This window comes from Streptomyces sp. NPDC044984, assembly GCF_040646935.1.
Lineage (GTDB): Bacteria > Actinomycetota > Actinomycetes > Streptomycetales > Streptomycetaceae > Streptomyces.
On record NZ_JBEZBE010000008.1, the window covers coordinates 56,396 to 167,276 of the forward strand.

Sequence of the window (110,881 nt, forward strand, 5' to 3'; positions counted from 1 at the left end):
TCTGGTCGCCCATCTGCTGGGCGAGGACCGGGACACCGGCCGCGACGACGAGCTGAGCGCGGCGCACAAGGCGCTGTACGGGCAGTACTTCGACCGGCTGCCCGCGCTGCCGGACGCCGGCCGGCTGCTGGAGCGGCTGCACCGGGACGGCTGGACGGTGGTGCTCGCCACCTCGGCGGGCGGTGCCGAGCTGAGCGCGCTGCGCCGGGCGATCGACGCGGACGAGGCGATCGGCGCGACGGCGAGCGCCGACGACGTGGCGGAGGGCAAGCCCGCGCCGGAGCCCGTCGAGCACGCCCTGGAGCTGGCCGGGGTGCCCGCGGAGCGGGCGGTGTTCGTCGGTGACACGGTGTGGGACATGCAGGCGGGCAGCCGTGCCGGTGTGCGCTGCGTGGGCGTGCTGTGCGGCGGCATCCCGCGCGCCGACCTGGAGGAGGCCGGCGCGGACGCGGTCTACGACGACCCGGCCCATCTGCTGGCGTCGCTGTCGGACAGTCCCCTGGCATGAGATCCCCCGGGGCCGGGATACCCGCGGGGCATGACGTGTGTGCGGGAAGAGAGCGGACAGGATGACGCCGCGGGGCGGACGGCTCCGGTGGCGCGGGTGCGGGACGCCGTGCGGTGGGACGTGCGGTCCGTCGGCCGGGCGGCGCGGGCCGCGTGGCGGGGACCCGGGCGGGAGCGGGATCTGCTCGTCCAGTCGCTGAAGGCCGCCGCGGCGGCGCTGCTGGCCTGGCTGCTGGCGCAGGTGTGGCTCGGCGACCCGATGGCCCTGATGGCGCCCTGGGTGGCGCTGGTCCTGGTGCAGGCCACCGTCTACAGCTCGCTGGTGCAGGCGGCGCGGCAGTTCACGGCGATCTGCGTGGGAGCCCTCGTGGCGTCGGGGGCGCAGGCGGTCACCGGCGACACCACGGGCGCCCTGGCACTGTGCCTGCCGGTGCTGATGCTGCTGTCGAACTGGCCGCGCTTCGGCGACCAGGGCGTCTACGCCGCCACCACGGCCGTCTTCACGATCGCCACGGGAACGGTGAGCGCGGTCGCCGTCGGGCACCGGCTGGGGCAGGCGGCGCTCGGCGCGGTCATCGGCGTCGCCGTCAACGCGCTGGTCCTGCCGCCGATCCACCTGCGGGACGTACGGGAGAACCTGGCGGCGCTCGCCCGCGAGGCGGGTGACGTGCTGCACGCCGTCGCCGGGGATCTGCGCGAGGGCGAGTGGGACGCGCAGACCGCCGCGGGCCGGCTCGGTGCCGCGGCGCGACTGCAGGACCGTCTGGAGGCGCTGCGCTCGGCCCGCGGCTGGAGCAGGGAGAGCCTGCGGCTGACCTCGGGCACCCTGCGCGCCCTGTACCGGGCGCCGACGGCGGCGCTGCCGCCGGAGGACGAGGACGAGCGGTTCAGCCGCGTCACCGGACACGTCACGGCGCTGACCCGCACGCTCGCGGTGGCCGCCGACGAGGACCGTACGCCCGCCGCTCCGGACGCCGCGGTGCTGCGCTGCTACGCGGAACTGCTGGAGCTGATCGGCGACGCCTGCCACACGGAGGCCGAACGGCTGCCGGCCGGCGGCACCCACGGGGACGCCCTCCTGGACGAGCGGACCGAGGCGGTCATGCGGGACCTGCACGGAAAACTCCAGGACGGGCTGCGCGAACAGGCCGGACGGGGCGCCGCGCGGACGGCCGTCCTGGGCACGCTGGTGCTCCAGGCCGAGAACCTCTGGGCCGAACTCGACGGTGGTACCCGGGGCCGGTGACACACGTCACGCCCCCGAGCGGCCGGACGCGGAACACCCGGAGGTGGTTCTCCGTTGAACCGATCGTGGGTGCGGACGGGACAGTGTCCCCGGGCCTCACCATCCGCCCACGGGGACGATCGTTCGGCTGAAGCCCTGTGGAGCCTTTCGCCGAGAGGCGACCGCCGTCCGCGCCCACCACCGAGCCGCCCCGGCCGTGATTCCCCCGTCGCGGTCGGGGCTTCCCTTTTGCCCCGCTCCGGGCGTCGCTCGACTTCGAGAGCGCTCCCCTTCGTGGTGTGCCGGACACGAGCGACGACAGCGGCGCACGGCTCGGCCCGTCCGACGGGCGTGCACGCCTTCGGCCGGTGGGTACTCGGCCGACCCGCGGAGCAGCCGGCCGAGAGGAGCGGGAAGGTGAGCAGCACAGCGGGCATGAGGGTCGTCGTCACGGGCGCCACCGGCAACGTCGGGACCAGCGTGGTGCAGGTCCTCTCGCAGGAACCGGAGGTCGGCTCCGTGCGGGGCCTGGCACGGCGGATCCCCGACCTGTCGCCCCCGAAGACCGAGTGGTCGGCGGTGGACCTGGCCTCGGACCGGTCCGATCTCGTCGGGGAGTTCACCGGCGCGGACGCGGTGATCCATCTGGCGTGGGCGTTCCAGCCGACGCACGATCCGGCGACCACCTGGCGCACCAACGTGCTCGGCAGCATGCGGGTGTTCGACGCGGTGGCCGAGGCGGGGGTGCCGGCGCTGGTGCACGCCTCGTCGGTCGGGGCGTACTCACCGGGTCCGAAGGACCACGCGGTGGACGAGTCGTGGCCGACGCACGGCTGGCCGGACGCCGCGTACTGCCGGGAGAAGGCGTACCTGGAACGGGCCCTGGACACGTTCGAGCGTGATCACCCGGGGACGCGGGTGGTGCGGATGCGGCCCGCGTTCCTCTTCAAGCGGGAGTCGGGGAGCGAGCAGCGCCGTATCTTCGGCGGCCGTTTCCTGCCGGGCCCCCTGGCGCGGCCCGATCTGCTGCCCGCCCTCCCGGACGTTCCGGGACTGCGGGTGCAGGCGCTGCACACCGACGACGCGGCCCACGCCTACCGGCTGGCCGTGCTGTCCGCCGAGGCGCGGGGGGCCTTCAACCTCGCCGCGGAGCCGGCGGTCGACGCGGAGCTGCTCGGGGAGATGCTCGGGACGCGCCGGGTGCGGCTGCCGCGCACCGCCGCCCGCTCGGCGGTCGCCGCCGCCTGGGGGCTGCGCCTGCTGCCCGCCTCGCCGCATCTGTTCGACGCGGTGCTGAGGCTGCCGCTGATGGACTGCACGCGTGCGCGCGTGGAGCTCGGCTGGCGGCCGGAGCACACGGCGACGCAGGTGGTGGAGGAGTTCCTGCTGGGCGTGCGGCAGGGCGCCGGGGAGGACACGGAACCGATGCGGGGCCGCAAGGTCGGCTGAGCACCGGGTTTGACCGGTCCTCGCGGAGGTACCCGCGAGGGCTCGCACACGAACGAGAGGAGAGCGTCGTGACCGACCACCGCCTCGAAGGGCCCGGTGAGAACGGCGCCGGTGTTCCCCGCGACCTGCCGGACCAGCAGGCCGGCCCCGGGGAGGACCCCTGGGAGGTCGCACCCGCCGCCGCGGAACGGGAGAGCGGGAAGAAGGCCGACGAGCAGCGGGAGCCCGAGTCCGACGTCCCGGACACGGACGAGGCCGGCACCGGTCGCCAGGGCGCCCCGCACTCGGCGTCCGGCAACCCGGAACAACCGGTGCCGGACGAGCCCTCGGCGTAGCCGGCTCGCGCGGGCGGGCCCGGCGGGGCACCGGGTTCGCGGGGCCGTCGCGTCGGCTTGTCCACGCCCGCTCCCTCCCCCATTCCCGGCTTCGCTCGAGCGGAGTCCCCCTGCACGGGCGTGCGCCACCGCCCCGGCCCGGTACGGCTGTCGGACGCGGCCGGATTCCCTCCGCCCCGGTACGCCGGGCAGGCCTAGCGCGGGGTGCGTTCCCGGAGGGCCGTGTGCCAGGCGGGGGGCGGGGACTGCGGGTCCGGGTCGGGGCGGCGGCCGCCGCGGGCGAAGAAGTCGGCGAGCGGCAGGATCGCGGCGCCGACGGTGACCGCGTCGGGGCCGAGCCGGCCCAGTTCGATCGTCACCTTCCCGGCCGGGTGGCGCAGCGCGTACGACAGGGCGTGCCGGCGCACGGACGGCAGGAAGCGGGAGCCGAGCTGGAGGCCGGCCCAGCCGCCCATGAGGATGCGCTCGGGCTGAAAGAGGTTGATCAGGTCGGACAGGCCCGCGCCCAGGTACTCGGCGGTCTCCTCCAGCACGGCGAGCGCGACGGGGTCGGGGGCGCTGTCGTCGGCCGGGTAGGCGGCGGCGAGCATCGCCGTCAGCGCCGTCTCCTCGTCCGTGCCCCCGGGCACCCGGCCGCCCTCCTCGCGCCACCGGGCGAGCAGCGACTCGGCACCCGCGTACGCCTCCAGGCAGCCGAGCGCGCCGCAGCGGCAGCGGCGCCCCCTGACCCGTACGGTCAGGTGCCCCCATTCGACCGCCCGGCCGTGTTCCACCTCGGGCGTGACCAGGCAGGCGCCGACGCCGGAGCCGAAGAGGACGACGAGGGCGTTGCGGGCGCCGCGTCCGGCGCCGAACCACATCTCGGCCTGGCCGAGGGTCCTGGCGCCGTTGTCGATGAAGTACGGCACCGTCTCGGGCAGCGGGGACCCGGCGCGGAGCAGGGACTCCAGGGGGACGGCGTCCCAGCCGATGGTCTGGCCATGCACGACGGCGCCCCGGTCGGGGGTGTGCTCGACGATGCCGGGGACGCCGATGCCGACGCCGAGCAGCCGCTCGGGGGCGAGGCCGGCGCCGGCGAGCACCTCGGCGATGCCGGAGCGGATGTGGTCGACGATGACCTCGACCTCGTAGCGCTGCTGCTCCAGCGGGCGCTGCGCGCGGGCGAGCTCGGTGAGGGTGAGGTCGAACAGTTCGACGCGGACCCGGGTCTCGCCCACGTCGACGCCGATCATGTGGCCGCTGACCGGTGCCACCCGCAGCAGGGTGCGCGGACGGCCGCCGTCGGAGTCGACGCTGCCGGCCTCCTCCACGAGGCCGTCGGCGACCAGGTCCGCGACGACGTTGCTCACGGATCCGGAGCTGAGGCCGGTCGCGGGGCCGAGCTCGAAGCGGCTCAGCGGGCCGTCGAAGTACAGCCGCTGCAGCACGGCCGTGCGGTTGGCCCGCCTGAGGTCGCGCACCGTGCGCCCGTTCCGCCCCGCCATGTGGCTCCTTCCGAGACCCTGCCCGACCTGCAACATACCGCCGGGACACGACTCGGCGCGACTTCCCCTCCCCCTTATTTCACGATGTGAACTAACAGAGGTCGCCGATTTCCTCCAGTGCGGCCTCCAGGTGCGGGGCGACGGCTGTCCGGACCCGTCGTTCCTGCTCCTCCCCGACCGCCCGCGGGATCGTCTCGGTGAGCATGATCAGGTAGAGGTAGGCGCGGTAGAGGGCGAGGCGGGCACGGGCCGCCGCGTCGAAGACGGCCCGGCCGCCGGCCTCCCCGTACCCGGTGAGGAACGCCCGGTCCGTCCTGATGTCGCCGAGCAGGGCGAGGGAGACGAAATCGGCGAGCGGGTCGCCCCAGAACATGCGCTCCCCGTCGATGAGCCCGCCGATCCGCGCCTCCCCCGCCGGTGTGCGCTCCACCAGGACGTTGCCCGGCCACAGGTCGAAATGGACGAGGGCCGGCACCGTGACCTCGTCGAGCGCCCCGGCGGCGGTGCGGATCACGGCGGCCACCTCGTCGACGGGGCGCGGCAGCCGGGCACCGTGGTCGCGGGCGTCGGCGAGCACGGCGTCGGTCATCGCGGTGAACGCGGTCCGCCAGTCGGGGGCGAGCGGGCCGAGGGCGCCGGACGGGTAGCCGAACCCCGGTCCGGTCACCCGGTGCAGCCGGGCCACCTGGCGGCCGAGCTCCGCGCGCAGCCCCTCCCGCTCCCCGTCGGCCGGCTCCGCCCGCGTCCAGGGCTCGCCCGGGCAGGCGGTCATCAGCAGATACGGCACGGAGGTGTCGCCGCCGACGGACACGGCGCGCGGGGCGGGGACGCCCGCCTCGGCGGCCCCGGCGCAGAAGTCCGCCTCGGAGACGAGCAGGCGCCGCTCGTGCCGGAGGCCGGGGGTGGCGGGCGCGGGCGGGACCTTGAGCACATAGCGGCTGCCGTCGGTGAGGAGGAGCTCCTCGACGGTGTTGTAGGTGCCCCCGCTCAGCGGGCGCACCCCGGCGAGCGCGTCGGGCGGCAGTCCCGCCCCCGCGAGCACCCGGCGGGCCCGCTCCCAGGAATCCCCCATCGTCCGCACCCTCCCCCTCGGCGACTGCGGTACAGCGTACGGAACGCACGCGGGCGCGGCTCCCGGAAAAATCGCTGGCTCCCCCCGGCGCCGGATACCTACCCTGACCCAGAAACCTAGACCCCCTAGGTTTCGAAAGAGCACGCCAGGAGACGACCCCATGAGAGCACTCACCGAGCAGGACATCCGCAACTCGTTCATCAACTGCTCGAAGGGGGAGGCCAAGCGGCTGGCCGTACCGCGCGACCTGGGCGAGCGCCCCTGGGACGACCTCGACTTCCTGGGCTGGCGCGATCCCGGCGCGCCCGACCGCAGCTATCTCGTCACCGAGCGGGAGGACCGTCTCGTCGGGGTGGCCATGCGCTTCCAGCCCGCTCAGCGCGGCTTCCTGCACCGCAGCATGTGCTCCCTGTGCCTGACGACCCATCCGCGCGGCGGTGTCGCCCTGATGACCGCGCGCAAGGCGGGCCCGGCCGGGAGGGAGGGCAACTCGGTCGGCGCCTACATGTGCACCGACCTCGCCTGCTCCCTCTATCTGCGCGGCAGGAAGGTCCCGGAGACCGGTGCCCGCTTCGAGGAGAGCCTCACCCTGGAGCAGCAGATCGCCCGTACCCGGGGCAACCTGTTCGCCTTCCTCGACAAACTGTAGGCCCGGCCCGGCTGTCCTCCGGGTGACTGCTGTCGCAGGTGAACACGTTCGTTGCATCCGGGGAGGGGGAACCGTCCCAGGATGCAAGTGGTACGTGAGATGGCGGCACCGGCCGTCGAGTTCGTCAGGCAGCGCCGGGATCCGGTGACCGTGCAGATGGTGCGGTCGGCGGCCGCGGCGACCCTCGCCTACGTCATCGCCCTGCGGCTGAGTCCGGAGGCAGCCCCGCTCACCGCGCCCCTGACCGCGCTGCTCGTCGTCCAGGTCACCCTGTACTCCACCCTCACCACCGGGGTGCGCCGGGTGAACTCCGTGGTGGCCGGGGTCGTGGTGGCCATCCTCTTCAGCCTGCTGGTGGGTCTGACCTGGTGGAGCCTGGGCCTGCTCATCCTGGCGTCGCTGCTCGTCGGCCATCTGGTGCGGGTGGACGAGTTCGTGCCCGAGGTGGCGATCAGCGCGATGCTGGTGCTCGGGGTGACCACGCACGGGGACACCGCCTGGGCCCGGATCGTGGAGACGCTGATCGGGGCGATCGTCGGGATGGGGTTCAACCTCCTGCTCGCCCCGCCCGTGTGGGTGGAGGAGGCCGGCGAGTCGATCGAGGAGCTGGCGCGCCGGGTGCGGCAGCTGATGCTGCGGATCGGCGAGGAGGCGGCGGGCCGCACGCCCCCGCACCGCGCGGCGGCCCGGCTGCACGAGGCCCGCCGCCTGGACCACGACATCACCGAGGTCGACGCGGACCTCCGGCAGGCGGAGGACAGCCTGCGGCTCAATCCGCGGGTGCGGGAGGGCCTGCTGCACCGAGTGGTGCTGCGCACCGGCCTCGACACGCTGGAGATCTGCACGGTGGTGCTGCGGGTGCTGGCCCGCACGCTGACCGACCTGGCCAAGGAGCGCGACCCGGAGCGGCTGTTCGATCCGGAGACGGGCGCCGCCTTCGAGGAGCTGCTGTCCGAGATCGCGGACGCCGTGGTCAGCTTCGCGGTGCTGGTGACCACGAGCGTGAGCGCGAACGCCGAGTCGGCGGAGGAACGTCTCGCCTCCCAGCTGCGGCAGGCGGCCGCCACCCGCGACAAGCTGGCCCGGCTGCTCTTCGAGCAGGCCCGGCGCGACGCGCGCCAGTGGCAGTTGCTCGGCGCCGTGCTGACCGAGGTCAACCGCATCCTCGACGAGATGGACACCGAGCACCGCACGCGCCGGCTGTTCGAGGAACTGGACCGGCACTCACAGGCGCAGCGCGAGCGGCTGCCGCGGCTCACCCGGATGCGGGAGCGGCTGCGCGGGAACCGCCGGGGCGCCTCCCACCGTTCCAAGTGACGCACTCGGCCGGAGACGCCCGTACGGCCGGGTCCTCCGCGTCACCCGTCGCCGTCCGTGCGCTGCCGCTGCAGCGCACGGGGGCAGGAGGCGGCGCTCGCCTGGGCGAGCAGCACGTGCATGCGCTCGGTGAGCTGGGAGACGTCGTCGGCGGGCGCGTGGAACGGCAGGCGTACGTCACCGTCCGCGCGGAGGCGTTCGATGCGCAGGGTCAGTCCGTGCCGGTCGACGGCGAGCGGCTGGACGCGGACCGCGCCGTGCAGGCTGCCGTGGTCGACCAGCCGGGTCAGCCGCTCGACGGCGTCGGCGTGGCAGTCGGCGAGGTGGGTCAGCAGCCGGGCCTCGGCGGTGGCGAGCCGGTCGGGCTCGGCGGCGGCGAACTCCTCGACGTCGACGACCAGGGCGCCGGACGGCTGCCGCAGCACCACGCGCGTGGGCTGGAGGACGAGGTGCCCGTCCCGCACGGCGAACCAGCCGGCCAGCCACAGCCGGGCGCGGATCCGGTTGCGCACGGGGACGGGTGCCACGTCGGCGAACTCCAGCACGGCGGACGGCTCGCCGCGGGGCGCGCAGATCGCGGCGGCGAGCAGGGCGCTGTCCTCGGGCACGTGCAGCAGCACCCGTCCGTCGTCGGTCACGCCGTGCGCGCCGACGAGCTCCTCCCGGATGCCCTCCGCGGTCACCGTGCAGGACCACGCGGCGGCGAGCACCGAGCGGGCCCGTTCCGCCGTGCCGGGCGCGGCCGTCCAGCCGTGCGTGTCGTCACCCATCCCCGAACCTCCTCTTAGGCAAGCCTTGCCTAACCTATCGAAGATCGGAGTGCGCGCCAACCTAATGGCGTGATCTTTACGAGACCTTCAGGGCGCAAGGACGCCCAGCAGGGCGCGTGCGCACAGGTCGCGCACCTGCTCACGGTCGGGCTCCGGGTCGCGCAGCCACTCCAGACAGACCGCCGTGGTGAAGGCCAGCCAGCCGCGCACGGCGAGCCGGGTGTCCGGCCGCGCCTCGAAGCCGGGGCCGAACTCGGGGTCCCTGGCGAGCGCGGCCAGGATCTGCCGTTCCTGCGCGGCCAGGGCCCGCCGGTAGACCCGGCGCACCGCCTGGTCCCCCGCCGCGTCGGCACGGTGGAAGGCGCGGTAGCCGTGCGCATGGGCCTCGACGTACTCCAGATACGCGTCGAGACCCGCCGTGAGCTGCTCGCGCACCGGAAGGCCGGGGACCGCCGCCGTCATGCGGAGCATCCGCTCGCTCTCCCGCTCCACCACCGCCGCGAAGAAGTCCCGCTTGGTCGGGAAGTAGTGGTAGAGGAGCCCTCGCGACACCCCGGCGATCTCGGCGACCTGCTCGATCCAGACGTCGTCGTAGGGGCTCTCCGAGAACAGCCGCGCGCCGACCGACAGAAGCTGCTCCCGGCGCTCCGCGGTGCTGAGCCGGCGGCGCGTGCGCCCGCCCTGGTTCACGGCCATTCCCGCACCTTACTTGACGCCGGTTCAGCGACCGGACCAGACTGAGGCCGCCTTATTGAACTCGCGTACAACACGTCGCACGTGCGCACCGGGTCGAAGGAGAGCGCGTCATGGCGGAGACGACGACACGGGCCGTACTGCCGAAGGGGTTCCGCAGCGCGGAGCACGGCTGGCCGGAACTGCACCGCATCCCCCACCCGCCGTACCGCCTGCCGCTGCTCGGCGACGTCCTCGGAGCGAGCAGGCGCACGCCCGTGCAGGACTCGCTGAAGTACGCCCGCCGGCTGGGGCCGGTCTTCCGGCGGAACGCCTTCGGCAAGGAGTTCGTGTTCACCTGGGGCGCCGGTCTGGTGGCGGATCTGGCCGATGAGTCGCGGTTCGCCAAGCACGTCGGGCTGGGCGTCGCCAATCTGCGGCCGGTCGCGGGCGACGGGCTGTTCACCGCGTACAACCACGAGCCCAACTGGCAGCTGGCGCACGACGTGCTGGCCCCCGGGTTCAGCCGGGAGGCCATGGCCGGTTACCACCCGATGATGCTGGCCGTGGCGGAGCGGCTGACGGAGCACTGGGACCGCGCGGCGGCCGGGGGCCGGCCGGTGGACGTGCCCGGGGACATGACCAAGTTGACGCTGGAGACGATCGCGCGGACCGGGTTCGGGCACGACTTCGGGTCCTTCGAACGGTCCCGTCCGCACCCGTTCGTCACGGCGATGGTCGGGACGCTCACCCATGCCCAGCGGCTGAACAGCGTTCCCGCGCCGCTGAGCCCGCTGCTGCTGCGCCGGGCGGGCCGGCGGAACGCGGCCGACATCGCGCGTCTCAACCGCATCGTCGACGAGGTGGTCCGGAGCCGGCGGGCCGGGGGCGGCGGGAGCGGGGGCGGAGACCTGTTGGACCGGATGCTGGAGACCGCGCACCCGGAGACCGGGGAGCGGCTGTCGGCGGAGAACGTCCGCCGGCAGGTGATCACCTTCCTGGTCGCCGGTCACGAGACCACGTCGGGGGCGCTGTCGTTCGCGCTGCACTACCTGTCCCGTGAGCCCGAGGTCGCGGCGCGCGCCCGCGCCGAGGTGGACCGAGTCTGGGGCGACGCGGCGGCACCCGGCTACGAGCAGGTCGCCAAGCTGCGCTACGTGCGCCGGGTGCTCGACGAGTCGCTGCGGCTGTGGCCGACCGCGCCGGCCTTCGCCCGGGAGGCGACGCGGGACACGGTGCTGGGCGGGGAGCACCCGATGCGGCGGGGCGCCTGGACGCTGGTGCTGACGCCGATGCTGCACCGGGATCCCGAGGTGTGGGGGGAGGACGCGGAGCGGTTCGATCCGGAGCGGTTCGACGCGGGGGCGGTGCGGGGGCGTCCGCCTCATGTGTTCAAGCCGTTCGGGACGGGGGCGCGGGCTTGTATCGGGCGGCAGTTCGCGCTGCACGAGGCGGTGCTGGTGCTGGGGTTGTTGCTGCGCCGGTACGAGCTGCGGGCCGACTCCGCCTATCGGTTGCGGGTGACCGAGCGGCTCACGCTGATGCCGGAGGGACTGCGGCTGTGGCCGGAACGCCGCTGTTGAGCACGGGGTTTCGGTCTTCGGGCGCGTTGGTGCGGGGCGGGGGTGGGTCGCGCGGCCCGGCGCTTGCGGGGTGCCTCCCCCACTCTCGGCTCCGCTCGAGCGGGAGGTACCCCCACCGCCCACCCGTGCCCCCTGGGGCACGGGTGCCCGCGGTTACGTCAGTGGCTCCAGGTGTCCCAGGCGGGCCGGGTCGGCCAGGATGTACATAGCCGTGATCCGGTTGTCGGTGATGGTGACCGACATGACCGACCTGATGCGGCCGTTCTCCATGCTGAGCAGGCCCAGCGAGTCGTTGACCAGGGCCATTCGGCCGGCCGCGGTGTAGCGGGCAAACATCATCGCCGACTCGGCCACCGTCTTCGCGCCCTGGAGGATCTTGGATCCGGCCACGCCGCGGACCAGTGCGCCCGCGTCCGCCCGCAGCACCACGTCCGGGTGGAGGACGGCGACCAGCGCCTCGAAGTCGCCGCCGCGCGCGGCGGCCATGAACGCCTCGAGGACCTGCCTCTGCCGGCCGAGGTCGGGGTCGGCGGAGGGGGTCGCGTCCCGTACCCGGCGGCGGGCCCGGCTGGCGAGCTGCCGGGTCGCGGCCGAGCTGCGCTCCACCACCGGGGCGATGTCGTCGAACGGCACGGCGAACATGTCGTGCAGGACGAACGCCAGCCGCTCGTCGGGCTCCAGCGTCTCCAGGACCACCAGCATCGCCACGCCCACCGAGTCGGCGCGCAGCGCCTCCTGTTCCGGGTCCACCTGGGAGAGGGGCCTGATCACCGGGTCCGGGACGAACGTCTCGTCCATCGGCTGCTCGCGGCGCGCGGTGCGCGAGCGCAGCAGGTCCAGGCAGATCCGGCCGGTCACGGTGGTCAGCCAGCCGCCGAGGTTGCCGATGTCGCCGGTGTCGGTGCGGCCCAGCCTCAGCCAGGCCTCCTGGACGGCGTCCTCCGCCTCGGTCAGCGAGCCGAGCATGCGGTAGGCGACCGCCTTGAGGTGTCCGCGGTGCTCCTCGAAGCGCTCCGCCAGCAGTTCCTCGTCGTCGTCCACGGGGCTCACCGGGAGAACACCTCGAAGGTGACCGCGGGCCGGTCCCCGAACCGCTTCCCCGCCTCCTCGGCGAAACCGGTCAGCAGGCCGCGGGCGTACGCCTCCGGGTCCTCGTCGGTCAACGCCTCGATGTAGGTCCGGTGTTCGAGCAGCGAGGCGATCGCCCGCTCCAGCCCGTCCGTCGCGTCCACCGCGTGCGTGGGGCTGTCGGAACCGGCGACCGCCACCCAGCGGACCCCGTTCCAGGGTTCGAGGCCCCGCTCGGTCAGCTCCGGGAAGATCCACCGGTTGCCGGCGTCACCGGCCGCGTCGAGCACGGCCCGCCCGACGGCCACGTGGTCCGGGGTGTTCCAGTAGGTGCCGCCCCAGGTGTCCCGGTGGTTCAGGGTGATCACCAGCTCGGGCCGGTACCGGCGGATCGCGGCGGCGATGTCCCGGCGCAGCGCGGGGCCGTACTCGACGACCCCGTCCGCGTAGTCGAGGAAGCCGACCTCCGACACCCCGACCACGGCCGCGCTCGCCCGCTGCTCCCGCTCCCTGAGCGGGCCGCACTTCGCCGGCTCCAGGGTGTCGATGCCCGCCTCGCCGCGGGTCGCCAGCACGTAGGAGACCTCACGGCCGGCGTCGGTCCAGGACGCGATCGCCGCCGCGCAGCCGTACTCGAGGTCGTCCGGGTGGGCCACCACGGCCAGGGCGCGCTGCCAATCATCGGGCATGGGTGGGAGTTGACTGATCGTCGGCTCGGTCATGCCCGCAGACTAACCCGCCGCACCGACATCCCCCGGGCCCCGCTCACACCTCGTCGCGCGCCAGGGTGAGCAGCCGGTCCAGGACGCGGGGACCGCCGGTCCGGACGCCGTCGTGCTCGAACTCGTCGGTGACCCAGGTGCGCAGGCCCCGGATCGCGCGGGCCGTCCGCAGGGAGTGGGCGGTGTCGACGTACATGTCGTCGTGGTAGACGGCCGCCGCGACCGGGACCTCGTTGGCGGCGAGTCGCGCCGGGTCGTACAGGGGTGTCCAGTCGGTGCGCGCGGCGAGCAGTTCGGCGGTCTCGCGCAGCGGGCGCAGCGCGGGGTCGCAGTCGAACATCCAGGGGTGGATGGTCTCGCCGGTGAACAGCAGCGGTTCGTCGCCGGCGAGCGTCTTGGCCGCGTCGAACCGCGGGAACTCGGCCCGCACGCGTTCGGCGGACCAGGCGGTGGGCCGGGCGTCCTGGCCGTAGATCGCCTCGTGGACGAGCGCGTACAGCGGGTGTCCGGCGTACGACAGCAGGCCCTGCGCCTGCTCCTGGAAGGCGTCGGAGAGTGCGGGGCCGCCCGGGGTGCGGACGAAGGCGTCCTCGAGGAGGAAGTGCAGCCGGTGGCTGCCGTCGCCGCTGCCGAGCATCCGGCCGAGGGACTGGAACGCCTCGACGGTGAACCGGTAGCCGTTCGGGAGGACGACCTCGTGGGTCAGGAGGTGGTCGGCGATGCGGCGGGCGCGTTCGACGTCCTGCGGGTAGCGGGCGTAGTGGGCGGCGACCTTGCGCTCGACGCGCGGGTAGGCGGCCCGGTAGACGTCGTCGGCGTGGGCGTCGAGGGAGGGCAGGCCGCCGGTGATCAGGGCGGTGTCCAGGCCCTCGGGCGCCGTGGACAGGTAGGTGACGGTGCAGAAGCCGCCGAAGCTCTGGCCGAGCACGGTCCAGGGGGCGCCGCCGGTCACCTCGGGGCGGATGGCCTCGCAGTCCCGCACGATCGAGTCGCCGCGGAAGAGGGCGAGGTGGTCGGCCTGTGCGGCGGGGCCGCCGCGCAGCGGGAGCGTCTGCCGGTTGGCGGGGGTGGAGTGCCCGGTGCCGCGCTGGTCGAGGAGGAGGACGCGGTGCTCCTCCAGGGCCCGGCCGAGCCAGGCCTCCTTCCCGACGAAACGGTTCGCCCCGAAGCCGGGGCCGCCCTGGAGGTAGAGCAGCCAGGGCAGGTCCTGGCCGGCCTTGTCACGGGCGACGACCTCACGCGCGTACAGCTCGATCGTCTCCCCCGAGGGGTCGTCGTGATCGAGGGGCACGGTGAACCGGCGGTCGGTGAGGACCACTCCGGGCTGGCGGTAGCTGACGGACAACGGGGCTCCCGGGACGAACGGATTGTCGGACCGTGACCCAGTTCAGCACATGTTCGTCCGGCCAACGAGCCCGGGATCATGGAATTCTTGCTGACCATCCGTCAGCGGGCCGCCAGGCTGGAGCGCCGGACCACCAGTTCCGGGCGGAGGACGACCCGGCGGTGCTCGTGCGGCTCGGCGCTGCTCCCGCTCTCGGTCTCCTCCAGCAGCAGCTCGGCCGCCAGGGCTCCCATGGTGACCGCGGGCTGCCGCACCGAGGTCAGCGGTACGGCCGCCGCGGCGGCGAACTCGATGTCGTCGTAGCCGACGATCGCGAGGTCGTCGGGGACGCCGACACCGGCCGCGTACATCGCCTGGAGCACACCGAGGGCGAGCAGGTCGTTGGCGCAGAAGACGGCGGTGGGCCGGTCGGCGAGTCCGAGGAGGCGGGCACCCGCGTCGCGCCCGGCGGCGACGTCGAGCCGCTCGGTGGGCAGTTCGCGCAGGCGGTCGGGGCCGAGGCCGGCCTCGGCGAGGGCGTTCAGGGCGCCGGTGCGGCGGTCCCGGACCTGGTTCAGTCCGGGCGGGCCGCAGACGTACGCGATGGAACGGTGCCCGGCGTCGACGAGGTGCCGCACGGCCAGCGCGCCGCCCGCCACGTCGTCCACGGAGACCGAGCACTCGGTGGTGCCCTCGGCGACCCGGTCGACCAGCACGAAGGGGATGCCGTGCCGGCGGAACGCCTCGATGTTGCGGCCGGTGGCGTCCGCCGGGGTGAGCAGCACGCCCCGCACCCGCTGTTCGGCGAAGAGGGAGAGGTACTCGGCCTCCTCGCCCGGGTTCTGGGCGCTGTTGCAGACCATCACGCCGAGCCCGGCCTCGCGCGCGGCGCGTTCGGCGCCGCGCGCGACGTCGACGAAGAACGGGTTGCCCATGTCGAGGACGAGCAGGCCCATGATGCGGCTGCGGCCGGCGCGCAGCTGACGGGCGGACTCGCTGCGCACGTAGCCGAGCCGGTCTATGGCGGACAGCACCCGTGCCCGGGTCTCGGCGGCGACCGTGTCCGGGCGGTTGATCACGTTGGAGACCGTGCCGACGGACACTCCGGCGACGCGGGCGACGTCCTTGATACCCACCGACTGGGCCATCGGGCAGGGACCTCCAGGGAGAGGGGCGGCGCGGCGGGCCATCACACTACCGGCACCGGCCGCCCCGGAGCGGACAGGATCAGGCGGGCAGGCGGAAGTCGACGACGTGCAGGGGCGAGGGTGTCGTACCGGTGGACTTCTCCTGGTACATGACCGACAGCACCCCGTCCTGGGCGACGCGGGTCTCGTCGATGACCACCTCGCCGAAGGCGTTCAGGCCCGCGCCGTCGTACAGCAGCTTCCAGTCGGTGTGACCGGAGGCCGCGGAGGCGGCGGCGATACGGCCGTAGGGGAACACGGCGTAGGCGTTGTCGTACCGGTCCAGGACCAGTCTGGTGCGCTGGCTGGAGTTCAGCGGGACGGGGATCTCGGTCTTCCGCCAACCGCCGGCGGCGGTCCGGCGGACGTGGAAGGCGCGGCCGTGCGCCGTGCGGTCGGCGACGTAGTCCGTGGTGCACTGGCCGAAGCGGCCGGGGACGTAGGAGATGATCGCGTGCGGCCGGCCGGCGGAGTCGGTGGACTGGCTCTCCTGGTTCATCAGGGAGTGGTCCGGGTTCAGCGGGTCGACCACCAGTCCGGGGTCGGTGACGGAGACCCGGTCCGAGGTCCCGGTTCTGCCGACGACGGTGCCGGCGTCGTTGCGCCAGGTGCGGCCGCGGTCGTCGGAGTACACGTAGCCGGTGTCGTGGTTGGTGATGCCGCCGCCGGAGCACATCACGGCGCCGTTCTGCTCGCGCCAGGTGAAGAAGGCGTGCAGGCGGCCGCCGCGGTCGTAGTCGATGCCGTGCAGGTACATGTTGCGGGCGGTGGAGGAGCCGTGCTCGCTGGTGTAGGTGCCGGTGGAGGCGCTCCACTCCCCCAGCGCGGTCCACCGGCTGCCGTCGTACTCGGCGAGGGCGTTGCGGCCGTTGCCGGAGACGCCGGCCCGGTAGCTGAGCTGGAGCCGGCCCTCGGGGGTGGCGACGAACTGCGGGTAGGTGAACTGCGGGGTGAGGGCGAGCCCGTCCAGGGTGGACTGCGGGGCGCCGAAGCGGCTCGCGGTCCAGCTCAGCCCGGTGGGGTCGTCCAGGAGTCCGGCGACGGACTTGACGTAGGTGAAGCCGTCGCTGTGGGAGTCCATGTTGAGGTGCAGGCGGCCGTCGGTCCTCGACACGCCCATGGAGATGACGTTGTGCGAGTCGTCGTAGCGCGGGGCGTGGCCGACCCGCACGGTCTGCCAGGTGCTCGCGCCGAGGGCGCGGCGGCCGACGACGGCGCCCCGGTCGGCGGTGTACCAGGCGGCGTACTGGTGGCCCTTGTGGGTGAGCAGGCCGTTCTTCTGGAAGGAGTTGTTGTTGACCAGGCCGTCGTAGGACACGAAGTAGATCGCCCGGTTGTCGAGCGTGGTGCTGCCGGTGCGGGTGACCGACGGGCCGGGCGCGGCGGCCCGGGCGGTGCCGGCGGCCAGGGCGGGGGCCGCCGCGGTGCCGAGGAGCGCGCCGGCCAGGAGAGTGCGTCGTCTCATCGCGGGCTCCGTCGTCAGGCGAGGTGGAAGACCTCGGTCAGCGGTTTCATCGCCTCGTCCGGCCGGGAGCCGTCGAGGGACTCGAAGAAGGGGGACATCTCGGCCTGCCAGCGGCCGTTGACCTCGGTGGCCTCCATGCCAGCCTTGGCCGCCTCGAAGTCCTCGGTCTCCAGGTAGCCGACGAGCAGGCCGTCGTCGCGCAGGAAGAGGGAGTAGTTGTGCCAGCCGGTGGCCGAGAGCGCCTCGCGCATCTCGGGCCACACGGCGGCGTGGCGTTCGCGGTACTCGGCGATCCGGTCCTGTCGGACCTTGAGCAGGAAACAGACGCGTTGCATGAAGTACCGCTCCTCCAGGGGTGGTCGGGATCAGAACGGGATCAGAAGTCGAACTGGTCGATGTTCTCGGCGTTGAAGACGGTGGGCTTGCCGAGGTTGATCACGCCGTCCTTGCCGATGGTGTACTCGCCCATCGCGCCGGCCGTGAAGGTCTCGCCCTCCTTGCCGGTGATCTGGCCGGAGGACAGGGCGATCGCGGTGCGGGCGGCCAGCTCGCCGAGCTTGGCCGGGTCCCAGAGCTCGAACGCCTCGACGGTGCCGTTCTTGACGTACTTGCGCATGTCGTTGGGGGTGCCGAGGCCGGTCAGCTTGACCTTGCCCTTGTACTTGGAGCCGGACAGGTACTGGGCGGCGGCCTTGATGCCGACGGTGGTCGGGGAGATGATCCCCTTCAGGTTCGGGTACTCCTGGAGCAGGCCCTGGGTCTGCTGGAAGGACTGCTGGGCGTCGTCGTTGCCGTAGGCGACCTTGACCAGCTTCATGTCCTTGTACTTGGGATCCTTGAGCTCGTCCTTCATGAACTCGATCCAGGCGTTCTGGTTGGTCGCGGTCTGCGCGGCGGACAGGATCGCGATCTCGCCCTTGTAGTCGATCTGCTCGGCGAGCAGCTGCACCTCGGTGCGGCCCAGGTCCTCGCCGCTGGCCTGCGAGACGAAGGCGTTGCGGCAGTCGGCGGTGGTGTCGGAGTCGTAGGTGACGACCTTGATGCCGTTCTTCATCGCCTGCTTGAGCGCGGTGCACAGGGCGCCGGGGTCCTGCGCGGAGACGGCCATGGCGTCGACCTGCTGCTGGGTCAGGGTGTTGACGTAGGAGACCTGTCCCGCGGTGTCGGTGGCGCTGGAGGGGCCGACCTCCTTGTAGGTGGAGCCCAGTTCCTTGACGGCCTTCTCGCCGCCCTTGTCGGCGGTGGTGAAGTAGGGGTTGTTGACCTGCTTGGGCAGGAAGCCGACGGTCAGGCCCTTCTTGGTGGCCGCGTTCGGGTCGGCCTTGCCGGCCGAGGCCGCCGCGCCGCCGCCCTCGTTCTTGACGTCCTCCTTGGTGGTGCCGCCGCAGGCGGTGGCGGCCAGGGCGAGCGAGGTGACGGCGGCGAGGGCCGCGCAGGTGCGGCGGAGGGTTGCCTTGCGCATGGTGGGTTCCTTAGAGGACGAGAAGGGTTCAGGGGGTGGGAGTGGGGGCCTTGGAGACCGGTGGTGACGTGGCTGCCCGGCGTCCGGCCCTCGCGACGGCGATCTGCCGGGCGACACGCGGTCCGAGCACGGACAGGACCAGCAGCACACCGGTGACGACGATCTGGGACTGCGCGGACACGTCCTGCAGGCTCATCACGTTCTGCAGCGCGCCGAGCAGGAACACACCGGCGATCGCGCCGCCGAGCGTCCCCTTGCCGCCGTCGAAGTCGATGCCGCCGAGCAGCACGGCCGCCACGACGGAGAGTTCGAGGCCGGTGGCGTTGTCGTAGCGGGCGCTGGCGTAGTGCAGGGCCCAGAAGACGCCGGTGAGGGAGGCCATCAGACCGGTCAGGGTGAACAGGATCAGCTTCTGCCGCTTGACGCGGATGCCGGCGAACCGGGCCGCCTCCTCGCTCGCGCCGACCGCGAACAGCGACCGGCCGAACGGGGTGGCGTGCAGGGCAACGACGGCGATGGCGAGCAGCACCAGGAAGGGCAGGAGGGCGTACGGGACGAACGTGTCGCCGATGCGTCCGGCGGCGAAGTCCAGGTACGGGGCGGGGAAGTCGGTCACCGCGTCGGAGCCGAGCACGATCTGCGCGATGCCCCGGTAGGCGGCCAGCGTGCCGATGGTGACGGCGAGGGACGGCAGTCCGAGGCGGGTCACCAGCAGGCCGTTGACCAGGCCGCAGACGACGCCGATCACGAGGCAGATCGGGATGATCGTCTCGATGGTCATGCCCTGGTTCCACAGGGCGCCCATCACCGCGCCGGACAGGCCGGCCGTGGAGGCCACGGACAGGTCGATCTCGCCGGAGACCACCAGCAGGGTCATGGGCAGGGCGATCAGCGCGATCGGCAGGGTGTTGCCGATGAGGAACGACAGGTTGAGCGCGTTGCCGAAGCCGTCGACCGTGGTGAAGGACAGCAGCAGGACGACGACGAGCAGGGCGCCGACGACCGTGTCCCAGCGGACGGCGCGCGTCAGGGACTCAGGCATGGCGGGCGTTCCTCTTCTTCAGGGCGGAGGCCACGCGCAGCGCGACGATCCGGTCGACCGCGATGGCGAGGATGAGCAGGATGCCGTTGATGGCGAGCACCCACACGGAGCTGACGCCGAGGGCGGGCAGCACGCTGTTGATGGAGGTCAGCAGCAGCGCGCCGAGGGCCGCGCCGTAGACGCTGCCGGAGCCGCCGGTGAAGACCACGCCGCCGACCACGACCGCGCTGACGACGGTGAGTTCGTAGCCGTTGCCGGTACCGGAGTCGACGTTGCCGAACCGGGCCAGGTACAGGGCGCCGGCGAGGCCGGCGAGGGCGCCGCAGAAGGTGTACGCGGCGAGGATCCGCTTGCGCACGGGGATGCCGGCGAGCCGGGCGGCCTCGGGGTTGGAGCCGAGCGCGTACAGCTCGCGTCCGCTGCCGAAGTGCTTGAGGTAGTACGCCGTCGCCACCAGCACCGCGAGCGCGATGAGCGCCAGGTACGGCACGGCCGAGATGCCGCCGGAGCCGAAGTCGACGAAGGAGCCGGGGAGGTCGGCGGCCGTGATCTGGCGGGAGCCGACCCAGATGGAGTCGATGCCGCGGATGATGTAGAGCGTGCCGAGGGTGACCACGAGGGCGGGCACCTGGCCGAGGCTGACGAGCAGGCCGTTGAGCAGTCCGAAGCCGATGCCGAGCAGGACGGCGAGGGCGACGGCGACGACCGGGTTCCCGCCGTCCTGGAGGTAGACGCCGGCGGCGAAGGCGCTGATGCCGAGGGTGGAGCCGACGGACAGGTCGACGTTGCGGGTGATGACGACCAGGGACTGGCCGGTGGCGACCAGGACCAGGATGGTCGCGTTCAGCAGCAGGTCCTTGATGCCCTGCTCGGACAGGAACTCGCTGTTGCCGGCCTGGGTGACGGCGATCATCACCAGGAAGACGACGAGGATGGCGAGTTCGCGCATCTTGAAGACGCGGTCCACCAGCCGGGTGGCGCCGGCCTTGGGCACCTCGGCGACGGGGGCTTCTCCGGGAGCGGCGACCGTCATGCGGCGGCCCTCCCCGTGGCTGCGGCCATCACGGTTTCCTCGGTGGCGTCGGTGCGGGGGATCTCGGCGGTGAGCCGGCCCTCGTGCATCACCAGCACGCGGTCGGCCATGCCGAGGATCTCGGGCAGGTCGGAGGAGATCATCAGGACGGCGACGCCGTCGGCGGCGAGCTGGGACAGCAGCCGGTGCACCTCGGCCTTGGTGCCGACGTCGATGCCGCGCGTGGGCTCGTCGACGATCAGCACCTTCGGGCCGGTGGCGAGCCACTTGGCGAGGACGACCTTCTGCTGGTTGCCGCCGGACAGGGTGTTCACCGTGTCGGCGATCCGGGCGTACTTGACCTGGAGCCTGACGGCCCAGTCGAGGGAGCGGCTGCGTTCGGCGCCGCGGTCCATCAGGCCGGCCTTCACGGTCGTACGGAGTCCGGTGAGGCCGATGTTGCGCTCGATGGACATGTCCATCACCAGGCCCTGGGCGCGCCGGTCCTCGGGGACCAGGGCGAGGCCCGCGGCCATGGCCGTGGACGGGGCGCCGTTGGTCAGTTTCCGTCCGTCGACCTCGACCTCGCCGGCGTCCCAGCGGTCGACGCCGAACACGGCGCGGGCCACCTCGGTGCGCCCGGCGCCGACGAGTCCGGCCAGGCCGACGATCTCACCGCGCCGCACGTCGAAGGAGACGTCGGTGAAGACGCCCTCGCGGGTCAGCCGGCGCACGCTCAGGGCGACCTCGCCCGGCGTCACGTCCTGCTTGGGGTAGAGCTCCTCGAGGTCGCGGCCGACCATGCGGCGGACCAGGTCGTCCTCGGTCATGCCGTCCAGCGGCTCGCTGGAGATCCAGGCGCCGTCGCGGAGCGTGGTCACCCGCCGGCAGATCTCGAAGATCTCCTCCAGGCGGTGGGAGATGAACAGCACCGCGGCGCCCTGGTCGCGCAGGGTGCGCACGACGCCGAAGAGGCGGGCGACCTCGCTGCCGGTGAGGGCGGCGGTGGGCTCGTCCATGATGAGGACGCGGGCGTCGAAGGAGAGCGCCTTGGCGATCTCGACGATCTGCTGGTCGGCGATGGACAGACCGCGGGCCGGACGGTCCGGGTCGAGGTCCACGCCGAGCCGCTGCATCAGGGCGGCGGTGGCGTCGTGGGTGGCGCGGTGGTCGATCCGGCCGAGCGCCTTCCGGGGCTGCCGGCCCATGAAGATGTTCTCGGCGATCGACAGGTCGGGGAAGAGCGTGGGCTCCTGGTAGATCACGGCGATACCGGCGTCGCGGGCGTCACCGGGGCCGTGGAAGACGACGGGGGCACCGTCGAGCAGCACCTGGCCGGTGTCCGGACGGTGCACTCCGGCGAGCGTCTTGATGAGGGTCGACTTGCCGGCTCCGTTCTCGCCGGCGAGGGCGTGCACCTCCCCGGGGAACAGCTCCAGGGAGACGTCCCGCAGTGCGCGGACCGCGCCGAAGGACTTGGAGATGTCCTTCAGCGCGAGAACCGGGGCCGGACCCGTGTCGGACGGGTGGGTCATGAGGGCTCCTCGACGACGCCGACGGGAGGCCCCACGACGTCGTGAAAGGTTTCAACTGGGTTGCCGGGACGTTAGGCGCGCGACGCATGTCACGTCAATGGGTCCCGGTCGAAAAACTTTCGACACCTTCAGGTCTCGGCCTGGTCACAGAGTGCGGTCTTCGCCGAAAGGGTTGACACCCCTTCGGGAGACCCATAGCTTCCCGTTCTGAATCGTTTCACTCAGTGGTCGTTACGACCCGATGTCACAGGAGCCCTGACGTGACCGAGCTCGCCGCGGTGAAAGCCGCTCTCAAGACACAGGCCGTGGAGACGCCGTCCTGGGCGTACGGGAACTCGGGGACCCGGTTCAAGGTGTTCGCGCAACAGGGCGTCCCCCGCACCCCGCAGGAGAAGCTGGACGACGCCGCCCAGGTGCACGCGTTCACGGGCGTGGCGCCGACGGTGGCGCTGCACATCCCCTGGGACAAGGTCGAGGACTACGCGGCGCTGGCCAAGCACGCCGAGGACCGCGGGGTGAGGCTCGGCGCGATCAACTCCAACACCTTCCAGGACGACGACTACAGGCTCGGCAGCGTCTGCCACCCGGACGCGGCGGTGCGCAGGAAGGCCGTCGACCACCTGCTGGAGTGCGTCGACATCATGGACGCGACCGGCTCCAAGGACCTGAAGCTGTGGTTCGCCGACGGGACGAACTACCCCGGGCAGGACGACATCCGGGCCCGGCAGGACCGGCTCGCCGAAGGGCTCGCCGAGGTGTACGAGCGGCTCGGGGACGACCAGCGGATGCTGCTGGAGTACAAGTTCTTCGAGCCGGCGTTCTACACGACGGACGTGCCGGACTGGGGCACCGCCTACGCGCACTGCCTGAAGCTGGGCGAGAAGGCGCAGGTCGTGGTCGACACCGGTCACCACGCTCCGGGGACCAACATCGAGTTCATCGTGGCGACGCTGCTGCGGGAGGGGAAGCTCGGCGCGTTCGACTTCAACTCGCGGTTCTACGCCGACGACGACCTGATGGTCGGCGCCGCCGACCCGTTCCAGCTGTTCCGGATCATGTACGAGGTGATCCGTGGGGGCGGGTTCACTCCCGAGGTGGCGTTCATGCTCGACCAGTGCCACAACATCGAGGCGAAGATCCCGGCGATCATCCGTTCCGTCATGAACGTCCAGGAGGCGACGGCGAAAGCCCTGCTGGTCGACCGGGCGGCGTTGGGCGAGGCGCAGGCCTCGGGGGACGTGCTCGAGGCGAACGCCGTGCTGATGGACGCGTACAACACGGACGTGCGTCCGCTGCTGCGTGAGGTGCGGGAGGAGATGGGGTTGGACCCCGAGCCCATTTCCGCCTATCGGCGGTCCGGGTGGGGCGAGAAAATCGTTGCCGAGCGGGTTGGCGGGGAGCAGGCGGGGTGGGGCGCGTAGGCGTCTGCCGGGTTTCTGGTCTTCGCGGGCTGCGGGTCCGCTGTGGTTGATCGCGCCCGCGCGGCGGCAGCCGCATGTCCGACTCCGCCCCGCGCCCCTGAAGGGGCGCTCCACATCCCCTCGTTCGAAAAGGACTGATCGTTGATGTCTACCCATCCCGAAGCCGCCGCTCTGCTCGCTCGATCGCACCGGCTCGGTGCTGACCCCCGTAACACCAACTACGCCGGCGGCAACACCTCCGCCAAGGGCACCGACACCGACCCCGTCACCGGGGGCGACGTCGAGCTGATGTGGGTCAAGGGGTCCGGGGGCGACCTCGGGACGCTGACCGAGGCGGGGCTGGCCGCGCTGCGGCTGGACCGGCTGCGGGCGCTCACCGACGTCTACCCGGGTGTCGAGCGCGAGGACGAGATGGTCGCCGCGTTCGACTACTGCCTGCACGGCAAGGGCGGTGCGGCCCCCTCGATCGACACCGCGATGCACGGGCTCGTCGACGCCGCGCACGTGGACCACCTCCACCCCGACTCCGGAATCGCGCTCGCCTGCGCGGCCGACGGGGAGAAGCTGACCGCCGAGTGCTTCGGCGACACCGTGGTGTGGGTGCCGTGGCGGCGGCCCGGTTTCCAGCTCGGGCTGGACATCGCCGCCGTGAAGGAGGCCAACCCGCAGGCCATCGGCTGTGTGCTCGGCGGGCACGGCATCACCGCCTGGGGCGACACCTCCGAGGAGTGCGAGCGCAACTCGCTGCACATCATCCGCACCGCCGAGGAGTTCCTCGCCGAGCGCGGCCGGCCGGAGCCGTTCGGGCCGGTGATCGAGGGGTACGAGGCGCTGTCCGGGGAGGAGCGCCGGGAGCGGGCCGCCGCGCTGGCGCCGTACGTCCGCGCCGTCGCCTCGCAGGACCGGCCGCAGGTCGGCCACTTCGACGACTCCGAGGCCGTACTGGACTTCCTGGCCCGTGCCGAGCACCCGCGGCTGGCCGCGCTGGGCACCTCCTGCCCGGACCACTTCCTGCGCACCAAGGTCCGCCCGCTCGTCCTCGACCTGCCGCCGTCCGCCCCGCTCGACGAGGCGGTCGCCCGGCTGAAGGAGCTGCACGCGGCCTACCGCGAGGAGTACGCCGCCTACTACGCGCGGCACGCGGAGCCGGACTCCCCCGCGATGCGCGGCGCCGACCCGGCGATCGTGCTGGTGCCGGGCGTGGGCATGTTCAGCTTCGGCAAGGACAAGCAGACCGCGCGGGTGGCCGGCGAGTTCTACATCAACGCGATCAACGTGATGCGCGGGGCCGAGGCGGTCTCCACGTACGCGCCGATCGAGGAGTCGGAGAAGTTCCGCATCGAGTACTGGGCGCTGGAGGAGGCCAAGCTCCAGCGGATGCCGAAGCCCAAGCCGCTCGCCACCCGGGTGGCGCTGGTGACGGGTGCGGGCAGCGGGATCGGCAGGGCGATCGCCCAGCGGCTGGTGGCCGAGGGCGCGTGTGTCGTCGTGGCCGACCTGAACGGGGAGAACGCCGCGGCCGTCGCCGAGGAGCTGGGCGGGTCCGACAAGGCCGTCGCCGTGACCGTGGACGTGACGTCCGAGGAGCAGATCGCGGACGCCTTCAAGGCCGCCGTGCTCGCCTTCGGCGGGGTCGACCTGGTGGTGAACAACGCCGGCATCTCGATCTCCAAGCCGCTGCTCGAGACGTCCGCGAAGGACTGGGACCTGCAGCACGACATCATGGCCCGCGGCTCCTTCCTCGTCTCGCGCGAGGCGGCCCGGGTGATGACCGCGCAGGAGCTGGGCGGCGACATCGTCTACATCGCGTCGAAGAACGCGGTGTTCGCCGGCCCGAACAACATCGCCTACTCGGCCACCAAGGCCGACCAGGCGCACCAGGTGCGCCTGCTCGCCGCCGAGCTGGGTGAGCACGGCATCCGCGTCAACGGCGTCAACCCGGACGGCGTGGTGCGCGGCTCCGGGATCTTCGCGGGCGGCTGGGGCGCCAAGCGCGCCGCCGTGTACGGGGTGCCGGAGGAGAAGCTGGGCGAGTTCTACGCCCAGCGGACGCTGCTGAAGCGCGAGGTGCTGCCCGAGCACGTGGCGAACGCCGTGTTCGCGCTGACCGGCGGCGACCTCACCCACACCACCGGACTGCACGTCCCGGTCGACGCCGGCGTCGCCGCCGCGTTCCTGCGATGAGCGCCGTGAAGTCCTACGCCGCGGTCGACCTCGGCGCGTCCAGCGGACGCGTCATGGTCGGCCGCGTCGGCCCCGACAGCCTGGGGCTGACCGAGGTCAACCGCTTCCCCAACCGGCCGGTGCGCGTGCCCGAGGGGCTGCGCTGGGACGTGCTGGGGCTGTACGCCGGGGTGCTGGACGGGCTGAGGGCGGCCGGGCGGGTGGACTCCGTCGGCATCGACAGCTGGGCCGTGGACTACGGGCTGCTGGACGCGGACGGGGCGCTGCTCGGCAACCCGGTGCACTACCGCGACAGCCGTACCGACGGGATCGCGGAGAAGGTGTGGGCGACCGTGCCCGCCGACGAGCTGTACGCGGCGACCGGTCTGCAGTACGCGCCGTTCAACACGCTGTACCAGTTGACGGCGGCCCGCGATTCGGCCCAACTGGCGCGGGCCCGGCGGCTGTTGCTGATCCCGGATCTGCTGGCGTACTGGCTGACCGGCGAGCAGGGCACGGAGCTGACCAACGCCTCGACCACCCAGCTGATCGACCCGCGCACCCGCGACTGGGCGCACGGGGTCGCGGAGCGCCTCGGCATCGACCTCTCGCTGTTCGCGCCGCTGCGCCGGCCCGGGGACGCGGCCGGGGTGCTGCGGCCCGAGGTGCTGGAGGAGACCGGGCTGGCCGGGCCGGTCCCGGTGACGGCGGTCGGCTCGCACGACACCGCGTCCGCGGTGGCCGCCGTACCGGCGGACGGCGAGCGGTTCGCGTACATCTGCACCGGCACCTGGTCGCTGGCCGGTCTCGAGCTGGACGCGCCGGTGCTCACCGAGGAGAGCCGGGCCGCCAACTTCACCAACGAGCTGGGGCTGGACGGCACGGTCCGCTATCTGCGCAACATCATGGGCCTGTGGCTGCTCCAGGAGTGCGTGCGGGCCTGGGGCGAGCCGGATCTGGGCACGCTGCTGCTCGACGCGGCCAAGGTGCCGGCGCTGCGGTCGGTGGTGGACGCCGGGGACGCGGCGTTCCTCGCGCCCGGGCGGATGCCGGAGCGGATCGCCGCGGCCTGCCGGGACTCGGGACAGCCCGTGCCCGCCACCCCCGCCGAGATCACCCGGTGCATCCTCGACTCGCTCGCCTTGGCCCACCGCAAGGCCGTCACCGACGCGCAGCGGCTCGCCGGGCAGTCGGCCGACGTGGTGCACATCGTGGGCGGCGGCACCCGCAACGCCCTGCTGTGCCAGCTGACCGCCGACGCCTGCGGGCTGCCGGTGGTGTCCGGGCCGACGGAGGCGGCGGCCCTGGGCAACGTGCTGGTGCAGGCCCGTGCCCACGGGCTGGTCGGCGACCTGGCCGGGATGCGGCGGCTGCTCACCCGTACGCAACCGCTGACGCGGTACGAACCGCGCGGCGGTACGCAGCGGTGGCAGGCGGCGCAGGCCCGGCTCGCCCGGGGCTGACGCGGTCTCCCCCGGGTCCCCGCTCCCCACTACCCTGCATCCACCCGATGATCGATCTCACTAGGAGCCGCGATGCGTGTCGCACTGTTCCTGACCTGTGTCAACGACACGCTGTATCCGGACACCGGGCGCGCCGTGGTGAAACTCCTGACCAGGCTGGGCGTCGACGTCGACTTCCCGATGGCGCAGACGTGTTGCGGCCAGGCGCACTACAACACGGGCTACCGGCACGAGGCCGAGCCGCTCGCCCGGCACTTCTCCGATGTCTTCGGGGAGTACGAGGCGATCGTGACGCCGTCCGGGTCGTGCGGGGCGATGGTGCGGGATCTGTATCCGCGGATGGGTGAGCGGGCCCGGGCGGAGGGCCGCGGGGACACCCTCGCGGCGACGCTGGCACCGTTGGCGCCGAAGACGTACGAGCTGACGGAGTTCCTGGTGGACGTGCTGGGGGTGACGGACGTCGGGGCGTACTACCCGCACAAGGTGACCTACCACCCGACCTGCCACGGGCTGCGCGTGCTGGGCCTGGGCGAGCGCCCCCGGCGGCTGCTGCGGGCGGTGAAGGGGCTGGAACTGGTCGAGCTGCCGGGCGCCGAGGAGTGCTGCGGCTTCGGCGGCACCTTCGCCCTGAAGAACTCCGACGTCTCGGCGGCGATGGGCGCCGACAAGGTGCGCAACGCCGAGTCGACGGGCGCCGAGGTGCTGTGCGCGGCGGACAACTCGTGCCTGATGCACATCGGCGGAACGATGACCAGGCTGCGGACCGGCATGCGGCCGGTGCACATCGCGGAGATCCTGGCGAGCACGGAGGAGGAACCGGCCGTATGAGCGGGACTTTCGTCGGGATGCCGGCGTTTCCCAAGGCCGCCCACGAGGCGGTCGGCAACGCGACGCTGCGCGGCAATCTGCGGCACGCCACGCACACCATCCGGGCCAAGCGGGCGAACGCCGTGGCGGAGGTCTCCGACTGGGCGGAGCTGCGGGAGGCCGGCAAGCGGATCAAGGACCACACGCTCCGTCACCTGGACCGCTACCTCGAGCGGTTGGAGGAGTCGGTGACGGCGGCGGGCGGCACCGTGCACTGGGCCGTCGACGCCGACGAGGCCAACCGGATCGTGACACGGCTGGTCAAGGAGACCGGTGAGTCGGAGGTCGTCAAGGTCAAGTCGATGGCCACGCAGGAGATCGGCCTCAACGAGGCCCTGGAGGCGGCGGGCATCGCCGCCTACGAGACCGATCTGGCCGAGCTGATCGTGCAGTTGGGCAAGGACCGGCCCTCGCACATCCTGGTGCCGGCGATCCACCGCAACCGCGGGGAGATCCGGGAGATCTTCGCCCGGGAGATGAGCGAGTGGGGCCGCCCCGCCCCGGAAGGGCTGGCGGACACACCCGCCGAACTCGCCGAGGCGGCCCGGCTGCACCTGCGGGAGAAGTTCCTGCGCGCCAAGGTCGGCGTCTCCGGCGCCAACTTCATGGTCGCCGAGACCGGCACGCTGGTGGTGGTGGAGTCCGAGGGCAACGGACGCATGTGCCTGACCCTGCCCGAGACGCTGATCTCGGTCGTCGGCATCGAGAAGATCGTGCCGACCTGGCAGGACCTGGAGGTGTTCCTGCAGACCCTCCCCCGTTCCTCGACCGCCGAGCGGATGAACCCGTACACCTCGACGTGGACCGGCACCACCGACGAGGACGGCCCGCGGAACTTCCACCTGGTCCTGCTGGACAACGGCCGCACCGACACCCTCGCCGACGAGGTGGGCCGGCAGGCACTGCGCTGCATCCGCTGCTCCGCCTGCCTCAACGTGTGCCCGGTGTACGAGCGGGCCGGCGGCCACGCGTACGGCTCGGTCTACCCGGGCCCGATCGGCGCCATCCTCAGCCCTCAGCTCCGGGGAACCGGCAGCGAGATCGACGCCTCCCTGCCGTACGCCTCGTCGCTGTGCGGGGCCTGCTACGAGGTGTGCCCGGTCGCCATCGACATCCCCGAGGTGCTGGTGCATCTGCGGGAGCGGGTGGTGCAGGGCGGGGAGGTGACCCGGGGCGGCAACAAGGTGGTGCTCAAGCCGGCCAAGGGGCACGCCGCCGAACGCGCCGCGATGCGCGCCGCCCGCTGGGCGTTCACGTATCCCGGGGCCCTGCGCACCGGCCAGCGCCTCGCCTCGCGCACCCGCCGCCTCCATCCGCGCACCCTGCCGGGCCCCGGCCGGGCGTGGAGCGGGACCCGGGACCTGCCGCCGGTGCCGGCGGAACCGTTCCGGGACTGGTGGCAGCGTACGCGGAGTGGGAAGGGAGCGGCGAAGTGAGCAGCAGGGAACGGATCCTGGGCCGGGTGCGGCGCGCCCTCGCCGACGTGCCGAAGGACGACACCCCGTACGAGCGGGCGGTCGCCCGTGACTACCTGCGCGAGCACGGTGAGCGCACCGTCGAGGAGACGGTGGACCTCCTCGCGGAGAACCTGGCCGACTACCGGGCGGTCGTGCACCGTACGGACCCGGCCGGGCTGGCCGGGACGGTCGCCGGGCTGCTCGCGGCGCGCGGCGCGTCGTCGGTGCTCGTTCCCCCCGGCCTCGACGAGGACTGGCTCGCCGGGGCGGAGGTGACCCGGGTCATGGACCGGGCGGAGAGCACGCCGCACGAGCTGGACCGGGTCGACAGTGTGGTCACCGCCTGCGCGGTGGCCGTCGCCGAGACGGGCACGATCGTGCTGGACGGCTCCCCCGACCAGGGCCGGCGCCGGATCACCCTGGTCCCCGACCACCACATCTGTGTGGTCCGGGTCCCGGACCAGGTCGTCTCCTCCGTCCCCCAGGCCCTCGAACGCCTCGACCCGGCCCGTCCGCTCACCTGGATCTCCGGCCCGTCGGCGACCAGCGACATCGAACTCGACCGGGTGGAGGGCGTGCACGGACCGCGCACGCTGGAGGTCGTGCTGGTCGGGTGAACCCCTCCGGGGGGTGTCCCTGACTACACCCCCCGATACGGGTTCTGCGCCCCGTGTGGTGCGGCCGTCTCCTCCGTAGCGTCTTCGGCAGGGCACAGGACGTGCCGGACGGAGGAGATGCCGATGTTTCGCAACGGGTCACGACGCGACCACGACACGGGCCCCGCCCCCGAGGCGCTGCGGCTGGTGAAGGTCAGCAAGTCCTACGGCACCGCGGACAGCGCCGTGACCGCCCTCGACGGGGTGACGCTCGGCCTGGCGCGGGGCACGTTCACCGCGGTGATGGGGCCGTCGGGCTCGGGCAAGTCGACACTGCTGCAGTGCGCGGCGGGGCTCGACCGGCCGGACAGCGGGATCGTGCGCGTCGACGGGACCGAGCTGACGGGCGGCGGCGAGGCGGAGCTGACGAGGTTCCGGCGCGGGCGGATCGGGTTCGTGTTCCAGCAGTACAACCTGCTGGAGACGCTGACCGTCGCGCAGAACACCGTGCTGCCGCTGAAGCTGGCCGGAAGGCGCGTGGACCGGAGGCGGGCCCGGGAGATCCTCACCGCCGTCGGTCTGGGCGACCGGCTCGGGCACCGGCCCGACCAGCTGTCCGGCGGTCAGCGGCAGCGGGTGGCGATCGCCCGGGCGCTGGTCACCGAACCCCGGGTGATCTTCGCGGACGAGCCGACCGGCGCCCTGGACACGCGCAGCGCGCGGGAGGTGCTGGCGCTGCTCCAGCAGGCGGTGCGGGTGCACGGGCGGACCGTGGTGATGGTGACGCACGACCCGGTCGCCGCCTCCTACGCCGACAGCGTGCTGTTCCTCGCCGACGGCCGTCTCGCCGGCCGGCTGGACGCGCCGACGGCGGACGCGGTGGCCGAGCGGCTGGCACACCTGGGCGACGACGTGACGGCGGGGGTGTGAGCCGTGTTCGTACTGGCCATGCGGTCGGTCCGGCAGCGGCCCGGACGGTTCCTCGCGACGCTGCTGTCCGCCTTCCTGGGCGCGGCGGTCATCATGATGTTCAACTCGATGCACGACACGGCCGGGCAGCCGGGCGTGGACCCGGTGAGCTCCGACACCCTGGGCACGGCGGCCGGCGTCGTCGGCGGGTACGGCACGCTGCTGGTGTTCTTCGCCGTCGCCTCGACGCTGACGGTGAACGTGCGGCAGCGGGCGGCCGAGCTGGAACTGCTGCGCTGCTCGGGGGCGACCCCGGCGCAGATCAAGCGGATGGTCGTGGGTGAGGCGGTGGCCGTGGCCCTGGTGGGCGCGGCGCTGGCGATCGGCCCGGCGATGCTCGGCGGGCGGGCGCTGCTGGACATGTTCCAGGACGGCGGTCAGGTCGCGCGGTCGGTCGAGTACTCCTTCGGCCCGATCGCGCTGCTGTCCGGCGTGGACATCACCCTGCTCGCGGCGGCGGGCGCCGCGTTCCTCGCCGTGCGGCGGGTGACGCGGCGTGGCGGGGAGCGGGCCGGGGCACGGCGCGTCCTGGCGTACGGCGCGCTGGCCGCCGGTGCCGCGGGGGCCGGCTCCACCTTCTTCCTCTCCGCGACGGACGAGGTGCTGATGGCGCCGCCCGCCTACGGGGCGATCATGCTCTCGGTGGGGTTGGCGCTGCTGGCGCCGCGGCTGCTGCGGGGTCTGCTCAACCGGCTGACACCGAGCGGGGCGAGCGGGTGGCTGGCCGTGCGGAACCTGCGGCGGCGGGCCGGGGAGCTCGCCGGGATCCTGGTGTCGCTGATCCTGTTCACGGCGGTGTCCACGGCGACGCTCACCATGCAGGCGGTGGAGAGCGACGCCGTCGCGGCCTCGGGCCTGGTGAAGTCGGTCGACGCGAAGAACCTGGAGACGCTCAACCTCACCGTCGTCGGCATCATCGCCGTCTTCGTCTGCGTCATGCTGGTCAACTCGCTGTACGCCGCCACGACCTACCGCTCCCGTGAGTTCGGGCAGCAGCGTCTGGCGGGGGCCACTCCGGGCCAGGTGCTCGGCGTGGTGGGTGCCGAGGGCGCGATCCTCACGGTCGCCGGGGTGTTCTTCGGCACGATGGCCGCGCTGGCCGGGGTCGTCCCGTTCACGGTCGTGCGCACCGACGGGGTGCTGCCGGACCAGTTCCTCGGCACGTGGCTCGCCATGGTGGCGGTGACGGCCGCGGTGACCCTCGGGACGAGCCTGGGCACGGCGCGACGCGTGCTGCGCACACCGGCGGTGCGGGCGGTCGCCCTGACCGCGTGACAGAGCGGTGAGCAAGCGCTTGGATAGGTCCGGGCATCCCTGGGATGTCCGGACCGCGTCGTTCCCTCGCCCAGCCGGAGGTTTCCGTTGTTCCGTTCCGTCGACGACGTCTCCGCGCGCCTCGCCGAGACCGGCTATCTGGCGTCGCCCGCGGTCGCCACGACCGTCTTCCTCGCCGACCGGCTCGGCAAGCCGCTGCTGGTGGAGGGCCCCGCCGGGGTCGGCAAGACCGAACTCGCCAAGGCCGTCGCCCAGGTCGCCGGGGCCCGGCTGGTGCGCCTGCAGTGCTACGAGGGCGTCGACGAGTCGCGGGCGCTGTACGAGTGGAACCACGCCAAGCAGCTGCTGCGGATCAGCGCCGGCCGCGACGAGAGCTGGGACGAGACCCGCACGGACATCTTCAGCGAGGAGTTCCTGCTGCCCCGTCCGCTGCTGACGGCCATCCGCGGCGACGACCCCAAGGTGCTGCTGATCGACGAGACCGACAAGGCGGACGTGGAGGTCGAGGGCCTGCTCCTCGAGGTCCTCGGCGACTTCCAGGTGACCGTTCCGGAGCTGGGCACCGTCACCGCCACCCGCCGCCCCTTCGTGGTCCTCACCTCGAACGCGACCCGGGAGCTGTCGGAGGCGCTGCGCCGCCGCTGTCTTTTCCTGCACATCGGCTTCCCCGACGCGGAACTGGAGCGGCGGATCGTACGGCTGAAGGTGCCGGGCATCGACGCGGCGCTGGCCGAGTCCGTCGTACGGGTCGTGGGGGCGCTGCGCGCCATGGACCTGCGGAAGGCGCCGTCGGTGGCCGAGACCGTCGACTGGGCCCGCACCCTGCTGGCGCTGGGCGCCGGCACCCTGGACGAGACGGTCGTGCGCGACAGCCTCGGCGTGGTCCTCAAGCACCAGGACGACATCCAGAAGGCGGCGGCCAAGCTCGACCTGGACGCCGTGTGAACGCCGTCGCGGACTCGGCCCTCGCGGCCCGGCTGACCGGCCTCGTCGACGCGCTGCGCGCGCACGGGGTGCGCGTCGGCACGGGAGAGACCGTGGACGCGGCCCGCGCGACGGAGGCGCTCGGACTCGCCGACCGGGAACTGCTCCGGGAGGGCCTGGCGGCGACCCTGCTGCACGGTACCGGTCAACGCCCGGTGTTCGACGCCGTCTTCGACCTGTATTTCCCGCGCGGGGTCGGCGCGCCGGAGGGCGGGCCCGGGGACCGGGACGAGCTGCGCGAACGGCTGGCGGCCGCGCTCGCCGACAACGACACCGCCCTGCTGGGCCGGTTGGCGGTGGAGGCGGTCGACGGCTTCGGCGGGTACGGGAGTTCACCGGGGTCGGACGGCTGGTCGTCGTACCAGACGCTGGAGCGGCTGCGTCCGCAGACCCTGCTGGCGCGGGTGCGGGACGAGGTGCGCGGGCGGGACGGTTCGGCGGGCTTCGGCGACCGGCTGCTCGAGGACGAGATCCGGCGGCGCGTCGAGGAGTTCCGGCGGATGGTGGCCGTGGAGGCGCGGCGCCGGGTGGCGGAGCGGCGGGGCCGGGACGAGATCGCCCGGCGTGCGGTGGCCCCGACCGCCGACCGCGTCGACTTCCTGTTCGCCGGGAAGGACCGGCTGGCCGAACTGCGCCGGACGGTGCGGCCGCTGGCCCGGAAGCTGGCGACCCGGCTGGCCGCCCGCCGCCGACGGGCCGCGCGCGGCAGCGTCGATCTGCGCCGGACGCTGCGCGGCTCGCTGTCGACCGGCGGGGTGCCGATGCGGCCCGTGCTGCGCCGGCGCAGGCCCGCCCGGCCCGAACTGGTGCTGCTGTGCGATGTGTCGGGCTCGGTGTCCGGGTTCTCCGACTTCACGATGCTGCTGGTGCAGGCGCTGCACGACCAGTTCTCCAAGGTGCGGGTGTTCGCCTTCGTCAACCGGGTCGACGAGGTGACCGGGCTGCTCGTGCACGGCGCCGCCGACCCGGAGGGCCTGGGTGCGCGGATCCGGGGCGAGGCGGCCGTCACCGGCCGGCACGGCAGCAGCGACTACGGCACGGCGCTGGGCGAGTTCGCCGAACGGTACGCCGATGCCGTGGGCCCGCGCACGACGGTGTTCGTCCTCGGCGACGCCCGCACCCACACGGCCGACCCGAACTTGGCGGCCGTGCGCGAGCTGGTCCGGCGCGCCCGGCGCGTCCACTGGCTGAACCCGGAGCAGCGCTCCCGCTGGGGCACGGGCGACTCCGCCGCACCCGAGTACGCGGAGCTGGTGGAGATGCACGAGTGCCGCGACGCACGGCAGCTGAGCGCGCTGATCGGAGGGCTGCTCCCGGTGTGACGGGGCCCGGCCGGCGCCACCGCACGGCTCCGGGGAACCGATGCCCGATCCGCCGGGCCGAGCCCCTCCTGCCGCCGTGACCGCCGACGGCCGTCCCGCGAGGTGCTCCCCGGGCGAGGACGGCCGTGCGCGTCGGGGGACGGCTCCGGTGAGCGGCTAGTCGGCCTTGGCGTAGTCCTGGGCCATGCCGCCCGCGAAGTCGTGCACCACGACCTGGTCGTCGCCGACGACCCACGCGTCGTGGCCCGGTGCGCAGACGAAGACGTCTCCGGGGCCGACCTCCTGCTCGGCGCCGTCGTCCATGCGGATGTGCATACGGCCCTGGACGACGTAGCCGTTGTGGTGGATCCGGCAGCTCTCCGTCCCCGCGATGGGACCGACGGACTCGGACCAGCGCCACCCGGGCTCGAATGTGGCCACGGCGAAGTCCAGCCCTGTCATGTGGACGGCTTCCAGGTGCCCCCTGGGGAAGTCGCGCCTCTCGTCCGGCTTGTCCAGCGTCTTGATCTCGAGCATGACCCTGTTCCCTTCCGACCGTCGCCTGCACGGCCGGGTCCGGTCTCCGTCCGCCTCGAACGGCGCCGGCGGGGGCCGGGCCCCACCACTCCATCGTCCGTCCGTCCACTCGGGGACGCCATTCGGGTGAAGCCGGTCCGTCAGTCGCCCGGGCCGCAGAGCCGGGCGAAGCGGCCGGCGTCGATGTTGCCGCCGGACAGGATCAGGCCGACGCGGGGCGGGAGGGGGCCCGCGCGGCCGGTGAGCAGTGCGGCGAGCGGGGTGGCGCCGCTCGGCTCGAGGACGATCTTCAGCCGCTCGAAGGCGAACCGCATCGCGTCCCTGATCTCGTCGTCGCCGACCAGCACGATCCCGTCCAGGAGCCGCCGGTTGAGGGAGAACGCCAGCTCGCCCGGGGTGTGCAGGGCCTGGCCGTCGGCGATGGTGCGCGGGACCGGGACGCTCACGCGCCGGCCCGCCTCCAGGGACCGCTTGGTGTCGTCGCCGGCCTCCGGCTCGACGCCGATCACCCGTGTGGCGGGGTACAGGCCCTTGACGGCGGTGGCGCTTCCGGCGATCAGCCCCCCGCCGCCGACCGGTGCGAGCAGTGCGTCCAGCTCCCCTGTTTCTTCCACGAGCTCGAGGGCTGCCGTGCCCTGTCCCGCGATGACGTGCGGGTGCTCGTAGGGCGGGACGAGGGTCAGGCCGCGTTCGGCGGCGAGGGCCTCGGCGAGGGCGACCCGGTCACCGGTGTAGCGGTCGTAGGTGACGATCTCGGCGCCGTATCCCTCGGTGGCCGCGCGCTTCGACGGCGGCGCGTCCTCGGGCATGACGATGACGGCGGTGGTGCCCAGTTCCCGGGCGGCCAGGGCGACGGCCTGGGCGTGGTTCCCGGAGGAGTAGGCGGCGACGCCCCGGGACAGCTCACCGGGGGTGAGCCGGGAGACCGCGTTGTAGGCGCCGCGGAACTTGAAGGCGCCCACCCGCTGGAAGTTCTCGCACTTGAGGTGCACCTCGGCGCCGGCGAGCGCGTCCAGGGTGCGGGAGCGCAGGACGGGCGTGCGGTGCGCGACGCCCTTGAGCCGCCCGGCGGCGGCACGGACGTCGTCGAGGGTGACCGGCGGGGTGGTGGTCGTCATGTGCCGCCTCCGGCGGGGGTCGGGTCGGTCGTCGTCCTGGACTGGGAGAGGTAGCTGTAGGCGGAGGCACGGGAGATGCCGAGCCGTGCGGCGACCTGCTCGACCGCCCGCCGCACGGCGAAGACTCCGCGGGCGTCCAGGTCCCGGAACAGGCGCAGCCGTTCCTCGCGGTCGAGCTGGGCCCAGTCCCGGTGCTGCCGCAGCTGGTGGGCGTCGACGATCGCCTCCACCACGGAGTCGATGTCGTTGCCGAAGGCGGTCGTCGGCGGTTCGGCGGAACCGGTGCCGAGACCGGCGAGGGCGCCGAGCAGGGTGTGCGCCCGGCCGACGGCGGTGACGTCGACGTTGACGCACAGGGCGCCGAACACCGCTCCCGCGGAGTCCCGCAGCACCATCGTGGAGGACTTCACGAGGACGCCGTTCCCGGTCCGGGTGACGTAGTTGAGCTCGTCGGCGGCCCGATCGCCCCGGGCCAGCATCCGCATGCCGATCTCGCTCATCGCCCCGCCCACCGTCCGCCCGGTCACGGAGCCGGCCACGGCGACCACCGACCCCTCCGGGCGCCGGTAGTCGTGCAGCACCACCTCGCAGACCGGCCCGAACGTCGCGGCGATCCCGTCGACGAGCGGCGCCAGCGCGGCGAGGATCGCGTCCCGCTCGGCGTCCCGGCCCTGTGCGGCCGCCATGAGCCCACCTCCTGCCTGTTCCACCCACCTTTCTCAGACTATACGTCCAGCTGCTGGATTTTCAGTCCAGAACTGGTTTCCGTACCGCCGTGCTCGCCTCCTCCGCCTCCTCCGCCTCGGCGACGAGGGCGGCGAGGGCCGTCCGCGCGCGGGCGACGCGGGAGCGGACCGTGCCGACCGGGCAGTCGCCGAGGGCCGCCGCCTCCGCGTACGGCAGCCCGAGCAGCTGCGTGAGGACGAACGCCTCGCGCCGCTCGTCCGGCAGCCGGTCCAGCAGGTCGAGCAGCACGATCCCTTCGTCGAATCCGGGCAGTCCGCGCGGCTGTGCCCGTTCCACGGTCAGCTGCCAGTCGGGGACGTCCGCCGTCCGGGGCCGTACGGCCGTGTACCGGTGGCTGTCGGCCACCGCGCGGCGGGCGATGGCCAGCAGCCAGGTGCGGGCCGAGGAGCGCCCCTCGAACCGGTGCAGGCTGCCGAGCGCCCGCAGGAACGTGTCCTGGGCCAAATCGTCCACCGCCTGCGGGTCGGCGCACAGATGGGCGACGTAGCGGATGACGTCACGGTGCAGGGCGCGGACGAAGCGGTCGACGGCGTCGGAGTCACCGCCGCGCGCGGCCAGCGCCCAGGCGGTCGCCGCGTCGTCGATGGGTCTTCCGGCAGGGGTGGGCAGGGTGGAAGTGATCACCTGAGGTCCTTCGCGGGGGAACCGGGAACCGCGGGCGTGCGCGGCCCGGTCGGCGGGGATACGGCCGCGGGCGGTACGCGGAACGGGGCTGTACCGGCACACGGCCGAAGCCCGGGGCGCGCAGGGGCGGCCCGGGGTGGCACCGGCTGCCGTCAGACGGCAGCGGCCCCGGCGGGCGGACCGCGGGAGGTGATCGCGTGGACGAGGAGGAGGAGACGCGGCACGCGGTCCGAGCGGCGGCGCCGGCGGACGCGGGGGGACGGACGGCGCGGCGGCACCGGCGCGAGGAACAGCGGCCGCATCGGGGCGGCCAGCCATCCGCCGACGGTCCGCAGCACCCGGAACACCGCCCGCTCGCCGTACCCGAGCCACAGGCCGCACAGCAACGCGGCCAGCAGGTGGGCGGCGAGCATCCCGGCCGAGGAGTCGCCGGAGGGCGCCCTGTGTCCCTCCATGCCCGCACCCGTCCCCATGGGCATGGGCATGGGCATGGGCGTGGAGTGCATGCCGTGCGGCATCGCGCTCCCGTCCATGGAGTCGACGTGGGCGGGCTCCACCAGGGAGAAGGCCGAGTGCAGAGCCGTCTGGGCGGCGACGGCGACGGCGGTGATCAGCGGCAGTCCGCGCTCACGCCCCGCGAGTCCCCAGCCCAGGGCACCGGTCACGGCCCAGCCGGCCGCCAGCGTCCGGAGGGGAACGTGGTCGCCGGACATCATGACGTGCCCCAGGGCGGCGAGCACGACACAGACGGCCGCGAACACCGCGGCCCGTCCCGTGCGAGCACCCCACCCAGCAGTCATGGCCCCTCATCGTCGCATCCGGGCCCCCACCGGTCACCCGCGGATACGGCTTCTCCCACGCCTGCAACTCATTCCCCGGTATGTGATCCAGAACACCCTTGGGAGTGGCCGGAGTTGCGGGAAACGGGAAGGACCCGGCCGGTCGGGGACGGTGTTGCCGAAGGAGTCCCGCCGGTCGTGGTCCAGGCCGTACGCGTAGACGTGGTCGTCGTCGGACCGGCATGCGGAGGTGGCCGGCCGTTCGCCGCGCCTGTCACACGGTCCCCGGAGCGCGTGCTGTCCCCCGAGCGAGCTACGGCCAAGTGTCCACTGTGCGGTGACGATTCCCGGCCGCCGGATCCGTAGCGTCCGTTGCGACACACGGCACTGGGCCGCGGGTCCGACGAAGGAGTCATCGATGAGAGTGGTCTGGCAGATCCTGGCCGTGGTGGCGATCTCCGCCATAGGCGTACAGGGCGTGAACGCGGTGCGGGACAACCCATGGCTCACACTCGCCCTCGGGATGCTGACCACCGTGCTCGCGGTGCTGGTCTACCGGTGGGTGGTGGCGCGGACCGAGCGCCGGCCGGTCACGGAGCTGGACCCGACCGGTGCCACGCCGGCGATCGGCCGGGGGACGCTGATCGGCCTCGTGATGTTCGGGATGGTCATCACGAACCTCTTCACCTTCGGCAGCTACGAGGTGCACGGCCTGGGTTCGCCGAGCGGCGCGGTCGGGCTGTTCGGTTTCATGGCCGCCGCCGCCGTCACCGAGGAACTGCTGTTCCGCGGGGTGCTGTTCCGGATCGTCGAGGAGTACCTCGGCACCTGGATCGCGATGGTGCTGACCGCGCTGCTGTTCGGTCTCGCGCACCTGCCCAACCCGGACGCCACGGTGTGGGGCGCCTTCGCCATCGCGATCGAGGCCGGCTGCATGCTCGCCGCCGCGTACGTCGCCACCCGCAACCTGTGGGTGCCGATCGGCGTGCACTTCGGCTGGAACTTCGCCGCGGGCGGCATCTTCAGCACCGTGGTCTCGGGCAACGACACCGAGCAGGGACTGCTGGACTCCACGACGTCGGGCAACGAGTGGATCACCGGCGGCGACTTCGGACCGGAGGGAAGCGTGTACTCGGTGCTGTTCGGCGTGCTGCTGACGGTCGGGTTCCTGTGGCTGGCCCACCGGCGCGGCAATCTGGTGCCCCGCCGCCGGCGCGCGGAGCGGGTCGACGGCACCGCTAGACTGCCCCGGTGACCGCTCCTCACCGGCTCCGGGAAGGGTGGCACCGGCTGGACGTCACCGTCAGGGACCTTCTGCTCGGGCTGCTCGTCCTCTCCCTGTCGGTCCTGCCGGACTTCCAGAACCACGGAACGCTCGTCGGCGGCGTGCCGGAGCGTCCCTTCGACACGCTCGCCTTCGTGGCGGTGGGCCTCCAGACCCTTCCGCTCGCCCTGCGCCGACGGTGGCCGGCCGTCTGTCTCGCCCTGGTGGCGGCCGGGTTCGCCCTCGACCAGCTCCGCGGCTACCACTCCCCCGCGGGCATCGCGCTGCCCATCGCGCTGCTGAGCACCGGGGCGTACCTGGAGCGGTACCGGCGCACCACCGCGGCCCTGTGCACCGTCGCCTACGTGGCGCTGACGGTCGCGTTCCACCGGCTGGGTCCGGGCGAGCCGGTGAGCGAGTTCGTGACGTTCTACCTGGCGGTGGCCCTCGCCTGGGGCATCGGGGCGTGGCTGCGCTCCACCCGGGTCGCGGAGGCCGAGCGCCGCCACCGTGTCGCCGAGGACTCCCGGACCGCCGAACGCGCCCGGATTGCCCGCGAGTTGCACGACGTCGTGACCCATCATGTGACGGCGATGGTCGTACAGGCCGAGGCGGCCCGTTATCTGACCGCCGCGCCCGACCGGCTGGACCGGACGCTGACCGCCGTCACCGACACCGGCCGCCGGGCCATCACCGACCTGCGGCACCTGCTCGACCTGCTCAACCCCGACCACGGCCCCGGGACCAGGACACCGCCCGTCGGCCGGCTCCTCACGCTCGTGGAGCAGACCCGCCGGGCCGGGCAGCCGGTGGAGTTCACCGAGGAGGGCACGCCGGCGCCGTCGACCGGCAGCGCCGACCTCGTCGCCTACCGGGTCGTGCAGGAGGCCCTGACGAACGCCCTCAAGTACGCCCACGGCGGCGCCACCCGGGTCGAGGTGCGGCACGGCGAACGGCAGATCACCGTGGAGGTCGGCACGGACGGTTCCGGCGCACCGGCGGTCTCCTCCCCCGGCGGGAGCGGCCGGGGCCTGGCGGGCCTCCGGGAGCGGGTCGACGTCCTGGGCGGCGACTTCAGCGCCGGCCCGGAGCCGGGCGGCGGCTTCGTCGTACGGGCCCGCATACCGACGGGGACCACGGTGCCGACGAGGGACACGGCGGCGACGGAGGACACGGCACCGACGGGAGACACGACAACAACGGGGAACACGGCATGACCGCACCGATCCGGGTCCTGGTCTGCGACGACCAGATGCTGATCCGCACCGGCCTGGTGACCATCATCGACGCCCAGCCCGACCTGGAGGTGGCGGGCGAGTGCGGCGACGGGCGGTCCGCCGTCGACCTCGCCGGCCGGCTCCGTCCGGACGTCGTGGTGATGGACGTGCGCATGCCGGTGCTCGACGGCATCGAGGCCACCCGTCTGCTGGCCGGCGCGGGGGTGCCGCATCCGGTGAAGGTGCTCGTGGTGACGACGTTCAACCTGGACGAGTACGTCTACGAGGCGCTGCGCGCGGGGGCGAGCGGGTTCCTGCTCAAGGACGCGCCCCCGGACCGACTGCTCCACGGGATCCGGACCGTGGCCATGGGCGCGGCGCTGCTGGACCCGGAGGTGACCCGCCAGCTCGTGGGCCGGTACGCCGCCCGGATCCGCCCCGCCGAGGGCGGGGCGCCGCGGGACCTCCCCCTGACCCCCCGCGAACTGGAGGTCCTCCGCCTCATCGCGGACGGCCTGTCCAACAGCGAGATCGCCGCGGCCCTGCTGATCAGCCAGGAGACCGTGAAGACCTTCGTCTCCCGCATCCTCGCCAAACTCGGCCTGCGCGACCGCGTCCAGGCGGTGGTCTACGCCTACCGCCAGGGCCTGGTGACCTGAACCGGACGCGCGGGCCGGGTCCGCCGGCGTTCCCCGTCCTCCGGCGACGAGCCGCCCGGCGGTGCGGAGCGGAATACGGAACCGTCCGGGTCCGTTGTCGGCGTCGAAGGAGGTCAGGAATGGACACCATGTACTACGACCACGGGACGCCGGCCGAGCGCTGGGAGCGCGCCGGGATGTTCTTCGACGCCAAGGACTACGCCGCCGCCGCGCGCGTTCTCGGCGGGCTGGTCGAGGAGGTGCCGGAGCAGACCGGGCCGCGGCTGCTGCTGGCGCGCGCCTACTACCACTCGGCGCAACTGCGGCGCGCGGAGGCGGAGCTGAGGGTCGTCGTGGAGCGTGACCCGGTGGAGCACTACGCCCGGCTGATGCTCGGGCGCACCCTCCAGCGGCAGGGGCGGGACGACGAGGCCCGGCCGCACCTGCGGATCGCCGCCGCGCTGGGCGGCTCCTTCGACGAGGAGTGAGGGCGGGCCGGTGCCCGGTTCCCCGTGACGGGGAACCGGGCACCGTGCGTCAGCGCGCCGCCGTGCCGCTCGTGTACGTCCGCCGGCCCCGGCGGTGGGCCACCTCCCCGAGCACGATGTCGACGGCGAGGAACGCCGCCAGGGGGATGCCGAGGAGCGGGACGAAGTAGCCCAGGACGGCGATCGCCGCCAGCAGGGGGACGAGTACGTACGGCGGCACCTGCTGCCAGGCCCCGCGGGGGACCGGCCGGCCGAAGGCGGAGCCGCGGCCCCGCTGCCACCACATGCGGTAGCCCCACAGGATCAGCAGGATCAGGGTGAGGGCCAGGACCATCAGGGCGATCTGGTTCACCAGGCCGAACAGGTTGCCGGTGTGCAGGTCGATGCCCCAGCGGGTGAGTTTCGCGAGGACCGGGTAGTCGTCGAACCGCAGGACGTCGGTGACCTCGCCGGAGGCGGGGTCGACGGCGACCGAGTCCTGCTTCTCGGGCCAGCTGCGCTGGATCTGCCGCACGACGTACGCGGACTTCTCGTCGGCGGGCGGCACGATCTCCACCGGGTCGCCCAGGCCCTCGGCCCGTGCCGCCGCGAGGATCCTGTCCAGGCCGACGCCGTGCGCCGCGTCGCCCGCCGTGCCGCCGGCCGCGCCGTGGCCCGCGTGTTCGCCGGCCGCCGCGGCCGACACCGAGGGGGTCTCCTGGCCGAGGGAGGTGCGCAGCTCGCCGATGTTCGCGCCGGCGTAGGTGGACCAGGTCAGGCCGGTCGCCGAGAGGAAGACGAAGCCGGCCGCGGCCCACACGCCCACGCCGCCGTGCAGGGCCAGCGTGCGGCGCCGCCCGCCGGTGCCGCGTATCCTGCGCAGGGCGCGGCGCCGGGAGAACCACAGCACCAGTCCGCCGCACGCGATCACCCACAGCCAGCTGGCGGCGAACTCGCTGTAGAGGCGGCCCGGTTCGCCCAGGTGCAGATCGCGGTGGAACTCGTCGATCCAGGTGCGCAGGGGCAGCGCGCCCGTGGAGCCGTACTGTTCCAGTTCGCCGCGCACCTTCGCGGTGTACGGGTCGACGAACACGGCCAGGGTGTGGTCGGGGTCCACACCCGGTGTGCCGGACAGCATCACCCTCGTGGTGGCGTCCGCCTCGGGTGAGGGGCGTACGGCGGAGATCGTGCCCTCGGGGTGGGCTTCGCGGGCGGCGGCCACCTGCTCGGACACGGGCAGCTTCCGGTCGCCGACGGGGACGGTCAGCTCATGGTCGTAGACGATCTTCTCGGCCTGGAAGGAGGCGGCGTACAGCAGGCCGGTGAGGGCGGCGACGAGGAGGAACGGCGCGACCAGGACTCCCGCGTAGAAGTGCAGGCGCAGGACGAGGGGGCGTAGGCCGGCCCAGGCGCTCTTCCCGGATGCGGGGGCGGGGGGTTTCGGTGCCTCTTCCGTGCTGGTCGAGGGAGCGGTGGTCATCGGTGGGGTTCTCCCGGGGACGTCTCGGCGGGCGGGGTGGTGGTGCAGTAGTCGGGGTGGCGGGGCGTCCGGTTCCCGGGAGATGCGTGTGACCTGTGCCACACGCGGAAGGCGTGCGATCCTGACGGCATGGGAACTCCGGACGATCGCGCGCCCTTGGCCGAGCGGGTCGAGCAACTGCTCGCCGCGGACGGGCCGTTGCCCATGGTCGAGGCCGGTGACCCGGTGCTGCGCGGTGGTACCGAGCCGTACGACGGGCAGTTGGGGCCCGAGCTGCTGGCCCGGTTCGTGGCGGCGCTGCGGGTCACCATGCGCGCGGCGCCGGGTGTCGGGCTGGCCGCGCCGCAGGTCGGGGTGGGGCTGCGGATCGCGGTGATCGAGGATCCGGCGCCGGTCCCTCAGGAGGTGCGCCTCGCGCGCGGGCGGGTGCCGCAGCCGTTCCGGGTGCTGGTCAATCCGACGTACGAGCCGGTCGGCACCCGGCGGGTCGGGTTCTTCGAGGGGTGCCTGAGCGTGCCGGGGTACCAGGCGGTGGTGGCGCGGCCCGCCGAGGTGCGGCTGCGGGGGCAGGACGAGCACGGGCGGGCGCTGGACGAGGTGTTCACCGGCTGGCCCGCGCGGATCGTGCAGCACGAGACGGACCACCTCGACGGCACGCTGTACCTCGACCGGGCCGAGCCGCGCTCGCTGTCGTCCAGCCGGGCCGTGGCGGAGCGCTGGTCGCAGCCGACGCCGGACGGGGCGGCGCGGCAGCTGGGCTTCGAGCTGCCGTGACCGCGTCCCGGTCGGCGTCGGCGTCGGCGTCGGCGTCGGCCCAAGGGTGGTTCGCCCCCGCCGCCCCTTCCCTTCCCGTCCCTGGGGGCTGCGCCCCCGGACCCCCGTCGGCCCTGAACGGGCCTCGTCCTCGAACTCCCCCAGAGGGGGCACCCCCAGACGGGCCGGTTGTGGTCAGGCGTCCCGGTAGGCCTCCAGGAGGCGGAGCCAGACCTCGCTGATCGTCGGGTAGGACGGGACCGCGTGCCACAGGCGGGCGATCGGGACGCGGGCGGTGACGGCGATGGTCGCGGAGTGGATGAGTTCGCCGACGCCGGGGCCGACGAGGGTGAGGCCGCGCAGGATCTCGTCCTCGAGGTCGACGATCATGCGGGCGCGGCCCTTGTAGCCGTCGGCGTACAGGCCGGCGCCCGCGACCGAGGACAGGTCGACGTCGACGGCGCGGACGCGGTGGCCCGCCCGTTCCGCCTCGGCCAGGGAGAGGCCGACGGAGGCCGCCTCCGGGTCGGTGAAGACGACCTGGGGGACGGCGGCGTGGTCGGCGGTGGCGGCGTGCGCACCCCAGTCCTCCGCCTGTACGGGTTCCCCGGCGGCCCGGGTGACGATGGCGGCGCCCGCGATCCTGGCCTGGTACTTGCCCTGGTGGGTGAGGAGGGCCCGGTGGTTGACGTCGCCGACGGCGTACAGCCAGTCGTGGCCGGTGACGCGGAGGCTGTCGTCCACGGTGAGCCAGGAGCCGGGCTCCAGGCCGATCGTCTCCAGACCGATGTCGTCGGTGCGCGGGGCGCGTCCGGTGGCGAAGAGGATCTCGTCGGCCTCGATCCGGTCACCGTCGTCGGTGACGACCAGGACCGTGCCGTTCTCCCTGGTCACCGACTTCACGGAGGTGCCGGTGCGGATCTGCGCGCCGGCCTCGGTGAGCGCCTCGGCGACCATCTCGCCGGCGAACGGCTCCATGCGGTTCAGCAAGCTCTCGCCGCGGACGAGGACGGTGACCCGCGAGCCGAGGGCCTGCCAGGCGCAGGCCATCTCGGTGGCGACGACCCCGCCGCCGACCACGACCAGCCGGCCGGGCACGGACTGCGCGCCGGTGGCCTCGCGGCTGGTCCAGGGCCGGACCTCGTCGAGTCCGGGCAGGTCGGGCAGCCGGGCGCGGCTGCCCGTGCAGACGGCGACGGCGTGCCGGGCGGTGAGGACCCGCCTGCCGCCGTCGGCGTCCGTGACGGTGACGGTGCGCGGACCGGTGAGCCGTCCCCGGCCCCGGTACAGGTCGGCCCCGGTGCCCTCCAGCCACTGGACCTGGCCGTCGTCCTTCCAGTCGGAGGTGAAGGAGTTCCGGCGGGCGAGTACGGCGTCGGCGTCCAGGGGCCCCTGGACGGACCGGCTCAGGCCGGGGACGCGCAGGGCGTCGGCCCGGGCGATGACCGGGCGCAGCAGGGCCTTGCTGGGCATGCACGCCCAGTAGGAGCACTCGCCGCCGACCAGTTCGCTCTCCACGACCGCGGTGGTGAGCCCGGCGGCGCGGGTGCGGTCGGCGACGTTCTCGCCCACGGGTCCGGCGCCGAGCACCACGACGTCGTAGGCGGTTGATTCCGGTTGCGTCGATTGCGTTTCCGTCATGGCGTCAGTCTGGTGGGTGGTGTGCGCTGTGGCCACATGGGTAGGGGCGCGGAATACGTGACCGGCCGGCCGTGTTGTGCCGACGGCCCGACCCGACGCCAGGAAGAGGGAACACGCGATGAGCAGCACCGTGGAGCTCACCAAGGAGAACTTCGACCGGACGGTCACGGACAACGAGTTCGTGTTGATCGACTTCTGGGCGGCCTGGTGCGGTCCGTGCCGCCAGTTCGCGCCGGTGTACGAGAAGGCGGCGGAGGACAACCCCGACCTGGTGTTCGGCAAGGTGGACACCGAGGCGCAGCCGGAGCTGGCCGCAGCCTTCGGCATCCAGTCGATTCCGACGCTGATGATCGTGCGTGACCAGGTCGCCGTGTTCGCCCAGCCGGGTGCGCTGCCCGAGGCCGCTCTGACGGACGTCATCGGGCAGGCCCGCAAGCTGGACATGGACGACGTCCGCAAGCAGATCGCCGAGCAGCAGGCGCAGCAGGGCGAGGCGCCGGGCGCCTGAGACGGCCCCGGCGGCGGTGAGGACGGCGGTGGGGTGGGTTCGCCCCCTCCGCTCCTTCCCGTCCCGTTCCCGGGGGCGCGGCCCCCGGACCCCCTCGCGCCCACGCGGCGGAGCCGCGCATCAGTACAGCCCCGCGCCCCTCGAAGGGCGCGGGCAGCCTTGAGTCAGCTGGACTCGCGTCGCACCACCGACGCCCCCAGCACCTTGTGGGCCTCGGGCGCCGCGGCGGGGTCGCGTACGGCGCGGTCGACCAGTTCGGCCAGCTCGCGGCCGGCCGGCAGTTCGAGGTGGACGGTGCTCAGCCGGGGCCGCAGCAGCCGGCCCAGCATCAGGTTGTCGGCGCCGACCACGGCGGTCTCCTCGGGGATGCGGACGCCCTCGTCCTGCAGTGCGCGCATCAGCAGCATCGCGTACTCGTCGTTGTACGTGAACACGGCGTCGAGGCCGAGCTCGCGCCAGCGGGCGGCCAGCCGGGCGGCGGCGCCCTCGTCGTGCGCGAGCGGCAGCTCGGTGACCGTGGCGTCGGTGCCGCTCAGGGCGGCGCGCACCCCGGCCAGGCGGGGCGCGGAGAACGCCTCCAGGCCGGGCTCCCTCGGGACGACCACGCCGATCCGGCGGCGGCCCCGGTCGAAGAGGTGGGCGCCGGCGCTGTGTCCGACGACGTCGTGGTCCATGAGCAGGGCGTGCGCGCCCTCGACGGGCTCGGGACCGAGGGTGACCACGGCCCGCGCCCCGGAGCGTTTGAGCACTTCGACGCCGCGCGGGCCGAGCCCGGAGCCGGGTATCAGGACCGCCACGGGCCTCAGCTCGGCCCAGGCGCGGGCGGCCTCGTCGTCGTGCAGGCCGACGGTGCCGTACTGCACGACCGTGTAGTCGAGGCGGGCCAGGGAGCCCTGGAGATCGTTGATGAACTGGCTGTAGAGCGGCCCGACGGGAAAGGCGGGCGCGGGCATCAGGACCGTACGGCTGTGTCCGGCGCGCAGGCTGCGGGCCGCCGCGTGCGGCACGTACCCGAGTTCCCTCGCGGCCTCGCGGACGCGGCGGCGGGTGGGTTCGCTGATCCGGACGGCACCGGCGTTGTTCAGGACGTAGGAGACGGTCGCGCGCGAGACGCCGGCCAGGCGGGCCACATCGGCGCTCGTGGGTACGGAGCGCGTCGGTGCGGGGGACGCGGACGCGGACGTGTTCGTTATCTGCACCATGACGTACGGCATCCTTTCAGAAGCCGTAACCAAACGATCAGGCGGGTGAGTTGATACTCCGTCAGCGGGCGGGCGCCGGGCCCGTCACCCGGCCGACCAGGTCCAGCCACGCGGACTCCAGCCGCTCCGGGGGCATGCCGCACTGCCGTATCAGATGGTGGATCAGGGCGGGGTCGAGCTGGGCCATCAGCGTGTGGGCGAGGACCTCGCAGTCCGCGTCCGGGACCGCCTCGCGCAGCAGCAGGGTCACGTGGTGGCGCAGGACGCGGCGGGGCGGACTGGTGAAGCGGCGGCCCGCTCCCGGTTCGGCCGCCAGCTGCAGTTCCAGCTCCTCGGTGGTGCGGCGGAGCATCGCGAGGCCGAAGGCGCGCAGCCGCTCGGCCGGGGGTGCGCCCGGCCCGAGCGGCGGGGGTCCGGTGAGGAAGGCGGCCTGGAACTTCTTCTCGGAGTGGTCGAGGAGGGCGGTGAGCAGACCGGTGCGGTCGCCGAAGCGGCGGAAGACCGTCCCCTTGCCCACACGGGCCGCCGCGGCGACCTCCTCCATGGTGATGCTGTCGGCCCCGCGCTCGGCCACGAGCCGTGCGGCCGCCTCCAGCAGACGGGCCCGGTTGCGCGCGGCGTCGGCGCGCAGGCAGGGCTCGTCGGGGCCGGTGCCGAGTTGCAGCAACTCCTGCGGCTGTACGGGGTTCTGGGATGCCGGGACGGGCGGCGGCGCGGCGGACATGAAGCCAGCGTAAAGCATCGGGAAGAAACTGGACCGCGGTCCGGTTGAAGTGCTACAACAGAGAAACGGACCCCGGTCCGGATTGTTTCGGCGATGTTTCAGCACCCCCTGGAGCCCCTCATGTCTGTTCGCATCCTCGCCCTCGTCGGCAGCCTCCGCGCCGGTTCGCACAACCGTCAGCTCGCCGAGGCCGCTGTCAAGCTCGCTCCCGCGGGCGCCGAGGTGGCGCTCCACGAGGGGCTCGCGGAGATCCCCTTCTACAACGAGGACGTCGACGTCGAGGGCACCGTGCCGGCCGCCGCCGCCAAGCTGCGCGAGGCCGCCGCGGGCGCCGACGCGCTGCTGCTCTTCACGCCCGAGTACAACGGCACGATGCCGGCCGTCCTGAAGAACGCCATCGACTGGCTGTCCCGCCCCTACGGCGCCGGCGCCATCAGCGGCAAGCCGGTCGTCGTGATCGGTACCGCCTTCGGCCAGTACGGCGGTGTCTGGGCCCACGACGACGCCCGCAAGTCCGTGGGCATCGCGGGCGGCAAGGTGATCGAGGACATCAAGCTCTCCATCCCCGGCTCGGTGACCCGCTTCGCCGAGACCCACCCGGCGGACGACGACGAGGTCGCCGGCCAGCTGACCGAGGTCATCACCCGCCTCCACGGCCTCGCCGGCGAGCCGGCCGCGGCCTGACCCTCAGACGCCGGAGGGGCTGGGTTTCAGCCCCTCCGGCCCTTGAGGAGCGGGGGTCCGGGGGCAGCGCCCCCGGGGACGGGAAGGGGCGGCGGGGGCGAAACCCCGCACCCGACGCAGCGGAACCGGACCCGTGCCCAAGGACTCAGGCGGCCGCCGGCGCGGACCGTCCGTCCCGGTGGATCGGCGTTCGCAAGCCCGTCAGGGGGACGCCCGTGCCGCCCCGGCGGGTGGCGACGATCTCCGCCGCGATGGACAGGGCCGTCTCCTCCGGGGTGCGGGCGCCGAGGTCGAGACCGATCGGGGAACGCAGGCGGGCCAGCTCCCGCTCCCCCACGCCCGCCTCGCGCAGGCGGCGCTCGCGGTCGGCGTGGGTGCGCCGGGAGCCCATCGCCCCGACGAACGCCACCGGCAGGCCCAGCGCCACCTTCAGCAGCGGTACGTCGAACTTCGCGTCGTGGGTGAGGACGCACAGCACCGTGCGCGCGTCGGTCTCCGTGCTCCCCAGATAGCGGTGCGGCCAGTCGACCACGATCTCGTCGGCCTCCGGGAAGCGGGCCCCGGTCGCGAACACGGGCCGCGCGTCGCACACCGTGACGTGGTAGCCGAGGAACTTCCCCGCCCGCACCAGCGCCGCCGCGAAGTCGATCGCCCCGAAGACGATCATGCGGGGCGGCGGCACCGAGGACTCCACCAGCAGGGTCAGACCGCCGGGGCAGTACGAACCGTCCTCCGCGACGGCGACCGTACCGGTGCGGCCCGCGTCCAACAGGGCCCCGGCCTCCCCGGCCGCCGCCCGGTCCAGCTCCGGAACCCCGCCGAGACCGCCCTCGTACGATCCGTCCGGGTGGACGAACAGGGCCCTGCCGAGGAGTTCCGCCGGGCCCTCGACGACCCGGGCGAGCGCCCCCGGCCCGCCCCGGAGGACGGCCGACAGCGCCGCCCGCAGCACCTGCCGGACGGGAGCCCGCACACCGACCGGGGTCACCATGATGTCGATGACCCCGCCGCAGGTCAGTCCGACGGCGAAGGCGTCCTCGTCGCTGTAGCCGAACCGCTCGACACGACTCTCGCCGTCCGCGAGCGCCTGGGCGCACAGGTCGTACACCGCGCCCTCCACACACCCGCCGGACACCGAGCCGACGACCGTGCCCCCGCTGTCGACGGCGAGGGCGGCGCCGGGGCCGCGCGGCGCGCTGCCGCCCACGGACACCACCGTGGCCACGGCGAACTCCCTGTCCTCGGTCAGCCAGCGGTGCAGCTCGCCGGCGATGTCAAACACGTGGTCCTCCCGCCTCCAGTACCCGGTCCGGACGGATGGGCAGGTTCCGGTGCCGTACGCCGGTCGCGTGCCAGACCGCGTTGGCGACGGCCGCCGCCGCGCCCACGATGCCGACCTCGCCGATGCCCTTGATGCCGACGGGGTCGTCGGGGTCCGGGTCGTCGACCCAGTCCGCCTCGACCGCCGGCACGTCGGCGTGGGTGGCGACGTGGTAGCCGGCCAGATCGGCGCCGTAGAGGCTGCCGAAGGCGCGGTCCCGGACCGCCTCCTCGTGCAGGGCCATCGAGATGCCCCAGGTCATGCCGCCCACGAGCTGACCGCGCGCGGTGAGCGGGTTGACGATCCGGCCCGCGGCGAAGATGCCGAGCATCCGCCGCACCCGCACCTCGCCGGTGGCGACGTCCACGGCCACCTCGGCGAACTGCGCCCCGAAGGAGTGCCGTTCCTTCTGGGCGAGGGCGCCGAGGGCGGCGGTGGTGTCGGACCGTACGGTGATGCCCTCCGGCGGCACGGTGCCTCCCGGGACGAGCCGGTCCCGCAGTTCCCCGGCGGCGGCCGTGATCGCCCAGGCCCAGGAGCGGGTGCCCATGGAGCCGCCCGCGATCCCCGCCGGGCCGAAGTCGCTGTCGCCGATGTGCACCCGGACCCGGTCGGGCGCCACCTTCAGCGCGTCGGCGGCCACCAGGGTGAGCGCCGTGCGCGCCCCGGTGCCGATGTCGGCCGCGGCGATCCGCACGGTGAAGGTGCCGTCCGCCTCCGCGGTCACCGCGGCCGTCGACGGAAGGGCGCCCGAGGGGAAGGAGGCCGCGGCCGTGCCCGTGCCGAGCAGCCAGCGCCCCTCGCGGCGCGTCCCCGGGCGCGGGTCACGGCCGGCCCAGCCGAAACGGCGGGCGCCCTCGCGGAAGCAGGCGGCGAGGTTGCGCCCGGCGAACGGCAGCCCGGAGACCGGGCCGCGCTCGGGATCGTTGCGCAGCCGCAGCTCGACCGGGTCGACGCCGCACCGCTCGGCGAGTTCGTCGAGCGCCGCCTCCAGCGCGAACGACCCTGGCGCCTCGCCCGGCCCGCGCATCCACGTCGGGGACGGCACGTCCAGCCGTACCACCTCGTTCGAGGTGCGGTGGGCGTCGGCGTCGTACATCACGCGCGCCACACCGGCGCTCGGCTCGACGAACTCCCAGACCGTCGACGTCTGGTTCAGTGAGCGGTGCTCGAGGGCGCGCAGCCGGCCGTCGGCGTCGGCGCCGAGCCGGACCCGCTGGACCGTGGGGCTGCGGTAGCCGGTGAGCGAGAACATCTGACGGCGCGTCAGCACGACGCGGACCGGCCGCTGCAGGGCGGTCGCGGCCATCACCGCGGACACCTGGTGGGCCCGTGCGCCCTTGCTGCCGAAGCCGCCGCCGACGTGCTCGGAGCGCACCCGCACCGCGGACGCGTCCAGGGAGAACATCCGCGCGATCTCGTCGGCGACCCAGGTGGTGCCCTGGTTGGAGTCGACGACCTCGAGCCGGCCGCCGTCCCACCGGGCGGTCGCCGCGTGCGGCTCCATCATGGCGTGGTGCTCTTCGGGCGTGGTGTACTCCACGTCCACCACGTGGGCGCAGGCGGCGAGTTCGGCCTCCAGGTCGCCCTTCTCCGTCACCGCGGGCATGTGTCCGTCCACCGGGTGGGCGTCCGGGCGGCCGGCGGAGAGCTCGATGTCGTGCGGTTCCTGCTCGTAGGTGACGACGAGCGCCTCGGCGGCCTCCCGGGCCTGCTCCGGCGTCTCGGCGACGACGAGCGCGACGGGCCAGCCGGCGTGCGGGACCCGGTCGTTCTGGAAGACCGCGGCCGTCGGGTCCGGCGGAACGCCCAGCATGCCGACGTAGTCGATGTCGAGGCGCGGGGCGTTCCCGTGGTGCAGGACGGTGAGCACGCCCGGCATGCCGAGCACCGGTCCGGTCCCGACGGACAGGATCCGGCCGCGGGCGACGGTGGACAGCACCAGCCAGCCGTGGGCGAGGTCGGCGAAGGGGATCTCGCCGGCGTAGCGGGCGGCGCCGGTGACCTTGTCACGGCCCTCGATACGGGTGTGCGCGGTGCCGACGGCGCCCGTCATCGTCGTGGCGGTGGTCATCGGGCGGCCTCCTCGGCGAGTTCCGACAGCACGGCCACCACCAGGTTGCGCATGAGTGTCACCTTGTATCCATTGTCGGGCAGCGGCCTGGCGGCCGCGAGTTCGGCGTCCGCCGCCGCCGCGAAGTACTCCGCGGTGGCCGGGGCGCCGTTCAGCACGCGTTCGGCGGCGCGGGCCCGCCAGGGCCGGGACGCCACGGCCCCGAAGGCGAGGCGGGCCTCGCGGACGACTCCCCCGCTGACGTCGAGGGCGGCGGCGACCGACCCGATCGCGAAGGCGTACGAGGCGCGTTCGCGGACCTTGCGGTAGCGCGAGCGGGCGGCGACCGGCGCCGGCGGCAGGGTGACGTGGGTGATGAGCGCGCCGGGCGGCAGGGCGGTCTCCCGGTGCGGGGTGTCGCCCACCGGGAGGTAGAAGTCGGCCAGCGGCAACTCCCCGGGCCCGTCGGCGGTCTCGTAGGAGACGACCGCGTCGAAGGCGGTCAGCGCCACACCCATGTCGGAGGGGTGGACGGCCACGCAGTGGTCGGAGGCGCCCAGGACGGCGTGGTTGCGGTGCTCGCCCTCGACGGCGGGGCAACCGCTGCCGGGGGCCCGCTTGTTGCAGGGCTTGGTCACGTCGGTGAAGTAGCCGCAGCGGGTGCGCTGGAGCAGATTGCCGCCGACGGTGGCCATGTTGCGCAACTGCCCGGAGGCACCGGCGAGCACGGCCTGGGTGAGGGCGGGGTAGTTCCGGCGGACGCCGGGGTGCGCGGCGAGGTCGCTGTTGGTGACGGTGGCGCCGATGCGCAGTCCGCCGCCGTCGGCCGGCTCGATCCGGTCCAGCGGGAGGGTGCGGACGTCGACGAGCCGGGCCGGGCGCTCGACGCCGTTCTTCATCAGGTCGACGAGGTTGGTGCCGCCGCCGAGGTAGCGGGCGTCGGGGTCGGCGTCGAGCAGCGCCACCGCGCCGGAGACGTCGTCGGCGCGCCGGTAGTCGAACTCCCTCACGCCACGGCCTCCTCGGTCTCGTTCCGGCTCTCGGCGGCCGCGCGGGCGACCGCCTCGACGATCTGTACGTACGCGCTGCAGCGGCACAGGTTGCCGCTCATGCGTTCCCTGATCTCCTCGGGGGTCAGGGGCGGCGGTCCCGCTTCGGGACGCACGTCCCCGGTGACGGCGCTGGGCCAGCCCGCCGCGTGCTCCTCGATGACGGCGACGGCCGAACATATCTGGCCGGGGGTGCAGTAGCCGCACTGGAAGCCGTCCAGGTCGAGGAAGGCCTGCTGCACCGGGTGCAGCCGGTCCCCGTCGGCCAGGCCCTCCACGGTGGTGATCTCGCGTCCGTCGGACGCGACGGCCAGTTGCAGGCAGGACACGGTGCGGCGGCCGTCGACCAGGACCGTGCAGGCGCCGCACTGTCCCTGGTCGCAGCCTTTCTTGGTGCCGGTCAGGTCGAGGCGCTCGCGCAGGGCGTCGAGCAGGGTGGTGCGGTGGTCGACGGACAGCGTGTGCTTCTCGCCGTTGATGTTCAAGGTGACGCTGCTGGACGTCGAGGGAGCCATGAGCAGCCTTCTTTCACGGATCTGGAAGGCGGACGAGTCGATGACGTGGGTGGGCTGTACGGAACGTGGGGCGTTCGGGAGCATGGGAGGGAGGGGGAAGGGCCGGGAACACACCGGTCGTCGCGGGCCTGCCACCGGGCGTCCCGCGCCGTCCGTGTCCGCCGATACGATGGACCCGAAGCGGACAGCTGTCCGTTACCTCGAAAACGTAGTGGACAGCTGTCCGGTTATCAAGGACGGGTTTCGGTCACGGCCCGGGAGGAGGACGAATGGGGCATGAGAAGGATGCGTCCCCCTGCGCGCGGACGCCGCGGAGCACGGCGGCGCCCCTGCGCTCGGACGCGCAGCGCAACCGCGAGCGCATCCTGGAGGTGGCCCTCGTCGAACTCACGCGCTCGGCGGAGACCCCGCTGAGCGTGATCGCCAAGAAGGCGGGTGTCGGGCAGGGCACGTTCTACCGGAACTTCCCCAGCCGCGAGGCCCTCGTCATGGAGATCTACCGGTACGAGATGCAGCAGGTGGCGGACAGCGCGGCACGGTTGCTGAGCACGCGGGAGCCCGACTGCGCGCTGCGCGAGTGGATGGACGGGCTCGCCCGTTTCGCCATGACCAAGGCCGGGCTGGCCGACGCCATCCGGCAGGCCACCAGCGGACCGGGCAGCCCGGCGAAGCCGGGACACAGTCCGGTGACCGAGGCGGCGGAACTCCTGCTGCGCAGCTGCGAGAAGGCCGGATCCATTCGCCCGGGGGTGACCGCGGACGATCTCGTCCTCGCCATCGGCGGTCTCTGGCAGCTCGACCCCGCCGAGGACTGGCAGCCGCGCGCCACCCGGCTGCTGGACCTGGTCATGGACGGCCTGCGCGCGGGGGCACCGGGGCGGTAGCGCACCGGCGCGGCGCGCGGGCCGGAACGCCGGTCCGCCGGTGGACGGACCACCCGCCGGCGGCCCCGTACGGACGCCCGCGCGGCACGGACACCGTCCAGCTCTCAGGCGACCGCCGCGGTGGCCGGCTCGCGCAGCTCCCGCAGGGCGGCGGCCACCGCCGGACGGGCGTGCCCGCCGCCGCGGGTGCAGGTCAGCAGCGCGCGGTGCGGGTCGCCGGTGCGGCGCACCCGGGTGACCGGCAGGTCCGTGCCGTCGACGACCGCGGCGCCCGCGTCGTCTCCGCAGCAGGCCCGCGGAGGCTCCGTGGGGCCGGGTCGGCCGGTGAACGGCCGGGGTAGCCGTTGACAGCCGCCGCTCCCCGGCTGTACTGATCGAGGCCGGAGCAGGCAGGAGGCGCGGACGTGCACGAACCCCCCTTGTCCGGGGTCACGGTGGTCAGTGTGGAGCAGGCGGTGGCCGCGCCCTACGCCACCCGCCAGCTGGCCGATCTCGGCGCCCGTGTGATCAAGGTGGAGCGGCCGGGCGAGGGGGACTTCGCCCGCCGGTACGACACGACCGTGCACGGTCACTCCAGCTATTTCGTGTGGATCAACCGTTCCAAGGAATCCCTCACGCTGGACCTGAAGGACCCGCGCGGCCGCGCGATCCTGCACGGACTGCTCCGGGACGCCGACGTGTTCGTGCAGAACCTCGCGCCGGGCGCCGCCGGCCGCCTCGGCCTCGGGACCGACGAGCTGACCCGCCGCCATCCGCGGCTGATCCCCTGCACGATCTCCGGCTACGGCACGAGCGGCCCCTGGGCCGACCGCAAGGCGTACGACCTGCTGATGCAGTGCCAGACCGGCCTGGTGTCGCTGACCGGAACCCCGGAGGAGACCGCCCGCACCGGGATCTCCGTCGCCGACATCGCCGCCGGGATGTACGCCTACAGCGGTGTGCTCACCGCCCTGTACACCCGCGCGACCACCGGCACGGCGCACCCGGTGGAGGTGTCCCTGTTCGAGGCGCTCGCCGAGTGGATGGGCCAGCCCGCCTACTACACCCGCTACGGCGGTGCCCAGCCCCCGCGCCTGGGCACGCAGCACGCCACCATCGCCCCGTACGGCACCTACCGGGCCGCCGACGGACGCGAGGTGCTGTTCTCCGTCCAGAACGAGCGCGAGTGGGCGGCCCTGTGCGCGGAGTTCCTTGGCCGGCCGGAGCTGACCGACGATCCGCGCTTCGCCACCGGCTCCGACCGGGTGGCCCACCGCGAGGAGCTGAACGCGGTCATCGCCGAGCGCTTCGCCCGCGCGGACGCCGATGAACTGCTCGAGGACCTGGAGGCGATCGGCATCGCCTGCGCCGGGGTCAACGACGTCGCCGCGTTCCTCGGCCACCCGGTGCTCGCCGGCCGCGACCGCTGGCGCGAGGTGGCGGTGCCGGGCGGGACCGTGGAGGCGCTGCTGCCGCCCGCCGACCTCGCGGGGCTGCCGGCCCGTATGGACCCGGTACCGGCCGTGGGCGAGCACACGGAGGCGATCCTCACGGAACTGGGCCGTTCTCCCGAGGAGATCGCGGCACTGCGCGCGGACGGGGTCGTCTGACCGCGGCTACGCCTGCCGCTGGTGCAGCGCCTCCATGACGTCCTCGTCGGTCAGCTGGCCGAACTCCTCGTACCACTGGCCCACGGCCATGAACGCCGCCGGCTCGTACAGGCACACCACCTCGTCGGCCTCGGAGCGCATCAGTGCGACGCCCTCCGCCGCGCCGACCGGAACGGCCAGCACGAGGTGTCCGGGGTCCTGTGTCCGCAGGGCGCGCAGCGCGGCGCGGGCGGTGGAGCCGGTCGCCAGCCCGTCGTCGACGACGATCACGGTCCGTCCGCCCAGCTCGGGAGCGGGGCGGCCCTGGCGGTAGCGCTGTTCGCGGCGGCGCAGCTCGGCGCGCTCGCGTTCGACGACGGGCGCGAGGTCGGCCTCGGTGATGCCCAGCCGCAGCAGGGCGTCCTCGTCGAAGAGCGGAATCCCGTCGCCGGCCATCGCGCCGACGCCGAACTCCTCGTGGAAGGGGGCGCCGATCTTCCGTACGACGAGGACGTCGAGCGGGGCGTCCAGTGCCCGGGCGACCTCGACGGCCACGGCGGCACCGCCGCGGGGCAGGGCCAGCACGACGGGTTCGGGCAGGACTCCCTCGTCCTGCCTCTCCCGCAGCCGTGCGGCCAGTTCACGGCCGGCCTGCCGGCGATCACGGAACCGCATGGCGGATGCCCTCCCTCCACGCCGGAAGACGGCACCTGAAGCACCTGGTCCGCACCCGTGTACCCCGCTCTCCGCCACTCGAAGCGCACGACGTCCGGCATGGGTGCGCGGTCGTCGGGCAGGCGAGTTCCATGGTCGGTGACACGAGCGACTACGGGCAGGCGCGGCGGCCGGACGAGAGCGGGCACCGGGCGGTGGCGCAGGAGGACGAGTTCCGGATCGAGGCGTGGGCGGCGAGCCGGGAGAACTGTCTGGCGGAGGCGGTGGCGGCGATGGTGGAGTGCTTCGCCGACGTCTCCGGGGTGCGGCCGACGGGCGTGGGCCGCATCCGGCTGGACGGGGCCAGTGACGACGATCTGCTGGCGGCACTGCTGGACGAGGTCCTGTACCGGCTGGAGGAGTACGGCCAGGTACCGGTCGACGTGGAGGCGGACGGGACCGAGGACGGTCTCGACGTACGCCTGGCGGTGGCCGCCCTGACGGACGTACGGGTCACCGGGCGGATGCCGACGGCCGTGGACTGGGAGGAACTGCGGATCCGCCCGGGCCCGTACGGCTGGACGTGCGCGCTCAGTGCGTGGGAGCCGCCGCGCTGATGTCCGCCAGGGCGGAGTGCGGATCCTCCGTCGCGGCGAGGTCCCCCAGGCTCACCATCCCCACCGGACAGCCGCCGCGTTCCACCACCGGGAGCCGTCGGACGGCGTGCCGCCGCATCAGCTCCACGGCGTGATCGGTGGTGTCCTCGGGGTCGAGTGTCACCAGGGGCGGACGCGTGCACAGGGAACCGACCGTCGTGGCCTCCGGGTCGCACCCCTCCGCGACGCCCCTCAGCACGATGTCGCGGTCGGTGAGCACACCGAACAGATCACAGTCGTACGCGACGAGGACGTCGCCGATGTCCTGCTCGCGCATCAGGCGCGCCGCCCGCGCCACCGTCGTCATGGGCTCGACGGACGCGGTGTCCGCGGACATCACGTCCCGTATCCGCATGGTCATGGGCACCTCCCGGTACGTGGCCGGCCTGGACTCCCCGTGTCCGACGCGTAGCCCGCTGCGCGGCGCGTAAACCGGCCGGGCGGGGGCGGACGCGTGAGCACGCCCGCCCCCGCCCCGCCTACACGGCTCCGGGAACCTCCTCGGTGACGCCGTTCAGCGGTGAGGCCGGGTCGGTGCCGTACGGGAGGGTAATGGCCTCGAGGCCGTGGCCCGCCGGGTCCCGGAAGTAGACGCCGCGACCGCCGTCGTTGCGGTTGATGCGGCGGGGGTGCCTGCCGTGCGGATCGGCCTGGAGGGGGATCCCGGCGTCCACGAGCCGGCTGAGGATCGCGTCGAACTCGTCCTCGGAGACGAGGAACGCGTAGTGCTGCGCCGGGATGTCGATGTCGACGGTCGCGAAGTCCAGGGTGACTCCGTTGGCGGTCGTCACCGGCAGGAACATTCCGGCCGGTTCCCCGACCTCAAGGCCCAGGACGTGGGCGAGGAAACGGGCGGACTTCTCCCGGTCACGGGTGAGAACGATGGTGTGGTTGAACTCGACTGACACGAGGGCAATGCCTCCACGGGCATCCGCGGCGCCTCCATGCCTCACCCGGCCGGTGACCGACACGCGATGCCGCGCCGAGGAGCCTAGACGGCGGAGCCGACGGCTGTCGAGCCGTGGGCCGGGGACGGCGGCACGCAGGCGCGTGTCAGGCCGGGGCGTCGTGCCCGCCCTCGGCCGCGGCGGCCTCGTCCACGCGGACGGCCACCCAGGCCAGGAAGTCCCCGACCGCCGCACCGGGCAGCGCGAGCGCGGACTCACGGGGGCGTTCGAAGCTGCGCAGCGCGTCCGTGACCAGTGGCCGGAAGTCCGCCTCCGAGGCGGCGACGATCCCGGCCGCCTCGCGCTTGGCGAACCAGCGGCCGGTGCGGCACCACACCACGGAGCGGCAGCCGTTGAGCACCCGGTTGTCGGCCGCGTGCCCCTCGCCCTCGGCGTGTTCCCGCACGGAGGCGCGGAGCGCGGTGAGCACGGCGGCCCGCTCCGGTGCGGCGATCACGTCCCGTACCGGCCCGCCGAACAGCGGGAGGCCGGCCTGGTGGGCGAGGGAACGGTCGAGGACGTACCAGAAGGCGGGCGCCTCCCCGGGGTCGTGACTGACCCGTTCGGGCAGGGACGGTCCGGTGTTGAGGTCCATGAGGTACCCCGCCCCGCCGGACGGGCGGCCGGCGAGATCGGCCGGGTACACGACCAGTTCCAGTCCGGCCGCGGGACAGGGCAGGGCGGGGTGCGCCAGCGCCCCGGCCAGTTCGGACAGGGCGCGCCGGGGAAGCGAACGGTCCACCACGACGGTCACGTCGACGTCGCTGCGTCCGTGCCGGTAGTCGCCGAGCGCGAGGGAGCCGACGGCGAGGACGCTCACCAGGTGGGGGCCGCAGACGGCGCGCGTGCGGCGGACCAGTTCGTCGAGGTAGGGGCGGACCTCGCGGGGCGGGACGGGGGTACGGCTCATGGGACCGCTGCCGGCCCGTGGATCCGCGTCGCGGGGCGTCAGTTCCACAGTTCGTCGCTGTCGCACACCCGCGCGCCCATGTTGCGTTCCATCATCCGCAGGGCGGCGTCCGCGAGGTCGGCGTGGATGTGGGCGACGGCGTCACGGGGGACGGTCACGTCGAAGTGGCGGATGTGCGCGTCGAGCGACGAGTACAGGACGCACTGCTCCGTGACCTGACCGCACAGCACGAGCCGGTCGATGCCCTGCTGGTTGAGCAGATAGCCCAGGGGCGTCTCGAAGAAGATCGAGTGCCGTGCCTTGACGACGAAGAGGGAGGAGTCGTCCGGCAGCAGCGGTTTCACGAGGCGCGCGTGCGGTCCCGACAGGGCCTTGTCGAGCAGCTCGCCGTGGTGGGAGCGCCACTCGCCGAAGTTGTCGTTGACGTAGATCACCGGCACGTCCCGGCGCCGCGCCCGCTCCAGCAGGGTGGCGACGACCGGTACGACCGACTCGGCGGACGGGATCAGATGCTCGGCGTCCACATGGTCGTAGGTGTTGATCATGTCGATGACGATCAGCGCGGTCTTGCCCATGCCCCCCGGGTTCCACCCGCGAAGGAAGTCAGACATGTCTGCTCGCGCGCACGGCCGTGACGGCCGGCGGCGGAGGCGTGCGACAGCCGCCCCACGAGGAGCCGTCCGCGGAGAGCCGCCGTCGGCGCCGGACCGTCATCAGGGCCGTCCGGCCCTGGCCCGGCAGGGGTCCGGCGCCGACGATGGAGGAATGATCCACAGCGAGGGCTTCCGGCCGTTGGACCGCCAGGAGTGTCTGCGCCTGCTGGCCGGGGTGCCGGTCGGTCGCGTCGTCTACACCCGGCGGGCGCTGCCCGCGGTCCTGCCCGTCAACTTCTCCCTGGACACCGATTCCTCCGTGGTGCTGTGCACCTCCGCCGCGTCCGATCTGGTGCGGGCGGTGGACGGCGTCGTGGTCGCCTTCGAGGCCGACGACTTCGACGCCGGGAGACGGTCCGGCTGGAGCGTGGTGGTCACGGGCCGGGCCGCCGTGGTGACCGGCCCGGCCGAGCACGAACGCCTGCTGCGGACCGGTCCCCGCTCGTGGATGCCGACGCACGACGGGGTGTTCGTCCGGATCGAGGCCGGGATGGTCACGGGCCGGGAACTCACGGGGCTGTCCGGGCCCGGCTGAACCGGTGGACGCCTCGCTTTCGAAGACGCCCGCATGACGTCGGCGCCGTGCGCCGGGCGCGGCGCACGGCGAGCCGCCGCCGGTGTCACCGGCCGCGCGCGAGGCGCCTTCCGGGGTGCCGTACGGTACGCCTGTGACCGCCTTCCGCCCTGAGAACGCCCCGGGCCGCCACGGCCCTTCCGCCACCGTCGAGGCCGCGCCCCGTGAGGTGGGCCGGGTGCGCACCGAGTACTCGCCCGCGCACGACGGCGACCCCGACCCCGGGGAGATCGTCTGGACCTGGGTGCCCTACGAGGAGAACGACGGCCGGGGCAAGGACCGTCCGGTGCTCGTCGTCGCCCGGGAGGCGGCCGGGAGTTTCCTCGCCGTGCAGCTGTCGAGCAGGCGGCACGACGGCGACCGGGAGTGGGTGCCGATCGGCAGCGGGCCGTGGGACCGGTCGGGCCGCGACTCGTGGGTCGACGTGGAGCGGGTGCTGCGGCTGCACGAGGAGGGCATGCGCCGGGAGGCGTGCGCGCTGGACCGGATGCGGTTCAACCTCGTGCGTCAGCGGCTGCGGGAGCGGTACGGCTGGAGCTGACGTCCGCCGCCCCGGGCAGCAGGTCCGCGAAGGCCCGCTCGAACGCGGCGCGGACCGCGCTGTCGCGGGTGCGGTCCAGGATGCCGAAGACCACGTGGGCGAAGGCGCCCGCGAAGCGCCCTCCCGGCTCCAGGTGCGAGCGGAACGCCGCCGCCACCTGGGCGGGGTCGTTGCGGAACACCCCGCAGCCCCAGGCGCCCAGCGCGAGCCGCCGGTAGCCGTGGGCGGCCGCGGTCTCCAGGACCCGCCCGGCCCGTACCACCAGGGCGTGCGGCACCTCGTCCGCCCGCTCCGGCGCCGTGCGCAGGATCACTCCCGCGTTGGGCGCGGGCGAGGTGAGGAAACCGGCCGTGAACGGCTCGTCCAGGAGGCGTCCGCGGTCGTCGCGGAAGACCGGCACGGCGGGTGAGTGGATCACGCGGTCCGTGTAGAACGGGTCGCGGTGGGCGCGGTGGTGGTCGTAGAAGCCCGGGGCCCGCAGCAGGCAGGTGTACAGCGCGGAGGCGCGGCACAGGGCCTCCTCCTGGGCCTGGGCGCCGTTGAGGTATCCGCCGCCCGGATTGCGGGCGGAGGCGAAGTTCAGTACGGCCACGTGGTCCGCGAGCCGCCGGGCGGCCTCCAGGCTGCTCTCGCCGGTGACCTCGAACCGGGTCCCGGCCGGACGGAACGCCGGGACCGGGACCGGCTGCGGCCCGTACGTCCGCGTTCCGCGGGCCGCGGCCTCGACCGCCGCCGCGACGGACACCTCGTGGCCGCCGGGTGCGCGGTAGGCGCCCGCCGCCACGATCTGTTCGGTCTCGCGGGCGATACCGCGCAGGCGCGCGCTCACGGCGCCACCCCCGTAGCCGCCGTGACCACGCGCCGCGCGGTCTCGCTCGTCGTGCTCATGCAGGCATCCTGAGCGATGCTGGTGATGCGCCGCAACGGGGTTTCCGCCTCCCCGAAAGGCCCGGGAAACGGGTGGAAAACCGCCCGGGAACAGGCCGGACGAAAGGATGACCGAACCGGAACGCCCCGCCAGGCGCTCTTGTGCCCGCCGACGCGAAGGTTTTGGGTGGACGGGTTGGTGCCGGCCGGGACCGTTGCCGTTCCGGGCCGGTGACATGGCGGAATCTCAGGAGGATCCCTGCATGTCCGATTCGGCAGGCGGCTGTCCCGAGCCGCGCAGCGCCGTCACGGAAGCCGAGGTGGAAGCCCTGGTGCGGGGCATCTGCTTCAAGACCGGACCGCCGCGCCTCCTCGGCGTCGAGGTGGAATGGCTCGTCCACGAGCTGCGGGACCCGCGGCTCCCCGTGTCACCCGAACGACTCGAAGCGGCCTACGCCGCTCTGCGGACCGTGCCCCTGAGGTCGGCGCTCACCGTCGAGCCCGGCGGCCAGCTGGAGCTGAGCTCGCCGCCCGCCGCCTCCCTGATGGAGTGCGTCGACACCGTCTCCGCCGACCTCGACGCCGTCCGCGCGGTCCTGCGCGAGGACGGTCTGGTCCTCGTCGGCCTCGGTCACGACCCCTGGCACGCCCCCCGCCGGTTCCTGCGCGAACCGCGTTACGACGCCATGGAGGCCTGTCTCGACCGCACCGGCCCCGCCGGCCGGGCCATGATGTGCACCTCCGCCTCCGTGCAGGTGTGCGTGGACGCCGGGTACGAGGAGCCCGGCCCGCTCGGCCACGTACGGCGCTGGTGGCTGGCGCACCAGCTGGGCGCGGTCCTGGTCGCGGTGTTCGCCAACTCCCCGATCGCCGGTGACCGGCCGACCGGCTGGCTGTCCACACGGCAGCTGCGCTGGGCGCAGATCGGCACCGGCCGGGCGGGCGCCCCCGTGCTGGACGCCGACCCGCGCGGCGCCTGGGCCCGGCACGTCCTGGACTCGCCCGTGATGTGCGTGCGGGACGACGGCGGACCGTGGGACGTGCCCCGGGGGCTCACCTTCCGGGAGTGGACCAGGTCCGGCACGCCCAGACCGCCGACCCTGGACGACCTCGACTACCACGCCACGACCCTGTTCCCGCCGGTGCGGCCGCGCGGCCACCTGGAACTGCGCATGATCGACGCGCAGCCCGGCGACGACGGCTGGATCGTGCCGCTGGCCGTGGTCGCGGCGCTGTTCGACGACCCGGAGGCCACCGAGACCGCCTACCGGGCGGTGAAGCCGCTGGCCGAGCGGACCCACGGCATGCCCGCGCCGCACAATCCGCTCTGGCGGGACGCGGCCCGCGGCGGACCGGCCGACCCGGAGCTGCGCGAAGTGGCCGCCACCTGCTTCGCGGCGGCGCTGCGCGCCCTGCCCCGGCTCGGCGCCACCACCGAGGTGGTCGACGCGGTCGGGACGTACCGGGACCGCTATGTCGCCCGGGGGCGCTGTCCGGCCGACGACCTGCTCGACGAGCTGTGCGCGACGGCCCGCGGCGCGCACCCCCGCCCCACGCACCCGCACGGGAAGGACACCTCCTCATGACCGACCCCGCCCTCGACGCCGAAGCCCTGCGCGAGCGCGCGGTCGCCTCGCTGATCACCGCACGGGACCGCACCACGCTGCTCACCAGCTGCGTCGACGGACCCGACCTGACCGCCCAGCACTCGCCGCTGATGTCCCCGCTGGTGTGGGACCTCGCCCACATCGGCAACCAGGAGGAGCAGTGGCTGCTGCGGGCCGTCGCCGGCCACGAGGCGATGCGGCCCGAGATCGACACCCTGTACGACGCCTTCGAGCACCCGCGCGCCGAACGTCCGAAGCTGCCGCTGCTGCCGCCGGAGGAGGCCCGCAGGTACGCGGCCGACGTGCGCGGCCGGGCGCTGGACGTGCTGGAGGCCGCCGCGTTCCACGGGACGCGGCTGACGGAGGCGGGCTTCGCCTTCGGGATGATCGCGCAGCACGAGCAGCAGCACGACGAGACCATGCTGATCACCCATCAGCTCCGGAAGGGACCGCGGGCGCTGACCGCCCCGGACCCGGAGCCGGTGCCCCTGTTCACGGGTCCGTCCGAAGTCCTCGTCCCGGGCGGCCCGTTCACCATGGGCACCTCGGACGAGCCGTGGGCGCTGGACAACGAACGGCCCGCGCACCGGCGCGAGGTGGCGTCCTTCCGCATCGACACCACCCCGGTGACGAACGCCGCCTACCAGGCGTTCATCGAGGACGGCGGCTACGACGAGCCCCGCTGGTGGACGGCCGAGGGCTGGGCCCACGTCCGCCGCAACTCCCTCGCCGCGCCGCTGTTCTGGCGCCGGGACGGCCGGCAGTGGCTGCGGCGCCGGTTCGGTGTCACCGAGGTGGTGCCGCCCGACGAGCCGGTGCTGCACGTGTGCTGGTACGAGGCCGACGCCTACGCCCGCTGGGCCGGGCGCCGGCTGCCCACCGAGGCCGAGTGGGAGAAGGCGGCGCGGTACGACCCGGCCGGCGGCCGTTCCATGCGCTACCCGTGGGGCGACGCCGATCCCGGACCCGAGCACGCCAACCTCGGCCAGCGGCATCTGCGTCCGGCGCCCGCCGGAAGCTACCCGGCCGGTGAGTCGCCGCTCGGCGTACGGCAGTTGATCGGTGACGTCTGGGAGTGGACCTCGAGCGACTTCCTGCCCTACCCGGGATTCAGGGCGTTCCCGTACAAGGAGTACTCGGAGGTGTTCTTCGGGCCGGAGCACAAGGTGCTGCGCGGCGGTTCGTTCGCCGTGGACCCGGTGGCCTGCCGGGGCACGTTCCGCAACTGGGACCTGCCGGTCCGGCGGCAGATCTTCTCCGGGTTCCGCACGGCGCGCTCGGAGGACGTCTGATGTGCCGTCACGTGGCGTACGTGGGGCCCGCGGAGCCGCTGGGCGAGCTGCTCGTGAAACCTCCGCACGGTCTGTACCGGCAGTCCTGGGCGCCCCGGCGGCAGCGGTACGGCACGGTCAACGCCGACGGTTTCGGCGTCGGCTGGTACGCGGAGGGCGATCCGGTTCCGGCCCGGTACCGGCGGGCCGGGCCGGTGTGGGCGGACCTGTCGTTCGCGGACCTCTCCCGTGTCGTACGGACCCGGGCGCTGCTCGCGGCCGTACGGGACGCGACCCTGTCGGGCGCGGACGCGGAGGCCGCGGCGGCGCCGTTCGCGGCCGGGACCTGGCTGTTCAGCCACAACGGGGCGGTGCCGGGCTGGCCGGGGTCGCTCGCGCCGCTGGTGGCGTCCCTGTCCGCCGGGGACGTGCTGTCGCTGGAGGCCCGCAACGACTCCGCGTTCGTGTGGGCCCTGGTGCTCGCCCGGCTGCGGGCCGGTGACGAGGAGGGGCAGGCGCTGGCCGACACGGTCCTGGAGGTCGCCGCGGCGGCCCCCGGGGCCCGGCTCAACCTGCTGCTCACAGGCGGCGACACCGTCACCGCGACCGCCTGGGGCGACACCCTGTGGTACCTGGCCCGGGCCGGTGGCGGCACCGTCGTGGCCTCCGAGCCCTACGACGACGATCCGCACTGGCGTGAGGTCCCCGACCGCACGCTGCTCGCGGCGAGCCGTACGGACGTCCTGCTGACCCCGCTCAAGGAGCCCGGCGACGCCCTGACGTCCGCCGTCGCACCCGCACCTCCGAGGGAGCCCCTTACGTGAGTCCGTTCCACCTCACCCGCACCCTGCCCGAGGACGCCACCGACGCCGCCCTGCGCGCCGACGTCCGCGAGGGCCTGACCGGCAGCCCCAGGACGCTGCCGCCCAAGTGGTTCTACGACGCCCGGGGCAGTGAGCTCTTCGAGGAGATCACCGAGCTGCCCGAGTACTACCCGACCCGCGCCGAACGCGAGATCCTGCTCGCCCGCGCCGGTGAGATCGCCGCGGCGTCCGGCGCCCGCACCCTGGTCGAACTGGGCTCCGGCTCCTCGGAGAAGACGCGGCACCTGATGGACGCCCTGACCGGGCTGCGCGCCTATGTCCCCGTCGACGTCAGCGAGAGCGCCCTCGCCCTGGCCGGGCGGGCGCTGGCCGCCGAGCGGCCGGGACTGGACGTGCACGCGCTGATCGCCGACTTCACCGCCCTGCCGGCCCTGCCCGGCACGCCGGGGCCGCGGCTGGTGGCGTTCCTCGGCGGCACCATCGGCAACCTGCTGCCGGCCGAGCGTGCCGCGTTCCTCGCCTCCGTCCGCGCCCTGCTCGCCCCGGGCGACGCCCTGCTGCTGGGCACGGACCTGGTGAAGGACGAGAAGGTGCTGGTCCGGGCGTACGACGACGCGGCCGGTGTGACGGCCGCGTTCAACAAGAACGTCCTGGCCGTCATCAACCGGGAGCTGGGCGCCGACTTCGATCCGGGCGCCTTCGACCATGTGGCGCTGTGGGACGCCGGGCACGAGTGGATCGAGATGCGGCTGCGCTCCCGCTGCGCGCAGACGGTGAAGATCCCCTCCCTGGGGCTCGCCGTGGACTTCGCGGCGGGCGAGGAGCTGCGCACCGAGGTGTCGGCGAAGTTCCGTCAGGAGGGGGTGCGTGCGGAACTGTCGTCCGCCGGCCTTGAGTTGGCCCGGTGGTGGACGGACGAGGAGGGGCGGTTCGCGCTGTCGCTGAGCGTCGCGCGCTGACGGGAGCGCCGCGTGCCGGCAACGGCGTCGCCCTAGTCGAAGGCCAGGGCGTCGGTGATGCGGCGCGCGGCGCGCCCGGCCTCGGTGGCCGGGTCGGCCCCGGTGAGCACCTTGGTCATGTACTCCTTGATCGGGTTGTCCGCCTCGACCGCGGCCCACCGGGGTGTGCCGGGGGTCGCCCGGCCCTGCGCGGCTCCGGCCGCCATGGCCGCGACCCCCTCCTCCCCCGCCACCGACTCGGCGAGTCCGGCCTTGTTGGGGACGTAGTTCATCGTGCGGGCCAGGTCGGTGTTCCACCGGGCGCCGGTGAGTGCGGCGACGACCTCGATGGCGCCTTCCCTGGTGTCGGTCTTGGCCGGGACCACGAGGTCGGAGCCGCCGGTGAAGACGGCGCCGGGCTTGCCGGCGGTCCGGCCGGGCACGGGGAAGTAGCCCAGCTCGTCCTCGAGTCGTGGGTTCTGCTTGAGGACGGCGCTCGCCATCCCCGGCACGGCCACGATCTGGGCGATCCTGCCCTCGGCGAACACGCCGGCCTGCGGCGGGTGTTCCTCGTCGGCGTCGACCGGTCCGTCGCCGAGCGCCTGGAGCCGGCGGTAGAAGTCCATGCCGCGCAGCGCCTCCGGGCTGTCCAGCGTGCCCCGCCAGAGGCCGTCCCGTTCCTTGGCGAGGTCTCCGCCCTCCTCCCAGATGAAGCCGGCGAGGGTGTACCAGTCCTGTCCGGCGAGGTAGATGCCCTGGTTGCCGCCGGTGTCGAGCTTCTCGGTGAGGGTGAGCCACTCGTCGCGGGTCTTCGGCGGGGCGGTGACGCCGGCCTGCCGGAAGAGGTCCTTGCGGTAGATGACGACGCGGTTGGCCGCGTACCAGGGGATGCCGTACTGCTGGGAGCCCCACCGGCCGGGTTCGGCGAGGCCGGGCAGCCAGTCGTCGCGGCCCCAGTCGCGCATGGACTCCAGGGTGAGGTCGAGCAGTCCGTCGCCCTCCGCGTACGTGGCGACCTGGGTGTTGCCGACCTCGATGACGTCGGGGCCGTCCTCCTCGTCCGCCGCCAGCGCCTTCTGCACCTTCTCGCCGATGCCGGTCCATTCCTGGATGCGGATGTCGAGGTCGAGTCCGGGGTGCTCGCGCTCGAACTCCTCGGTGAAGCGGTCCAGGTACTCCTGCGAGGCGCTGTGCCGCATCAACCACACGGTGACCGTGCTCCGTTCGGCGTCGCCGGGCATCAGTCCACAGCCGCTGAGCAGGGAGGCGGACGCACAGACAAGGGCGAGCAGACGGCGTTTCACGGGGGTCCTGTTTCTGTCTGACGGACAGGGCGGGGCCCGGCGTGGGGGGCGAGCGGAGCTCGGGCGGGCGCCCAGCATCTTGGTATGGACCAATGCGTAGGTCAAGGCCGTCCGGTGAACGGGGCCGACGCCTCGCGCTCCGCCGGGGTGTGGGGCACGGTGGAATGAGGCGAGAGGAGCAGTCGCATGTCGAATCACACCTACCGGGTCACGGAGATCGTCGGCACCTCGCCCGACGGCGTCGACCAGGCCGTACGCAACGGCATCGAACGCGCCTCGCGGACCCTGCGCAATCTGGACTGGTTCGAGGTGACCCAGGTGCGCGGCCAGATCGAGAACGGGCAGGTCGCGCACTGGCAGGTGGGGCTGAAGGTCGGCTTCCGACTGGAGGAGGCGGACTGAGCCGGGGCGGGACCGGGCCGCCGCTCAGGTACGTCCTTCCCGCTCCTGCGCGTCCCTCAGCTCCCCGGACGGGGCCGTCCAGCGGGCGAGGACGACGGTGAAGCCGGCCCGCCGGGCGTCCTGGCAGACCAGCTCGTCGTCGTCCACGAGCACGCGGACGTCCCGGGTGCGGGCGAGGCGGCGCAGGATCGCCAGCTTGGTGTGGCGGGCCGGCCGGCGGTCGGCGTCGCCGCGCATGTGCAGGTCCCCCTCGGGCAGTTCCTGGGCGGCGAGCCAGTCCAGCGTGGAGCGCCGGCAGCGCTCGGGCCGCCCGGTGAGGTAGACGATCTCGCACTCCCGCGCGCGCTCCCGGAGCAGTGCGACGCCCTCGGCGAGCGGCGGGTCCTGCGGCGCGGCGGCGAAGAAGGCGTCCCAGTCGCGCGGTCTGCGCTCCAGGAAGTGCTGCCGGTGCGCCGTGTCGGCGAGGGTGTTGTCGAGGTCGAACACGGCCAGCGGCCGCTCGTCGCGGTCGGTCACACCGCCCAGCCTAGACGCGGGGCGTGCGGAATCCTGGGGGCCACCGGGTGTTGAACCCGGTATGAGTTCCGTGATCCGCTCGGCCCGCTTCTCCGTCCTCGACCGCTCCCGCATCCGCGAGGGGCACACCGGCCCCGAGGCGCTGCGGGACACCGTCGGCCTGGCGCGGGAGGTGGAGCGGCTCGGCTACCACCGGTTCTGGGTCGCCGAACACCACGGGGTGCCGGGGGTCGCGGGTTCGGCGCCGACCGTGCTGGCCGCCGCCGTCGCCGGGGCGACCCGGACCATCCGCGTCGGCACCGGCGGGGTCATGCTGCCCAACCACCGGCCGCTGGTGGTGGCCGAGCAGTTCGGGGTGCTGGAATCGCTGTTCCCGGGCCGCGTCGACATGGGCCTGGGCCGATCGGTCGGCTTCACCGACGGGGTGCGCAGGGCGCTGGGGCGCGGCAAGGACGACGCGGAGGACTTCGCGGCCCAGCTCGACGAGCTGCTCGGCTGGTTCCGGGGCACCTCCCCCACCGGGGTGCACGCCCGACCCGCCGAGGGGCTGACCGTGCCGCCGTTCGTGCTCGCCATGGGCGAGGGCGCCGCGATCGCGGCCCGCGCGGGCCTGCCGATGGTCATCGGCGACCTCCGCGACCGGGACAGGATGCGGCGCGGCATCGACCACTACCGCGACCGGTTCCGCCCCTCCCCGTGGGCGAGCGAGCCGTACGTGGTCGTCTCCGGCACGGTCGCGGTGGCCGGCACCCCCGAGGAGGCCCGGCGGCTGCTGGTCCCGGAGGCCTGGTCGATGGCGTACTCCCGGACCCACGGCAGCTTTCCGCCGCTGCCGCCCGCCGAACGCGTCGAGGCGCTCTCCCTGAGCGCCAGGGAACGCGGTTTCTACGAGTCGGGGCTCAGCGGCCAGCTGGCCGGCACCGAGGACGAGGTGGCGCACCAACTGGAGGCGGTCCTGGAGGAGACGGGCGCGCAGGAGGTGCTCGTCACCACCAGCACCCACGACCGGGAGGCGCTGCTGGACTCCTACCGGCGGCTCGCCGCGATCGCCGGGCTGGACGGCGGCACGGCGACGCGCCGGTGAGACGACACCGGCGCGCGCTGGGGGCGGGGCTACTCGCGGCCTCGCCCGGGGACGTCACGGGCCCGGCGGCCGGACTCCTCGTCCAGCTCCGTCTCGGCCTCGATGCGCTCCTTGCGGACCTTGCCGCGGACGGTCTCCTCGGCGGTCTTCTCCTCCGTGGTCATCCGGACCCGCTCGACCGGCACCGCCTCGGTCTCCACGACCGGGCGCTCCTCGTACAGCGTGACCTCGTGCTCGTCCTCCTTGATGGCCGGGCCCGACATGGCCTCGCCGCGGTTGGCGTCCGTGATCGGTTCGCGCTCCACGCGGACCTCCTCGTGGCGCACCGGCACGGTCTGCTGGACCTCCTCCGTGACCACGTACTTGCGCAGCCTGGCCCGTCCGGCCTGATGCCGCTCGACGCCGACGTGCATCCGCTCCTCGGAGCGGGTCATGGCGTCGTCGTCGGGTCCCCGGGTCCGGGCCTCGCTCCGGCCGCCCGCGGTGCCCGCGGTTCCAGCCGTGCCCGGCGCCGTCCGGGAGGTGTCGCCCCGGCGGCCGGCCATGCCCGCCGCACCGGCGGCGCCCGCCGCACCGGCCGCTCCGGCCGTACCGGCCGTGCCCATGCCGGGAGACCGGTCGCCTTCGCCGGGCTCGGTCAGCACGGAGTCCCAGTCGATGCCGTAGTAGTCGTACAGACGGTGTTCCTCGTCCACCGACAGGTGGCCGCCCGCGTCGATGTCGACGTTGGGCGCGCCCTTGATCTTGTCCTTGCGGTAGGGGACCTCGAGGTGGTCCTTCACCAGGGCGGCGTCACGCATGGGGATGAACGACTCGCTGGAGCCGAACATGCCCGTTTTGACGGTCACCCACTCGGGGCGTCCGCTCGCGTCGTCGAGGAAGACGTGCTTCGCGTCGCCGACCTTGTTCCCGTCCCCGTCGTAGACGGGGTGATCCAGCAGGATCGAGATCTCTTCGCGGGTGATCATCTTCCATCACCCTCCTTTCGAAGGTCGCCTCTCACGGGGTGTCCCGGATCGCCCACTAAAAACGGCATAAAAGCGACAAATAATGCTTGATTTTCCGCAGTGCTCACTCGTGGTGACCTCCCGCGTGTCCCGCCACCTCCTCCGGCTGCGCCGCGTGCGCCAGGGCGCGGCGGTCGCTGTGACTCCCCGGCCGGACGGGGGCCCGCACCTCGACCTCGGCGACCACGCCACGGGCCGACGCCACGCGCCACAGTGAGGCGAGGAACGTGTCGTCGCCGACGAAGGCCGGTGCGGTGGCCGGGGTCCCGCACGCGCTCCGGTAGCTGATGCGCACCGGCTGTACCGGGACCCGGGCGTCCAGCGCCGCCTGGAAGACCGCGCGGCGGAAGTGCCCCCGGGCCCGGCCGCACCAGGTGCTGCCCTCCGGGAACGCCGCGACCGCCGCGCCGCCGCGCAGGATCCCGGCGAGCGCGGCGACCGTGTCCGGCAGGGCGCGCAGCCGGTCGCGGTCGATGAACAGCACGCCGCCGCGCGCCGCCAGCGCCCCGGCCACGGGCCAGCGCCGTATCTCGGTCTTGGCCAGCATCCGGGCCGGACGGACCGCCGCGAGCAGCGGCACGTCCAGCCAGGAGATGTGGTTGGCGACGAGCAGCAGTCCGCCCGTGGGCACGGCGGCCCCGTCGATACGGACCCGGACCCCGGCGGCCCGTACGATCCACCGGCACCACCGGCGCACCGCGCCGGCCGGGATCCGCCGCCCGAGCGGGAGCAGCGCGATCCCGGCGAGGACCAGCAGGCCCACCGCCGCCAGCCGCAGCACCGCCAGTGGTACGGCCGCCGCGGACGCCGTCGGTTCCACACAGCCCCGCGGGGTGCAGGGCGCGCTCGGCAGCCAGGCGCTCATCAGGCGGGGACGAGGGAGAGGAAGTGCCGCAGGTAGCGGGGGTTGACCCGGTTCATCGGCAGCAGCACGTAGAGGTCGGCGACACCGAAGTCCACGTCGTGCGCGGGCTCGCCGCAGACCCAGGCGCCGAGCCGGAGGTAGCCGCGCAGCAGGGCCGGCAGCTCGGAGGGCGCGGCGGGCGCCGAGGTGCTCGGCAGCCAGGGCAGCAGCGGGCGCACCCGGTACTCCTCGGGCGCGAGGTGCCCCGCCCGCACCCGGTTCCAGGTGGCGGAGGCGAGCGCGCCGCCGTCGGCCAGCGGGACGGAGCAGCAGCCGGCCAGCCAGGCGTGGCCGTGATCGGTCATGTAGCGGGCGATACCGGCCCAGATGAGTCCGATGACCGCGCCGTCGCGGTGGTCGGGGTGCACACAGGAGCGGCCGACCTCGACGAGTGACGGCCGTATCGCGTCGAGCCCCGACAGGTCGAACTCGGCCTCCGCGTACAGCCGCCCGGCGATCCCGGCGCGCTCCGGCGGCAGCAGCCGGTAGGTGCCGACGACCTGGCCGCTGACCTCCTCACGCACGAGCAGGTGGTCGCAGTAGGCGTCGAAGGGGTCGACGTCCAGCCCCGGCTGCGGGGTGGCCAGCAGGGCGCCCATCTCCCCCGCGAAGACGTCGTACCGCAGCCGCTGGGCGGCGCGCACGTCCTCCTCGTCGCGGGCGAGGGTGACGGTGTAGCGGGTGGGGGCGGCGGGCTGCGGGGGGTGGTCGACGGTCAGTACGCCGGTCATGGCTCTCTCCTGATCACGCGCCGGAGCGGGGTGGGGACACCCCTGTTCTTCCGACCGGGGTTGGCGTGTACGTGACCGGAGCCGGGAGTGCGGATGTGGAGATGCTGAATGACCGGAGCGGAAAGCGAGACGGGGCCGGGAGGAGCACCTCTCCCGGCCCCGTCCGTCCGCACGTCCGGCGAACGTTCGGTGAAGCGCCCCGAAAGGGGCGCGGGGCGTGACATGGTGCGGCTCCGCCGCGTGGGCGCGGGCGGCCGGCGGCCGCCCGCGGTCCGGCGACGACCGTCCGTGCGACGGCGCTACCGCTTGGATACCTTCCGCGCCGCCCGCAACCACTCCTTGTTCATGCCGGTGATGGAGGTGAGCGGAATGCCCTTCGGGCACGCGGTGGCGCACTCGCCGGCGAGGGTGCACCCCCCGAACCCTTCTTCGTCCATCTGCGCCACCATGTCCAGCACCCGCGTCTCCCGCTCGGGCGCCCCCTGCGGCAGCACGTTCAGGTGGTTGATCTTCGCGGAGGTGAAGAGCATCGCCGCGCCGTTGGGGCAGGCCGCGACGCACGCCCCGCAGCCGATGCACTCCGCGTGCTCGAAGGCGAGGTCCGCGTCCGGCTTCGGCACGGGCGTCGCATGGGCCTCGGGCGCGGAGCCGGTCGGCGCGGTGATGTAGCCGCCGGCCTGGATGATCCGGTCGAAGGCGGACCGGTCGACCACCAGGTCCTTCACGACCGGGAAGGCAGACGCCCGCCACGGCTCGACGTCGATGGTGTCGCCGTCCTTGAAGGACCGCATGTGCAGCTGGCAGGTGGTGGTGCGCTCGGGCCCGTGGGCGTCGCCGTTGATGACGAGCGAGCAGGCGCCGCAGATGCCCTCGCGGCAGTCGTGGTCGAAGGCGACCGGGTCCTCGCCCTTGAGGATGAGCTCCTCGTTGAGGGTGTCGAGCATCTCCAGGAAGGACATGTCGGGTGAGATGCCGTCCACCTCGTACGTGGACATGGCGCCGTCGGCGCCGGCGTTCTTCTGCCGCCAGACGCGCAGGTTGAGCTTCATGCGTAGCTCCGCTGGGTGGGGTGGACGTACTCGAAGACCAGGTCTTCCCTGTGCAGGACGGGAGCCTCGCCGGTGCCGGTGAACTCCCAGGCGGCGGCGTAGGAGAACTCGTCGTCCCGGCGCGCGGCCTCGCCGTCGGGGGTCTGGGACTCCTCGCGGAAGTGGCCGCCGCAGGACTCGGAGCGGTGCAGCGCGTCGAGGCACATCAGCTCGGCGAGCTCCAGGTAGTCGACGATGCGGTTGGCCTTCTCGAGGGACTGGTTGAACTCCTCGCCGGTACCGGGGACCTTGATGCGCCGCCAGAACTCCTCGCGGATCTGCGGGATGCGCTCGAGGGCCTTGCGCAGTCCGGAGTCGGTGCGGGCCATGCCGCAGAACTCCCACATGAGTTCGCCGAGTTCCCGGTGGAAGGAGTCGGGGGTGCGGTCGCCGTCGACGGACAGCAGCAGGCTGAGCCGGTCCTCGGTCTCGGCCAGCACCTCCTGCACCACCGGGTGTTCGTCGGTCACCTCCTCCCGCTGCGGGTTGCGGGCCAGGTAGTCGTTGACGGTGGCCGGGAGGACGAAGTAGCCGTCGGCCAGGCCCTGCATCAGCGCGGAGGCGCCGAGCCGGTTGGCGCCGTGGTCGGAGAAGTTGGCCTCGCCGATCGCGAACAGGCCCGGGACGGTGGTCTGGAGGTCGTAGTCGACCCACAGTCCGCCCATCGTGTAGTGCACGGCGGGGTAGATCCGCATCGGCACCTCGTACGGATCCTCGTCGGTGATCCGCTGGTACATGTCGAAGAGGTTGCCGTACTTCGCCTCGACGGCCTCCCGGCCCATCCGCTCGATGGCGTCGGCGAAGTCCAGGTAGACGCCCTGGCCGCCGGGGCCGACGCCCCTGCCCTCGTCGCAGACGTTCTTCGCGGCGCGGGAGGCGATGTCACGGGGGACGAGGTTGCCGAAGGAGGGGTAGATGCGCTCCAGGTAGTAGTCGCGCTCGTCCTCGGGGATCTGGTGGGCCGGGCGGGTGTCGCCCTTGGCCTTCGGCACCCAGATCCGGCCGTCGTTGCGCAGCGACTCGCTCATCAGCGTCAGCTTGGACTGGTGGTCGCCGGTGCGCGGGATGCAGGTGGGGTGGATCTGGGTGAAGCAGGGGTTGGCGAAGTACGCGCCGCGCCGGTGCGCCCGCCAGATCGCGGTGGCGTTGGAGTTCATGGCGTTCGTCGACAGGTAGAAGACGTTGCCGTAGCCGCCGCTGGCGAGGACGACGGCGTCCGCGAAGTACGTGTCGATCTTCCCGGTGATCAGGTCCCGGGCGACGATGCCGCGGGCCCGTCCGCCGACGACGATCAGGTCGAGCATCTCGGTGCGCGGGTGCATCTCGACGTTCCCGGCCGCGATCTGCCGGCTGAGCGCCTGGTAGGCGCCGAGGAGCAGCTGCTGGCCCGTCTGGCCGCGGGCGTAGAAGGTGCGGGAGACCTGGACGCCGCCGAAGGAGCGGGTGTCGAGCAGTCCGCCGTACTCGCGGGCGAAGGGCACGCCCTGGGCCACGCACTGGTCGATGATCTCGACGGAGATCTGCGCGAGGCGGTGGACGTTGGACTCGCGGGAGCGGAAGTCGCCGCCCTTGACGGTGTCGTAGAACAGGCGGTGGACCGAGTCGCCGTCGTTGCGGTAGTTCTTCGCCGCGTTGATGCCTCCCTGCGCGGCGATGGAGTGGGCGCGGCGCGGGGAGTCCTGGTAGCAGAACTGGACGACGCGGTAGCCCTGTTCGGCGAGCGTGGCACCGGCCGAGCCGCCCGCGAGACCGGTGCCGACGACGATGACGGTCTTCCCCCGCCGGTTGGCGGGGTTGACCAGCTTGGCCTCGAAGCGGCGCTTGTCCCAGCGCTCGTGGACCGGTCCCGCGGGGGCCTTGGTGTCGGCGACCGGCTCGCCGGTCGCGTACTCGGTGTAGGAGGTCATGGTCAGCTCACCACTCCGGTCATGACGCCCACGGGGACGGCGAGGAAGCCGGCCGTGAGCAGCAGTGCGAGGGCATTGGCGATGGTCTTGAGGGCGCGGTCGCGGGTGCGGCTGCCGACGCCGAGGGTCTGGGCGGCGCTCCAGAAGCCGTGCCGGACGTGCAGGCCGACGGCGAGCATCGCGACGATGTAGACGACGTTGCCGTACCAGGTGGAGAAGGTGTCCACGACGTTCTGGTAGGGCTTGCCGGTCTCGAAGCCGCCGGAGTGCACGGTGCCGGTGGTCAGGTCGAGGAGGTGCCAGACGATGAACAGGGCGAGGATGACGCCGCCCCAGCGCATGGTGCGCGTGGCGTAGCTCGCCCGTGCCTTCTTGTGCACGTACTTGCTGGGGCGCGCCTTGATGTCGCGGCGGCTGAGCTGGTAGGCGGAGACGGCGTGGGCGACCACGGCGACGACGAGGACGACGCGGACGAGCCACAGCGTCCACTCGTAGTGCATGAACGGTTCGCCGACCGTGCGCAGCCAGTGGGCGTAGTGGTTGAACTCGCCGGCCCCGAAGAAGATCTTCAGGTTCCCGATCATGTGGGCGACCAGGTACAGCAGCATGATCAGGCCGCTGACCGCCATCACTGTCTTCTTGCCGACGGTCGAGTCCCACACGGTGCGTGCCATGGACGGCCGTCGGTCCGTCCGCGTTGCCAGAGCCATGGCACCAGACGCTAGGGCCGGAAGGCCCCATCGGTCCAAGACATGGTCCGGCTCGTTCCGATAGGGAAAGCCTATGCTGAGTGCATGCAGTTCCAGCAGCTCCAGTACTTCGTGGCCGTCGCCGAGACCCGGCACTTCACCCGGGCCGCGGAGCTGGTCCACGTCGCGCAGCCGTCGCTGTCGCAGCAGATCAAGGCGCTGGAGCGGGAGCTGGGGGCGGACCTGTTCCGGCGGGCGCGCGGGAACATCACGCTGACCGACGCGGGTGAGGCGCTGCTGCCGCTGGCCCGGCGGATCCTCGCCGACGCGGACACCGCCCGGCACGAGGTGCAGGAGGTGGCGCAGCTGCGCAGCGGGCGGGTGCGGCTGGGCGCGACGCCGAGCCTGTGCACCGGACTGCTGCCGGACGTGCTGCGCGCCTTCCACGACCGCTATCCCGGCGTCCGGCTGCTGGTCGAGGAGGGCGGCTCCCACGACCTGGTGCGGGAGCTGGCCCGCGGCGCCCTCGACCTGGCCCTGGTGGTCCTGCCGCTGCCGACCCCCTCCCCCGCGCTCACCACGGTGGAGCTGCTGCGCGAGGACCTGGTGGTCGTCTCCTCCCCGGACGCCCCGCGGCCGGGACGGGGCCGGCGCGCCGTGCGCGTCGCCGACCTGGAGGGCGAACGCCTGGTGATGTTCCGGCACGGCTACGACCTGCGCGAGCTGACCGTGGCGGCGTGCCGGGCGGAGGGCTTCGAGCCCGGATTCGCGGTGGAGGGCGGCGAGATGGACGCGGTACTGGGCTTCGTACGGGCGGGGCTGGGAGTGGCGGTGGTGCCGCGGATGGTGGCCGCCCGCTCCGGCCACGGACTGCGCGTCACCCCGCTGGCCCGTCCGGGCCTGCACCGCGCCATCGCCCTGGCCCACCGCAGCGACGTGGCCCCGCCCCGCGCGGCCCGCGAGCTGCAGCGGATGCTGCTGGAGCGCTGAGCGAGCCGCATGCGGGCGCCGCGACGGGGCTCGGGCACGGCACGGGCCCGGACGACGGCACCGGGCTCGGGCGCGCGGGCTCGGGCTCGGGCGCTCGGGCTCGGGCTCGGGCGCCCGGGTGCGGACACGGGCCCGGGCTCAGGCCCGGGCTCAGGAGAGCACGGCCGGCCTGAGCACCGTCTCGCACCACTGCCGGAAGCCCGTGGGCGCGGTCCCGGGCGTGCTGGGTTCGGTGATCCCGTAATAGCCCTGTTCGTCCATCGCCGATGCCATGTCGGCCAGTCCCCGGGCCATGTCCTCGCTCGCCCCGAAGCGCAGGGCCCCGGCCCGGTAGTCCTCCGGGGTGATCTGCCGCACCCGCACCGGGCGGCCCAGCACATCGGAGACGACCCGTGCCATGCCCTCGGGGGTGAGGTCGTCGGGCCCGACCACCGGGACGTCCGCCCGGCCGGTCCAGGAGCCGTCGAGCAGCAGCCGGGCGGCCGTCGTCCTCGACCTCGCCTGGCCGCAGCAGTCCCGTTCGACGGCAACCGCGGCACTGGTGCGCGCGGCGACGGCGGCGGCCGAGGCCGCCCGCACCGGAGCCTAGGGGGTGTCCGGCGGCACCGGAGTGCCCTGGTGGTGGTACAGGCGCCAGCCGGACTCCCCGTCACGCCTGCGCCACAGGGAGCTGCGGCGGGCCCGCCGACCGTCGAAGCGGGTCTCGTACGTGAGGTGGACCACGCCGGGTGCGAGGAGGACGCCGGTGATCTCCGACGGTTCGTACACCGGGCCGCCCGCCGAGCCACCCGGGTGCTCGTGCAGTTCGGTGAGCATCTCCTCGTACGTGTAGCGCCGGCCCGAGGCGCCGACCTCGGTGAACTCCGGGTCCAGCAGACGCGCGACCTCGGCGCGCGAAGAGCGTACGGCCGGGTCCAGGAGCCGCAGCTCACCCTCGATCGCAGCGCTCACCGAGTCTGCTCCCTGGACCATTTCCACCTGCTCCTCGTCCGTGCGTGAGCGATATGCCCTCAGGGGCGCGGGGCCGGCACCTGTGCGGCTCCGCCGCTCGGGCGCTGCGGGCCGCAGTCGGCCCGCAGCCGCCGTGCGACCCGCACCCCCGGGCTGCCGGGCGCGGCTCAGCCCGTCGCGTCCACCAGCGCCAGCTCGTGCAGCCGTTCCGGCGGGCCCGGGCGGGCGTAGTACCAGCCCTGGGCCGTGTCGCAGCCGAGGACGCGGAGCTGTTCGGCCTGGGCCCCCGTCTCCACGCCCTCCACCGTGACGGCCAGGTCGAGGCTGTGCGCCAGGGAGACGATCCCCTCGACGATCTTCAGGTCGACGGGGTCGGCCGGGAACTGCTGCATGCTCTGGGTGAAGGAGCGGTCCAGCTTCAGGATGCTCACCGGGAGCCGGCGCAGGTTGGCCAGGTTGGAGTAGCCGGTGCCGAAGTCGTCCAGGGCGATGTCGACGCCCATCTCCGCCAGCCGCCGCAGCGGCTTCAGCAGGTCGTCGTCCGCGCCGATCAGCGCCGACTCGGTCACCTCCAGACACAGGGCGTCGGGGGCCACGCCGGTGCGCTCCAGGATGTCCACCGTGTCCTGGACCAGCCCGGGATGCGTGAGCTGGCAGGGCGACAGGTTCACGTTGATGCGCAGCGGGCCGAGCGCCTCACCCCCGTGCCGGTCCCGCCACTCACGGGCCTGGCGCACCGACTGCTCCAGCACCCAGCGGCCCAGCGGAACGATCAGCCCGGTGTGCTCGGCGAGCGGGATGAACCGGTCCGGGGACAGCACCCCGTGCTGCGGGTGCAGCCAGCGCACCAGCGCCTCCGCGCCCCGCACGCTGCCGTCGCCGAGGTGCACCAGTGGCTGGTACTCGATGAAGAACTCACCCCGGTCCAGGGCCGTCGGCAGCGCCGTGGTGAGCCCGTGCCGGGTGATGGCGCGGGCGTCGGCCTCCGGATCGGCGAGCTCGAACCGGTTGCCGCCCGCCGACTTGGCCCGGTACATGGTGATGTCGGCGCTGCGCAGCACCTCCGCCGCGCTGCGCTCCCCGGCCGGTCCCTCGACGATGCCGATGCTGCCGCGCACGGTCAGCTCCCGGCCGTCCACGCTGATCGGGGCGAGCAGCGCGTTCATGATGCGGGCGGCGAGCTCGTCGACGGTCCGCTCGGTGTCGGGGCCGGTGGTCAGGGCCACGAACTCGTCGCCGCCGAGCCGGGCCACCATCTCGCCGGACGCGGTGGCGCAGGCCTGCAGCCGGTCGGCGACCTCGACGAGCATCCGGTCGCCGGCCGCGTGCCCGAGGCTGTCGTTGACGGTCTTGAAGCCGTCCAGGTCGAGGTAGCACAGCCCGAACCGCTGGCCCTCGCCGGCGCCGAGCGCCTTCTCCAGCCGCTCGAAGAAGAACGCCCGGTTGGGCAGCCCGGTCAGCGCGTCGTGGGTGGCCTCGTACCGCAGCCGGAGGTTGAGCAGCCGCCGCTCGGTGGTGTCCTCCATGAGGGCGAGCTGGTACTGCGGGTCGCCGTCGGCGTCGCGCAGCAGGGACACCGTCAGATTGGTCCACAGGACCGTTCCGTCCGGGCGGTAGAACGCCTTTTCGAGGTGGTAGTGCTCGCGCTCGCCGCGCACCAGCTCGTCGTAGAGCCGCCACGTCTGCGGAGCGTCGTCGGGGTGGACCCACTCCTTGACCTTGCGGCCGCGCAAGGCATGCTCGGACAGGCCGAACATGCGCCGCAGCGCGCCGTTGACCTGAAGGATGTTGCCCTCCAGGTCGGCGATGCCGATCCCTATGGCCGCGCCCTCGAACACCGCGCGGAACCGGGCCTCGGTGGCGTGCAGCGCCTGCGCCACCACGCCCTGGGCCTCCAGCGCGGCCCGCGCGACGGCCTCCTGCTCGGCCAGCGTCCGCTCGCGCAGCGCCTGCGCGAACCCGGCGGCCATGGCGTGCTGGAGCCTCGCGGAGCGCGCCCGCAGATCCTCCCGGTCGCCGTCCTCGCCGCAGTACAGGACGAGATAGGCGTCCACGCAGTCCAGGGTCCGGCTGAGCGCCTCCGGGTCGGTGCAGTGCGCCTCCACCAGCGCGGCCCCGGCCGTCCGGCCCGCGTCCGCGTCGAACGACCGGGCCCGCAGCGCCTCGCTCAGCAGCCGGGCCACCGGCAGCAGCCGCTCCTCGAACTCCGGGCGGGTCGCCGACGTCGAGGTCACCGGGAAGACCGCCCGGCTCCAGATCGTCGCGAACCGGCGCAGTCTGTCCTCCGGCCCGTCCGGCTCCGCGCTCACGCCGTACGCCCCACGCCCGCGAAACCGGAGAACGCGTAGGGATCCTCGTCCTCCGGTGCGGTGTCCGGCCGCCACTGCGGCATCGGCACCAGTCCGGGTTCCACCATGTCGTACCCCTCGAAGAACCGCGCGATCTCCTCGCGCGTGCGCATGATCAGCGGGTTGCGAATGTCCTGGTACACGTCCACCGCCCCCTCGGCCCGCTCCGCCGGCAGCGGGATTCCCTCGTACGAGGCATGGGTGAGCACCAGCATGCTGCCGGGCGCGAGGGCCTGGCGCAGTTCGGCCACCGCCGCGTACGGGTCGTCCGCGTCTTCCACGAAGTGCAGTATGGCAACGAGAAGGAGCGCCACTGGCCGATTCAGGTCGATCAACCGCAGCACTTCGGGACTGTCGATGATCTCCCTCGGCTTGCGGAGGTCCGCGGCGACGACGTCCGCGCCCTCGTTGCCCTCCAGAACGGCCTGGCTGTGCGCCACGGTCACCGGGTCGTGGTCGACGTACACCACCCGCGCGTCCGGTACGGCCGCCTGCGCCACCTCGTGGACGTTGCCGAACGTCGGGATGCCGGAACCGATGTCCAGGAACTGGGTGATGCCCTCACCGGCCGCGAAGCGCACCGCCCGCCGCATGAAGGCACGGTTCGCCTGCATGATCTTGGGCAGGCCCGGCATGAACTCCATGGCCCTGCGGGCCGCTTCCCGGTCGACCTCGAAGTTGTGCGAACCGCCCAGGTAGTAGTCGTACATCCGGGAGACGCTGGGCACCGAGATGTCGATGCTCCGAGGGGCCCAGGCGGGACGCTCCATGTAGCTCTCCAAGACGTAGGCGATCCGGTGTTCGAGCAGAGGCTACTGATCGTCCGCCAAAGGAGCGACCCCAAACGGAAATTGACCATCCGTTCCCGGTCACTGCCAGTGGCACGTGCCTATTCGGCCACCGCGAAAGCGTGACGACATGCGGCCGTGACATTCCGGAGAGTTCCGGCACGCCGAGAGGTACGCGGAGAAGAGCTCCGATAATTCCATGGGTGCCGGTGAATCACGGCAAAACGGTCCGCCCCTCCGCAAGCTGCGGAGGGGCGGACACGCGGTCGGCGGCGTCCGGAGCGGACGACACCCCGGGAGGTTGTTATTTCTCCGGCGCGCCGACCGGCTTTCCGTCGGGCCGTACGGCGTACCAGGTGCCGCCGACGCCCTGACCGTTGGTGTCGCCGGGAGCCTTGTCACCGGCGAAGGTGTAGATGGGCCAGCAGTCGATCGTCTGCTGGTCGGCGCCGTCCGGGCGGGTGAAGGTCATGTAGCCCTTCTTCCGGATGCCCTCGGTGTCCGCGAAGTCGACCGGCGAGACCACCGGCCACTTCTCCAGGCAGGCGCCGGTGCAGGCCGACACGGGCTTCGGCCACGCCTCGTCCTTCATGAAGCGGTAGACGGTCATGCCGTTCCCGTCGACGACGATCTCGCCCAGCTCCGGGTCCTCGCGGATGGACAGGCCGGGCCGGTCGGCGGCCTGCGCCTTCTTGCCCTCGGGGTTCAGCGCGTACCACTTGCCGCCCACGCCCTGGCCCTTGACGTCACCGGCGTTGACGTCCTTGACGTAGCGGTAGGCCGGCCAGCCGGCGACGGTGAGCTGCTCGGTGCCGTCGGCCCGGACGACCGACCCGAGCAGCGACTTGTCGATGCCCTCGCCGGCCGTGGCGTCGTCGGCGGGCACCGGCGGCCAGGTCTTGGCGCAGTCGTCCTCGCAGTTGGAGGCGGGCGGCTCGGCGGTGTCCTGGTCGAAGCGGTACAGGGTCAGACCGAGGTTGTCGGTCACCACCTTGCCCAGTTCGGCGTTGGTGGAGACGTTCAGCTCACCCGCCGTGTCGGAAGGGCCCGCCGGTGCCTGTGCGCCACCGCCTCCCGCCTGGCCCGCGCCGGTGCCGATGCTGCCGAGGTCCCCGGCCCCGGCCGTGGCACCGACGTTCTGGCTGGAGGCGGGCGGCGGGCTCTCCTGTCCGCACGCCGTGGTCAGGGCCAGCACCGCCGCGGCGCTCGCCACCAGCGAGGCGGTCCGCCAGGAGGTCTTCATCGTCAACTCCAGATCATCGCAAGGGTGTTGCAGCGCCCTGCTGTGCCGCCGCTCGACGATGGGTACGCACGGGGACACGGGTCGTGTTCAACGGCGGCCCGGATTTCTTTTGTTAACTCCTTCGGGGCAATCACCCCGGATCCCGGGCGCGTCCCGGCGACGCACGACTCATGATCCTCAACGTGCAAGCACTCGTACCGACCCAATCCCGCACCACCGCACGCGCGTTGGCCGTGACGACGCTGATCTGGACGCTCGTCGGCTCACCCGGCACGGCCGTGGCCGACTCCTGCGCGTACGCCTCGACGGGGCCGGGCGGCACGCAGGCGGTGGCGGTCGCGGGGCACGTCACCTGGACCGACCCCCCGGTCTGCTCACCGCCGCCACCGTCCCCCACACCCACACCCACACCCACCCCCACACCCACGCCTCCTCCGAAGCCGCCGCCCCCGCCCGAACCCGCACCGGTCACACCGCTCCCGCCGCCGAAGCCACGCCCGGTCCCGCCCCCCGAGCCGCCGCCCCCGCCGCCCCCGCCAGCCGCCCGTCCGGCCCCGCCGGCCGTCCGTCCGACGCCGACTCCCACCCCCCCGCCGCGCCCGCGCCCCTCGCCGCCGCCGTCACCGGCTCCGGAACCGTCGGCCACACCGGAGCCGCGTCCGTCCGTGACACCCGTGCACTACCCGCGGTACCGAGCGGCCCCGGTCCGGCGGCCCTCCGGCGGCGCCACGTCGCCGCTCACCTTCGTCCTGCTCATCACGACACCCGCCGTGGTCGCCGTCGCCGCGCTGCGTCCGCGCTGAGGCCCGGACCGATCCGACCCCTTCTGGAGGCACCTCTTGCCGGAATGGCTTGTTCTCACCCTCGCGATGCTCGCCGCCTGTGTCGTCGTGGTGGTCATCACCCTCGTACGGCACCGCAGGGCGGCCGACGACGAGGATCCCAGCGAGACCCCGGACGTCATCGAGTACATGACGATGTGGATCGGCGTGGTGTACGCCATCGTCCTGGGTCTCGCCATCGCCGGTGTCTGGGAGGGACGCAGCGCCGCCCAGGAGCACGTACGGGCGGAGGCGGTGGCACTGCACGAGATCTCGGAGCGGGTACGGGTCTACCCCGTGGAGGTGCGCGACCGCATTCGGGACGATGTCAACGCCTATGTCGGACACGTCGTCACCACCGAGTGGCGGGCCATGGCCGACGAGGGCCGGGTCACCGAGCGCGGCACCGAACTGCTCGACCGGGTCCGCCGGGACGTCACCGACTACGAGCCGCGGACGGACTTCGAGGCGCAGGCCTACCAGCCGCTCGTGGACCAGGTGGCCGCCGCCGACGAGGCGCGCAGCGCGCGGGCCGAGTCGACCGGGGAGATCATGCCGGGCGTGGTGTGGTTCGGGCTGATCTCCGGGGCCGCCATCACCATCGGGATGATCTTCGCGCTGCAGATCCGGCGCACCACCCGGGAGATGGTCCTCGCCGGGCTGTTCTCCGCGCTGATCGCCTTCCTGCTCTTCCTCATCTGGGACTTCGACGCCCCCTACGGCCGGGGCCTCGCCGCGTCGGCGGACCCGTTCCTGCGGCTCTTCCCGCACATCGAGGGCTGACACCGCCCGCGGGGAGCAGAGCGCCGGCCCCGGATCCCGCGGGATCCGGGGCCGGCGGCGTGCGCACTCGTGCGAAACGGCGGCCCGAAGGGGACAGCGGCTCAGATCCGCCTCTCGGCGCGGCGGCGCATCCAGAAGAGACCGCTGCCGACGACCGCGGCGGTCACCAGGGCCCCGCCGATGGCCATGTCGGTCGGGGTCGCCCCGATGGTGCTGCTGCCGCCGATACCGCCGCGGACCCCGCCGATGACGGTGAAGGCGGCCGGCCGGGTCAGGCTCCGGCCGGAGCAGTGGACCGTGATGTCGTAGGGGCCGGGACGGGCGTCGGCGTCGATGGTGGCGACGCCCTTCGAGGTGTCGTTGGCACCGCTGATGGGCGTCAGTTCCGTCCGGGGGAAGGCGTTGGAGGTCGCCGTGCCGCCGTTGGGGCAGCCGTCGACCGTGATGGTCAGCTGGCCGCCGCGGGCGATGACGCTGGGCAGGGCGACGATGTTGGACGGGCTGGGAACCCGGCCGGCGTCGGCGACCGCCACCGGGGCGGCGAGCCCGAGGACGGCGACCGCGGCGCCGGCGGCCGCCAGGGCACGTGGATTGCGCATGTGATCCTCCGCGGAAGACGCCCCGGGTCCCGTTCCCGGTCGATCGGCGAGAAAGCGTCTCCCGGAAAGACCCTCAGTTGCCCTGCGCACGCCCGCATTTCGGGAATGGTCCGTACCGGTGAGGCGAACCCCGCGCGGAAAACCGCGAGAGGGTATATCGCCGCAGGTCACGGACCGTCAGAAAATCTTCGTCCGGTACCTCCTCGAATGGCGCACCCGGCCGCCCCGGGGCCACCCGTTCGCCGCCGCCCCGTCGCCGGTTGCGCACGCGGCATTTAGCGTTTTCCTCATGCGCGAGTGGTACGGCGACGGCTGTGTCGAGAGGGGAAGGCGAATGTCTGCTTTCGAGCCGGACGAAGCCGAATGGGAGGCGCGGCGGAAAAAGCGCGCCCCCTGGGGCGTGATAGCGCTGGTTCTGCTCACCGGCCTCGCGCTCATCCGGAACGGTTCGGGGGAATTCGACGAGGGCCCGCCGCAGCCGGCCGCCGCGGCCGCCGCCGACAGCCGGATGCCCGCTCCCGCCACGGCCGCGGCGGTGCAACCGCTGCCGTACGCGATCCCGGACCGGGTCGTGATCCCGGGGATCCAGGTGGACGCGCCCGTCATTCCGGTGGGCCTGGACGCGGCGGGCTGGGTGGACGCGCCGCCGCCCCAGGACCCCAATCTGGCGGGCTGGTTCACCGGCGCCGTCTCACCGGGCGAGAAGGGCACGGCGGTCGTCGTCGGCCATGTCGACAACGCGCAGGGACCGGCCGTGTTCTACGGGCTCGGGGCGCTGAAGAAGGGAAACCGCGTCGAGATCACCCGCAAGGACGGGAAGACCGCCGTGTTCGAGATCTACGGCATCGAGGTCTTCGCGAAGAACAACTTCCCCGGCGACCGGGTCTACGCCTCCAAGGGGACCGCGGAGCTGCGGGTCATCACCTGCGGTGGCGGTTTCTCCCAGCAGAACGGCTACGACGGGAACGTGGTCGCCTTCGCCCGCCTGGCCGAGGTCCGCTGAGCGGCCCCGCGTCCGGACGGGACCCGCTCAGACGTACTGCCGACGGGGCACGGTGACGTGGTACCCGGCGTCCAGCAGTCCGGGCAGATAGGCGCGCAGGGCCCGCACGCTCTGCGAGCGGTCGCCCCCGGCGTCGTGCGAGAGCACCACGACGCCGGGGGCGGCGCCGTCCTCCACCCGCTCGACGATGGTGCGGGTACCGGGCTCGGTCCAGTCGAGGGTGTCCACCGTCCAGGCCAGCGATTCCATGCCCAGCTCGGCACCGAGCTGGAAGGCGGCGCGGTTCCAGGCGCCGTAGGGTGCGCGGAACCACTCGGGGCGCTCGCCGCAGGCCTTCTCGATGACGTCGCTGGTGCGTTCCATCTCGGAGCGGATCCGGGCGCGCCGCAGCCGGGTGAGCAGGGGGTGGGTCCAGGTGTGGTTGCCGACCACGTGCCCCTCGTCGGCCATCCGGGCCAGCAGGTCCTGGTTGCCGACCGCCATCTCCCCGCACACGAAGAACATCGCCCGCACCTCGTACCGGGCCAGGGTGTCGAGGATGTGCGGGGTGTAGCGGGGGTCGGGTCCGTCGTCGAAGCTCAGCACCATGGTGCGGCCGTGTCCGGGCACGCGCAGCAGCGGTTCGCGCCGTACCGGCGTCCTGCCGCGTGGGGTGCGCGGCGGGCCGTGGCCGACCAGGGGCCTCAGCCGGTACTCGGAGGGCCCGAGCGGGCGGCGGGCCGCCCGGGCGCCGGCGGCCGGCGGCGGCGTGGACGCGGCACGCTTCCCGGCGCCCGGCGCGAACACCGCGGCCGCACCGGCGGCGCCCAGGGAGACGGCACCGGCGAGCAGTGCCCGGCGCCGGGTCGGCGACTGATCATTCTGCATGACTCATCAGTCGCCCCGCCGAGGACCGACGCACCTCAGCGCCACCGGTGTGGCGGCACGACTTCACCCGGTCGGCGCAGGGTGGGGCGAGGGACGCGTGGGGGCCGGACGCCGGACTCCGTCGGCCTCGCCACCGTGACGGAACAGCGGTCCCCTCGGTTCGAGCGGGGCATGGACGGCCCGAAGGTGATCATGGCCGGTGTGGACGGCTCCGACTCCTCGCTGCGCGCGGCGGCGTACGCCTCCGGCCCGGCCCGGCGTCAGGGCGCGCCGCTCGCCCTCGTGTACGTGCAGCCGGCCGCGGGAGCGGCGCTCGGCGCGCCGGTGGCGGACACGGCCGAGGAGATCCGAGGACCTGGTGGCGCAGGTCAGGGACGCGATGGAGCGGCTCAAGGGCGTCTTCGACATCCGCTGGGAGTTCCACACCTTCCGCGGCGACCCCTGCAGCGGACCGGTGAAGGCGGACGCCGTGGTGGTGGGCGCCTCGGAGCAGGCGGGACACCGGATCATCGGCTCGGCCGCGGTGCGGCTGGTGAGGGCCGGGCGGTGGCCGGTGACGGTGGTGCCGTAGTCCCGTACGGGTGTGCCCGCGGTGTGCGTGGTGTCTTCTGCCGGAGGCGTGCCGGGGGCATCATGATTCGCCGTCAGCCGTTTGCAGAACGCGAAGAGGTGAGACGCATGGCCCGGCTCCGAATGGGTGAGGGGATTCTCCGCCGCAAACCCATCGAACACATCGAGGCGACGGAAGTCGGCGAGGGAACCCGCCTGGAGCGCACCCTCGGCCTGTGGCAGCTCACCGCGATCGGCGTGGGCGGCATCATCGGTGCCGGCATCTTCACCCTCGCGGGAACGGTCGCCAACGGCACGGCCGGCCCCGCGGTGCTGCTCTCGTTCCTCATCGCCGGTGTCGCCAGCGCCGCCGCCGCGCTGTCGTACGCGGAGTTCGCGGGCCTGATCCCGAAGGCCGGCTCGGCCTACACCTACGGGTACGCGGTGCTCGGCGAGCTGGCCGGCTGGTTCATCGGCTGGGACCTGCTGCTGGAGTACACCGCGATCGTGGCGGTGGTCGCGATCGGCATCTCCGGCTACTTCAGCTTCCTGGTGGACTCGATGGGCGCGGACCTGCCGAACTGGATGCTGGGCGCGCCCGGCACCGGCGACGGTCACCGCATCGACCTGTTCGCGGCGCTGCTGTGCCTGCTCATCGCCTTCCTGCTGAACCAGGGCATCAAGAACGCGGCCCGGTTCGAGACGGTGGTCGTGGTGCTGAAGGTGCTGGTCGTGCTGCTGGTGATCGCGGTCGGCGTCTTCCACATCGACACGGCGAACTACGACCCGTTCTTCCCGTACGGGGTGGGCGGCGCGTTCACCGGTGCGGCGACGGTGTTCTTCGCGGTGTTCGGCTACGACGCGATGTCGACGGCGGCCGAGGAGTCCAAGGACGCGCAGCGGCACATGCCGAAGGCGATCATCTACTCGCTGGTGATCTCGATGGTCCTGTACGTGGCGGCCTGCCTGGTGCTGACGGGCATGCAGGACCACAGGGACATCGACCCCGAGAGCGGCTTCTCCACGGCGTTCGAGTCGGTGGGGCTGAGCGGGCTCGCGGACGTGATCGCGGTGGGCGCCATCATCGGCATCCTCACGGTGATGTTCACGTTCATGCTGGGCGTGACGCGTGTCTGGTTCGCCATGTCGCGGGACGGGCTGCTGCCCCGCTGGTTCGCCAAGACCCACCCGACGCGGCACGTGCCCACGCGGGTCACCTGGATCGTCGGGGTGGGATCGGCCGCCATCGCCGGGTTCCTGCCGATCGGCGAGGCGGCCGAGCTGACCAACATCGGGATCCTGCTGGCGTTCGTGGTGGTGTGCACGGCGGTGATCGTGCTGCGCTACCGGCAGCCCGACCTGCCGCGCACCTTCCGCACGCCGTGGATGCCGGTGGTGCCGGCGGTGGGCGTGGTCTTCTCCGTCTGGCTGATCACGTTCCTGCAGTGGCAGACCTGGGCGCGGTTCGCCGTGTGGTTCGCGATCGGGCTGGTGGTCTACTTCGGCTACTCCTACCGGCGTTCGGAGCTGGCGCGCCGTCAGCGGGATTAGAGGGAGCGGAGGAAGTCCAGGAGGATCTTGTTCAGCTCCTCGGGCCGCTCCAGGTTGGGGTAGTGCGCGGTGCCGTCGATGAGCACGGAGCGGCCGTTGCGGACGGCACCGGCGAACCGTTCCGCCTCGGCGATCAGGTCGGGGGCGTCGAGGGCACCGTTGACGGTGAGGACCGGAACGTCGATCCCCGGAACGCGGGCCCAGGTGTCGGTCATGGGCACGTGGTGGTCCTCCTCGTCCGGGGTGTGCTTGGCGAGAGTGCCCAGGGCCATCTCGCGCAGCCGGCCCGGGATGTCCGGGTCGATGTCGGCGGCGGTGCGGTGCTCGCCGGGCACGTAGCGCAGGAACGCGGTGAGCCAGCCCTCCACGTCGCCCGCGCCCAGGGCCGCGGCCTGTTCGGCCTGCACCTGGCGGACCCAGGGGTCGGTGTACCGGAAGTCGCTGGTGGCGGCGCCACAGGCCACCACCGCGCGCACCAGCTCCGGGTACTCCAGCACCGTGTCGGTGGCGATGGCGCCGCCCATCGACACACCGACGAGCACGGCCGGACCGGCGTCCAGGTGGCGCAGCAGCCCGGCGAGGTCGTCGGCCCAGCGGAACGGCGCGGTGGCGTTGGCCGAGGCGCCGTGGCCGCGGACGTCCGGTGCGATCACCCGGTACTCGGCGGCCAGGGCCGGGATCTGGGCGTCGAAGACCCGGTGGTCGGTGAAGCCGGAGTGCAGCAGGACCACCGGGTCGCCCGCTCCGGTGTCGAGGTAGGCGAGATCGCCGTCAGAGGAGGGGAAGGAGCGCAGTTCCGAAGCACCATTCATGACAACCAAGGTGTCATCTTCACTCGAGTTTGGCAACCCAGGTGTCATGATGGTGAGGTGACAGACATCGACGCACCCCTCCCCCCGGACGAGCTCGGCCGTCGCCTCACCGAGGTGTACGACCTGGTCGGCCCCCTCTACCGGCGTGCCCAGCGCAGTGTGGAGCAGGGTCTGACCGCCGACGACCTGTCCGTGGGCGTACGTGCCGTGCTGACCCTGCTGCACCGCAACGGCCCGATGACCGTGCCCCAGATGGGCAGGGCCCAGGCGATCAGCCGCCAGTTCGTGCAGCGCATGGTGAACGACGCCGCGGCGCAGGACCTGGTGGAGGCCGTTCCGAACCCCGCCCACCGGCGGTCGTCGCTCATCCGCCCGACCGAGAAGGGCGCCGCGGCGATCTCCGCCGTCCTGGAGCGCGAACACCTGCTCCTGCGGGAGGTCGGCGGCGGCCTCACGGACGCCGACGTGACGGCCTGCCTGCGGGTGCTGGGCGAACTGCTGACGGCACTCGACCACGTCGACCTCGGCTGACGGTTCTCACTCCCCCATCACCAGCCCGTCCTGCGCCGCGCCCCGGCTCAGCACCACGGTCCGGATCCGGTCGCGCACGGACTGCACCTCGGCGCCCCGGGCGAGCGCCCGGTTGAGGTTGACGACCCGGCCCGCGTCCACGTCGAAGAACTGCGGGACGAACTCGGCCCGGGTCACCTCCCAGCGCCCGCCGGGGCGCTTCGGCGGGGCGAAGGTGAAGCGGCCCAGGGTGGACTGGTTGCCGCGCGGGTCCTGGACACCCTCGCGGTTGGTCATCTCGCCGGCGATCTGGTCACCCATGCCGTAGATCACCCAGGTGCCGTTGACCTTCTCGTAGGCCTGCGGGACGTGGGCGTGGGTGCCGAGGATCAGGTCGACGTCGGGGCGGCCCCCGGTGGCCGAGGCGGTGAGCGAGCGGGCGAGGGCGGTCTGCCGCTCGTCGGGGGCCTCCTGCCATTCGGTGCCCCAGTGCAGCGAGACCACGACGACATCGGCTCCGGCCCGGCGGGCGGCCCGTGCGTCGGCGACGATCCGCGCCTCGTCGACGAGGTTGACGGCCCAGGGCTGGTCCGGCGGCAGCGGGAGGCCGTTGGTGTCGTGGGTGTAGGCGAGGTGGGCGATCCGCGCCGAGCCCGCGCGCAGCACGGTCGCCGTGCGGGCCTCCCGCTCGGTGCGCGCCGAGCCGGCGTGGCGCACACCGGCCCGGTCGAGGGCGTCCAGGGTGCGGCGGATGCCGTCCACGCCGTCGTCCAGGGAGTGGTTGGAGGCGGTGGAGCAGCCGTCGTACCCGGTGGCGGCGAGGCCGCGGGCCACCTCGGGCGGGGACTTGAAGAGGGGGTAGCCGGTGTAGTCGCCGCCCGTGCCGTACACGGTCTCCATGTGGCAGAGCGCCACATCGGCGGAGTCGACGACGGAGCGGACGCCGGAGAGCATCGGCCGGAAGTCGTACCCGGTGCCGCCCGCGTCGTAGCGGGCGCGTTCGATGATCGAGTCGTGGGGCAGCACGTCCCCCGAGGCGACCAGGGTGAAGCCGCGGGGCCCCGCGACGGAAGGGGCCGGACGCCCCGGTTCCGGCGGTCGGTGGTCGCGGGCCTGGCAGGCGGCGCCCGCGGCGAGGACGACGGTCAGGACCAGGGCCACCTGTCGACTGCGTGTGATCATCACTCCACCCCGCTGTAGTCGTATTTATGGATAAACAGGTAAGAAGTCACCTTGCGTCCGTCGTCGTTCCGACACGCCCTTTAGCCCGTCCGGCGTGCGCGAACACCCGCCCCGACCGTTCGTCGAACCGTTCGTCGACGCGATCGACCGTCCGCCGCACGCTCCTGTGCGCGCCCTGTCCCCGCGTCGCGCCGTGCGCTGCCATACGGCCATGACGGCCGGAACCACACTCATGAACGGGACGACCGCCGAGCACGAGCTCGCCGCACTGCAGCGCGAGCACGGCCGGCCCCTCTTCGCGCTGCTGCTCCGGCTCTGCGACGGGGACCGGCAGCGCGCGGAGGACCTGGTCCAGGAGACCCTCGTGCGCGCCTGGCAGCACCCCGAGGCCCTGCGCGCCGAGAACTTCGACTCCGTACGGCCCTGGCTGCTCACCGTGGGACGACGGCTCGCCATCGACGCGCGACGGGCCCGGCAGGCCCGGCCGGCCGAGGTCGGGGACGCCGTACTGGAGAACGCCCGGGTGATCTCCGACCACGCCGAGCGGGCCGCGGCCGCGCTCGACGTCCGCGAGGCTGTGAAGACACTCACTCCGGAGCACCGTGAAGTCCTGGTGCTCGTGTACTTCCAGGGGTCGAGTGTGGCGGAAGCGGCGACGGCCCTCGGGATCCCACCCGGTACCGTGAAGTCCCGCGCGTACTACGCGCTGCGCGCCCTGCGCCGGGTGCTTCCCGGATACGCCTCCGACATGCGGTGAAACCGAAGTCAGGGTCAAGCCTTCGCAAAGCGCCTTGCCGACCGACCCGGTTGGGTAATCGGCTGTCCTCATCCGTGTTCCGGACCGGGGGCCCGGGTTCGGGCGACGCGCACGCACCGGAGGAAGGCAGGAAGGGATGCTGCACAGAGGTCCAAAGAGCACGGACGGCACCGGCGACGGTGAACTGACCGTCCCCATGGCCTGGTTGTACGCCGAGTACATCGCCGACGAACTGCTGCGCAGCGGCGATCTGATGCCGCCGACGTCCTTCGAGTTCCGCGCCGGGCGGGACGCGCTGGCGCTGACCGTGTTCCTGTCCGACACCGACGGCGAGCTGTCCGGCATCCGGGTGGTCACCCAGCTGGAGAACTGGCTGTCGCTGACCGCGTACGACCAGCCGTGGCAGGAGTGGGTGCAGGGGCGCCTGCGGGACCTGTCCGCGGACGCCGCCGCGGCCGGCCGGAGCACTCCCGACCCGGACCTGGAGCTGGCCCGGGAGGCCTGGCGCTGGCTGCGGGAGACGGAGCTGCTCGCGCCCGACCTGAACGCGGTGCCTGGCGGTGGCGCGGTGACCGGTGAGGACGAGGGACCCAAGGTGTGGACACCGGCGTGGCAGCTCGGGCTGCCGCTCGGTCACCTCGCCATCCATCTTTTCTAGGTTCCTCGCCGATCCGGCCAATCCACGGGCCGGTCGGCTCCGAATCCCTTGGTTACGATTCGGCACGTGGCTTGAGTGATTCGGCTGCCTGGTGCGTACCGATGGGAGCAAGGAGTAACCCCACCCGCACCCAACGGCACGAGGATTCGGCATGAGGTCCCTGGAGAGGCATCGCGACGTCGGCGCCTATGCGCTCGGCGTGCTGGACGAGGCGGATGCGTTCCGCTTCGAGGACCACCTCATGGAGTGCCCTCAGTGCGCTGTCCAGGTGACCGAATTCGGCCCTGCGGCACGCCAGTTGATGCTGTACCGGAGTTCCACCCCGCGGCTGGTGCACCCGCTGGCCGAGCCCGGCCCGAGGATGCTGGACCGGCTGCTGTCCCAGGTGGCGGCCCGCAACCGCGCGGGGCGTCGCCGGCTGCTGCTGGCGCTGGCCGCCTCGCTGGTGGCCGCGGTGTCCGCGCCGGCGGTCGCGATGATGGCGCGGGACGACGGCGGGAGCGCCGTGAGCGTCGCGGCGACCGACGAACGGTCCGGGGTGTGGGCGCAGGTGACCACTCAGGACAAGGCCTGGGGCAGCGCCGTGGAGATCGAGGTCAAGGACGGTGCCGGTCCCCGCACCTGCCGACTGGTGGTGGTCGGCCGGGACGGCTCCGAGGAGACGGCGACCAGCTGGAGCGTGCCCCGTCACGACGCCCGCCCCCACACCGTGCTCGGCGGCTCCGCCATGCGTCCCGAGGACATCGCCCGCTACGAGGTGCGCACGGCGGAGGGCGAGAACCTGGTGACGCTGAAGCCCCGGTGAGGCCCCACGGGCGGCACGGTGCGCGGCGCCCGGGCGGGCCTCAGGCCCGGGCGGAGCCCTTCGCCATCACGAACTCGCTCCATACGCACTTGCCGCTGCCGCGTGCCTCCACGCCCCATACGTCCGTGAGCGTCTCGATCAGCAGCAGGCCCCGTCCGGAGACGCCCGACTCGCCCGCCTCCCGGCGGCGCGGCAGGGCGCTGGAGGAGTCCTCGACCTCCACCCGCACGCGCCGCTCGCTGCCGTCGAGGACCCGCAGGGTGACGACCGCGGAGCCCTCGGTGTGCATCAGCACGTTGGTGATCATCTCGTCGGCGACCAGCTCTATCTCGTCGGCCCGGTCCGCCGCGCCCCAGGAGCCCACCGCCGTGCGGATCACGCGCCGGGCCTCGGCGAGCGCCTCCGGTTCGCCGGGCGTGACCCGCCGCCTGAGCCGCCCGCCGGGCCGCGCGCTGTCCAGGGCACGGCGGCGCAGCAGGAGCAGCGCCACGTCGTCGCCGCCGCCGCGTTCCCCGGCCAGGTCGATGAGCCGGTCGGCGAGGGCGCGTACGTCGTCGGGACCGGCGGCGACCAGCGCCGAGAGGTTCTCCATGCCGTCGTCGAGGTCGGCGCCGGGCTGCTCGACCAGGCCGTCGGTGCACAGCAGCAGGGTGTCGCCCGGGTCGAGCTCCATCGTGCCGACCGGGTAGTCGAGCCGCCCGAACTCCGCGGACAGGCCGAGCGGCAGCCCGCCGGGGACGGGGACGCGCCGGCAGGAGCCGTCGGTGCGGCGCACCAGCGGGTCGAGGTGTCCGGCCCGGACCACCTGGAGCACGCCGGTGGACAGGTCGGCCTCGGCGTAGAGGCAGGTCGCGGAGCGGTCGGTGTCGAGCTCGTCCAGGAAGACGGAGGCGCGGGCCATCACGGTGGCCGGCGGGTGGCCCTCGGCCGCGTAGGCGCGCAGCACGATGCGCAGCTGGCCCATGACGGCGGCGGCGTGCGTGTCGTGGCCCTGGACGTCGCCGATGACGGCGCCCACCCGGTCGCCCGGCAGCGGGATCAGGTCGTACCAGTCGCCCCCGATGTCCCGGCCGAGGGAGCCGCCGATGGTGGCGGCCCGGTAGCGCACGGCGAGGTCGGCGCCGGGCACGCTGGGGATGGTGCGCGGCAGCATGGCCTGCTGCAGCCCCTGGGCGAGGTCCATCTCCTGCTCGTAGAACATCGCGCGCTGCAGGCTCTGGGAGATGCTGCTGCCCAGGGCGACGAGGATGTTGCGCTCCTCCGCGGAGAAGCCGCGCCGGTCGCTGTAGAGCAGGCCCATGGCGCCGATGGGGTGGGCCTGGACGATCAGCGGCAGGTAGGCCGCCGAGGTGATGTCCAGGCCGGTGAGGCCCTGCCACAGCCGCGGATAGCGCTCGGCGAACTCCTCCGGGGAGTCGATGAAGCGCGGGCTGAGGGTGCGCACCGCCTCGCTCATCGGGTACGGCTCCTCGATCCCGGTGACCTCGGTGCCCGGTATGAGGCTGCCCTCGGGTCCCTCGGCGATGAGCCGGATCCGGCCCGCCTCGACCAGCCCCATCACGAGACTGGTCGCACCCAGATGGGTGAGGCCGTGGGTGTCCTTGAGGACGTCGATGACGTCCTGCACGGTGCGGGCGTGGGCGAGGGCGGCGGTGGTGAGCTGGACGACGTTGGTCTGCCGGCGGCGGTCGTCCTCCTGGGCGGCCTGTTCGCGTCTGGCCTCGCTGTCGCCGAGCTCCTGGGTGGCGTCCCGGACGATGCCGATGATGCGGCGGGGCCGACCGCTCTCGTCCCGGCGGATGTAGCCCTGGGTGTGGGTCCAGCGCAGGGAGCCGTCGCGGCGGCGGACGCGGAAGTAGGCGCCGTAGTTCTCGCTGCCCGTCTTCAGCGCCTGCGACACCACGGTGTCCAGGCGCAGGGCTTCGCCCGAGGGGACCCGGCTCCCCAGGGACTCGGGCCGGTCGTCGTATTCGTCGGGGCGCAGGTCGAAGATCTCGTGCGCCTGGGCGTCCATCTGCAGCACCCCGGCGTCCAGGTCCCAGTCGAAGCTGCCCATGCGGTTGAGCGCCAGGATCGGATCCGGGTGGTCCGGCCAGTCGTCCGGGAGTGACAGGGGGTTCGCTCCCCGATCAGCCATGGGCCCACCTTGCCAGGATTCGCCCGATTCTTCGACCGCTGGGCACCGTCCGCGCGCCTCTCGCCCGCGGGTTGCGCGGCCCGCCCGGTGGTATACGGAGAGTCACGGATGTCCCGGTGGGACGAGGCAGGAGGGAGCGCGGCCGTGGAGTGGTTCACCGCATCCGAGTACTGGACGGGCCGGCTGGTCTTCCAGCGGGCGCTGGCCGGGCTGTACCTGGTCGCGTTCCTGACGGCGGCGCTGCAGTTCCGTGCGCTGATCGGGGAGCGGGGCATGCTGCCGGTGCCGCGTTTCGTGGAGCGGGTGCCGCTGCGGAGGTCGCCGAGCCTGTTCCACTGGCACTACTCGGACCGGTTCTTCGCGGGGTGCGCCTGGACGGGCTGCGCGGTGTCGGCGGCGCTGCTTGCAGGGCTGGACTCGCTGCTTCCGCTGTGGGGCGGGATGCTGCTGTGGCTGGTGCCGTGGGCGCTGTACCTGTCGGTCGTCAACGTGGGGCAGACCTGGTACTCGTTCGGCTGGGAGTCGCTGCTGCTCGAGGTCGGTTTCCTGGCCGTGTTCCTCGGCAACGACGAGGTGGCGCCGCCGGTCGTGGTGCTGTTCCTGCTGCGGTGGATCCTGCTCCGAGTGGAGTTCGGCGCGGGACTGATCAAGATGCGCGGCGACGAGTGCTGGCGGAAGCTGACCTGCCTGGACCACCACCACGAGACCCAGCCGATGCCGGGGCCGCTGAGCTGGTTCTTCCACCGTCTGCCGAAGCCGCTGCACCGCGTCGAGGTGGCCGCGAACCACGTCACCCAGCTCGTCGTGCCGTTCCTGCTGTTCGCCCCGCAGCCGGTGGCCTCGGTGGCCGCCTCGCTGATGATCGTCACCCAGCTGTGGCTGGTGCTGTCCGGCAACTTCGCGTGGCTGAACTGGATCACGATCGTGCTGGCCCTGCCGGCGGTCGCGTTCCCCTCCGATCCGCCGGCGGTGTCCGGCGCGCCGCTGTGGTACGTGGTGGTCGTCCTCGCGGTGTCCGCGCTGCTCCTCGGCCTCTCCTACCGGCCGGTCCGCAACATGCTCTCCCGCCGCCAGGTGATGAACCGCTCCTTCGACCCGCTGCACCTGGTCAACACCTACGGGGCGTTCGGCAGCGTCAGCCGGGTCCGGTACGAGGTGGTCGTGGAGGGGACGGCGGACGAGGTGCCCCGGAAGGACTCCGACTGGCGGGAGTACGAGTTCAAGGGCAAGCCGGGTGATCCGCGGCGCTGGCCGCGGCAGTTCGCGCCGTACCACCTGCGGCTCGACTGGCTGATGTGGTTCGCCGCGCTGTCGCCCGCGTACGCGGGGCCGTGGTTCGGCGCGCTGGTGGAGCGTCTACTGGAGGGCGACCGGGACACGCTGAGGCTGCTGCGCCGCTCCCCGTTCCCTCCGGACGCGCCGCCCCGGCACATCCGCGCCCGCCTCTTCCGCTACCGCTACACGACGTGGCGGGAGCTGCGGGAGACGGGCGCGTGCTGGGAGCGGACGTATGTGCGGGAGTTCCTGCCGCCGACCCGGCTGACGGGGTCGGCTCAGAGACCGTAGACGCGGGTGGCGGTGGTCTCGAAGAGCTGACGGCGTCCGGTGGCGTCGAGGCTCCCGGTCAGCGCCCGCGCGGTGGCGAGGACGTCGCCGTACGCCGCCGCGAGGGTGCACACCGGCCAGTCCGAGCCGAACATCAGCCGGCCGGGACCGAAGGCGTCCAGGACGACGTCGGCGTACGGGCGCAGGTCGTCGACGGTCCAGGAGGCCCGGTCGGCCTCGGTGACCAGGCCGGAGAGCTTGCACACCGTGTTGGGCAGCGCCGCCAGGGCGCGGACGTCGGACGCCCAGGGTTCGAGCGCGCCCGAGGCGACGGGCGGTTTGCCCAGGTGGTCCAGGACGAAGGTGAGCCGGGGCAGCGCCCCGGCCGCCGCCGCGCAGGCCGGCAGCTGGTGCGGCAGGACCACGAGGTCGTAGACCAGACCGGCGTCGGCCACGGCGGCGAGTCCGCGCCGTACGTCCGGGCGCAGCAGCCACCCGGGGTCGGGTTCGCCCTGCACCTGGTGGCGGACGCCCTTCAGGTACCGCCCGCCGGGCAGCGCCCGCAGCCGGGCCAGCTCGTCGGCGACGTCGGGGCGGGTGAGGTCGGTCCAGCCGACGACCCCGGCGACCAGCTCGTGGGCCGCGGCGAGCGCCAGCAGTTCGGGGGTCTCCTCGGGGACCGTGACGGTCTGCACCAGGACGGTGCGGCCGACGCCGGCCGCGCTCGCCTCGGGTGCGAGGTCGGACAGCCCGAAGTCCCGCCGTAGCGGCCGGAGTCCGGGGCCGGTGAGCCAGTCCTGGTCGCGGACGGACAGGTCCCAGACGTGGTGGTGCGCGTCGACGGTCACGGCAGCTCCTCCCCGGGCGGCAGCAGGCCGGTGGCGCGCAGTTCCCGCCAGAGGGCGGCGGGTACCGGGGCCGCGAACTGGTCGGCGCAGTCGTGGACCTCGGCGGCCGAGCGGGCGCCGACCAGCACGCTCGCGACCGCCGGGTGGGCGGCGCAGTGGGCCAGGGCGGCGGCGCGCAGGGTGGTGCCGTGCCGCTCGGCGGCCTCCTTCAGCCGCAGGGCGCGGTCCAGCAACCCGGCGGGGACCGGGGCGTAGTCGTACGTCGCCCCCGGCCTCGGGTCCGCGAGCAGGCCGGAGTTGAAGGCGCCGCCGACGACGACGGAGGTGCCGTGTTCCAGGGCGGCGGGCAGCAGGTCGGTCAGGGCGCTGTGGTCGAGCAGGGTGTGGCGGCCGGCGCACAGGACGACGTCGACGTCGGTGTCCCGGACGAAGCGGGTGAGCATCGCGGTCTGGTTCATGCCGGCGCCGATCGCCCCGACGACGCCCTCCGCGCGGAGCCTCTCCAGGGCCGGGTAGCCCTCGCGGAAGGCCTGTTCGGCGTGGTCGTCGGGGTCGTGGAGGTAGACGGTGTCGACCCGGTCCAGGCCGAGGCGTTCCAGGCTCGCCTCCAGGGTGCGGCGCACGCCGTCGGCGCTGAAGTCCCAGACGCGTCGGTGGGTGGCGGGGACGGCGAAGCCGTGGGCGAGGTCGTCGCCGCCGGCGTGGGAGGGTTCGAGGCGGCGGCCCACCTTCGTGGACACGGTGAACGCGTCGCGCGGATGCTCGCGCAGGGCGGCGCCGAGGCGGCGTTCGGCGAGGCCGAGGCCGTAGTGCGGGGCGGTGTCGAAGGAGCGGATGCCGCGCTGCCAGGCGGCCCGTACCGCCTCGTACGCCTCCTCCTCGCCGACCTCGGTGTACAGGTTGCCGATGCCGGAGGCCCCGAAGGCCAGGGCGGTGACCTCGACGCGGCTGCGGCCGAGCCGTCGCCGGTTCACCGGCTCTCCGGGCGCGGTCGCAGTCCCTGCATGCCGCCGTCGACCGCGAGGGCCGTGCCGGTGGTCGCGCCGGACAGCGGGCTCGCCAGGTAGGCGATGGCACCGGCGACCTCCGCGGCCGAGACCAGGCGGCCGGTGGGCTGGCGGGCCTCGAGGGCGGCACGCTCGGCGGCCGGGTCGTCGGCCGCGTCCAGCAGCCGGCCGATCCAGGGGGTGTCGACGGTGCCCGGGTTGACGCAGTTGACGCGGATGCCCTCGTGGACGTGGTCGGCGGCCATGGCGAGGGTGAGGGAGTGCACGGCGCCCTTGGTGGCGCTGTACAGGGCCCGCTGCGGCAGCCCTGCGGTGGCGGCGACGGAGCAGGTGTTGACGATCGCCGCGTGCGCGGAGGCGCGCAGGTGCGGCAGGCAGGCGCGGGCGGTGCGGACCATGCCGAGGACGTTGACGTCGAAGACGCGGTGCCATTCCTCGTCGGAGTTGGTCTCCACGGTTCCCCGGGCGCCGACGCCGGCATTATTAACCAGTACGTCGAGGCCGCCCAGGCCGTCGACGGCGGCGGCCACCGCCGCGCGCACCGAGGCGTCGTCGGTGACGTCGGCGCGGTGTCCGGTGAGGGGTGCGCCGACCGTCGAGGGGTCGAGATCGAGTACGGCCACGGTGGCGCCGCGCTCCGCGAGGAGGTCCGCCGTGGCCCGGCCGATGCCGGAGGCGCCGCCGGTCACCAGGGCCGTCAGGCCCTCGAAGTCGCTCATGCGGTCCGCTCCTTCTCCTTCTGCGTGTCCGGATCGGCGGCCCAGAAGCCGCCGTCGGGATAGGTGTAGCGCGCCAGGGACTCGGGCCGCATGGCGGCGGAGAAGCCGGGCGCGAGGGGTGCCGTGTAGTGGCCGTCGCGGATCACCACCGGGTCGAGGAAGTGGTCGTGCAGATGGTCGACGTACTCGATGACCCGGTCCTCGGTGGTGCCGGTCAGGGCCACGTAGTCGAACATCGACAGGTGCTGGACGAGTTCGCACAGACCGACCCCGCCGGCGTGCGGGCACACGGGGACGCCGTACTTGGCGGCGAGCAGCAGGATCGCCAGGTTCTCGGGGACCCCGCCGACGCGGGCCGCGTCGATCTGGACGATGTCGACGGCGCCGGCCTGGAGGAGCTGCTTGAAGACGATCCTGTTCTGCGCGTGCTCGCCGGTGGCCACCTTCACCGGGGCGACGGCACGGCGGATCGCCGCGTGGCCGAGGATGTCGTCGGGGCTGGTGGGCTCCTCGATCCAGTACGGGTCGAACCCGGCGAGGGCCCTGGTCCAGCGGATCGCCTCGTCCACGTCCCAGCGCTGGTTGGCGTCGACCGCGATGCGCACGTCCGGTCCGACGGCCGCGCGGGCGGCCCGGCAGCGCCTCAGGTCGTCGTCGAGGTCGGCGCCGACCTTGAGCTTGATCTGGCGGAAGCCGTCGGCGACCGCCTGCACGGCGAGCCGGGTGAGTTTCCCGTCGTCGTAGCCGAGCCAGCCGGGCGAGGTGGTGTAGGCGGGGTAGCCGCGCTCCAGCAGCAGGGCGGTGCGCTCCCCGGCGCCCTCCCGGCCGCGGCGCAGGAGGGCGAGGGCCTCTTCGGGGGTGAGGGCGTCGGTGAGGTGGCGGAAGTCGATCTGGCGGACCAGCCACGCGGGGTCGGCCTCGGCGAGCAGCCGCCACAGCGGCTTGTCCGCGCGTTTGGCGGCCAGGTCCCACAGGGCGTTGACGACGGCCCCGATCGCCATGTGCATCACGCCCTTCTCGGGTCCGAGCCAGCGCAGCTGGCTGTCGCCGGTCAGGGCGCGGTTCAGGACGGAGGGGTCGGCGCAGAGTTCGTCGGCGGACCGTCCGACGAGGTGGCCGCGGAGCGCTTCGATCGCGGCGACCTGGACGTCGTTGCCCCGCCCGATGGTGAACGCGAACCCGTGCCCCTCGTGTCCGTCGGCGGCGTCGGTGCGCAGGACGACGTAGGCCGCCGAGTAGTCGGGGTCGGGGTTCATGGCGTCGGAGCCGTCGAGCTCGCGCGAGGTGGGGAACCGGATGTCGTAGGTGTCGACGGCGGTGATGCGGGCGGGTCGCGGAGGCACGGAGGACCTTTCGGTGGGCGACGGGGGCGGCAGGGCGTCAGTCCGGGGCACGGCCGCATACTTATCAGACCACTTGGCGCGCAGAACAGCCCCACGCGCGGATCTTGCGCTTTCCTGTCCGTAGTGGTCCGACCACTCCCGTCGTTAGACTGCGGCGGACCGGGTGAGTGGAGGAGTGGCGTGGAGGAGACGGCCCCGCAGAAGGGCACGGTGACGCAACGCGCCATCGAACGGATCACGGCGATGATCCGCGAAGGTGAACTGGAGCCCGGTGAGCGGCTGCCCACCGAGCGGGATCTCGCCGCCCGGCTGGGCATCTCCCGCAGTTCGATGCGGGAGGCGATCCGCGCGCTCACGGTGCTGGGCGTGGTCGAGGCCCGGCACGGCTCGGGCATCTACGTCACCCGGCTGGAGGCCGGGGACCTGCTGGAGACGTTCGGGGTGGTGGCCGACCTGTCCCGGGGGCCGCGCCTGGTCGAGCTGCTGGAGGTGCGCCGCGTCCTGGAGTCGACGGCGACCGCGCTGGCCGCCGCGCGGATCACCGCGGACCGGCTGGCCGAGGTCGAGAAGCACCTGGCGGCGATGAACGCCACCGACGATCCGGAGGAGATCCTCGCCCACGACCTGGCCTTCCACCGCGAGATCGCGGCGGCCGCCGGCAACGAGACGATGGCCGCGATGCTGGAGGGCCTGTCCTCGCGCACCTTCCGGGCCCGGGTCCGGCGCGGCTACCAGGAGGAGGGCGCCTTCGCCCGCACCCGGCGCGAACACGCGGCGATCCACCGCGCCCTGGCCGCCCGCGACCCGGAGGCGGCCCGGGCGGCGGCGGCCGCGCACGTGGGCGCGGTGGAGGAGTGGCTGCGCGCCCGGCTGGAGGGCTGAGCCGGTCAGGCCCGCTTCAGCGGCGGCGTCGTCAGCTGGAAGGGGCGCAGGCGTACGGTGATCCGGTCGCCGTCGAGCGGGGGCGCCTGAGTGTCCGCGAGCGGGCGTTCCAGCAGGTCGGTCACCTCGACGCCGGTGACGGCGAAACCGGTGGTGAGCGTGGCGCGGGCACCGTGGGCCTCGTGGAAGCGGACGACGACGTCACCGCTGCCGTCGTCGGCCGGTTTGACCGCCGTGCTCACGACCGCGTCCCGGTCGGCCGTCACCAGCGGGTCGACCTCGCCGGCCCCGGTGAGCCGCCGCTCGGGCAGATCGATCCGCCGGCCCTCGCGCACCGCGTCGCCGGTGGAGGCGCCCGGCACCAGCGCGTGCCGGAAGCGGTGCACGCCCTGGTCGGTCTCGGGGTCGGGGAAACGCGGGGCGCGCGGCAGGGAGACGCGGACCGTGGTGGTCGTACCGCCGTCGCCGTCGGTGCGGACCGTGCGCGTCACGTCGTGGCCGTACGTCGAGTCGTTGACGACCGCCACGCCCCGGTCCGGTTCCTGGAGGTGGACGAAGCGGTGGTTGCACGCCTCGAACTTGGCCGCCTCGCAGGAGGTGTTGGTGTGGGTGGGCCGGAAGGAATGCCCGAACTGCGTCTCGGAGGCGCAGCGTTCGGTGTGCAGGTCGAGCGGGAAGGCGAGCTTGAGGGACTTCTCCGTCTCGTGCCAGTCGACCTCGGTGTCCACCACGAGCCGCCGCTCCCCCGGCGGCAGCGTCAGCACCTGGACGACCCGGGATCCGCCGAAGGAGCGGAGATCCGCACCGAGGCGCCGTCCGGGCCGGCGGCGACCTCGTCCGCGCCGGTCAGATCGGTGACGGTGGTGCGGTGGAACGCGTCGACGTCCCAGGCGTCCCATATGTTCGGCAGGTCCGGGTGGAGCTGGAGCAGGTTGCCCGCCCGGCCGGGGACGATGGTCTCCCGGTCGGCCTCGATGTCGTGGACGGAGACCACGAGGCTGCGGGCGTCGATCCCGATCCACAGCAGGCCGTTGTCGAGGACGTGACCGCCTCCGGGGCTCGCGCCGAGGGTCGTACGGCCCTCGGAGGCCGCCGGCCGCGCGCCGCCCGCCGGGACGCCGGCGCGGGTGTGCGGGGCGGCGTCGAAGACCAGCGGGACCGCGCCCTCGCCGGCCGGGGCGCGCCGGGCGGAGCCGATGACGCCGTTCAGTTCCGCGGCGATCCGCGCGTGGGCGGCGCGGGCCTCGCAGTGCGCCCAGGCGATGGAGGAGCCGGGCAGGATGTCGTGGAACTGGTGCGGCAGCACCGTCTTCCAGATCCGGTCCGACTCCTCGTGCGGGTACGGGAACCCGGCGCGCACCCGCTCGGAGCAAACCGCCGTTCAGTGGGCGGTGCCGTGCCCGTCCGGGGCGCCGGGGCCTCGAGGCGGTGCTTGGCGTCGTCCCAGTCGATCGGCAGCCCGTCGACGGGCACCTCCCAGAGGGTGAACGTCGAGTCGCGCATCGTCGCGCGCAGGCCGGTCATGACGCTCCTGTGCGGTTCGGTCCGGACGCGGCCGAGGGCGGGGCCCCGGCCAGGGCGACCCCCGAGGCCGCCGCCCTGGTCGACGCGATGGGCTGGACGGTCTCCGAGCACAACCCGGCCTGACCGGAACGGCGTTGCGGCGACCGGCCGCGAGGGCCTAGGGTCGGCCGGGTGACTGCCGGGTCGGCCGTGGGCCATGCACGCAAGGCGCTCCCGGCCCCGGTGTGAGGCCGGTGCGGGGCACGCCCCCGCCCGCGCGGGGCCGTGGCCCGCCGTTCCTCTCCGTGTTCCCGTCCCATCATGGAAACCGACACCGGAGACGAATCCAGCCATGTCCCCAGCACAGCACGTCCAGTTGGACCACACCGCCGTCTACGCCAGTGACCGCCGGTACTCCGCCGAGTTCCTCGCCGGGATACTGGGACTGGAGGTCGGCGCCCCGTTCGGCCCGTTCCTCCCGGTCGACCTGGGCAACGGCGTGACCCTCGACTACTACGAGAAGCGGGACGAGCCGGTCCAGAGCCAGCACTACGCGTTCCTGGTGCCCGAGGAGCGGTTCGACGCCGTGATCGCGCGCCTGGAGGCGGCCGGGGTCACCTACTACGCGGATCCGGGCCACACCGAGCCCGGCAGGGTCAACAGCCTCTTCGGCGGGCGCGGCGCCTACTTCGACGACCCGGACGGCCACAACATGGAGATCATGACCCGGCCCTACGTCCGGCCGTAGCGACGGGGTGCGACCGCCCGCACGTGCCGTCAGTCGACGCTGGGCAGGATGTGGGGCTCGGCGAGGTCGTCCTCGTAGCCGGCGAGGCGGATCGGGGCCGAACGGGCCCACACGTCGAGACTGCCGAGCTTCTTCGGCCGGCGGGCGGTGCGCTCCACGCGTTCCTCGGGGCGCTGATCGCTCTTCGTCTGCTCCGGTGTCACCGCGCACTCCTTATGTGTCGGTCACCCTCGGGACGTACTGCGTCGGCCCTGCGCCCGGCGCCCGACGTCCGCTCGGGCCTGAAGGGAAAACCGTTCGGACGCGGTGGCGCCGGCAACTCGAGGGAGAGCAGGCCGTGGTGAACCGGCTGGTCCCATGACGGACCGTGGGTGCGGGTGGAACCCTGACTGCTGTCCGTCCGCATCAGAGTAACCAAATGAGCGGCCCCCCGCTCGATGGGGCTCAAAACCGACGGTAACAATCATGCGTCGGACGGTGCCCGACGACCGTAATATGCCCCTATTTCCACATGAACGCGACTGACTGTAGTCACTCGTTCGACGTACACGGATGTCGGCACTTCCGGCCGGGCCGCGTGGTCGGGGCGCAGTTCAGGTCCCGTTGGCCGGTACGCAAGCTCGTCATGGTCTGCTGCCGCACGGCAACGGCCTACTCCCGGGAGGACCGGCGCATGGAGCTGCGCACCGTCGAGGAGCTGATGGACCTGCTGTACGCGTGCCGGGGCACGCGGGACGTCCGGGGCCGCGGCGGGACCCCGGCCGACGCGCACGACCACGCCCTGCGCACCGCCGCGCTGCTGCGCCGCGGCCGGCCCGCGGACAAGGAACTCCAGGTGGCGGGCCTGGTACGGCCCGTCGGGCGGCTGCTGCGGCCGGGCGAGCCTGCGGCGGCCGCCGACCGCGCGGCGGACGCGATACGGACGCTGCTCGGCGAGCGGGTGGCCGGCCTGGTCCTCCGGCACGCCCGGTACGACCTTCCGGCCGACGACGACCTCCTCGCCCTGCGCGCGGCGGACGAGGAGGCCCGCACCGCCTGCTTCGATGCCGGTGTCCTGGAGGACTGGCGCACCGTGCTGGAGCTGCTGGCGGCGCGCAACTCCCGGCTGGGCATGGTCGACTGACGGCCCCTCGGGCCGTCCCGCGTCACCACCGGCCGGGCGCGTAGTCCTTCAGGAAGACGCCGTACAGGTCCTCGCCCGCCTCGCCGCGCACGATCGGGTCGTAGACGCGGGCGGCGCCGTCGACCAGGTCGAGCGGGGCGTGGAAACCGGCGTCGGCGAGGCGCAGCTTGTCGAAGTGGGGCCGCTCGTCGGTGATCCAGCCGGTGTCGACCGAGGTCATCAGGATGCGGTCGGCGTCGAACATCTCCTGCGCGCTGGTCCGCGTCACCATGTTCATGGCCGCCTTGGCCGCGTTGGTGTTGGGGTGTCCCGCGCCCTTGTAGCCGCGGTCGAACACGCCTTCCATCGCGGAGACGTTGACGACGTAGGCGCGCCCGGCGGACGCCCGGCGCGCGGCCTCGGCCATCGCCGGACGCAACTTGCTGATCAGGATGAACGGCGCCGTGTAGTTGCACAGCTGGGTCTCCAGCAGCTCCACCGGGGAGATCTGCTCGATGGTCTGCACCCAGGTGTTGGTGTCGACGACGTCGGGAAGCAGGCCGCCCGCGTCGATGGCGGTGCCCTCGCGGTGCCGGACCACGCTGGCGTTGCCCGCGACCAGGGCGAGGTCGGCCACCTTCTGCGCGTCGAGTCCGCTGACGCCGACGGGCAGCGCGGTCAGTCCGTCGACCGCGCCGGAGTTGAAGGCGCCGATGACGTGGTGGGCGGGCAGCTCACCGGCCGGCAGTGGGGCGCTCTCGCCCTCGACGAGCGCGGTGTACGCGGACGGCAGACGGCGTACGGTCTGGGTGGCGTTGTTGATCAGGATGTCGAGCGGGCCCTGCTCCGCGACCCGGTCGGCCAGCGCGACGGCCTGGGCGGGGTCGCGCAGGTCGATGCCGACGACCTCCAGGCGGTGCATCCAGTCCGCGGAGTCGTCCATGGCCTTGAAGCGGCGGATGGCGTCCTTGGGGAAGCGCGTGGTGATCGTGGTGTGGGCGCCGTCGCGCAGCAGCCGCAGCGCGATGTACATGCCGATCTTGGCGCGTCCGCCGGTGAGCAGCGCCCGCTTGCCGGTGAGGTCCGCGCGGGCGTCGCGCCGGGCGCGGTTCTCGGCGGCGCAGTTCTGGCAGAGCTGGTGGTAGAAGTAGTCGACCTCGACGTAGCGGGTCTTGCAGGTGTAGCAGGAGCGGGGGCGCTGGAGTATCCCCGCGATCTTGCCGGGCTCGACCCGGGAGGAGGGCAGGATGCCTTCGGTCTCGTCGTCGATGCGCTCGGCGGAGCCGGTGGCGGTGGCCTCGGTGACCGCCTTGTCGTGGGCGGTCTTGGCGGCCCGGCGCTCCTGGCGGCGGCGCTGCTTGACCGTGCGGTAGATGTGCGAGGTGGCCCGGCGGACCAGGATCGCGTCCGGGTGGTCGACGTCGAGTTCGTCGAGTTCCCGCAGCACGTCGAGGCAGACGGCCAGCCGCTCCGGGTCGATGCCGGGCCCGTGTGCCACCGCGTCCGTGGCCTCGGGGCCGTCCTGTGTCACCGTCATCGCCGCTGCTGTTCCTGCTCTGCTCCTCGCGGCGCTCCGTTCGCGCACGCTGTCGAACGGCGGATTTTACTTCAGCGTCGGGCCACGGCGCCAAACCGCGTCCCTCAGCGGTCGCAGACGGCGGTCAGCGCCGTCACCTCCTCGGTCAGCGCGCGGGCCAGGTGGTCGAGGTCCGGGACCGCGGCGCCGTCGGCAACCAGGCCGTAGTGGACGCGTCCGCGGTAGGTGGAGACCGCGACCGCGAGGGAGTGGCCGGGGGCCAGCGGCGCGAGCGGGAAGACGGCGCCGAGCGGGTCGCCGCCGAGCCTCAGGCCGAAGCCGGGCAGCGGCACGCTGGTGACCAGCACGTCGAACCAGAGCCGGGCCGCCTGGCCCAGCAGCGGCCCGCCGAGCCGGTGGCCGAGCGGCGGAACGTGCTCGGCGAGCAGGGCGACGGCGCCCGCGCCCCGGTGCGGACCGGCGTCCTTGTTGCGGTCCATGGCGGTGCGCACCAGGGCGAGGCGGACGAGCGGGTCCCGCTGGTCGACGGGGAGCTGCAGCAGGTACCCGGAGAGCCGGTTGCCCTGCGGGTGGGCGGTGCGCGGCCGGCGCCGGGAGACGGGGATGAGGGCGCGGGGCGCGACGCCCTCGCTGCCGTCGCCGCGCTCGTCGAGCCAGCGGCGCAGGGCGCCGGCGACGACCGCGATCGTGACGTCGTTGACGGTGCCGCCGGCGCTCTTGCGGATCCGGTGCACGTCGTCGAGGTCGACGACCACGCCGGCGGTGCGGCGGGTGCCGCTGGGCGCGCAGGTCAGCGCGGGTGAGGAGCGCACGTCGAGGGTGGAGCGGGCGACGGCGGCGCCGATGTCTAGGGCCCGGCCCGCGTCGGCGAGGGCGTCCCGGACGAGACCGGGCACCTCGCGCACGTCCGGGAGGAGTCCGCGCGGCGGCCCGGCGGGGCGGGGCCGGGGCGCGGGGAGGTCCATCGGGTCCATCAGCGCGGCGGCGAGGGTGAGGGCGCGCAGCCCGTCGGCGAGGGCGTGGTGGAACTTGAACAGGACGGCGAAGGAGGTGCCGTCCTCCCCCGGCAGCACATGGGCCTCCCAGGGCGGCCGGGTGCGTTGCAGCGGGCGTCCCATGAGCCGGCCGGCCGCGGTGTGGAAGTCGGCGGCCGGGGGGTGCAGCCGGACGTGGTCGAGGGGGTCGAAGCCGGGGTCGGGTTCGCGGGTGGCGCCGCCGAAGGCGAGGGACCGGCGCAGGGCGGAGGCGAGCGGCTGCCGCAGCACGGCGGCCAGGCGCTCGCCGGGCGCCGGCCAGGTGCGGCGCAGCGCCGACAGCGGCTGCCGCAGGGTGAGCGGCTGCCAGGTGTCGCGGATGCGCATCCGCAGCCCGGGCACGGCGGCGGCACGGGCGGCCAGCAGGTCCACCGCGTGGGCCGCCGCGGAGGGCGAGTCGGCGGAGAACACCCCGAGCGCCGCGAGGTGCATCGGGTGACCGGTGGACTCGATGTTCCAGAACGCCAGGTCGAGAGGGGCGAGCGGGTCTGCGGTCATGGGCGGGGCCTCGCGTCGACGACGGGAACGGATCAGCAGTCAATCGCCCCGGCCGATTACGGTCAAGTACGATCCGGCTACCCCCAGTGAACAGCATGTGACGTCTCCGCCCCTCCCGCCGGTGCGGCGGAAGGGGCGGGACGGGAGTGACGGGCGGGGCTGCCGCGGCGCGATCAGCGCCTCCCGGGTGACGGATGCCACCCGGACGGGCGCGGCCCGCCGGAGGAACGGTTCACCGCGTGGCGCCCTCCGCCGACGGGCAGCCCGCGGGCCGTGCCCGGGAGGCGTCCCGGATCAGGGCCTCGTACGCGGCCTTCACCCGGGCCACGTCCGGCTTCGTCACGCGCCGGTCGTAGGTGAGCAGACCGTTGAGCTCGCCCTCGACGTCCGTGACCTGGGCGTACACGGCGCCGTTGCTGCCCCGGCACACCAGCGCGCGCACCTCGTCCAGCTTGGTGAGGTAGTCGTCGGTGCAGGTCGCCGGGTCGACGTCGACGTACGACTGCTGCACGGACCAGGCGTGTCCGGGCACGGCGAGGCCGAGGCCGCCGTACTCGCCGCTGACCAGGGCGCGTTTGCCGTCCGGGCGGGGCGGGAGCGCCGGGCTGGGACAGCCGTGCTCGTCGATCATCTGCTTCAGCTCACGCTCGAAGCGGTCGCGGGCCTCGGGCCCGGGGTCTTCCCGGCCGTCATGGAGGGCATGTCCTGCCACACCAGCAGCCCGAGCCGGTCGGCCCAGTGGAACCAGCGGTCCGGTTCGACCTTGATGTGCTTGCGCACCGAGTTGAAGCCGGGCTTCTTATGCGCCTTCAGGTCGTGCGCGAGGGCCTCGTCGGTGGGCGCGGTGTGCAGGCCGTCGGGCCAGAAGCCCTGGTCGAGGGTGGCCATCAGGAAGACGGGCTCGCCGTTGAGGACCGTGCGCGGCACCCCGTCGATCCGCTCGACGGCGATGGAGCGCATCCCGAAGTAGCTGCCGACCCGGTCGGCGCCGACGGTGACCTTCAGCCGGTACCGGAACGGGTCGTCGGGCGACCACAGGCGCGGGTCGTGGATCCTCAGGGTGAGCGGTTCGCCGGTGCGGCCGACGGCCGTGGCGACCTTGCGCCGTCCTTCGTACGCGGTGGCCCTGACGGGTACGCCGTCGCGGACTCCCCTCGCCTCCACGGCGAGCCGCTCGCCGGGCACGTCCGGGACGAGCTTGAGGCTGTCGACGTGGTCGCGGGCGACCGGCTCCGTCCAGACCGTCTGCCAGATGCCCGAGCTGGGTGTGTACCAGATGCCGCTGGGGTCGAGGCGCTGCTTGCCGACCGGCTGGTTCTCGCCTTCGGCGGAGTCGGTCGGGTCGTACACGCCGATGATGATCTCCTGGGTGCGGCCGGGTTCCAGGGCGTCGGTGACGTCGGCGCTGAACTTGTCGTAGCCGCCCTCGTGCGTGGCGACCTTCGTGCCGTTGACGTACACCTCGGAGCGCCAGTCGACGGCGCCGAAGTTCAGCCGCAGGTCGGAGCCGATGTGCCAGTCGCGGGGCACGGTGAAGGTGCGCCGGTACCACATGCGGTCCTCGTGCCGCTGGATGCCGGAGAGCCGGGACTCCACCGGGTACGGGACGAGGATGCGCTCCTTCAGCGTCCTGCCGACGGGCGGCTGCTCGCCCTCCTCGGCGGCGGCGAACTGCCAGCGGCCGTTGAGGTCGCACCACTCGTCACGGGTGAGCTGCGGGCGCGGGTGCTCGGGGAGGGCGTTGTCCGGACCCACCTCGTCCGTCCACTCGGTGCTCAGCTCGTGGGTGGAGCGGTTGGGGCCGCTGCTCAGGAACGCGTCCACGGGGTCGCCGTCGGCGGCGGTCAGGCCGCCCCGTCCGTCGTGGCGGATGTCGGCGCTGCCGCGGGCCGTGCCGGTCCTGTTGCCGACGACGGGCTCGGCGAGCGTGACGAGCAGCGCCTTCGGGTCGGCCGGGTCGGGTCGCGCCGACTTCACCGGTCAGTCGGCCCCACCGATCACCACGTCGAAGTGTTCGGTGAAGCCGACCGGCGAGCGGCTGGGGAAAGTCCGGCTTCAGGGTACGGCTGGAGTCGAAGGCGGTGGCCTTGAGCTCTTGACCTCCTCCCCTTCCTCACGGGAGGGGGATTCCAACCCTGACGGGTTGAGGTTCACGGGCGCTCGAACGGCCGACGGCCGCTGTCACCCCTCCGGCACCGGCTGGGCGCCGGGGGATCCCGCCCTGTCCTGCCGCGACGTTCACTGAACGTGATATGCCGCCAAGCGTAGCTCGGCATAACAGCACGGATTCCGCCATCCGTCCAGGAACATGACAAAGGCCCCGGTGGTCACAGCAGCCGACCGGGGCCCCTCGCTCCCGCCACTACGGCACGAGCTGTCCCTTGCCGAGCGCGATCACCCCGCCCTTGGACACCGTGTACAACTCCGCGTCCCGCTCGGGGTTGACGCCGATCGTCGCGCCCGGCGGCACCTCCACGTTCTTGTCGAGCACGGCACCGCGCACCACCGCGCCCCGCCCGACGTGCACGTTGTCGTGCA

At 73.3% G+C, this 110,881-nt stretch carries 106 protein-coding genes and 5 pseudogenes (2 of these 111 cut by a window edge); 49 read left to right on the forward strand and 62 right to left on the reverse strand.

What is annotated here, in order from left to right; translation table 11 throughout:
- From AB0A94_RS11065 to AB0A94_RS11080, 4 genes are all read left to right on the forward strand, one after another.
- Positions 1–508: the 3' portion of an HAD family hydrolase gene (locus tag AB0A94_RS11065; protein ID WP_361742144.1), read on the forward strand. The gene continues 149 nt to the left of window position 1, outside the view; 508 of the gene's 657 nt are visible here — the last part of the coding sequence; its start codon lies off the left edge, out of view; the stop codon is at positions 506–508.
- A 30-nt stretch (positions 509–538) separates the two neighbouring features.
- A complete protein-coding gene (locus AB0A94_RS11070) occupies positions 539–1,753 on the forward strand; it encodes an aromatic acid exporter family protein (RefSeq protein WP_361742147.1) in 1,215 nt (404 codons plus the stop codon).
- A 396-nt stretch (positions 1,754–2,149) separates the two neighbouring features.
- Positions 2,150–3,181 carry an SDR family oxidoreductase gene (locus tag AB0A94_RS11075; protein WP_361742150.1) on the forward strand — a complete coding sequence of 344 codons (1,032 nt, stop codon included), beginning with the start codon at positions 2,150–2,152 and terminating at the stop codon, positions 3,179–3,181.
- A 68-nt stretch (positions 3,182–3,249) separates the two neighbouring features.
- Positions 3,250–3,516 (forward strand): hypothetical protein, encoded by a 267-nt coding sequence (locus AB0A94_RS11080; RefSeq protein ID WP_361742153.1) that lies wholly within the window; start codon positions 3,250–3,252, stop codon positions 3,514–3,516.
- A 194-nt stretch (positions 3,517–3,710) separates the two neighbouring features.
- Here the strand turns inward: AB0A94_RS11080 and AB0A94_RS11085 are convergent, their stop codons facing one another.
- Entirely contained in the window at positions 3,711–5,000 is a 1,290-nt protein-coding gene (locus tag AB0A94_RS11085) for an ROK family transcriptional regulator (RefSeq protein WP_361742156.1), read from the reverse strand.
- A gap of 91 nt (positions 5,001–5,091) precedes the next feature.
- Positions 5,092–6,072 carry an aminoglycoside phosphotransferase family protein gene (locus AB0A94_RS11090; protein ID WP_361742159.1) on the reverse strand — a complete coding sequence of 327 codons (981 nt, stop codon included), beginning with the start codon at positions 6,070–6,072 and terminating at the stop codon, positions 5,092–5,094.
- 160 nt (positions 6,073–6,232) lie between these two features.
- Between AB0A94_RS11090 and AB0A94_RS11095 the strand changes: the two genes are divergently transcribed.
- Both AB0A94_RS11095 and AB0A94_RS11100 read left to right on the forward strand, forming a co-directional pair.
- The gene (locus tag AB0A94_RS11095) at positions 6,233–6,721 is read left to right on the forward strand and encodes an FBP domain-containing protein (protein ID WP_361742162.1); all 489 of its coding nucleotides are present in this window, start codon (positions 6,233–6,235) and stop codon (positions 6,719–6,721) included.
- Positions 6,722–6,802: 81 nt separating this feature from the next.
- Positions 6,803–8,038 (forward strand): aromatic acid exporter family protein, encoded by a 1,236-nt coding sequence (locus AB0A94_RS11100; RefSeq protein WP_361742165.1) that lies wholly within the window; start codon positions 6,803–6,805, stop codon positions 8,036–8,038.
- Positions 8,039–8,079: 41 nt separating this feature from the next.
- Here the strand turns inward: AB0A94_RS11100 and AB0A94_RS11105 are convergent, their stop codons facing one another.
- Positions 8,080–8,808: a DUF2470 domain-containing protein gene (locus AB0A94_RS11105; RefSeq protein ID WP_361742168.1), complete on the reverse strand. Its 729-nt coding sequence runs from the start codon at positions 8,806–8,808 to the stop codon at positions 8,080–8,082.
- Positions 8,809–8,895: 87 nt separating this feature from the next.
- Positions 8,896–9,504, reverse strand: coding sequence for a TetR/AcrR family transcriptional regulator (locus AB0A94_RS11110; protein WP_361742171.1), 609 nt, complete (start codon positions 9,502–9,504; stop codon positions 8,896–8,898).
- Positions 9,505–9,614: 110 nt separating this feature from the next.
- On the opposite strand from AB0A94_RS11110, the gene AB0A94_RS11115 reads away from it, so the two are divergent.
- The gene (locus tag AB0A94_RS11115) at positions 9,615–11,063 is read left to right on the forward strand and encodes a cytochrome P450 (RefSeq protein ID WP_361742174.1); all 1,449 of its coding nucleotides are present in this window, start codon (positions 9,615–9,617) and stop codon (positions 11,061–11,063) included.
- 153 nt (positions 11,064–11,216) lie between these two features.
- Here AB0A94_RS11115 and sigJ read toward each other — a convergent pair whose 3' ends face one another.
- The 10 genes from sigJ to AB0A94_RS11165 form a co-directional block, all read right to left on the reverse strand.
- Entirely contained in the window at positions 11,217–12,104 is an 888-nt protein-coding gene (gene sigJ / locus AB0A94_RS11120) for an RNA polymerase sigma factor SigJ (protein WP_361742651.1), read from the reverse strand.
- A 5-nt stretch (positions 12,105–12,109) separates the two neighbouring features.
- Positions 12,110–12,853, reverse strand: a complete 744-nt coding sequence (locus AB0A94_RS11125; RefSeq protein ID WP_361742177.1) for a PIG-L deacetylase family protein — start codon at positions 12,851–12,853, stop codon at positions 12,110–12,112.
- Between the two features lie 43 nt (positions 12,854–12,896).
- Positions 12,897–14,198 carry an alpha/beta fold hydrolase gene (locus tag AB0A94_RS11130; RefSeq protein ID WP_361742180.1) on the reverse strand — a complete coding sequence of 434 codons (1,302 nt, stop codon included), beginning with the start codon at positions 14,196–14,198 and terminating at the stop codon, positions 12,897–12,899.
- Between the two features lie 101 nt (positions 14,199–14,299).
- On the reverse strand, positions 14,300–15,325 hold the full coding sequence (locus AB0A94_RS11135) for a LacI family DNA-binding transcriptional regulator (RefSeq protein WP_361742183.1): 1,026 nt from the start codon (positions 15,323–15,325) through the stop codon (positions 14,300–14,302).
- Positions 15,326–15,404: 79 nt separating this feature from the next.
- Positions 15,405–16,829, reverse strand: a complete 1,425-nt coding sequence (locus AB0A94_RS11140; protein WP_361742185.1) for a BNR repeat-containing protein — start codon at positions 16,827–16,829, stop codon at positions 15,405–15,407.
- A gap of 14 nt (positions 16,830–16,843) precedes the next feature.
- Positions 16,844–17,164, reverse strand: a complete 321-nt coding sequence (locus AB0A94_RS11145) for an L-rhamnose mutarotase (RefSeq protein WP_030821436.1) — start codon at positions 17,162–17,164, stop codon at positions 16,844–16,846.
- A gap of 41 nt (positions 17,165–17,205) precedes the next feature.
- Positions 17,206–18,291 (reverse strand): rhamnose ABC transporter substrate-binding protein, encoded by a 1,086-nt coding sequence (gene rhaS, locus AB0A94_RS11150; RefSeq protein WP_361742187.1) that lies wholly within the window; start codon positions 18,289–18,291, stop codon positions 17,206–17,208.
- A 28-nt stretch (positions 18,292–18,319) separates the two neighbouring features.
- A complete protein-coding gene (locus AB0A94_RS11155) occupies positions 18,320–19,333 on the reverse strand; it encodes an ABC transporter permease (RefSeq protein WP_361742190.1) in 1,014 nt (337 codons plus the stop codon).
- Positions 19,326–20,366: an ABC transporter permease gene (locus AB0A94_RS11160; RefSeq protein ID WP_361742193.1), complete on the reverse strand. Its 1,041-nt coding sequence runs from the start codon at positions 20,364–20,366 to the stop codon at positions 19,326–19,328. Before AB0A94_RS11160 ends, AB0A94_RS11155 begins: the two co-directional genes overlap by 8 nt.
- Entirely contained in the window at positions 20,363–21,880 is a 1,518-nt protein-coding gene (locus AB0A94_RS11165; protein ID WP_361742196.1) for a sugar ABC transporter ATP-binding protein, read from the reverse strand. Before AB0A94_RS11165 ends, AB0A94_RS11160 begins: the two co-directional genes overlap by 4 nt.
- A gap of 260 nt (positions 21,881–22,140) precedes the next feature.
- Here AB0A94_RS11165 and rhaI point away from each other — a divergent pair, with 260 nt between their 5' ends.
- From rhaI to AB0A94_RS11215, 10 genes are all read left to right on the forward strand, one after another.
- Positions 22,141–23,301 (forward strand): L-rhamnose isomerase, encoded by a 1,161-nt coding sequence (rhaI, locus tag AB0A94_RS11170; protein WP_361742199.1) that lies wholly within the window; start codon positions 22,141–22,143, stop codon positions 23,299–23,301.
- Between the two features lie 144 nt (positions 23,302–23,445).
- Positions 23,446–25,485, forward strand: coding sequence for a bifunctional aldolase/short-chain dehydrogenase (locus AB0A94_RS11175; RefSeq protein WP_361742201.1), 2,040 nt, complete (start codon positions 23,446–23,448; stop codon positions 25,483–25,485).
- Positions 25,482–26,927 (forward strand): rhamnulokinase family protein, encoded by a 1,446-nt coding sequence (locus AB0A94_RS11180; RefSeq protein ID WP_361742204.1) that lies wholly within the window; start codon positions 25,482–25,484, stop codon positions 26,925–26,927. The genes AB0A94_RS11175 and AB0A94_RS11180 overlap by 4 nt, the downstream gene beginning before the upstream one ends.
- A 72-nt stretch (positions 26,928–26,999) precedes the next feature.
- Positions 27,000–27,755 carry a (Fe-S)-binding protein gene (locus AB0A94_RS11185; RefSeq protein ID WP_361742207.1) on the forward strand — a complete coding sequence of 252 codons (756 nt, stop codon included), beginning with the start codon at positions 27,000–27,002 and terminating at the stop codon, positions 27,753–27,755.
- The gene (locus AB0A94_RS11190; RefSeq protein WP_361742210.1) at positions 27,752–29,230 is read left to right on the forward strand and encodes a LutB/LldF family L-lactate oxidation iron-sulfur protein; all 1,479 of its coding nucleotides are present in this window, start codon (positions 27,752–27,754) and stop codon (positions 29,228–29,230) included. Before AB0A94_RS11185 ends, AB0A94_RS11190 begins: the two co-directional genes overlap by 4 nt.
- A complete protein-coding gene (locus AB0A94_RS11195; protein WP_361742213.1) occupies positions 29,227–29,868 on the forward strand; it encodes an LUD domain-containing protein in 642 nt (213 codons plus the stop codon). The genes AB0A94_RS11190 and AB0A94_RS11195 overlap by 4 nt, the downstream gene beginning before the upstream one ends.
- Positions 29,869–29,991: 123 nt before the next feature.
- Positions 29,992–30,777, forward strand: a complete 786-nt coding sequence (locus AB0A94_RS11200) for an ABC transporter ATP-binding protein (protein ID WP_361742215.1) — start codon at positions 29,992–29,994, stop codon at positions 30,775–30,777.
- Between the two features lie 3 nt (positions 30,778–30,780).
- Positions 30,781–32,091, forward strand: a complete 1,311-nt coding sequence (locus tag AB0A94_RS11205; RefSeq protein WP_361742218.1) for an FtsX-like permease family protein — start codon at positions 30,781–30,783, stop codon at positions 32,089–32,091.
- A gap of 87 nt (positions 32,092–32,178) precedes the next feature.
- Positions 32,179–33,036: a MoxR family ATPase gene (locus AB0A94_RS11210; protein ID WP_361742221.1), complete on the forward strand. Its 858-nt coding sequence runs from the start codon at positions 32,179–32,181 to the stop codon at positions 33,034–33,036.
- Positions 33,033–34,397: a VWA domain-containing protein gene (locus AB0A94_RS11215; RefSeq protein ID WP_361742224.1), complete on the forward strand. Its 1,365-nt coding sequence runs from the start codon at positions 33,033–33,035 to the stop codon at positions 34,395–34,397. Before AB0A94_RS11210 ends, AB0A94_RS11215 begins: the two co-directional genes overlap by 4 nt.
- A gap of 156 nt (positions 34,398–34,553) precedes the next feature.
- On the opposite strand, the gene AB0A94_RS11220 is transcribed toward AB0A94_RS11215, so the two are convergent.
- The 5 genes from AB0A94_RS11220 to AB0A94_RS11240 all read right to left on the reverse strand — a co-directional run bounded on the left by AB0A94_RS11220 (position 34,554) and on the right by AB0A94_RS11240 (position 38,202).
- Positions 34,554–34,913, reverse strand: coding sequence for a cupin domain-containing protein (locus tag AB0A94_RS11220; protein ID WP_361742227.1), 360 nt, complete (start codon positions 34,911–34,913; stop codon positions 34,554–34,556).
- Between the two features lie 140 nt (positions 34,914–35,053).
- Positions 35,054–36,031, reverse strand: coding sequence for a pyridoxal-phosphate dependent enzyme (locus AB0A94_RS11225; protein ID WP_361742230.1), 978 nt, complete (start codon positions 36,029–36,031; stop codon positions 35,054–35,056).
- Positions 36,028–36,717, reverse strand: a complete 690-nt coding sequence (locus AB0A94_RS11230; RefSeq protein ID WP_361742233.1) for a PAS domain-containing protein — start codon at positions 36,715–36,717, stop codon at positions 36,028–36,030. Before AB0A94_RS11230 ends, AB0A94_RS11225 begins: the two co-directional genes overlap by 4 nt.
- Positions 36,718–36,778: 61 nt before the next feature.
- Positions 36,779–37,402 (reverse strand): sigma-70 family RNA polymerase sigma factor, encoded by a 624-nt coding sequence (locus tag AB0A94_RS11235; protein ID WP_361742235.1) that lies wholly within the window; start codon positions 37,400–37,402, stop codon positions 36,779–36,781.
- 152 nt (positions 37,403–37,554) lie between these two features.
- Positions 37,555–38,202 carry a hypothetical protein gene (locus AB0A94_RS11240; protein ID WP_361742238.1) on the reverse strand — a complete coding sequence of 216 codons (648 nt, stop codon included), beginning with the start codon at positions 38,200–38,202 and terminating at the stop codon, positions 37,555–37,557.
- Between the two features lie 397 nt (positions 38,203–38,599).
- Between AB0A94_RS11240 and AB0A94_RS11245 the strand changes: the two genes are divergently transcribed.
- The 4 genes from AB0A94_RS11245 to AB0A94_RS11260 all read left to right on the forward strand — a co-directional run bounded on the left by AB0A94_RS11245 (position 38,600) and on the right by AB0A94_RS11260 (position 41,788).
- Positions 38,600–39,436, forward strand: a complete 837-nt coding sequence (locus tag AB0A94_RS11245; RefSeq protein WP_361742241.1) for a type II CAAX endopeptidase family protein — start codon at positions 38,600–38,602, stop codon at positions 39,434–39,436.
- Entirely contained in the window at positions 39,433–40,662 is a 1,230-nt protein-coding gene (locus AB0A94_RS11250; RefSeq protein WP_361742244.1) for a histidine kinase, read from the forward strand. The genes AB0A94_RS11245 and AB0A94_RS11250 overlap by 4 nt, the downstream gene beginning before the upstream one ends.
- A complete protein-coding gene (locus AB0A94_RS11255) occupies positions 40,659–41,321 on the forward strand; it encodes a response regulator transcription factor (RefSeq protein ID WP_361742247.1) in 663 nt (220 codons plus the stop codon). Before AB0A94_RS11250 ends, AB0A94_RS11255 begins: the two co-directional genes overlap by 4 nt.
- Before the next feature lie 119 nt (positions 41,322–41,440).
- The gene (locus AB0A94_RS11260; RefSeq protein ID WP_361742250.1) at positions 41,441–41,788 is read left to right on the forward strand and encodes a tetratricopeptide repeat protein; all 348 of its coding nucleotides are present in this window, start codon (positions 41,441–41,443) and stop codon (positions 41,786–41,788) included.
- Positions 41,789–41,837: 49 nt separating this feature from the next.
- Here AB0A94_RS11260 and AB0A94_RS11265 read toward each other — a convergent pair whose 3' ends face one another.
- Positions 41,838–43,247 (reverse strand): PepSY domain-containing protein, encoded by a 1,410-nt coding sequence (locus tag AB0A94_RS11265; RefSeq protein WP_361742252.1) that lies wholly within the window; start codon positions 43,245–43,247, stop codon positions 41,838–41,840.
- Between the two features lie 129 nt (positions 43,248–43,376).
- Between AB0A94_RS11265 and AB0A94_RS11270 the strand changes: the two genes are divergently transcribed.
- On the forward strand, positions 43,377–44,021 hold the full coding sequence (locus AB0A94_RS11270; RefSeq protein ID WP_361742255.1) for a peptide deformylase: 645 nt from the start codon (positions 43,377–43,379) through the stop codon (positions 44,019–44,021).
- Between the two features lie 174 nt (positions 44,022–44,195).
- Here the strand turns inward: AB0A94_RS11270 and AB0A94_RS11275 are convergent, their stop codons facing one another.
- Positions 44,196–45,641, reverse strand: a complete 1,446-nt coding sequence (locus tag AB0A94_RS11275; protein ID WP_361742257.1) for an NAD(P)/FAD-dependent oxidoreductase — start codon at positions 45,639–45,641, stop codon at positions 44,196–44,198.
- Positions 45,642–45,759: 118 nt separating this feature from the next.
- Between AB0A94_RS11275 and trxA the strand changes: the two genes are divergently transcribed.
- Complete coding sequence (gene trxA / locus AB0A94_RS11280) at positions 45,760–46,149, forward strand: thioredoxin (RefSeq protein ID WP_361742260.1); 390 nt, start codon at positions 45,760–45,762, stop codon at positions 46,147–46,149.
- A gap of 164 nt (positions 46,150–46,313) precedes the next feature.
- On the opposite strand, the gene AB0A94_RS11285 is transcribed toward trxA, so the two are convergent.
- Both AB0A94_RS11285 and AB0A94_RS11290 read right to left on the reverse strand, forming a co-directional pair.
- Complete coding sequence (locus tag AB0A94_RS11285; protein ID WP_361742263.1) at positions 46,314–47,363, reverse strand: LacI family DNA-binding transcriptional regulator; 1,050 nt, start codon at positions 47,361–47,363, stop codon at positions 46,314–46,316.
- Positions 47,364–47,412: 49 nt separating this feature from the next.
- Positions 47,413–48,075 (reverse strand): helix-turn-helix domain-containing protein, encoded by a 663-nt coding sequence (locus AB0A94_RS11290; RefSeq protein WP_361742266.1) that lies wholly within the window; start codon positions 48,073–48,075, stop codon positions 47,413–47,415.
- A gap of 120 nt (positions 48,076–48,195) precedes the next feature.
- Here AB0A94_RS11290 and AB0A94_RS11295 point away from each other — a divergent pair, with 120 nt between their 5' ends.
- Positions 48,196–48,759, forward strand: coding sequence for an NADPH-dependent FMN reductase (locus AB0A94_RS11295; RefSeq protein ID WP_361742269.1), 564 nt, complete (start codon positions 48,196–48,198; stop codon positions 48,757–48,759).
- Between the two features lie 145 nt (positions 48,760–48,904).
- On the opposite strand, the gene AB0A94_RS11300 is transcribed toward AB0A94_RS11295, so the two are convergent.
- From AB0A94_RS11300 to AB0A94_RS11315, 4 genes are read right to left on the reverse strand one after another with little or no spacing between them, the layout of a single operon-like run.
- Positions 48,905–50,041 carry an XdhC/CoxI family protein gene (locus AB0A94_RS11300; RefSeq protein ID WP_361742272.1) on the reverse strand — a complete coding sequence of 379 codons (1,137 nt, stop codon included), beginning with the start codon at positions 50,039–50,041 and terminating at the stop codon, positions 48,905–48,907.
- Positions 50,034–52,154 carry a xanthine dehydrogenase family protein molybdopterin-binding subunit gene (locus AB0A94_RS11305; protein ID WP_361742275.1) on the reverse strand — a complete coding sequence of 707 codons (2,121 nt, stop codon included), beginning with the start codon at positions 52,152–52,154 and terminating at the stop codon, positions 50,034–50,036. Before AB0A94_RS11305 ends, AB0A94_RS11300 begins: the two co-directional genes overlap by 8 nt.
- The gene (locus tag AB0A94_RS11310; RefSeq protein WP_361742278.1) at positions 52,151–53,143 is read right to left on the reverse strand and encodes a xanthine dehydrogenase family protein subunit M; all 993 of its coding nucleotides are present in this window, start codon (positions 53,141–53,143) and stop codon (positions 52,151–52,153) included. Before AB0A94_RS11310 ends, AB0A94_RS11305 begins: the two co-directional genes overlap by 4 nt.
- Positions 53,140–53,697: a 2Fe-2S iron-sulfur cluster-binding protein gene (locus AB0A94_RS11315; RefSeq protein WP_361742281.1), complete on the reverse strand. Its 558-nt coding sequence runs from the start codon at positions 53,695–53,697 to the stop codon at positions 53,140–53,142. The genes AB0A94_RS11310 and AB0A94_RS11315 overlap by 4 nt, the downstream gene beginning before the upstream one ends.
- A gap of 269 nt (positions 53,698–53,966) precedes the next feature.
- On the opposite strand from AB0A94_RS11315, the gene AB0A94_RS11320 reads away from it, so the two are divergent.
- Positions 53,967–54,581, forward strand: coding sequence for a TetR/AcrR family transcriptional regulator (locus AB0A94_RS11320; RefSeq protein WP_361742284.1), 615 nt, complete (start codon positions 53,967–53,969; stop codon positions 54,579–54,581).
- A 104-nt stretch (positions 54,582–54,685) separates the two neighbouring features.
- Here the strand turns inward: AB0A94_RS11320 and AB0A94_RS11325 are convergent.
- Positions 54,686–54,826 (reverse strand): annotated as a pseudogene (locus AB0A94_RS11325) (LysR family transcriptional regulator); the annotation flags it as partial.
- A gap of 159 nt (positions 54,827–54,985) precedes the next feature.
- Here AB0A94_RS11325 and AB0A94_RS11330 point away from each other — a divergent pair.
- A complete protein-coding gene (locus tag AB0A94_RS11330) occupies positions 54,986–56,170 on the forward strand; it encodes a CaiB/BaiF CoA-transferase family protein (RefSeq protein WP_361742287.1) in 1,185 nt (394 codons plus the stop codon).
- Between the two features lie 6 nt (positions 56,171–56,176).
- Here AB0A94_RS11330 and AB0A94_RS11335 read toward each other — a convergent pair whose 3' ends face one another.
- The gene (locus AB0A94_RS11335) at positions 56,177–56,824 is read right to left on the reverse strand and encodes a phosphoribosyltransferase family protein (RefSeq protein WP_361742290.1); all 648 of its coding nucleotides are present in this window, start codon (positions 56,822–56,824) and stop codon (positions 56,177–56,179) included.
- A 131-nt stretch (positions 56,825–56,955) separates the two neighbouring features.
- On the opposite strand from AB0A94_RS11335, the gene AB0A94_RS11340 reads away from it, so the two are divergent.
- Positions 56,956–57,420 (forward strand): archease, encoded by a 465-nt coding sequence (locus AB0A94_RS11340; RefSeq protein WP_361742293.1) that lies wholly within the window; start codon positions 56,956–56,958, stop codon positions 57,418–57,420.
- Here the strand turns inward: AB0A94_RS11340 and AB0A94_RS11345 are convergent.
- The 4 genes from AB0A94_RS11345 to AB0A94_RS11360 form a co-directional block, all read right to left on the reverse strand.
- Positions 57,395–57,820, reverse strand: a complete 426-nt coding sequence (locus tag AB0A94_RS11345) for a CBS domain-containing protein (protein ID WP_361742296.1) — start codon at positions 57,818–57,820, stop codon at positions 57,395–57,397. The two genes, AB0A94_RS11340 and AB0A94_RS11345, sit on opposite strands and share 26 nt — an antisense overlap.
- A gap of 118 nt (positions 57,821–57,938) precedes the next feature.
- Positions 57,939–58,367: a VOC family protein gene (locus AB0A94_RS11350; protein ID WP_361742299.1), complete on the reverse strand. Its 429-nt coding sequence runs from the start codon at positions 58,365–58,367 to the stop codon at positions 57,939–57,941.
- A 145-nt stretch (positions 58,368–58,512) separates the two neighbouring features.
- Positions 58,513–59,316 carry a nucleotidyltransferase domain-containing protein gene (locus AB0A94_RS11355; protein ID WP_361742302.1) on the reverse strand — a complete coding sequence of 268 codons (804 nt, stop codon included), beginning with the start codon at positions 59,314–59,316 and terminating at the stop codon, positions 58,513–58,515.
- A gap of 38 nt (positions 59,317–59,354) precedes the next feature.
- Positions 59,355–59,891 carry an isochorismatase family cysteine hydrolase gene (locus AB0A94_RS11360; protein ID WP_361742305.1) on the reverse strand — a complete coding sequence of 179 codons (537 nt, stop codon included), beginning with the start codon at positions 59,889–59,891 and terminating at the stop codon, positions 59,355–59,357.
- Between the two features lie 190 nt (positions 59,892–60,081).
- On the opposite strand from AB0A94_RS11360, the gene AB0A94_RS11365 reads away from it, so the two are divergent.
- Together AB0A94_RS11365 and AB0A94_RS11370 are read left to right on the forward strand one after the other, a co-directional pair.
- Complete coding sequence (locus AB0A94_RS11365; protein WP_361742308.1) at positions 60,082–60,504, forward strand: pyridoxamine 5'-phosphate oxidase family protein; 423 nt, start codon at positions 60,082–60,084, stop codon at positions 60,502–60,504.
- A 133-nt stretch (positions 60,505–60,637) separates the two neighbouring features.
- A complete protein-coding gene (locus tag AB0A94_RS11370; RefSeq protein ID WP_361742311.1) occupies positions 60,638–61,084 on the forward strand; it encodes a type II toxin-antitoxin system PemK/MazF family toxin in 447 nt (148 codons plus the stop codon).
- Here the strand turns inward: AB0A94_RS11370 and AB0A94_RS11375 are convergent.
- Entirely contained in the window at positions 61,038–61,913 is an 876-nt protein-coding gene (locus AB0A94_RS11375) for a TIGR02452 family protein (protein ID WP_361742314.1), read from the reverse strand. The genes AB0A94_RS11370 and AB0A94_RS11375 overlap by 47 nt on opposite strands.
- A 301-nt stretch (positions 61,914–62,214) precedes the next feature.
- Here AB0A94_RS11375 and egtA point away from each other — a divergent pair, with 301 nt between their 5' ends.
- The 4 genes from egtA to egtD are packed head-to-tail and all read left to right on the forward strand — an operon-like array spanning position 62,215 to position 66,612.
- The gene (gene egtA / locus AB0A94_RS11380; protein ID WP_361742317.1) at positions 62,215–63,537 is read left to right on the forward strand and encodes an ergothioneine biosynthesis glutamate--cysteine ligase EgtA; all 1,323 of its coding nucleotides are present in this window, start codon (positions 62,215–62,217) and stop codon (positions 63,535–63,537) included.
- A complete protein-coding gene (gene egtB, locus AB0A94_RS11385; RefSeq protein ID WP_361742320.1) occupies positions 63,534–64,850 on the forward strand; it encodes an ergothioneine biosynthesis protein EgtB in 1,317 nt (438 codons plus the stop codon). Before egtA ends, egtB begins: the two co-directional genes overlap by 4 nt.
- Positions 64,850–65,653 (forward strand): ergothioneine biosynthesis protein EgtC, encoded by an 804-nt coding sequence (egtC, locus tag AB0A94_RS11390; protein ID WP_361742323.1) that lies wholly within the window; start codon positions 64,850–64,852, stop codon positions 65,651–65,653. Before egtB ends, egtC begins: the two co-directional genes overlap by 1 nt.
- On the forward strand, positions 65,650–66,612 hold the full coding sequence (gene egtD / locus AB0A94_RS11395) for an L-histidine N(alpha)-methyltransferase (protein ID WP_361742326.1): 963 nt from the start codon (positions 65,650–65,652) through the stop codon (positions 66,610–66,612). Before egtC ends, egtD begins: the two co-directional genes overlap by 4 nt.
- Positions 66,613–66,644: 32 nt before the next feature.
- Here the strand turns inward: egtD and AB0A94_RS11400 are convergent, their stop codons facing one another.
- On the reverse strand, positions 66,645–67,895 hold the full coding sequence (locus AB0A94_RS11400; RefSeq protein WP_361742329.1) for an extracellular solute-binding protein: 1,251 nt from the start codon (positions 67,893–67,895) through the stop codon (positions 66,645–66,647).
- A gap of 186 nt (positions 67,896–68,081) precedes the next feature.
- Here AB0A94_RS11400 and AB0A94_RS11405 point away from each other — a divergent pair, with 186 nt between their 5' ends.
- Entirely contained in the window at positions 68,082–68,297 is a 216-nt protein-coding gene (locus AB0A94_RS11405) for a dodecin (protein ID WP_217134430.1), read from the forward strand.
- 24 nt (positions 68,298–68,321) lie between these two features.
- On the opposite strand, the gene AB0A94_RS11410 is transcribed toward AB0A94_RS11405, so the two are convergent.
- A complete protein-coding gene (locus tag AB0A94_RS11410) occupies positions 68,322–68,813 on the reverse strand; it encodes a hypothetical protein (protein ID WP_361742332.1) in 492 nt (163 codons plus the stop codon).
- Positions 68,814–68,874: 61 nt separating this feature from the next.
- Here AB0A94_RS11410 and AB0A94_RS11415 point away from each other — a divergent pair, with 61 nt between their 5' ends.
- A complete protein-coding gene (locus tag AB0A94_RS11415; RefSeq protein ID WP_361742334.1) occupies positions 68,875–69,897 on the forward strand; it encodes an LLM class flavin-dependent oxidoreductase in 1,023 nt (340 codons plus the stop codon).
- Positions 69,898–69,926: 29 nt separating this feature from the next.
- Here AB0A94_RS11415 and AB0A94_RS11420 read toward each other — a convergent pair whose 3' ends face one another.
- The 6 genes from AB0A94_RS11420 to AB0A94_RS11445 form a co-directional block, all read right to left on the reverse strand.
- Positions 69,927–70,865, reverse strand: coding sequence for a PRC and DUF2382 domain-containing protein (locus AB0A94_RS11420; protein WP_361742337.1), 939 nt, complete (start codon positions 70,863–70,865; stop codon positions 69,927–69,929).
- A 103-nt stretch (positions 70,866–70,968) separates the two neighbouring features.
- Complete coding sequence (locus AB0A94_RS11425) at positions 70,969–71,769, reverse strand: lysophospholipid acyltransferase family protein (protein ID WP_361742340.1); 801 nt, start codon at positions 71,767–71,769, stop codon at positions 70,969–70,971.
- The gene (locus AB0A94_RS11430) at positions 71,769–72,539 is read right to left on the reverse strand and encodes a GNAT family N-acyltransferase (RefSeq protein WP_361742343.1); all 771 of its coding nucleotides are present in this window, start codon (positions 72,537–72,539) and stop codon (positions 71,769–71,771) included. Before AB0A94_RS11430 ends, AB0A94_RS11425 begins: the two co-directional genes overlap by 1 nt.
- Positions 72,540–72,838: 299 nt before the next feature.
- Positions 72,839–73,588, reverse strand: a complete 750-nt coding sequence (locus AB0A94_RS11435; protein ID WP_361742346.1) for a succinate dehydrogenase/fumarate reductase iron-sulfur subunit — start codon at positions 73,586–73,588, stop codon at positions 72,839–72,841.
- A complete protein-coding gene (locus AB0A94_RS11440) occupies positions 73,585–75,534 on the reverse strand; it encodes a fumarate reductase/succinate dehydrogenase flavoprotein subunit (protein WP_361742349.1) in 1,950 nt (649 codons plus the stop codon). Before AB0A94_RS11440 ends, AB0A94_RS11435 begins: the two co-directional genes overlap by 4 nt.
- Before the next feature lie 2 nt (positions 75,535–75,536).
- The gene (locus AB0A94_RS11445; RefSeq protein ID WP_361742352.1) at positions 75,537–76,208 is read right to left on the reverse strand and encodes a succinate dehydrogenase; all 672 of its coding nucleotides are present in this window, start codon (positions 76,206–76,208) and stop codon (positions 75,537–75,539) included.
- Positions 76,209–76,328: 120 nt separating this feature from the next.
- On the opposite strand from AB0A94_RS11445, the gene AB0A94_RS11450 reads away from it, so the two are divergent.
- Positions 76,329–77,213, forward strand: a complete 885-nt coding sequence (locus AB0A94_RS11450; RefSeq protein ID WP_361742355.1) for a LysR substrate-binding domain-containing protein — start codon at positions 76,329–76,331, stop codon at positions 77,211–77,213.
- A gap of 150 nt (positions 77,214–77,363) precedes the next feature.
- Here the strand turns inward: AB0A94_RS11450 and AB0A94_RS11455 are convergent.
- The 5 genes and pseudogenes from AB0A94_RS11455 to AB0A94_RS11475 form a co-directional block, all read right to left on the reverse strand.
- A pseudogene (locus AB0A94_RS11455) lies at positions 77,364–77,699 on the reverse strand (NmrA family transcriptional regulator); the annotation flags it as partial.
- Between the two features lie 99 nt (positions 77,700–77,798).
- The gene (locus AB0A94_RS11460) at positions 77,799–78,185 is read right to left on the reverse strand and encodes a DUF4440 domain-containing protein (RefSeq protein WP_361742358.1); all 387 of its coding nucleotides are present in this window, start codon (positions 78,183–78,185) and stop codon (positions 77,799–77,801) included.
- Positions 78,186–78,331: 146 nt separating this feature from the next.
- Positions 78,332–80,473, reverse strand: coding sequence for an EAL domain-containing protein (locus AB0A94_RS11465; protein ID WP_361742361.1), 2,142 nt, complete (start codon positions 80,471–80,473; stop codon positions 78,332–78,334).
- Complete coding sequence (locus tag AB0A94_RS11470) at positions 80,470–81,282, reverse strand: SAM-dependent methyltransferase (RefSeq protein ID WP_361742363.1); 813 nt, start codon at positions 81,280–81,282, stop codon at positions 80,470–80,472. Before AB0A94_RS11470 ends, AB0A94_RS11465 begins: the two co-directional genes overlap by 4 nt.
- Before the next feature lie 322 nt (positions 81,283–81,604).
- A complete protein-coding gene (locus AB0A94_RS11475) occupies positions 81,605–82,543 on the reverse strand; it encodes an SCO0930 family lipoprotein (RefSeq protein ID WP_361742654.1) in 939 nt (312 codons plus the stop codon).
- 674 nt (positions 82,544–83,217) lie between these two features.
- Here AB0A94_RS11475 and AB0A94_RS11480 point away from each other — a divergent pair.
- Positions 83,218–83,346: a hypothetical protein gene (locus AB0A94_RS11480; RefSeq protein WP_361742366.1), complete on the forward strand. Its 129-nt coding sequence runs from the start codon at positions 83,218–83,220 to the stop codon at positions 83,344–83,346.
- Positions 83,347–83,382: 36 nt separating this feature from the next.
- Entirely contained in the window at positions 83,383–84,147 is a 765-nt protein-coding gene (locus AB0A94_RS11485) for a hypothetical protein (RefSeq protein ID WP_361742369.1), read from the forward strand.
- Between the two features lie 101 nt (positions 84,148–84,248).
- Here AB0A94_RS11485 and AB0A94_RS11490 read toward each other — a convergent pair whose 3' ends face one another.
- Complete coding sequence (locus AB0A94_RS11490) at positions 84,249–84,746, reverse strand: hypothetical protein (RefSeq protein ID WP_361742372.1); 498 nt, start codon at positions 84,744–84,746, stop codon at positions 84,249–84,251.
- A gap of 334 nt (positions 84,747–85,080) precedes the next feature.
- Here AB0A94_RS11490 and AB0A94_RS11495 point away from each other — a divergent pair, with 334 nt between their 5' ends.
- Positions 85,081–85,749, forward strand: a complete 669-nt coding sequence (locus tag AB0A94_RS11495) for a class F sortase (protein WP_361742375.1) — start codon at positions 85,081–85,083, stop codon at positions 85,747–85,749.
- Between the two features lie 27 nt (positions 85,750–85,776).
- On the opposite strand, the gene AB0A94_RS11500 is transcribed toward AB0A94_RS11495, so the two are convergent.
- On the reverse strand, positions 85,777–86,616 hold the full coding sequence (locus AB0A94_RS11500) for a polysaccharide deacetylase family protein (protein ID WP_361742378.1): 840 nt from the start codon (positions 86,614–86,616) through the stop codon (positions 85,777–85,779).
- Between the two features lie 135 nt (positions 86,617–86,751).
- Here AB0A94_RS11500 and AB0A94_RS11505 point away from each other — a divergent pair.
- Together AB0A94_RS11505 and AB0A94_RS11510 are read left to right on the forward strand one after the other, a co-directional pair.
- A pseudogene (locus AB0A94_RS11505) lies at positions 86,752–87,187 on the forward strand (universal stress protein).
- 107 nt (positions 87,188–87,294) lie between these two features.
- On the forward strand, positions 87,295–88,716 hold the full coding sequence (locus AB0A94_RS11510) for an amino acid permease (protein WP_361742381.1): 1,422 nt from the start codon (positions 87,295–87,297) through the stop codon (positions 88,714–88,716).
- Here AB0A94_RS11510 and AB0A94_RS11515 read toward each other — a convergent pair.
- Positions 88,713–89,528, reverse strand: a complete 816-nt coding sequence (locus tag AB0A94_RS11515) for an alpha/beta hydrolase (protein WP_361742384.1) — start codon at positions 89,526–89,528, stop codon at positions 88,713–88,715. The two genes, AB0A94_RS11510 and AB0A94_RS11515, sit on opposite strands and share 4 nt — an antisense overlap.
- A 57-nt stretch (positions 89,529–89,585) precedes the next feature.
- On the opposite strand from AB0A94_RS11515, the gene AB0A94_RS11520 reads away from it, so the two are divergent.
- Entirely contained in the window at positions 89,586–90,059 is a 474-nt protein-coding gene (locus tag AB0A94_RS11520) for a MarR family transcriptional regulator (protein ID WP_361742387.1), read from the forward strand.
- A gap of 6 nt (positions 90,060–90,065) precedes the next feature.
- On the opposite strand, the gene AB0A94_RS11525 is transcribed toward AB0A94_RS11520, so the two are convergent.
- Entirely contained in the window at positions 90,066–91,220 is a 1,155-nt protein-coding gene (locus tag AB0A94_RS11525; RefSeq protein WP_361742390.1) for a CapA family protein, read from the reverse strand.
- 211 nt (positions 91,221–91,431) lie between these two features.
- On the opposite strand from AB0A94_RS11525, the gene AB0A94_RS11530 reads away from it, so the two are divergent.
- The 3 genes from AB0A94_RS11530 (at position 91,432) to AB0A94_RS11540 (ending at position 93,440) form a co-directional block, all read left to right on the forward strand.
- Positions 91,432–91,977, forward strand: a complete 546-nt coding sequence (locus AB0A94_RS11530; protein WP_361742393.1) for a sigma-70 family RNA polymerase sigma factor — start codon at positions 91,432–91,434, stop codon at positions 91,975–91,977.
- Positions 91,978–92,113: 136 nt separating this feature from the next.
- Positions 92,114–92,635 (forward strand): hypothetical protein, encoded by a 522-nt coding sequence (locus tag AB0A94_RS11535; protein WP_361742396.1) that lies wholly within the window; start codon positions 92,114–92,116, stop codon positions 92,633–92,635.
- A gap of 151 nt (positions 92,636–92,786) precedes the next feature.
- Positions 92,787–93,440, forward strand: coding sequence for a zf-HC2 domain-containing protein (locus AB0A94_RS11540; RefSeq protein ID WP_361742399.1), 654 nt, complete (start codon positions 92,787–92,789; stop codon positions 93,438–93,440).
- 40 nt (positions 93,441–93,480) lie between these two features.
- Here the strand turns inward: AB0A94_RS11540 and AB0A94_RS11545 are convergent, their stop codons facing one another.
- Entirely contained in the window at positions 93,481–95,577 is a 2,097-nt protein-coding gene (locus tag AB0A94_RS11545; RefSeq protein ID WP_361742402.1) for a SpoIIE family protein phosphatase, read from the reverse strand.
- A 144-nt stretch (positions 95,578–95,721) separates the two neighbouring features.
- On the opposite strand from AB0A94_RS11545, the gene AB0A94_RS11550 reads away from it, so the two are divergent.
- Positions 95,722–97,143: a lipase maturation factor family protein gene (locus AB0A94_RS11550; RefSeq protein WP_361742657.1), complete on the forward strand. Its 1,422-nt coding sequence runs from the start codon at positions 95,722–95,724 to the stop codon at positions 97,141–97,143.
- On the opposite strand, the gene AB0A94_RS11555 is transcribed toward AB0A94_RS11550, so the two are convergent.
- From AB0A94_RS11555 to AB0A94_RS11570, 4 genes are read right to left on the reverse strand one after another with little or no spacing between them, the layout of a single operon-like run.
- Positions 97,131–97,970 (reverse strand): amidohydrolase family protein, encoded by an 840-nt coding sequence (locus tag AB0A94_RS11555; protein ID WP_361742405.1) that lies wholly within the window; start codon positions 97,968–97,970, stop codon positions 97,131–97,133. The two genes, AB0A94_RS11550 and AB0A94_RS11555, sit on opposite strands and share 13 nt — an antisense overlap.
- A complete protein-coding gene (locus AB0A94_RS11560) occupies positions 97,967–98,944 on the reverse strand; it encodes an aldo/keto reductase (RefSeq protein ID WP_361742408.1) in 978 nt (325 codons plus the stop codon). The genes AB0A94_RS11555 and AB0A94_RS11560 overlap by 4 nt, the downstream gene beginning before the upstream one ends.
- Positions 98,941–99,696, reverse strand: a complete 756-nt coding sequence (locus AB0A94_RS11565; protein WP_361742411.1) for an SDR family oxidoreductase — start codon at positions 99,694–99,696, stop codon at positions 98,941–98,943. The genes AB0A94_RS11560 and AB0A94_RS11565 overlap by 4 nt, the downstream gene beginning before the upstream one ends.
- A complete protein-coding gene (locus AB0A94_RS11570) occupies positions 99,693–101,039 on the reverse strand; it encodes an enolase C-terminal domain-like protein (RefSeq protein ID WP_361742414.1) in 1,347 nt (448 codons plus the stop codon). Before AB0A94_RS11570 ends, AB0A94_RS11565 begins: the two co-directional genes overlap by 4 nt.
- 180 nt (positions 101,040–101,219) lie before the next feature.
- Here AB0A94_RS11570 and AB0A94_RS11575 point away from each other — a divergent pair, with 180 nt between their 5' ends.
- A complete protein-coding gene (locus AB0A94_RS11575; RefSeq protein WP_361742417.1) occupies positions 101,220–101,921 on the forward strand; it encodes an FCD domain-containing protein in 702 nt (233 codons plus the stop codon).
- A 5-nt stretch (positions 101,922–101,926) separates the two neighbouring features.
- Here AB0A94_RS11575 and AB0A94_RS11580 read toward each other — a convergent pair.
- Positions 101,927–103,281 (reverse strand): annotated as a pseudogene (locus AB0A94_RS11580) (glycoside hydrolase family 38 C-terminal domain-containing protein); the annotation flags it as partial.
- Positions 103,282–103,776: 495 nt separating this feature from the next.
- Here AB0A94_RS11580 and AB0A94_RS11585 point away from each other — a divergent pair.
- On the forward strand, positions 103,777–104,172 hold the full coding sequence (locus AB0A94_RS11585) for a VOC family protein (protein WP_361742420.1): 396 nt from the start codon (positions 103,777–103,779) through the stop codon (positions 104,170–104,172).
- A gap of 29 nt (positions 104,173–104,201) precedes the next feature.
- Here the strand turns inward: AB0A94_RS11585 and AB0A94_RS11590 are convergent, their stop codons facing one another.
- Positions 104,202–104,375, reverse strand: coding sequence for a hypothetical protein (locus AB0A94_RS11590; protein ID WP_361742423.1), 174 nt, complete (start codon positions 104,373–104,375; stop codon positions 104,202–104,204).
- A 470-nt stretch (positions 104,376–104,845) separates the two neighbouring features.
- On the opposite strand from AB0A94_RS11590, the gene AB0A94_RS11595 reads away from it, so the two are divergent.
- On the forward strand, positions 104,846–105,295 hold the full coding sequence (locus AB0A94_RS11595; protein WP_361742426.1) for a hypothetical protein: 450 nt from the start codon (positions 104,846–104,848) through the stop codon (positions 105,293–105,295).
- Between the two features lie 22 nt (positions 105,296–105,317).
- Here the strand turns inward: AB0A94_RS11595 and AB0A94_RS11600 are convergent, their stop codons facing one another.
- The 4 genes and pseudogenes from AB0A94_RS11600 to glgC all read right to left on the reverse strand — a co-directional run.
- Positions 105,318–106,811: an SDR family NAD(P)-dependent oxidoreductase gene (locus tag AB0A94_RS11600; protein ID WP_361742429.1), complete on the reverse strand. Its 1,494-nt coding sequence runs from the start codon at positions 106,809–106,811 to the stop codon at positions 105,318–105,320.
- 104 nt (positions 106,812–106,915) lie between these two features.
- Positions 106,916–108,343, reverse strand: a complete 1,428-nt coding sequence (locus AB0A94_RS11605) for a wax ester/triacylglycerol synthase family O-acyltransferase (RefSeq protein ID WP_361742432.1) — start codon at positions 108,341–108,343, stop codon at positions 106,916–106,918.
- A 232-nt stretch (positions 108,344–108,575) separates the two neighbouring features.
- A pseudogene (locus tag AB0A94_RS11610) lies at positions 108,576–110,414 on the reverse strand (sugar-binding domain-containing protein); the annotation flags it as partial.
- Positions 110,415–110,705: 291 nt separating this feature from the next.
- Positions 110,706–110,881, reverse strand: partial view of a glucose-1-phosphate adenylyltransferase gene (gene glgC, locus AB0A94_RS11615; protein ID WP_361742434.1) — the end only. It continues 1,045 nt past the right edge of the window; 176 of the gene's 1,221 nt are visible here — the last part of the coding sequence; the start codon falls outside the window, past its right edge; its stop codon occupies positions 110,706–110,708.

Coding starts and splice junctions, on each gene's coding strand:
- AB0A94_RS11070 (WP_361742147.1), top strand. CDS start 539: ATGACGTGTGTGCGGGAAGAGAGCGGACAGGATGACGCCGCGGGGCGG.
- AB0A94_RS11085 (WP_361742156.1), bottom strand. CDS start 5,000: ATGGCGGGGCGGAACGGGCGCACGGTGCGCGACCTCAGGCGGGCCAAC.
- AB0A94_RS11090 (WP_361742159.1), bottom strand. CDS start 6,072: ATGGGGGATTCCTGGGAGCGGGCCCGCCGGGTGCTCGCGGGGGCGGGA.
- AB0A94_RS11095 (WP_361742162.1), top strand. CDS start 6,233: ATGAGAGCACTCACCGAGCAGGACATCCGCAACTCGTTCATCAACTGC.
- AB0A94_RS11100 (WP_361742165.1), top strand. CDS start 6,803: ATGCAAGTGGTACGTGAGATGGCGGCACCGGCCGTCGAGTTCGTCAGG.
- AB0A94_RS11105 (WP_361742168.1), bottom strand. CDS start 8,808: ATGGGTGACGACACGCACGGCTGGACGGCCGCGCCCGGCACGGCGGAA.
- AB0A94_RS11110 (WP_361742171.1), bottom strand. CDS start 9,504: ATGGCCGTGAACCAGGGCGGGCGCACGCGCCGCCGGCTCAGCACCGCG.
- AB0A94_RS11115 (WP_361742174.1), top strand. CDS start 9,615: ATGGCGGAGACGACGACACGGGCCGTACTGCCGAAGGGGTTCCGCAGC.
- AB0A94_RS11125 (WP_361742177.1), bottom strand. CDS start 12,853: ATGACCGAGCCGACGATCAGTCAACTCCCACCCATGCCCGATGATTGG.
- AB0A94_RS11135 (WP_361742183.1), bottom strand. CDS start 15,325: ATGGCCCAGTCGGTGGGTATCAAGGACGTCGCCCGCGTCGCCGGAGTG.
- AB0A94_RS11140 (WP_361742185.1), bottom strand. CDS start 16,829: ATGAGACGACGCACTCTCCTGGCCGGCGCGCTCCTCGGCACCGCGGCG.
- AB0A94_RS11145 (WP_030821436.1), bottom strand. CDS start 17,164: ATGCAACGCGTCTGTTTCCTGCTCAAGGTCCGACAGGACCGGATCGCC.
- rhaS (WP_361742187.1), bottom strand. CDS start 18,291: ATGCGCAAGGCAACCCTCCGCCGCACCTGCGCGGCCCTCGCCGCCGTC.
- AB0A94_RS11155 (WP_361742190.1), bottom strand. CDS start 19,333: ATGCCTGAGTCCCTGACGCGCGCCGTCCGCTGGGACACGGTCGTCGGC.
- AB0A94_RS11160 (WP_361742193.1), bottom strand. CDS start 20,366: ATGACGGTCGCCGCTCCCGGAGAAGCCCCCGTCGCCGAGGTGCCCAAG.
- AB0A94_RS11165 (WP_361742196.1), bottom strand. CDS start 21,880: ATGACCCACCCGTCCGACACGGGTCCGGCCCCGGTTCTCGCGCTGAAG.
- AB0A94_RS11175 (WP_361742201.1), top strand. CDS start 23,446: ATGTCTACCCATCCCGAAGCCGCCGCTCTGCTCGCTCGATCGCACCGG.
- AB0A94_RS11180 (WP_361742204.1), top strand. CDS start 25,482: ATGAGCGCCGTGAAGTCCTACGCCGCGGTCGACCTCGGCGCGTCCAGC.
- AB0A94_RS11185 (WP_361742207.1), top strand. CDS start 27,000: ATGCGTGTCGCACTGTTCCTGACCTGTGTCAACGACACGCTGTATCCG.
- AB0A94_RS11190 (WP_361742210.1), top strand. CDS start 27,752: ATGAGCGGGACTTTCGTCGGGATGCCGGCGTTTCCCAAGGCCGCCCAC.
- AB0A94_RS11200 (WP_361742215.1), top strand. CDS start 29,992: ATGTTTCGCAACGGGTCACGACGCGACCACGACACGGGCCCCGCCCCC.
- AB0A94_RS11220 (WP_361742227.1), bottom strand. CDS start 34,913: ATGCTCGAGATCAAGACGCTGGACAAGCCGGACGAGAGGCGCGACTTC.
- AB0A94_RS11225 (WP_361742230.1), bottom strand. CDS start 36,031: ATGACGACCACCACCCCGCCGGTCACCCTCGACGACGTCCGTGCCGCC.
- AB0A94_RS11230 (WP_361742233.1), bottom strand. CDS start 36,717: ATGGCGGCCGCACAGGGCCGGGACGCCGAGCGGGACGCGATCCTCGCC.
- AB0A94_RS11240 (WP_361742238.1), bottom strand. CDS start 38,202: ATGACTGCTGGGTGGGGTGCTCGCACGGGACGGGCCGCGGTGTTCGCG.
- AB0A94_RS11245 (WP_361742241.1), top strand. CDS start 38,600: ATGAGAGTGGTCTGGCAGATCCTGGCCGTGGTGGCGATCTCCGCCATA.
- AB0A94_RS11255 (WP_361742247.1), top strand. CDS start 40,659: ATGACCGCACCGATCCGGGTCCTGGTCTGCGACGACCAGATGCTGATC.
- AB0A94_RS11260 (WP_361742250.1), top strand. CDS start 41,441: ATGGACACCATGTACTACGACCACGGGACGCCGGCCGAGCGCTGGGAG.
- AB0A94_RS11265 (WP_361742252.1), bottom strand. CDS start 43,247: ATGACCACCGCTCCCTCGACCAGCACGGAAGAGGCACCGAAACCCCCC.
- AB0A94_RS11270 (WP_361742255.1), top strand. CDS start 43,377: ATGGGAACTCCGGACGATCGCGCGCCCTTGGCCGAGCGGGTCGAGCAA.
- AB0A94_RS11275 (WP_361742257.1), bottom strand. CDS start 45,641: ATGACGGAAACGCAATCGACGCAACCGGAATCAACCGCCTACGACGTC.
- trxA (WP_361742260.1), top strand. CDS start 45,760: ATGAGCAGCACCGTGGAGCTCACCAAGGAGAACTTCGACCGGACGGTC.
- AB0A94_RS11285 (WP_361742263.1), bottom strand. CDS start 47,363: ATGCCGTACGTCATGGTGCAGATAACGAACACGTCCGCGTCCGCGTCC.
- AB0A94_RS11290 (WP_361742266.1), bottom strand. CDS start 48,075: ATGTCCGCCGCGCCGCCGCCCGTCCCGGCATCCCAGAACCCCGTACAG.
- AB0A94_RS11295 (WP_361742269.1), top strand. CDS start 48,196: ATGTCTGTTCGCATCCTCGCCCTCGTCGGCAGCCTCCGCGCCGGTTCG.
- AB0A94_RS11305 (WP_361742275.1), bottom strand. CDS start 52,154: ATGACCACCGCCACGACGATGACGGGCGCCGTCGGCACCGCGCACACC.
- AB0A94_RS11315 (WP_361742281.1), bottom strand. CDS start 53,697: ATGGCTCCCTCGACGTCCAGCAGCGTCACCTTGAACATCAACGGCGAG.
- AB0A94_RS11320 (WP_361742284.1), top strand. CDS start 53,967: ATGGGGCATGAGAAGGATGCGTCCCCCTGCGCGCGGACGCCGCGGAGC.
- AB0A94_RS11335 (WP_361742290.1), bottom strand. CDS start 56,824: ATGCGGTTCCGTGATCGCCGGCAGGCCGGCCGTGAACTGGCCGCACGG.
- AB0A94_RS11340 (WP_361742293.1), top strand. CDS start 56,956: ATGGTCGGTGACACGAGCGACTACGGGCAGGCGCGGCGGCCGGACGAG.
- AB0A94_RS11345 (WP_361742296.1), bottom strand. CDS start 57,820: ATGACCATGCGGATACGGGACGTGATGTCCGCGGACACCGCGTCCGTC.
- AB0A94_RS11355 (WP_361742302.1), bottom strand. CDS start 59,316: ATGAGCCGTACCCCCGTCCCGCCCCGCGAGGTCCGCCCCTACCTCGAC.
- AB0A94_RS11360 (WP_361742305.1), bottom strand. CDS start 59,891: ATGGGCAAGACCGCGCTGATCGTCATCGACATGATCAACACCTACGAC.
- AB0A94_RS11365 (WP_361742308.1), top strand. CDS start 60,082: ATGATCCACAGCGAGGGCTTCCGGCCGTTGGACCGCCAGGAGTGTCTG.
- egtA (WP_361742317.1), top strand. CDS start 62,215: ATGTCCGATTCGGCAGGCGGCTGTCCCGAGCCGCGCAGCGCCGTCACG.
- egtB (WP_361742320.1), top strand. CDS start 63,534: ATGACCGACCCCGCCCTCGACGCCGAAGCCCTGCGCGAGCGCGCGGTC.
- egtC (WP_361742323.1), top strand. CDS start 64,850: ATGTGCCGTCACGTGGCGTACGTGGGGCCCGCGGAGCCGCTGGGCGAG.
- AB0A94_RS11405 (WP_217134430.1), top strand. CDS start 68,082: ATGTCGAATCACACCTACCGGGTCACGGAGATCGTCGGCACCTCGCCC.
- AB0A94_RS11415 (WP_361742334.1), top strand. CDS start 68,875: ATGAGTTCCGTGATCCGCTCGGCCCGCTTCTCCGTCCTCGACCGCTCC.
- AB0A94_RS11420 (WP_361742337.1), bottom strand. CDS start 70,865: ATGATCACCCGCGAAGAGATCTCGATCCTGCTGGATCACCCCGTCTAC.
- AB0A94_RS11425 (WP_361742340.1), bottom strand. CDS start 71,769: ATGAGCGCCTGGCTGCCGAGCGCGCCCTGCACCCCGCGGGGCTGTGTG.
- AB0A94_RS11430 (WP_361742343.1), bottom strand. CDS start 72,539: ATGACCGGCGTACTGACCGTCGACCACCCCCCGCAGCCCGCCGCCCCC.
- AB0A94_RS11435 (WP_361742346.1), bottom strand. CDS start 73,588: ATGAAGCTCAACCTGCGCGTCTGGCGGCAGAAGAACGCCGGCGCCGAC.
- AB0A94_RS11440 (WP_361742349.1), bottom strand. CDS start 75,534: ATGACCTCCTACACCGAGTACGCGACCGGCGAGCCGGTCGCCGACACC.
- AB0A94_RS11445 (WP_361742352.1), bottom strand. CDS start 76,208: ATGGCACGCACCGTGTGGGACTCGACCGTCGGCAAGAAGACAGTGATG.
- AB0A94_RS11450 (WP_361742355.1), top strand. CDS start 76,329: ATGCAGTTCCAGCAGCTCCAGTACTTCGTGGCCGTCGCCGAGACCCGG.
- AB0A94_RS11460 (WP_361742358.1), bottom strand. CDS start 78,185: ATGGTCCAGGGAGCAGACTCGGTGAGCGCTGCGATCGAGGGTGAGCTG.
- AB0A94_RS11470 (WP_361742363.1), bottom strand. CDS start 81,282: ATGGAGCGTCCCGCCTGGGCCCCTCGGAGCATCGACATCTCGGTGCCC.
- AB0A94_RS11475 (WP_361742654.1), bottom strand. CDS start 82,543: ATGAAGACCTCCTGGCGGACCGCCTCGCTGGTGGCGAGCGCCGCGGCG.
- AB0A94_RS11490 (WP_361742372.1), bottom strand. CDS start 84,746: ATGCGCAATCCACGTGCCCTGGCGGCCGCCGGCGCCGCGGTCGCCGTC.
- AB0A94_RS11495 (WP_361742375.1), top strand. CDS start 85,081: ATGTCTGCTTTCGAGCCGGACGAAGCCGAATGGGAGGCGCGGCGGAAA.
- AB0A94_RS11500 (WP_361742378.1), bottom strand. CDS start 86,616: ATGCAGAATGATCAGTCGCCGACCCGGCGCCGGGCACTGCTCGCCGGT.
- AB0A94_RS11510 (WP_361742381.1), top strand. CDS start 87,295: ATGGCCCGGCTCCGAATGGGTGAGGGGATTCTCCGCCGCAAACCCATC.
- AB0A94_RS11515 (WP_361742384.1), bottom strand. CDS start 89,528: ATGAATGGTGCTTCGGAACTGCGCTCCTTCCCCTCCTCTGACGGCGAT.
- AB0A94_RS11525 (WP_361742390.1), bottom strand. CDS start 91,220: ATGATCACACGCAGTCGACAGGTGGCCCTGGTCCTGACCGTCGTCCTC.
- AB0A94_RS11530 (WP_361742393.1), top strand. CDS start 91,432: ATGACGGCCGGAACCACACTCATGAACGGGACGACCGCCGAGCACGAG.
- AB0A94_RS11535 (WP_361742396.1), top strand. CDS start 92,114: ATGCTGCACAGAGGTCCAAAGAGCACGGACGGCACCGGCGACGGTGAA.
- AB0A94_RS11540 (WP_361742399.1), top strand. CDS start 92,787: ATGAGGTCCCTGGAGAGGCATCGCGACGTCGGCGCCTATGCGCTCGGC.
- AB0A94_RS11545 (WP_361742402.1), bottom strand. CDS start 95,577: ATGGCTGATCGGGGAGCGAACCCCCTGTCACTCCCGGACGACTGGCCG.
- AB0A94_RS11565 (WP_361742411.1), bottom strand. CDS start 99,696: ATGAGCGACTTCGAGGGCCTGACGGCCCTGGTGACCGGCGGCGCCTCC.
- AB0A94_RS11585 (WP_361742420.1), top strand. CDS start 103,777: ATGTCCCCAGCACAGCACGTCCAGTTGGACCACACCGCCGTCTACGCC.
- AB0A94_RS11595 (WP_361742426.1), top strand. CDS start 104,846: ATGGAGCTGCGCACCGTCGAGGAGCTGATGGACCTGCTGTACGCGTGC.
- AB0A94_RS11600 (WP_361742429.1), bottom strand. CDS start 106,811: ATGACGGTGACACAGGACGGCCCCGAGGCCACGGACGCGGTGGCACAC.
- AB0A94_RS11605 (WP_361742432.1), bottom strand. CDS start 108,343: ATGACCGCAGACCCGCTCGCCCCTCTCGACCTGGCGTTCTGGAACATC.